We start from the raw sequence: 115,343 nt of genomic DNA, 5'->3' as shown, positions 1-115,343 counted from the left end.
GGGCCTGGGTGGCCGTCCAGGGCACAGCACCGGGCATGTTGGGCACGCCAAAGTGCACTACCCCCTGCTCGACATAGGTCGGCTGGCTATGGGAGGTGGGGCGCAGGGTTTCAATGCAACCGCCCTGGTCCACAGCGACGTCAATAATGACTGAGCCGGGGCGCATGGTGGCCACCAGCTCCTTCGAGACCAGGGTAGGAGCCTTGCGTCCGGGCACCAACACCGCCCCAATTAGCAGATCGGCCTGGGGTACAGAGGCGGCAATTTGGGCGGGGCCGCTATAAAGTAGCTCAACGCGGGAACCGAACAGGGTTTCGAGGTAGGCCAGGCGATCGACGTTGAGATCGATAATCTGCACCCTGGCCCCCAGCCCGATGGCCATTTTGGCAGCCTCGGTACCGACCACACCGCCGCCTAAAATCACTACGGTGCCGGGGGCCACACCGGGCATGCCGCCCAGCAACACCCCTCGCCCCCCCTGCTGGCGCTCTAGATAGCGGGCACCAAACTGGACCGAGAGTCGTCCGGCAATCACGCTCATGGGGGTGAGCAGGGGCAGCCTGCCGTCGGCAGCGGTGACGGTTTCGTAGGCGATCGCCTCAATGCCGCTCTGCATTAGCGCTGCGGTGAGCGATCGCTCGGCGGCCAAATGCAGGTAGGTAAATAAAATCAGGTCGCGGCGAAAAAAGCCGTACTCCGAAGGCTGAGGTTCTTTGACCTTCACCACCATGTCCTGGCTCCAGGCGGTGGCCGCGTCGGCTACCAGGGTGGCCCCAGCCGCGTGATAGTCGCCATCCTCAAAGCCCGACCCGGCCCCAGCTCCGGTTTGCACTACCACCGAGTGCCCCTGCTGAGCGAGGCTTTGCACCGCCGCTGGGGTCAACCCCACGCGAAATTCCTGATCTTTGATTTCCTTGGGTAGCCCAATGCGCATAGTGTCGCTTAAGTAGGTGGAAGGGTACTTCCATGCTAGCTAAACCCCCAGGCGAGGCCATCCCCTAGTAGGCCGAGGGCTTCCCTTACTCTGCGCTGCCAAGTTGGGGCAAATAAAGCGTGAAGCAGCTTCCCTGGCCAGCTTCAGACGTGAGGGAAATAATCCCGTTGTGGAGCTTCGCAATCCGCTGGGATAGGTGCAGTCCCAAACCATGGCCCGCCCGAGCATGGTTGCCCTGGCGAAACCACTCAAACACCGCCGCCTGCTCGGCGGCGGGAATGCCGATGCCAGTGTCGGCTACAGACAGCCAAACCCAGGGGCGATTCTCCAGAGGAGAGGCTACGCCATCGCGAGGGGAGCCGGTCGCCTCAACCTCAGGCGGCAGGTGCGGTTCACTGCCCACCGTAACGGTGACATGGCCGACATCAGTAAATTTGATGGCATTGCCAATCAGATTGGTAATTACCCGGCGCAGCTCTAAATGGTCGCCGGCAACGGTAAACGCATCGTCGTTCAACAGACTGTTCCCTCGAGTAAACCCATCTGTAGTAGCACCGCCGTTGAGGGCCCCGGCAGAGACGGGGTGAGGAGAATCTACCCGGTCAGCCCGACACAGCACAGCCGTAAGCGATTTCTCGGCGGCAATGGGGGCCAACTCAGTCACTACGGTTTCAGCCAGGTTAAAGAGATTGACGGGCGACAGGGTCAGCGCCTTGTGCCCAGCCTCATGGCGGTACACCTCGAGTAGCGTATTGACCATGCTGAGCAGATGGCGGTTGCTATCGACAATGGTGGCGAGCGCCTCTTTGCCGTCGTCGGGCATGGGGCCAAAGGCATCGCCCTGGCACAGCTTGAGCATGCGGTTGGCAGCCACCAGAGGAGTGCGCAGGTCGTGGGTGAGACGGGCCACAAAGTCGTCCCGCTGACGAATCATATTGGCTTGGGCATCCATGCTGCGCTTGAGGCGAAGCAGCGATCGCACCCTAGCCCGCAGTTCATTGACGTCCACTGGCTTGCGGATGAAATCATCTGCCCCAGCATCAAGCCCCTGCACCAGACTCGACTGATCGTGGGCCGTGATCAGCAAAATGGGAATATAGGGCAGGCTTGTATCGTCGCGAATCCTTTGGGTCACGGCATAGCCATCTAGGCCCGGCATCATGACATCGAGCAAAATTAGATCCGGGGGAGGTACCTGCCGTACCACATCCAAGGCCGCCTGGCCGCTCTCCACACAGGTCATGCGGTAGTCAGGATCGTCCAGAATCGACTCGATCAGGAACAAGTTGTCTGGAGAATCGTCTACAGCCAGGATAGCGAAGGAGTCATCGGGGAAATCCGGAGGCATTACGGGTTCAACACTCTTGGCGGGGCACTTCTTTATAAAATTTCTGTGGTGGTCTACAAAGCGTAACCAAGGTAGCAAATAAGCTTAACGATCTAACCTTAGAGATGCCACAATACCGTGTCAACAACCTCTATCGGAGGGCATAGCCTCCCTACTGTGGCTGTTGCTGAGTGAGGATCCTAAGCGAGGGTAAACAGCTCCAGTTCTTGGGCTCGACCGCGAATAGGGTGCACCCCCACAGACTGCAAAGGCCAGGAAACCGCTCGCTGTCGAGTGGCATCGCTCACTAGCACCCCATGTCCCAAAGTCTTCGTTAACGCTTCGAGCCGGGCGGCCACGTTGACCGTATCGCCAATCACCGTAAACTCAAGGCGACCGCTGGTGCCCAGGCAGCCCGCAACCACTGGGCCAGAGTGTACCCCGACTCCCATAGCCAAGGGCGAAATTTGCGTGACCTCCCGCACCATAGCGGAGGCGGCGGTGAGGGCGCTACGGGCATGGTTTTCTAACGGGTCGGGGGCGCCAAAAACCGCCAGCATGCCGTCGCCCATAAACTTATCTACCCAGCCCCCGTGATGCTCCACAATAGTGGCCAATAACCCCTGATAGCGATTGAGAAAATCCAGGGCCGTCTGGGGTTCTAGAGCCTCAGCAAAGTGGGTAAACTCGCGCAGATCGGTCACCACCACGGTAACGTCACGCTTCTGGGACTGTTGCAGCAGTTCTAAGGGCGCCTCAAAGGCCGCTTCGACAATGGTTTTAGGCAAAAACTGCGCCATCAGCAGGCGGCCCGACTCATTTTTGACGTGGCGGCGCACAATCACCGCCATGCGCATGCCCAAATAGCCGGTGCCAAATACCGTGATGCCGGCAAACAGGGCCAGGGCCAGATTGAGCTTAAACAGCACCGCCGCGTAGCCAAAGTTAGCCAGAGCCAGCAGGGAGGTGAGCAGCGCCGCGCGGCGGCTCAGACGCAGCCCTCCCGATACAGCCACCAGGCTGCAAAAAGCCACCACATTGGTCAAAATCAGCGGTTGAGTAGCCCCCAGCACCCGCCAAATATTGGTGATGAAGGCCCACAGCAGCAGGTTGTCGAAGAGGGGAATGATCACCTGCCAGTGGTGCAGGGCTTCCATTGACAGGCCCTGGCGCAAAATGACCACCAGCCCGAGGGCAAACAGGTTAGCGCAGAGGCTAATGATCATCACAGTGGGCGGCACGTGGTCTTTGCCCAGCAGCGCCTGGGGAAACAAAAATACGGCCACGTCGAGCAGCAGGGAGATCAGCAGCACGCCCATGCGCACGTAGGACAGCTGGAGTTCGTTGCGGTGGGCCTCTCGGGAGACTACCTGATCGAGGGCGGCCTGGATGCTGAGGCGACGGGAGAGAGTGGTTGCGCCCGAAGGGGTTTGAAAGGTCATCTCCACTAACGGTTGAGGGGGAGCACAGAAGCGATGTCCCTGATGAGGCGAAGGGCGGCGGTGGTCAAAGACCGGCCCCTTTAGGGCCATCGCGCCGCAACCTGACGGCTTAGTTCATTAAAGCACGGCCTTTTCCATGCTTTTGGGCTTGTAAGTGAAGGTTAACTCTAGGAAAGTTACGCTGGGTTTGGAACAACTTTAAGCTGCCCGACCATACCTGCTTCGGCATGGCCTGCGATCGCACAGTGCAGCTCGTAGGTGCCAGGGCGCTCAGGCACAAACACCCACTCGGCGATCGCTCCCGGCTTGAGTTCTAGCTCGTGGATCGCCCCCTTCACCTCTACATTGCCCGCCTGCACCTTTTGGGTCCAGAGGCCGTCGGCAAAGTCTTTGGCGGTGAAATAGTGCTTTTCGGGGCTGGGGTTGTCGAGCACCAGGCGATAGCGCTGACCCGCCGTGAAGGTGAGCTGGTCAGGCTCAAACCGCAGGTTGCCTGCCGGTGTGCCCAGGTGAATGGTGACGGTTGATGGCGGGGCTGGTGATGCGATCGCGCCGCTGGCCCCCACAGTCAGCCTCAGAGCCAGCAGCAGCCCCATTACCAAAGCCAAGACTGCCCGCCGCCCTTGCCCTACCTGTCGCTGGCCCATAGCACCTATTCCTATAAATACCCCAGGGGAAGACCGTCGGGGTATGCCGTCTTCAGGGATTCTATCGCGCGCTGGGTGGTAGGCCCCATGATGCCGTCAATCGCACCGCTGTAGACTCCCACTCGCTTGAGGTAGGCCTGAAGGGCTTTAGTACCGTGCTGCAAATCGTTCCACAAGGTATCAACCCAGGTTTGCCCGAGGATGCGCTGGAGCCGGTGCTGCTGCTGTCGCAGCACATCGGCGGGCATGAGGTTGAGGTGTTCGCCCACCCAGCCATCGGCCTCGTCGAGCCAAAAGCTGAGCAGCGGGTCATCGACGGCCTGGTCTAAAATCGCGCTCAAGCGAGCCTCGTCAGCAGCAGACAGCCGGGGTTGAAGGGCCAGAGTGCAGTAGTCAACCAGCGTCTGGCGGTGCTGTTCTAGCCCCCGCCTGAGCGCGTCAATCGGGGCTTGGTCTCGGGCGGTGAGTAGATCGACTACAGCGGAGCCGGGAGCGCCTGCCATAGAAGGATCGTCTAGGGGTGCCGTCGCGTGTTCCGTGTTCATGACTCCTCGCGTGCCTCCGGAGGGAAAGCAAAATAGACAACCGAGATTGGCTAACCGCCCGCTGCTGTGGTGCCCATGCGATGGCCCTAGGGGGCCGGTCTAGCCCCTCTAGGGCGGCTATGCCAACGACCATCGCAGAGCAGAGTGCCACAGGCTTACGCCAGCCAGCTGCCAAGCAGTCAAAACCCAGGCAAAGCCCCAAACTAAACCCGGTTAAAGCCAAGGCTAACTGGGTTTGGAGATTGCCGCACTAGTGTATTAGTGGCTTGAGGCCGCCGTTTGTGACAAGCCAATCCAAAATTTTTTGCCAGAATTCTTTCACGGTTTTTGAGCGCCAGTTTCCGCGATTTGAAATGTCACAGTGGAGTCATTTCTATCACTTAGAAAGTGAGTGATGCCGCACTAAGGCCCTAGGGAATATGAGCCAACCTGACGACACCAGTGGTTTTAATGAGTTCCGCCCACCCGCCGATGCTCCAGCCCAAGATGTGTTCGATCAAGCGCTGAGTGAAATTCTCAGCAAAGACAACGCCCATGCCTACACCCTGCTCAGTGCCATTCAAAGAACTCTCAAGCAGTACCACCTAGACGCCCAGTTCGAAGCCCACGAAATTCTCCACGAGGCCTATCTGCGGGGCAAAAAGAAGCTCCAGACTGGAGAGGTGATTCGCAACCCCTATGCCTGGCTCAAGGCTACGGCCGTTCACGTAATCTACGAACGCAAGCGCCAGCACCGCGCCAGTGCCACCGACCCCCAGGTCATAGAGGCGATCCTGCCTGACTATCGCCTCAACCTGATGCAGCAGCAGATGCTGCTGGAAGAGCTGGACCTGCTCTACCAGGCTTTGCACCTGCTCTACCAAGAAGACCCCACCGCCACCTGCCTACTCTATCTACGCACCGTGCGCGGCTGGTCGTGGGACCAAATTAGTCAGTGGCTGACCGCTGAGGGGCAGCCGCTAGCCAGTGAAGTCGCCCTGCGCCAGCGCGCTTCTCGGGCCAAGCGCCGCCTGCACAACATCGTCTGGCAACGCATTGATCAGGGCGCTCCACCCGCTGGGCCGCTGCCCTGCCGGTAGGCAACGTTTCTCTGAGAAAAAGCTGGCTAGGCTGCCCCCACAGCGGCATGATGAGGATAGCCCTAGCACGGAAAAGGAAGCCCATGGATAAGGTCTTGGCGCGGCTGCGCGAATCCAAACTGCTGCTGTGGAGCATTGTGGTCGCTTTGCTGGTGGGAACAGCAATTCCACTGGTGATTTTCTTACCCCGGCGCAACCAGGCCAGTCCGCCCCCTGACCCCGAGGCCCATCAGGAAATCGTCACCGAGGTGATCACCTCAAGCGATCGGGCTAGCTTAATTGGCTCTTCGCCTACCAAGGGCAACCCCAACGCGCCAATTGTGTTGTTTAAGTTCTCCGACTTTCAGTGCCCCTACTGTGCCGTGGCGGCGGGCAACATGAATGAGTTTGTGGACCAGCACGAGGACGAAATTTTCTACGTCTATAAGCATTTTCCCCTCACCCAAATTCACCCCGAGGCGATGCCGTCAGCGAAGGCGGCCTGGGCGGCGGGGCAGCAGGGGCAGTTTTGGCTCTACCACGACGGTCTGTTTGTCAACCAAAATCGCTTGGGCGAAGACCTCTATATTGAACTGGCCGAAGCCATGCAGCTCGACATGGAGCAGTTCAACCGCGATCGCACCAGTGCCGCAGCCGAGTCCGCTATTAGCCAAGACCTAGCCCTGGCCGAGCAGCTTCAGCTTCAGGGCACGCCCTCCTTCATCATGAATGACCTGCTGATTCCTGGCGGTGCCCCCCCTGAACTGTTTGAGAAAATTTTTAACCAGATCAACGCGGCTATTCAGAGCCAGAGCGAGCCTCAGTAGGCTGCTAAGCAAAGGGATAGGGGAGCGGGGTTTGGGGTTTAAGGTATAGGGTTCAGGGTGTAGGGTTCAAAGCAGACCTTAAACCCTACACCTTGAACCCTGAACCCTTTAATCCCTAAGCTTGAGCCACCTGAACCTCGGTCAGCTCAGCTAAAAGCGTTTCTGCTACCGCCGTCGTGACCGGAGCATTAAACAGATACCCCTGGCCCAGTTGACAGCCTAGCGATCTAAGCTGCTGAAGTTGTTCTGGGGTTTCGATGCCTTCGGCAATGGTGGTTAAGCCTAGCTGCTGAGACAGATTAATAATCGTTCTCGCCATGCTGAGGTTGCGGTGATTCTCAGACAGGTTGCTGACAAACGACCGATCGATTTTGAGATTGTTGACCGAGAGCCGGTGCAAATAGCTGAGGGAAGAGAACCCGGTACCAAAGTCGTCAATGCTGATCTGGATGGCCTGGTGGTTGAGCTGCTGTAGCCGCTGGTTGATGACTTCGATGTCTTCCATAAACATGCTCTCAGTAATTTCGAGGGCGAGACAATGCCCTGGCAAACCGGTTTCAGCCAAAACCTGCTCCACGAGATCCACCAGGTTGGCCTCTTTGAGCTGAACCACCGAGAGGTTAACGCTCATTTTGAGCGCTGCTGCTGTAGGGAACTGCACCTGCCAGGCGGCCAATTGCTGACAGGCGGTCTTTAACACCCAGGTGCCGAGGGGCACGATTAGCCCTGTATCTTCGGCAATGGGGATGAAGTCAACCGGAGAGATCATGCCTTTGACCGGATGCTGCCAGCGCACCAGGGCCTCAAAGCCCACTAGGTGGCCAGTGGCCAGATCGACGATGGGCTGGTAGCGCAGGGTCAGCTCCTGCTGGGCAATAGCCAGACGCAGGGCGTTTTCCAGCTCTAGGCGCTGCAACGCCTTCTGATGCATGGTTTGGTTGAAAATCGTATAGCCCAGCTGGCCCGTTTGCTTGGCTGAGTACATGGCAATCTCGGCGTCGCGCAAAATATTGATGCCTTCGCTGTAGCTGCGATCGCCCACCACAATGCCAATACTGGCGCCGATGACAACCTCTTGGCTAGCCAGAGGTATAGCCGTTTGAAAACTGCTCAACACTCGCTCGGCGGTGCGCACCGCCGCCGTCAGATTGTCAATATCTTCGATCAGCAGCACAAATTCGTCGCCGCCTAGGCGAGCCGCCAGATCAACGCCGCCGATGGCCGCCTGCAGCCGCTTGGCAATCAGCTGGAGCAGGCGATCGCCCACCTGATGCCCCAGGCTATCGTTAATGACCTTGAAGCGATCGAGATCAATGAGCAGCACCGCAAACTGGGCGTCATCGTGCTGATGAATCCGCTTGACGGCCAGATTCAACCGCTCAAGCAGCAGGCTGCGATTGGGCAATCCGGTCAGGCTGTCATGGGTGGCATCGTGCTCCATCTGCTGAAGCATTCGCACCTGGTCACTAATGTCGCGAGAGCTGGTTTGCAGGTAGGTGGGCACGCCCTCGTCTGAGCAGATCACCTTGATGAGCGTTTCGAGCCAGATGTAGCGCCTGTTTTTGCAGCGCGCCCGATAGGTGATTGGGCCAGCAGCTGGATCGTGAAGTGCCTGCTGAAACTGAGGCTGAATCAGGGGGCGATCTTCTGGATGGCACTGGCGGTAGGGATCGCTGCCCACCAAGTCTTCGGGCTCGAAACCCAGGAGCGCACTGCAAGAGGGGCTCAGGTAGAGAAACTTACCCGACAGGTCGTGCAGACAGACCAAATCTTTAACATTTTCGGCCAGCAGTCGAAAGCGGACCTCACTCTGCTGCAAGGCCGCTTTAGCCTGCTGACGCTCTAGCTCAGCGGCGGCTCGGTTGGCAAAAATTTGCAGAATGGTGGCATAGTCAATGCGATCGCGCAGTGGCCGTTTGCTCATCACGCAGAGCAGACCTAGCACATCGCCCCCGGCGCTGGTCATCGTTACCCCGACGTAGCCCTTTAGCTCCAAACGCTCCAAAAAGGAGTTGGTGGGAAACGACTGGGCAACCTGGTCAACGCAGCGATGAAAACCCTGATTTAGCACCAGGGCACAGGGCATCTCTGTCGCTGCGATCGTGATATTGGGCTGTAGCTCTCCCTCACACCAAAAGGCTAAGGTGCGCATCTCATCGGTTTGGCGTTCTGCCACATAGACGCAGTCGGCATCTAGGGCCGAGGCCAAATGCCCCACCAGCTGTTGAAAAAATGCCTCCCCGGTGACCGCTGCCGTACCAGCCATCAACTGTTGCAGGGCATCGGTGGCCTGCTTAATTTCAGTAATATCTCGCTCAATCACAACGTAGCGATAAACCTCACCCTGCTCGTCTCGAATCGGAAACGAGCGATTCCAAATCCATCGGGTATGGCCATCGGCACCTATGAATCGATATTCGTCATTGAAAAAGGCTTTGCCCTGAAGCTCGTTCGCAAATTTCTCACCAACCCAGGGGCGATCGTCAGGATGAACATACTGTAGCCAGGCCCCAGGGGAAGAGTTGTCTGCCACGACATCCTGGTAGAGATCCGCAAACCGATGGTTGGAGTAAATCAGCTTGCCAGTGCTGACCTCTCGCAGCAGCAGCGAGTCTTCGATGCCATCGACAATTTGCCGCAGTTGTTCATGGCTCCGCTTCAGCGATCGCCCCATGAGCCTTTTGGCTTGAAGCTGCTGCCTGAGCTGCGAGTTGCTGGTGCGCAGCGCTGTTTCCTGGGCAAACAAGTTAGCAGTCAGCTGGGTAAACGCCTCCGTTAACCGAGAGACCTCGTTGCGGCCCTTAACCCGGGGCAGCAACACATCGCGGTTGCCGTCGCGAATTTGATCGGCGGCAGCAGCAATTTGTAGCAGGGGCTTAGTGATGCGGTAGGCCGCGATCCAACCCACAACCACAAACCCACTGCCGAGGCCCAATCCGCCCAGCAAAATTTTCCAAAACAGGGCTCGAGCTGGGCTAAAGGCTGTAGACACCGGCTCGTGCACTAAAATTGTCCAGCCCAGGCCGGGGTAGCTGCTGTGCCCCTGACTGCTGACAAACCCGACTAAATAGTGTTGACCATCGGGCCAGCGCTCTACGGTAAAACCCTTTGTCTCAGTCTGGGCCAGGCGCAAGCTGTTTAAGTTCAGCTGCTGCCCCTGCCAGGCCTCAGGGCCAAGAATGACCTTGCCCAGAGCATCGACAATAAAAACAGCTTGGTTGTTGGCAGTGGGCTCCTGCATCAGTGAGGCAGCTACCCCTTCTACCCATTCCCAGGTGATGTGAGCCCCTAAAACGCCCTGGAGTTCTCCCCGATCGCTGTAGACAGGGGCGGCCACATCGAGCAGGCGCAGCGGGGCTCCATCGGCCTTGGGGGGCAAGAGTTTACTCAGCAGCTTGGCATCGTGCACATCTCCCACAAAGGGTTCATTTTTAGCCGCAACAAACCAGTCTCGCTCAGCCACGCTCACTCCCTCTAGCAAGTCCTGAGTGCTGACTTGAACGACACCCTGGGCGTCGGTATAGCCAATCCAGGTGTAGTCGGGGTAAGTGCTCTGGAGGCGTTCAAGCAAAGACTGCCGCTCACCTGTGGGTTGTGAAAACTCTCCCACCAGCTTGAACTCGGCAATAATTTGAATCTCACGGTAGCGCTCAAACAAGCTGCGATCTAGTTCTTCTGTGAGTTGATCGGCCATCATTGCCAATCTGTAACCCATATCGCGCTCGATCTGATCCTCCGCCTGCTTTCCAGCCACGCCGCCTAAAACAGCCGACAACAAAAGCGTGATGCTGCTAAAAGCAATTCCCAGGCGGATCCCTAGGCTGGTATTGACCCAGGACGGAAAAAATCGCTGCATACGCTAAAAGGTGAGGGAGCTAAGAAACCTAAGAGGGCAATGAGCCTAAACTTTGCTGCACATAATGCACAAGGTCAGGCAGATAGAGTCGAATAGATGGGTATAACTACTGCCAAACGCTCAGAGCCCAATGAGTGAGCCTGGCTATGCTGGGGTAGTAAAGTTCGCCGCGGAAAAACAGTGAAGTAAATGTCTAACGCGCCCTCAAAATTGGAGATTTTGGTTGTTTAGAGACATCTACTTTGTGATTGGGATCCTAGAAAATACCTACGTGCATACCTAAAATCAGTTGTGGAATGCTAGATTTCAAAGATTTCAATCCGTATTTTTAGTGGTTAAAAAACGCACACTGCATCTTGTGAGTGTGCCCACTTCATGGGTCTTTTATACAGTAGTAGAACCCCACAACCTTTAAGCAAATCTAAAGGTCAATACGTCTAAACTACCTGCCCTTGAGCAGACTGTCTAATCTCTGTTTTAAAGCAGGGGAATTAGTGATTAATTCGATTAAATCTATATAGATTTGTCTATGTAGAACTGAGCGGGTGGCTAGCCCAGTTGACCAGCACCCCAGTCACCAGAGAACTATGACAGTTGAGTGTGCCAGTTGAGCCGTCTGCCTGCCATATCGCCTCAATTGAGACGAGCAGGTAAAAAGCTTGAGCGCTCATTTTTGCTAGTTCTAAAGCCGAAAAAGCCCGTAGATAAAGGGGTTCTGCCTACTGGTGCTGTCTCTGCCACTGTTGGGCCAGTGTCACCCACTACACAAAGTGTCATGGCCTTGCTAAGGGGTGCCTAGGCCCCAGCGCTACAACAGTGTCATGGCGAAAGCGAAGACAACTGCTTCTCCGCCGGCCCCATCCAACCTAATGGCATTGTTCAAACCGTTTTGGGTGGGCTTCTCAACACAAGACAGTCAACAACACACAGTTTGCATTTGGAGAATGACCATGAAAACCCGTTCTATCGCTGCGATCGCCTTAGGTCTTACCGCCGCTTCTATGGCTGCCCTTCCCATGGCCGCTAACGCCCAGAATGCCAGCACTGACCTCAACTACGTCGGCGCAGGCGTCGGCATCAGTGACGACATTGGCCTCTCGATCAACAGCAAGGTTACCGTAGCCGACAACATCTCAGTGCGCCCCGGCGTCATCAGCGACCTCGACTTCAATGGCGACGATGGCGAAACCGTCTTCCTGCTGCCCGTGACCTACGACTTCAACGCCATTACCGACAACGGTCGTATACTGCCCTACGTTGGCGCTGGCCTGTCGGTCTCTACCGAAGGCTCTACACAAGTCGGTCCTATGCTCACTGGTGGGGTTGACTACCGCATCACCGAGCGCATCGTAGCCAATGGTGGTGTCAACGTGTCGTTCTATGACAACACCCATGTCAACGGCTCTGTCGGCCTAGGTTACGCATTCTAGGTTCCTAGACCTCCTGCTCTCAACCAGTAAACTAGCAAAAAAGAGATCGGTGGAAGTTCCACCGATCTCTTTTCTTTTGATTGAGTTGCAGCGCTGAGTTGAGAATGTTGCCATTGGTCAATTGACCAAGCCACTGTGGGTCAGCCCCGTACTGAGGCCAATTTAAGCGCTCCTCTCAGAGCCTTACTCGGCCAATTCCAACTTTCATTGGTGTTAGTAAAGCGATCGCCCTACCTCTACTTGCCAGATTTGCTTAGCTCCTAGAGGTTATGCCAGGCGGACTTTACCCACGATCGCCCCTAGAATCCTCAACCTTACTGGCCAGACTGAGACGGATCCACGATGTAGTTGGCTGCTGGGTTATCAGCCAGCGGAGCCAGCCTGCCTTGGTGAACCAGAGCCTGATGAATAAACGCTGCAATTTCGGCACGGGTAGCGGGCCGATCAGGGTTGAGGAGTTGGCGGTCGGGATAGTTAACCACTAAGCCTGCCTGGGTTGCAGTTGCGATCGGATCTACTGCATAGATCGGAATTTTTTGGGCATCGGTATAGTAGTTGCTCACGACCTCTGAAGGCAGGGCCTCAAACTCAGCATTGTCTCCTGCTGCACGGTCGGTGCGATTTGGGGCTTCAGCTGTATTGGCCGGAGCCGACGAATTGGGAGCGGCGGCAGTGCTGGCAGAATCTGGGGATTGAGCAGGGCGATTAGCCGCAGGAGGAACGTTTCTAGCTCTAGCGGGAGCCACAAGGGGTTGCATCAAAGTTGTTAGCGCCATCGGCATGAGGAAGGTGTTTCTGCGAGGTCGCTGGGTGGTAGGAGAGGATTGGTTTGCTGCTGTTGAGTTGGCGACAGCGACTTGATTATTGGTATCTGCTTGATTGGCCGTGGATTGCTCTGGAGCGGTTGAATTATTGGCTGTGGGGGTCGCGGGATCCGAAGCATTGAGGGTGGGTGGAGCTTCTAGATTGAGGTTTTGAGATAGGGAGACTAGAGCTTCGGTTCTTGAAATTTCTCGATCGGGTGCAAATAAGCCACCAGGGTAGCCAGACATAAATCCAGATTCGTGAGCTTCTTCAATTGCATCTTTGGCCCAATGATCTACCGGCACATCGTTATAAACGCTGCCATCAGCAATCGGGTCTTCTTGGACTTGATTAAAGCTTTGGCTGAGGATGGCAGCAAACTCGTCACGCCGCACTGGCTGATCGGGTCTAAACGTTCCATCTGGATAGCCCTTGAGCAGGTTTTGAGCGGTCAGACTTTGAATAAAAGGCTGCGCCCAATGCCCTTCAGTATCTGATAAATAACCTGCTTGTCCGCTAGGCTGCTCAGGGGATGCGATCGCTGACGTAGGTTGCAGCGTTAGCAAAGGGACAAACGTCCCGATTGAGAGTCCTAGGACGGCAACGGTTGCACCTGCAACGGACCAATGAGAGCGATTCAGCATTTGTCTTTCCCCTAGGAGGTGGCGGATTTCTTGGTATTCAGGCTATGCAATCTTTAAGCTGATCCTGTCTATCTTTCGGACGACACACCAGGCATAAGTTGAGGTGTAGGCAAGTACTCAAGAATCTAAAGAGTTTGTCGCTATCTGAATTCTCAAGCCTGGCTTTCTAATGAGTAATTATACTGAGCCAGTTCCATCACTGCCCCATTGGCTTAGAAACTGCTGCGACGGTGTCATGCATGGCTCTTGCGCCGTCACAAATACAGTCAAAAATCCAGCTCACAAAGAAGTGGCTGTATGCCTTTCCCAAGTGTGCTTCAGCCTTAGGTCACCAAACAAACAACGAACCTGTGGCCCAAAGTCTTCTGGCTGAACCTGCGCCATGTTTGATCTGTGTGTCCAGCACCAGACACGGAACACCTCAGCTTTCAGCCTTTGAGTACTGATCTAGAATATGGAGCTAAGCGGATTCGAACCGCTGACCCCTTGCATGCCATGCAAGTGCTCTACCAACTGAGCTATAGCCCCTTGTGCGCCAACTTTTTCGCTGAGCGCATCAACAATAGTGACCTAAGGGGGGTACCGTCGTCAACCCCAAATTTTCCCTGAGTTTTATTCAACGGTAGCGGTGAAGGGCAGCCATCCGCGATAGAGTCAGGAAGATTGTAGTGTTCACGTGGCAATGGCAATGGTTTATCCTGGTTCTTCGTCTCCCCCTGATGCCGATGCGGTGCAGGATGTGCTGCTGCGGTTGCGGCGTAAAGAAGGCACTTGGGTCAACTGGGCTCAGGGCTGCCAGGCTCTGCAAAAGGCGCGGTTCACTCCCCAGCAAATTTTTGAAGAAACCGGCTTTGAGCCCATCCACCAAAACCAGATTATGGTGGCGGAGCAGGTCTACCAATCCATTCTCAAGGCGGGGGTGACCGAGGCGACCCAGGCTCACTTTACCGAGCGGGGCAGCGATGCCCTCTACGAGCTGCGGGTGCTCTCTCAGGGCGATCGCGCCGCCACTGCCGATTTTATCTTCCAGCACGGCATCGACTCTGAGGAGGTGCGCGATCTGGTAAAGCCGATCAAAGAATATGCCTACCGCAAAGACAAGCCCGAGGGCTTTAGCGATGGGCCAGGGGATGCGATCGCCTACCACTTCTGGAAGCTAGCCCGTCAAAAAGACGACCTGCAAGACCGATCGCGCCTGATTGCCCAAGGCCTGCGCTTTGCCCAAAGCCCCACCGCCCGCCAGCACATCGAAAAGCTGCTGACCGACTTTACGGTTGTTAAAGACCGCCCCGCCCCTCGGCTGCCCCTCTACCGGCTCGAAACTGAAAGCGAGCTGCCGCGAATGATCCCCGTAGTGGGGCAGATGCCGCTGACGGTGGACGATTTGAAGGCAGTGCCCGTAGTGGTGGCGGAAGAACCCTTCAGCATGGTCAGCGCTAACGGCGCCAGTGCCTGGATTGCGGTGCCCGGCTGGCAGGTGATTTTTCGGGCCGAGGACCCGGTGGGCATTCTCACCCAAGCCCGGCAGTTGCCCAACTACCCCAGCGATGGTGCCGACGACACGGTGCTGGTGGTAGTTGATCGCAGCGATCGCACATGGGACGACGACGGCTACTTTCTTACCACCGAAGGCGATCAGCTGAGCCTATCTTGGTCACCTAGCCCGATTGAAACCCCCATTTTGGGCAAAATGATTCTCATTCTGCGACCCAAGCGCATTTTGGATGAAAACTACAATCGAGAACTTTGGCAGCTAGACGAATAGGAGACAACTATGGGCCTCGAACGACGCTTATCTCGCACCATGTTCTTGAATACCGAGATTGTGGAGCTGCGGCAAATGTGCTTCACCCCCGGTCGCGTGTTTGAACCGGGCAAATATATCGCGGGCGACCTGCCCGACACGGCCTTTGAGATGGGTTTAGTAGAAAAGCTGCCGCCGGTGCGGGGGAAGAGTGAGGAGATTGGGGATCCGCCGGAAGCGTGAGTGAGCGGGTGAGGAAGGTGAAAAATGCAAAGTTCAAAATTTTGAATTCTCAATTTTGAATTTTGCATTCATTCCCCTATCTCATCCTCACCGTCCAAACTTTTAAGACAACGTGCCCCAGACTACAGCGGCTACCGTCTCCAGCCTCGACAACAGATCGTAGTATCTGTGGTTGATGGCCATGGCCGTGACATCCTTAACGCCTCGGGAGTTGCCTTCGCTACGGCCCCAGATTATTGTCTGTGGGCTGGGACGCACGGGGCTGCGGATTTATAGCCTGCTGCGACAGCAAGGGGCGCAGGTGGTGGGCATTAGCTACCATCCCATGCCAGAGGTGGTGGGCGAGATTGTGGTGGGGGAGCTGCGATCGCCCACTACCCTCGCCCAAGCCGGCATTCACCAGGCCCACACCCTAGTGCTGGCTACCTCCGACGACGCCTTGAATTTAGCCATTCTCACCCAGGCGCGCATCCTCAATCCCAACATTCGGATCATCAATCGGCTGTTCAACATCAGCTTGGGTGAGCGGCTCGACCACACCCTGCCCCACCACGTCAGCTTCAGTTCGGCGGCGCTAGCGGCACCGCTGTTTGCCTTTGCGGCGCGGGGCAACCGGGCGATCGGGCAGCTGCGTCTGTTTGACCTCACCTGGCCGATGTACGAAGAGGTGATCAATGCCGCCCACCCCTGGCACGGCAAGCTGCTAAAAACCTTATGGGACAATCGATCCCAGCTCTTGATTCACTACCACTCGGCCCACCGTCCTATTGATCTGGTGACGGCGGTGGTAACGGGAGAGGTGTTGCAGGTGGGCGATCGCGTCGTAGTGGCCACCCGCCCCCAGCAACCCATCCTCAAGGCTCGCCACATACCCCAGTTTTGGCAGCGACTGCTGGTCACCCTCGACCACGGCCGCCGCCGTGCCCGTGCCACGCTGCTGGTGATTTTGGCGCTGTTGATCACCATTGGCCTGGCTACGTTCACCTATCTTTGGCACGACCTCAACACCAACTGGGTCGATGCCCTCTACTTCTCGGTGGGCATGATTACCGGAGCCGGGGGCCAAGAACAGGTGGCAGAAAACTCCTCAACCAGCATCAAAGTTTTCACGGCTGTGATGATGCTGGTGGGAGCGGGGGTGATTGGTATCTGCTACGCCCTGCTCAACGACTTTATTTTAGGCTCCCATTTTCAGAGCCTGTGGAGCGTGGCTCGCATGCCCCGGCAGCACCACTACATTATTTGTGGGTTGGGGGGCGTGGGCTATCGCACGGCCATTCACCTGCACAAAGCCGGCTATCGGGTAGCCGTGATCGAGCAAGATGCCCACAACCGCTTTTTGTTTTCGGTTAAGGCGCTCAAAATTCCGGTCATCATCGCCGATGCCAACCTGACCTCCACCCTAGAAACCGTGAACTTGGCCTCGGCCCAGGCCCTGCTAGTCGTGACTAGCGACGATACGGTGAATTTAGAAATTGCCCTCACGGCTCGCAGCATTAGCCCCCAGGTGCCCAGCGTTGTGCGCATCTTTGATGCCGAGTTTGCCCAGCAGGTGCAGCAGGTGTTTGAGTTTGATCAGGTGCTCAGCCCGATGGATTTGGCTGCGCCTACCTTTGCCGCCGCTGCCCTCGGGGGTAGAATCCTCGGCAACGGCATGTCTGGGGATCTGCTGTGGGTGGCGATCGCAACGCTGATCACCCCTCACCATCCCTTCTACAACCAGCCGATCCAGACCATCGCTCAGACAGCGCAGTTGGTGCCCCTATATATCGAGTCAGCCCGTCGCACGCTCCACGGCTACAGCCTGCTCAACGTGACCCTCACCGATGGCGACGTGCTTTACCTGACCATGCCCGCCAACCGGTTAGATTGCTTGCAATACACCCCGACCGCAGTCACAGAGGAGATGAGAGGGTAAGAGAGTGAGCAGTGGAAGCAGCGATCGCCCAATTCCAGGATCTCAGCGACGATCGAGCCGGAGCCAGCTAAACAGTTGCTCCGGGGTCAGCGATAGCGACATCCCGGTTAGGACTGGCAGCTCAGCATCTTCAGCCCATTCCTCAGGCAAGCGATCGGGGTAGTAGACCAGCACCACTCGTTCTGCAGGATCGATCAGCCAGCCCAGTTGCCCCCCGTGGCGCAGGCTGTGCAAAATTTTGCGCGTCACCTTCATCTGGCTCTGCTGGAGGGAGAGAATCTCAATGATCCAATCTGGGGCAACGCTAACGCCAGTGCTGACAATCTCACCATTCTCGTCAGCGGGGAGCTGGCTGTGTTTTAGCACAGCAATGTCTGGCACGATGGAGCGCTCACCGACGGTACAGCGTAGTTCGATAAGGGCCTCATAGGGAGAATCAGCGGCGTTCTTGATGACGCTAACTAACCGCGATTGAATCCGACTGTGTTTTCCACCGGGCATCGGTTTTTGGCTGACCTCTCCCTGCACAAATTCCCACGCCGGTGACTCTTCGATGTAGGGCAGCGTCAAAAACTGCTCTAGGGTCAACCGTTGGGGTAAAGCAACAGTCATGACGATGGCCCTCGCTAGCCGTCAACTGCCTGAATTGTAGCTTTCTAAAACCCTCACGTTTGGCTGCCCGCTACAATATCCCCAGTAACTATGAACCACCATGGGGCGCACACCCACCCTCACCTACGATCGCGGCACCCTGATCCTGCATCCACCGCCGCGAGGCAGAAGCTGGGTAGACTTCGCCCATTGGGACGATCGCATTGAGAAATTCCGCATCCCCGCTCAGCAGTACCGCGCTCTGGTCGAAACCTTGCGAGCCGAGCAAGTGCCCTTCAACGATCAGGCCCACACCTTCAAGCCGCTGGAGCTTAATCCCCGGCTGAGCCTAGAACCCTATCCCCATCAAACAGAAGCTCTCCAGGCCTGGATCGACCAGCGCTGGCGTGGAGTTGTAGTGCTGCCCACCGCCAGCGGCAAAACCTTCCTGGCCCAAATGGCCATGCAGGCCACGCCTCGGCCCACACTAATTACCGTGCCGACGCTCGATCTCATGCACCAGTGGTATGCCCATTTAGAGGCGGCCTTTCCCGACGTGAAGGTGGGGCTTTTAGGCGGAGGATCAAAGGATCGGACGCCGATTTTGGTGGCCACCTACGACAGCGCCGCCATCCACGCCGAGAGCCTGGGCAACCAATATGCCCTACTAATTTGCGACGAGTGTCACCATCTACCCAGCGACTTTAATCGGGTGATTGCTGAATATTCCATCGCGCCCTACCGACTGGGGTTAACCGCCACCCCCGATCGCGCCGACGGTCGCCACGACGATCTCAACCATCTGCTGGGGCCAGTGGTTTACGCCAAGTCAGCGGCGGATCTGTCGGGGGATGCCCTGGCTCCTTTTCAGATTGTGCCGATTCGGGTGAAGCTGTCGAACCAAGAGCGATCGCGCTATGACCAGCTGATTGCCCAGCGCAACCGCTTTTTGCAGGAGGCTAACATCTGGCTTAGCTCGGCCCAGGGATGGCAGCGGTTTGTTCGAGCCAGTGCCCAATCCCCAGGCGGGCGGCGGGCGATGCTGGCCCACCGAGAGGCGCGGGCGATCGCCCTGGGTACTGAGGGCAAACTGCGAGTGCTTGCCGACCTGCTCGCTCAGCACCACCCCGATCGCACGATCATATTTACCAACGACAATGCCACGGTTTATCACATCTCCGAGACCTTTTTGATCCCCGCTATTACCCACCAAACGCCAGTCAAAGAGCGCCACGCCATTCTCCAAGATTTTCGCCATGGCCAGTACCCTACCCTGGTGGTCAGCCACGTACTCAACGAAGGAGTGGATGTGCCCGAGGCGCGGGTGGCCATTTTGCTCTCCGGGAGCGGCTCCACTCGCGAGTATGTGCAGCGGCTAGGGCGCATCTTGCGCAAGGGCAGCGGCAACAAGCAGGCCATGCTTTACGAAGTTGTGGCCGAAGAAACCACCGAAGAAGCCATTTCCAGCCGTCGCCGCCAAGGAGTACAACCATCGCAGCCTAGTCCTCGCCAGCTCGAGCTAGTGCCGGTGAAACCGGTCTATAACAACGATCCCCTACCGGCTGTGCCGCGGGCAGCAGAAGCACCACCCCTACCTCCTCCCGACCCAGCTTGAGCGTCTATCTGTGCCACAAAAATAAGCCCAAAGATAGTGGACATAAGTGTGCTCAGAAAGCTCCTCAAACGCTATCTTAGTAGTAAGCTAAAGTCTTGCTAGAAGAGGGTTATCGGCGATCGCGCCCCAACCTTACGTCGAAGCTTTGCCCACGGCTTAATGCCGCGTTTCGTCTAGTGATCTTGGGCTTCCCCCCCACAGCCCTACGTGTCGGGTTCCGCCCTAGTTAACGAGAGTTAAGTCACGAGCTAGGTAAGCCTGGTGGTCTAGTTCTTTGGCCTGCCGCAGTTATAGAGCTGGCCAACAACTCGCCTCTTACTGCCAGATTTGAGCCTTAACTTCCATTAACTTGGGAACCAGCTCGCTTGGGTTCTCGAACTCTTGGCAGCGCGGTCGTACTTTTTCATAGCTTTGGCGCTTGCCCCAGCGCTAAGCATTCCTGCTTTCTCCATCCCCACCAATCCTTCGATGAGTCACCTGTTTGCTACGGCTTTGCTCCTTACCCTTGGTGTTGGTTCAGCGGGACTGTTGACAGTCTCTGCCCAACCAACCCAGGCCCAGACTTTTAACTCCTTAGGCCCCTTGCAAACTGAGCTAATGGGCACCAGTTCTGTGGTGCCAGCGCTTGCCAACTACCTGGCTCAAGTAGAGAGGCCCCTAGCAGCAGAAGCGGGGATCGCAGAGGCTGAGGCTCCCTCTGCCAGCGATCAAGGCCAATCTTTGGATGCGATCGCCGCTACGATTTGCGCCCATCTACCGGAGTGGGAGCGCCCGTCGGCGATCGCTCAAACCAAGCAGCTAGAGGCCATGCCCTACTACGGTGAAGTACTCGATACCGATCCCATGGCTGAGCTGGCTAAAGTCTGGTGGAGCCACGAAGCCTTTGTGTTCACCACCTATGGTCTCAGCGCCCGCACCGATCCCCTCTACCTCTCTGGGATATGGACGGCGATGGATGACATTTGGAACTGCTACAGCGGCGATCAGCCCGAGCAGATTAACCAGGGAGAGCTAGCAGAAATGTGGCTACTGCATCACCGCTTGGTCAACTTGGAATGGCAAGACAATCAGTACCTGGTTACTGTTGAGCCCGTGGGCACTGGACTGCAACTGGTGCAGTTTCCCCGCCGCGAGAGTGGCCAGACCTTGCCCCTCAGCATTGTTTCCACGACAGGTCAGGCTCTGGCGGTGATGTCTGGCGATTGGTGATCCCCACCAATACATTGTTCATCTATAGGAAAAGCCCCCAACTCAGCTGGAGTTGGGGGCTTTTCCTATTTTTTGTCAGCTCTGGCCAAGCCCGTTACTACCCTGAACCTCTCAATTGGCTAGGGCAAACAGCGTTTGCTCCTACAAAATGGCCCATCTTTAAACCAAGGGCATCAAATCGAGTGTGGAATGAGTAGCGTTCCTAAAGCCAGAAATTCAAGGGTTCTAAAGGGCGGCGGGAGCGGCAGCCACATCGAGCCAGCCCGCACTTAGCACTACCGTCAGGCCCATAAACAGCACGGTTAAGGTCCAAGTGACGCGGTTGAGGGTAGTTTCAGCGCTTTTGGTGCTGGTAAAGAGCTGAGCTTGGCCACCTAGGCCACCCAAACCATCGCCCTTAGGGCTGTGCAGCAGCACCATGGCCGTGAGGCCCACAGCAGCAACCATCCAGATAACTTTCAAAATTGTGGTGACTATCATCGCGTTCCTAGACTAACCTGCTCAAAATAACGCCCACCCTTCACTATACCCCAAGCTTCTCAGCCCTTCCAGGTTCCCCTTGAGCCAGCACTAGCGGGAGAGTTTGACCGGGGTACGGTTGTTGCGAATTTCCACATCGGCAGGGAGAAACATTGAGCGCCCGGTCATTTCCTGGGGCTGGGGCAGACCCAGAATTTGCAGAATAGTAGGGGCAATATCAGACAGTCGCCCGTCTTCGCGCAGGTTAACGTCACCACCATAGGCAGGCACCTTGAGCTTCTCGCCTTCGACCAGAATAAAGGGCACCGGGTTGGTGGTGTGGGCTGTCCAGGGCTTGTGGTTTTCGTCCCACATCAGCTCAGCGTTGCCGTGGTCAGCAATGATAATGGCGGTGCCGCCAGCCTTGCCAATCCCGTCGATTAAGCGGCCTAGCTCATGGTCAACGGCTTGGAGAGCCGTGATTGTAGACTCCATTTTGCCGGTGTGACCTACCATATCGGGGTTGGCGTAGTTGATCACCACCAGAGAATAAATTCCTTTTTTAATAGCAGCTAGGGCGGTGTTGGTCACCGCCGCCGCCGACATAGCCGGAGCCTTATCGTAGGTCGCGACCATCGGGCTAGATACCAGCTCCCGGTCTTCGCCCTTTAAGGGTTCTTCTAAGCCACCGTTGAAGAAGTAGGTGACGTGGGCGTACTTTTCGGTTTCAGCAGTGCGAAACTGCTTGAGCCCGTTGTTGGCCACTACTTCGCCCAAAATATTGCTCAAGTTTTGAGGTTGAAAGGCCACCTTCACCGGCATCTCCGGGTCGTACTGGGTCATGGTGACGAAGTTGGGTGGAGCGATTAACTCCCGCTCAAAGCCTTTGAAGTTGGGATCGACTAGAGCCTGGGTCAGCTGCCGGGCGCGATCGGGGCGGAAGTTAAAGAAGATCACGCCGTCCTCTGGGGCGATCGCACCGGGGGCCAGCCGCACTGGCTCGACAAATTCATCGTTGATCTCTTGTTCGTAGGATTCTAGCAGCGCTTCCATGGCGGTTTTGCCGCTGCCCTCGCCGGGATCAGTCATTACCCGGTAGGCCTTCTCGACGCGATCCCAGCGGTTATCGCGATCCATAGCGTAGTAGCGACCGCTGAGGGTCACCAGGCGACCAAGGCCCAACCGATCAACGTAGTCCTGAATTTTTTGTACCGCCACCTGGCCTTCGGTGGGTTTGGTGTCACGACCGTCGGTAATGACGTGAATGCAAACCTCGTCAATGTCTTGAGCTTTGGCCATCTCTAGCAGACCAAATAGATGGGAGAGGTGAGAGTGAACCCCCCCCTCAGAGCACAGCCCCACCAGGTGCAGCTTGCTGTTACGGTAGCGCACCGCCTGACACACCTCTAGCAAGGCCTCATTTTCCTGCAAGGTGCCGTCTTCTACAGCATCAGAAATACGCACCAATTCTTGAGGCACAATGCGCCCCGCACCGATGTTGAGGTGACCCACTTCAGAGTTACCCATCTGGCCGTCGGGCAGCCCCACATCCTTGCCTGAGGTCCGAATCAAAGTGTGGGGGTAAGCGGCCCACAGGCTGTCCATCACCGGAGTCTTTGCGGCAGCGACAGCGTTACCGTCGGTATTTTCCCGATATCCCCAGCCGTCGAGAATGATTAAAACCATCGGCGGGATTGACGCTTGACTCATAGGTAAGAATCCTTCGGAGTTGGACTAACGTCTCAGCAATCGCACTATCCAGAAATTTAGCCCCAATCTGAGCTGGGACGGTGCTGGAATAGCCCTTTAAAGATTCACTTACTGGCGATCACGCTGGGCAGATACGTTCGCTTAGTGCTGCAAGGACATGCTCACAACACAAAAAGCTAGCAACTGTACTCTAGACCCAGCCTAGTCACGTTCTATAGGCATACGGCCAGGCTAAAGTGCAATTTAAGAACTTTTTTATAAATTGCATATTACTCTACATCTGCGTTATTTTGTAGCGCCTGCCTTGCGCTTGGCCTGCTGTTGCTGACGCTTGGCATCAGCCTTGGCTTTCTTCTCAGCCTCAAGGGCGGCTCGTTTCTTGGCCTCGGCCTCTTCAGCCACTTTATCGAGATAGTAGTGATAATCTCCCCGGTACAACCGCAGCTCGCCATCGCGAATTTCGACGATTTTGGTGGCTACGCGGGAGATGAAGTAGCGATCGTGGGAGACCAGCAGCACCGTACCGTCGTAGTGCTGCAGGGCCTCTTCCAGCATCTCTTTGGCAGGAATGTCTAAGTGGTTGGTGGGCTCGTCGAGCATCATCAGGTTGGCAGGGCGCAGCAGCATTTTGGCTAGGGCCAGACGGGCCTTTTCACCACCGCTGAGGGCTTTGACCTGCTTAAAGGCCATGTCGCCCGTGAACAGAAAGCGTCCCAGCAGGGTGCGCACCTCTTCGTTGGTCCAATCGGGCACTTCGTCGTGGATGGTGGCGATGACGGTTTTCTCCAGGTCGAGAGCCTCGGCCTGGTTCTGCTCAAAATAGCTGGGGATCACGTTGTGGTTGCCCACTTCGACCTGACCATCGGTGGGGGTTTCTAGCCCAGCAATCATGCGCAGCAGGGTTGATTTACCCGAGCCGTTGTGACCGAGAAAAGCGATGCGATCGCCCCGCTCGATCAGCAGGTCTGTGCCAAGAAATAAAATCTTCTCGTCGTAGCTGTGGGTGAGATCGCTAATAGTGACCACCTCGCGCCCGCTACGGGGGGCAGGGGGAAAGCGAAAGTGCAGGGTGCGCACACTGCCGGTGGGAGCCTCAATGCGCTCAACTTTCTCCAGCTGCTTTTCACGGCTTTTGGCCTGGGTGCTGCGGGTGGCGCTGGCCCGAAAGCGATCGACAAAGGCCTGCTGCTTAGCAATTTCTTTTTGCTGGCGCTCAAAGGTGCTGAGCTGAGCAGCCAGGCTTTCTTCTTTTTGGGTGAGGTAGGCGGTGTAGTTACCCAGGTAGGTGGTGGAGACACCGCGCTCAGTTTCAACAATCTGGGTGCAGAGGCGATCGAGAAATTCTCGGTCGTGGGAGACGATCACCATGGGGGTGGTGAGCTTTTTGAGGTAGCCCTCTAGCCACTCAATAGTGTCGAGGTCGAGGTGGTTAGTAGGCTCGTCGAGCAGCAGCACGTCGGGAGCTTGCAGCAAGATTTTGCCCAGGCCCATGCGCATTTGCCAGCCGCCGCTAAACTCGCTGACGTAGCGATCGCCGTCGCTGGCCTCAAAGCCCATCTCGGGCAAAATTTTCTCAATCTGCGACTCTAGCCCGTAGCCACCCAGAGCATCAAATCGTCGCTGGAGCTTGTCTAGCTCGTGGATTAGGCGATCGAGTTCGTCGGGGTCGGCCGTTTCCATCAGCGTGGGGATGTGGTGCAGCTTTGACTGCACCTCGTTGGCCTCTTTAAAGACGGTCCAAAATTCGTCGCGCACCGTGTGGCTGGGGTCAACCTCAAACTCCTGGGAGAGGTAGGCGATCTTGAGATCGGCGGGGCGAATGATGGTGCCCGTGGTGGGCTCAATCTTGCCGGTGATGATTTTGAGCTGGGTCGATTTGCCGGCACCGTTGACACCGACGAGACCGATGCGATCGCCCGGCTTCACCTCCCAGTTCACGTCCTTGAGAACCTCCCCGGTGGGGTAAATCTTGCTGATGTGCTCTAAACGCAGCATGGGCGGCTCCAAAGGCGGGGAGTAAACGAATCTTTACCAAAGGTAACGAAAAATGGGGGCAGGTTGTTAACTCTTGCGCTATCTGGCTAATTCATCTCTGGTAGAAAAATCGCTTCGCCGCTGCGCCCATAAAAAAGGACGCGGCCTAGCTGCGTCCTCGTTGATTCACTGGTAAGACTTTAGCCCCAGGCACAACCTGAGAACTACTGACTACTTCTTCATGTCCTTAGCCATTTTGCGGAACATGTCGAGGCTGGTATCGACCTTGCGACGCTCGGAGCTAGCATCCTTCTTGACAGCAGGTTGAATAGAGATTTCAGACGGGGCAATCTTTTCCACAGATAGGCCTTGCTGCTCTTGCAAACGTTTAGCCTCTAGGGCAGAAATCTGCCGAACGCTTTCTTTTTCTACGGTTTCGCCGCGCTTTTTGGCAAAGGTGCGTCGCACGGTCTTAGATGAGCGCATGTACTCAATGTTGCCGTAGCTCTTAGCGTCGTCCTCATTGAGAAAATAAGCCCCCCCGACCTGTTTGATGGTGGGTTGCTGGGGGGCGGGCTGCCGCCGCACGGGACGGTCTGACTCGCCGGGATTCTTAGCTTTGCCGCCAAACAACCCGCGAATAAATCCAGTCATGAAGCTCTCCTGCGTCTGTAAATAGTAGGGTCGAATGAACCAAGCCCGCAGGCAAAGCGCCCCTAAGCAGGGCAGATGGCCAGACTAGACTTAGCTGAAGGTTTGTTAACTACTATGTTAACTTTTGTTGGCAGAAAAGTTGGCAGCAAATTGGCCTAATCCTCGTTTTGTATCAGGTTGGGCGTTTATGAGAGCAGGTCATGGAGCAAGCCGCAGCGGCCAGCGATTTCTAGAGCATAGGAGCAGGGCCAAGGCGAAGAAATACTAGAGTGGGTAAGGATGTTTTACCCCTTTGCTATGGTCACTTCTCCGTCTTCGCCCTTTGCCGCCGCTGTGCCCGTCGATCGCATTCGCTACAACGACCAGGGGCTAGTGCCTGCCATTGTGCAAGACCATCTTGACGGCACCGTGTTGATGATGGCCTGGATGAATGTCGAATCGCTCCAGCGCACTCTAGATAGCGGCGAAACCTGGTTTTGGAGCCGATCGCGTCAAGAGTTTTGGCACAAGGGAGCGACCTCGGGCCATGTGCAAAAGGTGCAGGCCATTCGCTACGACTGCGACAGCGATGCCCTGCTGGTCACCGTAGAACAGCTAGGCGACATTGCCTGCCACACCGGCGAGCGCAGCTGCTTTCACCAGGTAGATGACCACAAGGTCGCGCCCCCCGCCGATACGCTATCTCAGGTGTTTGGGGTGATCTGCGATCGCCGCGACCACCCCAACCCCGACTCCTACACCTGCAAGCTGTTAGCTGGGGGCGACAACAAAATTCTCAAAAAAATTGGCGAAGAAGCCGCTGAGGTAGTGATGGCCTGCAAGGATGATGACGCCGACGCGATCGCCGGGGAAGCCGCCGACCTGATGTATCACACCCTAGTTGCTCTAGCCCACCACGGGGTTGATATTAAGGACGTGTACCGCAAGCTTCAGCAGCGGCGGCGGTGAGGGGATCGATGAATTCAAAATTCAAAGTTGAGAATTCAAAATTTTGCACTTTGAATTTTGACTTTTTCACCTTTCTCATCCGCTCAGTCACGCTTTCGGCGGATCCCCAATCTCCTTACTTTCCCTACACCAGCGGCGTCTTCGACGGGATCCCCGGCAAACGTGGAAACTTGTCTGGCGTGCGCTCTACCTTGGTGAGGATGACGTTGTGGCGAACACCTTGGGTAACGGGTGTGGTCTGCGATCGCACTTCTAGCAGCTTGCCGCCCAGACGCGGCAGGATGGCCGTCAGGCCAGCTTCCTCCTCTGCCGACCACTGGCCTCGGTAGAGGATGACTTGGCCTCCCAGATTCAGCAGGGGCAGAGCATACTCGGCACAGGTGTTGACGGGGCCGACGGCCCGCAGCAGAGCCAGGTCATAGGCTTCGCGGTGAGTGGGCTGGTGGGCCACCTGCTCAGCTCGCTGGGGCAAAAAGCTGACGTTGGCAATCCCCAGACCCTCACAGGCGGTTTCTAGGGCAGCGAGCTTTTTGCGGGTGGCATCGAGCAGGGCGATCGCCCAATGAGGAAACACCAGCGCCACCGGCAGACCGGGAAAGCCGCCGCCGGTGCCAACATCAACCACCTTGAGCGCGTCGGCACTGGCTCCCTCGCTCAGCCACGGGGTCACCCCCTGAAGCGAATCCCACAGGTGCTTTTCCCAGAAATCCTCAGGGGTGGTGATACGGGTTAGATTGACCTGCTGATTGGCCGCCAGAATGGCGTCGTAGAGCAGCTGAAAGCTCTGCTGCTGGCGATCGCTGGGCTGCCAGTGCAAAGTGCTCTGCCAGCGATCGCCGTAGGAAGGTAGCATGTCCATAAAATCCTAAAGTGCCTATCCGGCGGTGGTCGAAAGGGTTGTTGTCGGCACCGGAGCCAGACGGCCGTGATCGAGATGCCAGCAGCGATCGGCCAGCTGGGCCAGCTCATCGGCATCGTGAGACACCACCAGCAGCGTCCAATTCTGCTTGAGCTGCTTGAGCAGCGCAATGATCTGCTGACGCATCGACCAGTCTAATCCAGCGGTGGGTTCATCCAGCAGCAGTAGGTAGGGCTTGCGAATCAGCTGTACCGCTAGAGCCAATCGCCGCTGCTGCCCGCCGCTGAGGGCGTGGGGCGCCGCCTTGAGGGAGAGCTGCTCTAGTCCCACCGCCCGCAACGCTTGCTCAATCTGGTCACGGGCCATTTCTGGATGGCCCAGACGCAGTTCTTCCAGCAGGCTGTGCCCGCAGAAGTGGCGTTCAGGAAATTGAAACACCAGCCCCGCCAGCTGCCGCAGCGACTCAGGGTCGAGGTCTTGCTGCCGCCACTGAATCGTGCCCTGGGTGGGTTGAGCAAACCCTGCCATCAGCTCTAGCAGCGTACTCTTGCCCGACCCGCTCGGTCCGTAGATCAACCCTAGCTGCTGGGGTGCTAGCTCGAGGGAAATATCCTGCAAAATGGCCCTAGGGCTGGCCGGGGGGTGATAGGTCAGTTGGCGAAGATAGAGCATTCCACCCGCACAGTAAAACAGTAAACAACACAACTAGAGTTTGCGAAAACCGGTACAGCTACCATGGCCTATAGCCGATACCTTTTCCAGTGTGCCCTACTAGGTTGCCATTGGTAGAGGCCAGAGCCGATTTGACGAGAGCTAGGCCAGTGTAGCTTCTGTAACATTACCGCTGCAATCTCCTAGGTAATTCGCCACAATTGGGCCATCAGGTATCACGATGGCTGATTGAGCAGGCATCTCTCCCTCCAAGTCATACGGTTCCGTTTTGATGTTCAGGTCGTAAGGGGTAATTTATTTATGGTTTTTCACGTTCGCCTGGCTCCACCTCGATTGAGTCCGCGTCTAAAAGCCCTATCTGCTGGTGCTCTCACCACAGCCTTTTTAGCGCTTGCTCCTCTGTCGGCCCATGCTGGGGATCCGTTTCGCCCCGACGATCCCCACGAGATTGGCGACAAGACTGAGGCCGTTTTTAACGCGCTCTTCTATGAAGGCAACTACACCGCAGCCCAGTCGCTGGTTGGGCAGGCGATCGCGGCTGAGCCCGATGAGCCCATGAACTACGCGGTTGAGGCAGCGCTTGGCTACCTCAACAAAGATTTAGATAAGCTGGCCGAACAGGCTCGCCTCACCCAGCAAACTGCCACCGCTCTCAAAGAAACAGACCCCCTGCGTGGCCACCTCTACACCGCCGTGGGCATCTTCATGGAAGGTGCCCATGTTCTGCAAACCCAGGGGATCGCTCGAGGTACTCCCTCGGCCCTGCGACTGCTACAGCGGGTCTTTAGCGAGCTAGCAGCTGCGGAGCGCATCGATGCCAACGACCCAGAACTCAGCTTGCTCAAAGGCTTCATGGATTTGCTGCTGGCGGTCAATCTGCCCTTTGCTAACCCCGACCAGGCGATCGCTCGGCTGCAAAACGGCAGCCCCGCCTATCTGTCCCACCGAGGTGTTGCCATTGGCATGCGCGACCTAGGACGCTATGACGAAGCCTTGGCCGAGGTCGATAAAGCGCTGACGGCTGCTCCCAACAATCCTGATTTGATCTATCTCAAGGCTCAGATTCTATTTCTTCAGCAGAAATACGACGCCAGCCTGCCCCTATATAAGTCGGCGTTGACCTACGCGGATCAGCTGCCAGCCTCGACGGTGCAGCAAATTACTCTTGAGGCCTGCCAAGCTGAGGGCATCGCTGGGGAGGTCTGCGTCGAGCGATCGCGCAATAGCGCTCGTTAGCCCACACCAGTTCAGGTAAGTTAAGCCCTATGCTGAGTAATGCAGTATGGGGCTTAACTATGCAGGTTGAATTTCGCGAGTGCGACTTCTTTAACCTTTGGATCTGGCTCAAATTTGAAACTGTGCCCTCCGCCATGGAGCAGCAGTATATCGACGAAGTTTTTTCGTCGTGGTTTTTTCTAGGGAAGCTAGGGGGGTTTAATGCCGAAAATCTTCAAGTGCAGGATACGGGCCTCGATATCAGCTATCTTCCCTACAACGAAGAGCAGTTGAGCAACAGCATGCTCTCGGTGATGCACAACATGGGCGAAGTCGAGTATGAAGGGCTTTGGGCCCGCTGCTGGCTCGATCTAGGCACTAGCGATGCCCTGGCCATCGACGTTTTGATTAACACCCTAGAGCAGTTCAGCCGTGAGTATGTGGTCATCGAGACCTGCTACATCGGGGGCGAAAACTCCGACTGGCCGATTCCAGGCAGTGGGCAGCCCGAGTTTGTTGATGAAGACGCCTAGCCCGTCCCATTGACGTTGGCAGCACCTAAGAAACCGCAAAAAGGGGATGCCATCAGGTATCCCCTTTTTCATGCAGCACCATGGCTGCGATTCGCGCAGCGTAAACCTACGGCATCCTACCAACGGGAACCGACTCGGAACAAGTATCCGTTCCGGAATCGCCCAGTCTAGCCACTAGCGAAACATGCTGCTGACGGAGCTTTCTTCGTGAATGCGCCAGATAGCTTCGCCCAGCAGATTTGCCATCGACAGCACCGTCAACTGGGGAAACTGCCGCGCAGCCGTCATCGGGATCGTATTGGTGACAATCACTTCTTCAAACAGCCCCGCCGATAGGCGCTCCACCGCTGGGGGAGAAAACACCGCATGGGTGGCGCAGGCGTAAACCTGGCGAGCCCCCTCCTGTTTGAGCAGGCGAGCCCCCTCACAGATCGTGCCAGCGGTGTCGATCATGTCGTCGACTAGCACGGCAGTTTTGCCCCGCACGTCGCCCACCACGTTCATCACTTCTGCCACATTGTGGGCCTGGCGGCGCTTGTCGATGATAGCTAGAGGGGCGTCGTTGAGCTTTTTGGCAAAGGCGCGGGCGCGGGCTACCCCGCCCACATCAGGGGAGACCACCACCAGGTCTTCCAGCTTTTTGCTAGAGATATAGTCAATCAGCACCGGGGTGCCGTAAACATGGTCGCAGGGAATATCGAAGTAGCCCTGAATTTGGGCGGAGTGTAGATCGATCGCCAAAACTCGGCTGGCCCCGGCCTTGGTCATCAGGTTAGCGACGAGTTTGGCGGTAATTGACTCACGCCCGGCTGTTTTGCGATCGGCACGGGCGTAGCCATAGTAAGGAATAACAGCGGTGATCTGCCGCGCCGAAGCCCGCCTACAGGCGTCGATCATAATCAGCAGCTCCATCAGGTGGTCATTCACCGGATAGCAGGTGGGCTGAATCAGGTATACATCACAGCCGCGAATCGACTCTTGAATTTGGATGTAAACCTCACCATCGGCAAAGCGCTTACGCACCATAGGGCCGAGGTCTAGCCCTAGGTAGCGAGCCACTTCGCGTGCCAGGTCAACGTTGGCCGAGCCGGAAAAAAGTTTGAGGCGGTTGTTATCTCCGAAGTGTGACAGCGACGGAGTTTGCATCGGCAAAGTGGCGGAACGGATCACATCAGGCCCTCTGAGCATTTCACCTAGGAAATCCTAGCATTCCAACTTCAAAAGCTTTTGAGCAATTATCCTTAAAAAATTCACATAGAAGGCCACTCTAACGAATGGGCTGCCAAGTTTCCACAGATTGAGCTGCGGTGATGCCGCGACGGCCCACAGTGTTGAAACTTAGCCAAAGTGGCCGCGATCGCAGCAGCCTGGTCGAGGGCGTTTAAAGGGTAATTGGACTAAGACACGGGCGCGGGGCGATCGCCATCGGCTTCTCCTACTGTGGGGATGGCAGTGGAACCACTGAACCCTAATCATGGGTGATAACCCAACTTCAAACAGCTATGCCATTTTGCCGGGGTATTCACCACGTCGCGATTATCTGTAGCGACTACGAACAATCCAAGCACTTCTATACCAAGGTGCTGGGGTTCGAGGTGTTGTGCGAGACCTACCGGGTCGAGCGTCAATCCTACAAACTCGATTTGCGCCTGGGGGATGGCACTCAGATCGAGCTGTTCTCCTTTCCCAATCCTCCGTCCCGTCCCTCACAGCCCGAAGCTCAGGGACTACGACATTTGGCACTGGTAGTAGATGACCTGGAGGCGGCGATCCAGCATCTCCAGAATTGTCAGGTACCAACAGAGAGTATTCGCCTGGATGAGCTGACCGGCAAGCGCTTTGTCTTCTTCCAAGACCCTGACCAGCTGCCCATCGAGCTGTACGAAGGCTAGGGTAACCTCGACCTAAAACTCGTCAGTTAGCCACTCTGAGGCGCGTTCCCCTAGGGGGAGAGGAATGCTGACGGCTTTGCCGAGCCGGGGGCGATCGCGGGTTTGGGCAATCCACTGCTGCACGTAGTCAATCTGGCCCCACTCGTGGAGGTAGAGCATGACCTGACTGAGATGGGCCAGATACTCCTCCTCGCTGAGGGGAAATGACGCCTGCTCTAGGTATCGCCACATTACCTGGAGAAAAATCTTGCCCTGGGTGCGCCGAAACTGAATATCAAAGGAGTAGCCCCATTTGTCTATCAATAACGCTTGTAAATCTGCCCCTGTCACGCCCCTACCTCTGCTCTAGCTATCGTTGCCGTATATACATTTCTTTACGATACGCCCTATCGGTCAACCTCCCTTGCACCGAGGCTTCACTGGCTAAAAATGGTTGAATAGGAGGACTATATAAGACCTTTGGACTCTGAAGCCATTTTTTAGGCCTCAAAGTATCTTTTTCTCCCTTTTTCTCATCTATTCTTGTTTTTTCTGCGATTTAGGGAGCAAGACTGGGCGATCGCTCCCTTGCTTTTACTTTTGGCAAGGATTTTCTGAGAACAGCAAGGTGCAATAATACGATTGGTAAAGCTAAAGGCGTGGTCAGCGACATCGGGACTGCTCCACATTGGTGCCCCGTAAAGGGTTTGCCGGGCTAGCGTAACGGGTCATGCATCCGCTTGCTGATCCCTGCTCAGCTACCGCCGTTAATAGCTGTTATTCATTTGAAACAGGTATACCAGTCTGGATTATGACTCAAGTTTCTGGAACCTCCGATGTCCCTGATTTGGGGCGCCGCCAATTTATGAACCTGCTGCTGCTGGGGGCTGCCTCTGGCGCCGTTGGGGGCATGCTCTATCCCGTTATTAAATACTTCATTCCGCCCTCGAGTGGCGGCGGCGGCGGTGGGGTAACCGCCAAAAACGAGCTGGGCAACGATGTGATTGCCAGCCAGTTTGTCGCGAGCCATAACCCGGGCGATCGCGTCCTGGTGCAGGGCCTCAAGGGCGATCCCACCTACCTAGTGATTCAGGAAAGTGGTTCCCTAGAGAGCTACGGCATCAGCTCTATCTGCACCCACCTGGGCTGTGTAGTACCCTGGAACGCCAGCGAAAACAAGTTCATGTGTCCGTGCCACGGCTCTCAGTACGACGCCACAGGCAAAGTCGTACGAGGCCCGGCACCGCTGTCTTTGGCCTTGGCTCACGCCGACGTCACTGACGACGACAAAGTTACCCTCAGCAATTGGACTGAAACCGACTTTCGCACTGGCGACTCGCCCTGGTGGGCCTAGACTGAGCCCGTGCTTTGGCCAACTGCAGCGCCATACCCCGTTGACATCACCCCAGTTGACATAACTTTTGAACGCATGAATAGACTCACTTCGTTAATCAACGGCCTGCGCCCCCTCGCCATTACCTGCGCCGCCGTTCTGACGGTGTTTGCGGGCTGGCTGGCGGTTCCTCAGGCCGCCGAGGCGTATCCCTTCTGGGCCCAAGAAAACTACGCCGTTCCCCGCGAGGCCACCGGCCGGATTGTGTGCGCCAACTGCCACCTAGCGGCCAAGCCCACCAAGGTAGAAGTGCCCCAGGCCGTTCTGCCCGACTCTGTATTTAAGCTCAAGGTTGAAATCCCCTACGACCTCAGCACCCAGCAGGTGTTGGGTGACGGTAGCCGGGGCGGGCTCAACGTTGGTGCTGTAGTAGTTCTCCCTGAGGGCTTCAAGATCGCTCCCCCCGATCGCATCTCTGAGGAACTCAAGGAAGAAGTTGGCAATACCTACTTCCTGCCCTACAGCGATACCCAGGAAAACATTGTCCTAGTCGGCCCGCTACCCGGCGAACAGTACCAGGAAATTGTCTTCCCCGTGCTGGCTCCCGACCCCGGTCAAGACAAGTCGGTCGCCTTTGGCAAATATCAAATTCACGTTGGCGGCAACCGCGGTCGTGGCCAAGTCTACCCCACGGGTCAGGCTAGCAATAACACCGTCTACAACGCCACCGTGACCGGCACCGTGACTGACGTTGAACCCCAAGCTGCCGGTGGCTACCAAGTCACCATTCAAGCAGACGCGGGCAACACTGTGACCGAGACCATTCCCGCTGGTCCTGAGCTACTTGTAGCTGAGGGTGACGTCGTGGAAGCCGGTAAGCCCCTGACCACCAACCCCAACGTGGGCGGCTTTGGTCAGATGGATGCTGAGATTGTGCTGCAAAGCCCCAACCGCATCAAAGGTCTAGTGGCCTTCCTGGCAGCGGTTATGCTAACCCAGATTATGCTGGTGCTGAAGAAGAAGCAGGTCGAGAAGGTCCAGGCAGCTGGCATGACCATGTAGGATTCACTGCCTAGTTGCTAAACTGCATCGAGCTTTTCGATAATAAGAAAAAGGGACGCTAGTTGGCGTCCCTTTTTTGCGACCTGAATTTAGGCAGACGGCTGTCGTCAGGAGTCTGTTGGATGAGCTACAATTGTTAAGTATTTTTTCATATTCGAAACTTGTCTTGAGCTTCCTTACGTTTGGCGCTCTGGGGTAGTTTCGTCGCCCGCTTATTGTCGCCAAGGTTTTACACAGTTATGACGCTTCCCATTCGCAACGTTGCAATTATTGCCCACGTTGACCACGGCAAAACCACTCTGGTAGATGCCCTGCTAAGGCAGTCCGGCATTTTTCGCGAAGGGGAAGCCGTACCTGACTGCGTGATGGACTCCAACGACCTAGAGCGCGAGCGGGGCATCACCATTCTGTCTAAGAATACCGCCGTTCACTACGGTGAGACGCTGATCAATATCATCGACACCCCTGGCCACGCCGACTTTGGTGGCGAGGTGGAGCGAGTGCTGGGCATGGTTGACGGCTGCATTCTGATTGTGGATGCCAACGAAGGCCCCATGCCCCAGACTCGGTTTGTGCTCAAGAAAGCACTGGAAAAAGGACTGCGCCCCATTGTTGTGGTCAACAAGATTGACCGCCCCCAAGCCGATCCCCACGGTTCGGTTGATAAGGTGCTGGATTTGTTTATTGAGCTAGGGGCCGACGACGATCAGTGTGAGTTCCCTTACCTATTTGCCTCGGGGATATCGGGCTACGCCAAGACCAAGATCGAAGACGAAGGCATCGACATGAAGCCGATGTTCGAGGCCATTCTCGACCATGTGCCGCCTCCGATTGGCGATCCTGAAAAGCCCCTGCAAATTCAGGTGACTACCCTTGACTACTCTGAGTACCTGGGCCGCATTGTAATTGGCAAAATTCACAATGGGGTGATCAACGCGGGTCAGCAGGCTGCCCTGGTGAAGGAAGACGGCAGCATGGTGAAGTCTAAAATTTCTAAGCTGCTGGGGTTTGATGGCCTGCGGCGCATTGAGATTGAAACTGCCTCAGCGGGCCACATTGTGGCGGTGGCAGGCTTTGCCGATGCCAACATTGGTGAGACCATCACCTGCCCTACCAATCCCCAGGCGCTGCCGCTAATCAAGGTTGACGAGCCAACCCTACAGATGACCTTTGTGGTCAACGATTCACCCTTTGCGGGGCAGGAGGGCACCTTTGTCACCTCACGGCAGTTGCGCGATCGCCTCATGCGTGAGCTTGAGACCAACGTGGCGCTGCGGGTTGAGCCGACCGACTCCCCCGATCGCTTCTCAGTGTCGGGCCGGGGTGAGCTGCACCTGGGCATCTTGATTGAAACCATGCGCCGCGAGGGGTATGAGTTTCAGGTGACCCAGCCCCAGGTGATTTACCGCGAAGTCAATGGCCAGCCCTGTGAGCCTTACGAACTGCTGGTGCTCGACGTGCCCGAAGAGGGTGTGGGTGGCTGCATGGAGCGGATTGGCCAGCGCCGGGGTGAGCTGCAAGATATGCGGGTAATGGGCGATGGCCGTGCCACACTGGAGTTTGTCATCCCAGCGCGGGGCCTAATTGGCTTCCGCGGTGAGTTTATGCGTCTGACTCGCGGTGCGGGCATTATGAACCACAGCTTCTCAGACTATCGTCCCCTCTGTGGTGAGATTGAGGCGCGCCGCAATGGTGTGTTGATTGCTTTCGAGGAAGGGGTAGCTACCTTCTATGCGCTCAAGAATGCTGAGGACCGAGGGATATTTTTCATTACCCCGGGTACCAAGGTCTACAAAGGCATGATTGTCGGCGAACACAACCGCAACCAGGATCTCGACCTCAACATCTGTAAGAGCAAGCAGCTCACCAACCACCGCGCCGCTGGCGGCGACGAATTGGTGCAGTTGCAAACTCCTGTGGATATGAGCCTGGAGCGTGCCCTAGAGTACATTGGCCCAGACGAGCTAGTGGAAATCACGCCTGAGTCTATCCGGCTGCGCAAGCTGTCTAAGAAGCTGGCCAAGCGCTAAGTCGGTGTTGCAGCAGCTCGCGTGGAGCTGCTCAAAAGCTGAGAGAGCTGGACGGATACCTCAGCTGGGTTAGGTTTTCGCTTAGCCTGCTAAAAGCGTCTACATCTCGCCTGCCTTCTCTGGCAGAGCGCTAGGATGTAGACGCTTTTGGTTTGTAGAAACGCTGAGTTGCTGCAGTGGCTGGGAACGCTGAAGCATATTGCCAGCGGCACGCTAGGTAGGGGAAACAGGTTTGAAACGGTTTACGCAGTGGCTAGAGCATCGCTGGGTTAACCCAGCCTACGTGGGTTGGATATTGCTGGGGCTGGCGCTGTTCTTTTTTGCGGCGGCCACCAATACCCTGGCGGGCTGGCTGTATGTAATTAGCGGCGTGATGCTGGCGCTACTGCTGATTGCGGCGGTGCTACCGCCCCGGAACCTGCAAGGTTTGGTGATGACGCGATCGCCTATTGCCCCTGTCACCGCTGGGGCACCGCTGGATATTGAGCTGCGGGTCCGCAATCCCCAGCGCCAGAGCAAAGGGCTGTTTCAAATCATCGACCCTGTGCCCTCGCGGCTGGGGGCTGTAGCAGTACATGCAGTGGGTGCGCTGCCCCCAGGGCAAAGCCACACCTGGCGTTATCCAGTGCCAACCACACGGCGGGGCGTCTATCGCTGGCCAACGATCGATCTGCGCACAGCGGCCCCCCTGGGTTTGTTCTGGTGTCGGCGCACAATGCCCGCTCCTGCCACAGCTGTGGTCTATCCCCAGGTGTTACCTCTGAAACGTTGCCCCCTACTGGACACCATTGGCCAGCGCCAGGGTCAGCACTGGCGCTATAGCCCGCTAGCTAAGGCTGATACCCAGGGAGTAACGCGATCGCTGCGCCCCTACCGCTGGGGTGACCCGACCCGACTGATTCACTGGCGCACCAGCGCCCGCTACGGCGAACTGCGGGTGCGCGAGCTAGAAAGCACAACTACCAGTCGAGAAATTTTGATTGCCCTCAACACAACAGCGCGCTGGAATGAGGAGAGCTTTGAGCAGGCAGTAGTAGCGGCGGCGTCGCTCTACACCTACGCTCTAAAGCAGGGGTTTGCCGCAGCTCTGTGGGTTCCCCAGGCAGACACCCTGCGAGACTCAGCCCGGGTGATGCACGCTCTAGCGGAGGTCAACCCTGACCTCGGCCACGACTTGCGAAGCATTAAGCCTGCGGCAGTTCAGACACGAGAACCGACGTGGGACGAGGATTTAGGTCAGAATCGCGCTATTTCTCTGCCTCAAGCAACAACAATTTGGCTCACCGCTGCTGGAGCCCAGACCGTTACCCTTGCTGCTGGCAGCCGACAATTGGTTTGGGGTAACGGCGATCGCAACGCTACCTCGGCAGATATCCTCGACACCCTTCAAATGAATCCAAGCCTTCCTCTAGAACCGCAGCTACAGGCTAATTTAGCTAGATAAGTGCAGGTTGCAGGTCTAGGGCGGTTAGTTAGGGCAAAGCCCTGAGTTTCTGTGGACGCTCAATGGTGTAGGCACTCGTTAGACAGTTGCAGTACAACGTTGGTGCGCTTGGGCAGGAACGGTTGAGTGATTGCCAAGCTGAGCCGAAGGACTAAATGGCCACCGAAGATTTTTGGCTCAAACGTCTAAATAGCCGTGGCAGCAGCCACACAAAAAATAGACAAAAAAAAGGAGAGCTCAAACGGCTCTCCCTACCATCAGGGTGCATCTACATATCATGGTAACCCAAAAATTGCATGGGGGGTAAGACCCCTTATTGAATTTTTTCAATGTTCTTGAAAAAGATCATTGATTGAGCTTCTGACTGAGCAGCTGATTGCTCAGCTTTGGATCTACTCTGCCACCGCTCTGCTTCATCAGCTGACCCACAAAGAAGCCCTGGAGCTTCTTCTTGCCGCCACGGTAGGCCTCTAGCTCTTCGGGATGGGCCGCCAGCACCTCGTCAATCATGGCTTCGATCTGCGCTGGGTCAGAGATCTGGCTTAGCCCGCGCGCTTCTACCATCGCTTTGGGGGAGCCACCTTGGGTCAGCAGCTCGGGCAGCAGATCTTTGCCGATTTTGTTGCTGATGGTGCCCGCCGCAATCAGCTGCACGAGCTCGGCTAAGGCAACAGGGGTGAGGGGCAGCGCATCAATCGACACTCTCTCCGTATTGAGATAGGCGGCAATATCCTGGGTGATCCAGTTGGCGGTGAGTTTGGGGTCGGCACCGGCCGCCATGGCCGCTTCAAAATATTCCGTGATGGTGCGCTCGTCGCTCAGCACCCGAGCATCGTAAGGAGAGAGGCCAAACTCATCCTCGTAGCGAGTGCGCTTTTGGGCGGGTAGCTCGGGTAGTTCGGCCAGCCAGCTCTCCTTTTGCTCTGCCGACACCACAATGGGCGGCAGGTCGGGTTCAGGAAAGTAACGGTAGTCGCTGGAGCCTTCCTTGGAGCGCATGCTCTGGGTGCGCTGGCTGCTTTCGTCCCACAGGCGAGTTTCTTGAATAATTTTCTCGCCGGTCTGGTTAGCTTTAATCTGCCGGTCGATTTCGTACTCGATCGCCTTCTGAATGGCGCTAAAGGAGTTCATGTTTTTGATCTCCACCTTGGTGCCAAACTCCTCTTGGCCCACTGGGCGCACGGAGATATTGACGTCGCAGCGCAAAGAGCCCTCCTGCATGTTGCCGTCGCTAATGCCTAGGTAGCGCACGATGCGGCGCAGCTCTTGGGCGTATTCAGCAGCTTCTTGGCCGGTGCGGATATCGGGTTCGGAGACAATTTCGATCAGGGGGACGCCGGCTCGGTTGTAGTCAACCAGAGAGTAGGTGGAGCCAGCCAGGCGATCGCTGCCTGCGTGCACCAGCTTGCCCGCATCTTCTTCCATGTGCAGGCGGGTAATGCCGATCCGCTTGCGGGTGACTTCCTTAGTCTTTTTGTCGATCAGCTCGATCTCAAGCCAGCCGTGCTCAGCAATGGGCAGGTCGTACTGAGAAATTTGGTAGTTCTTAGGCAGGTCGGGATAGAAATACTGCTTGCGATCGAACTTAGAGTAGGGCGCGATCTGGCAATTTAGGGCTAACCCTGCCTTGACGGCATACTCCAGCACGCGCTGATTGAGCACCGGCAGCACCCCCGGCATGCCCACCACAATGGGGTCGATGTAGGTGTTAGGGTCGGCCCCAAAGGCTGTAGAGGCTGGAGAGAAGATTTTGGTTTCGGTGCACAACTGGCAGTGGGTTTCGAGACCAATGATGGCTTCGTACTGAGTTTTAGCGGGCTGAGTTTTGGCGGGGGCCGCAGTGGTCATAAACCGCTCCAACGGGGAATTGCATTCTTAGAGTAACTATTGTAGCCCTGACCGGGTAGGTGAAGGGGGTGAGGGGTGAGAGGGTAAGGGGTAGGAGGGTGAGGGGTGGGGATTGGCTACAGCAGAGTGCCTAGGAGCATGCCGATGAGTAGCACGAAGCCGAGTTGGACATTTTGCCGAAAGATTTGCCCGTAGAGGGTGAGAGGTGGCTTGTAGCGGCTGAGCAGGTATGACTGACGCGACCACACAATTAGCGCAGCGGCCAGCCCCAGCCAGTACGGGAACGCGAGGAACAGCAGCAAGCCCAGCCAAATCAAGAGCAGCCATGCGCCAAAGAAGCAGAAGCCAATGAATTGGGGGGTATAGTCGCCGAAGAAAAGGGCAGCGGAGTTAACACCCAAGCGGCGATCGTCGTCGCGATCGGGGATGGCATAGACGGTATCGAAGCCTAGAGTCCACAGCACCACGGCTAGCCAGAGAATCCAGACGGGTAAGTCTAGGTTGTTAGTGACTGCCGCCCAGGGGATCAGTACCGCAAACCCCCAGGCGAAGGACAGCACTAGCTGTGGCACCGGAAACACTCGCTTTGCCAGGGGATAGAACAAGATAAACGGCACAGCCAGCACACATAGCCAAAAGCTCAGGGCATTGAGGTAGAGCGAGAGGCCGTAGGCGCAGAGGAGGGACACAAACAGCACCCCAATACCCACCTGCACAGACAAATCGCGGGCGGCCAGGGGGCGGGTGCGCGTGCGAGCCACGTGGGGGTCAATATTGCGGTCCCACAGGTCGTTGACGACGCAGCCAGCGGCGCTGGTGGCCAGGGTGCCCAGAATGATGACGCCAACCAAAGGCAAGGGAGGACTACCCTCAGCAGCCAGCACCACTGACCACAGAGCTGGAATCATCAGAATCAGTCGCCCAGTAGGCTTATCCCAGCGCAGCAGGCGAATAATGGCATCTAGGGTGGAGGGTTCGGGACGGGTGGAAGGACTCGCCATAGTCGCCAACGATCAGTGCATAGGTACATCTTCAGCATAGCGGCGGTTGAGCCTTGGCCCAAAGCGCTGGTAGCAGGGCACCAGCACGGTTAAGGCGATCGCTCTGCGCTGTAGATTTGCATCCCATTAGCGGTCAGAAAGTCCAAATTGATGGGCTCTGTTAAAGCCGCTTTGTTGTGCAGCAAGGCAGTGAAGCCGCCAGCCCCTAGCCCCGACTGGGGCCAAAGGCGATAGCAGGGAAAGGCGGCCAGGGAGGAGGCGTGGTCGGCCAAAACGGGGACCTCTACCGCCTCGAACTGAGGAAACTTCTTAATTAGCCACTCTACGACCTGTTCGTTTTCGTCGGGGGAGAAGGTGCAGGTCATGTAGGCTAGGTAGCCGCCGCCAGCTACCGTTTGCGCTGCACTGGCCAGAATTCGCTTTTGGCGGCTGGCGTTTTTTTTGATGTTGACGGGGTGAAAACAGCCTAGGGCCTGATCGCCTTTGGCCAACAGCGACTGGCCGCTGCATGGAGCATCGACTACTACTACTGAGGCAGCATGGGGAAGTTGTTCAGCAAAGACTTGAGGATCGAGGTTAAACACCAGCGAGTCGGTCAGCCCGCAGCGTTTGAGGTTAGAAATCAAGATTCTGACCCGCTTGCGGACGACTTCGTTGCACCAGAGATGGGTTGGCGTTAAGGCTTTCCAGGCCAGCAGGCTTTTCCCCCCTGGGGCAGCGCAGAGATCGAGCACTGACTCTGTTGGGGTGGCGATCGCGCTAAACACCGCCGCCGAGAACACCGAGGCCATATCCAGGCAGTAGTAGGCTCCAGCCTGGTGAAGAGGGTGCTGGCCAGGGCGCTGATTACCGCTGAGGCGATCGACCCAAGCAGGCTGCCAAGGTAGGGCTGGGGCGATCGCAAAGGGCACCACATCTGGCCGGGGCTGCATCCACACAATGGCAGTCGGAAACGGCTGAGGGTTAACTAGGGCCTCTACAAAGGCATCGCGATCGCGCTCCTCGGCAAACAGCCGACGACTCAGTTTTAGCAGCAGGTTAGATGGTTCGCCCATAGGGCAGGATTATGCCACAACCAGCGGTTTAGCTATAGAGATGCAAGATTTGGGCCGCAACCATTGCCCCTCAATCTATTGTCCTCGAGTTAATCAATAGTTAACACAATTCCCGTCTAAAGCATGACGGAGGTTGAGACGACAGTATTCAGGCGAAATAAGCAACCTCAATTGTGTTATGGGCTACAGAGTTTTCAAAAGTAGATGAGTTGGCTCACTATCTAATCCATTAAGCAACAGGGATATTACCCCTGTTTGGGCTGATCCCTAGCAAGTTTACGTTCGTTAAAGTTTTAAGAATTATCTATTTACATGATTGTGACTATGCCCAACATAAACATGAAGACAATATAAAAGGCATTTAGCAATTCCGAAGGCTACATCCTTGTAAGAGCTAGAGGTTTGGGCCTTAAGGTAGATGATCCCCATTTTTTTAAGAGTGAAGATATAGAGGTTTAGATGCAGCTTTTAGGAAGCCACTATGAAGTCAGCGCAATGCCGGGTGTCATCTTGTAGCCGCTGCCGTTTTTATGCTCCAGAAGGTCGGCGAGGAGGGCAATGCAGTCAACTTGGGGTGCCGGTAGAAAGCCGGTGGTCGCCGTGTTCTTTGGCTGTACCCGTATTTGCAACTCCGCTGGTGGCCATGAAGCCCCTAGACTTTTTGCCTCAGCCCTTGAATTTGGGTTTTTCCGAAGTTTCTCTAGATGCTGCACGGTTAGAGGCCTCTTTAGAAGCTCCTGCTGGATCGAGATATTCAGAAGATGTACTTCAACCTGTCCCTGCCCGAGTCCGGCGCTGAATCAGCTGGAATCAAGCACTAGATCTCTACAATCGAGCTAGAGCCGACCTTTTGCATGAGCAACCAAGGCACCTAGCTAGCCAGATCAATGGGCTGCTGCTGAAGGCACCTATCGACGGCGAGAGGCTAGGGTGATGTTTGAGGCCGCAAGAAACGGGTGGTGTAGATTGAGTGCGATCGCTAGATTGGGGACTGTAGTTCAACTTTGGCTACTGAACCCATGACTCCTGTAGTAGAAACTGCAACCCATAACGACGAGACCTACAGACAGATAGCTGAGGCGATCGCATTTCTGCACCAACACCAGTTCGACCAGCCCGATCTGGCCACTGTAGCCCGTCATGTGCACCTCAGCGAGTACCACTTTCAGCGCTTGTTTACCCGTTGGGCGGGCATCAGTCCCAAGCGGTTTTTGCAGAATTTGACGGTGGACTATGCCAAGGCAAAAATTGCTGAAACCAAAAGCCTTTTAGAGCTAACAGAGAACGTTGGCCTGTCGAGCCTAGGCCGTTTGCACGATCTGTTTATCACTTTAGAAGCGATGTCACCGGGCGAGTTTAAGGCCGGGGGCGCAGGCTTAGACATTCGCTATGGCATTCACGCTACTCCGTTTGGGCCTTGTCTACTGGCCAAGACCGCGCGAGGCATCTGCAATCTGCACTTTTTAGATACTGCCAACCGTGAAATGGCAGAGCATCTGCTGCGAGCAGAGTGGCCGGGGGCGACCCTCATGGCCGATCAACCAGGGACGGCGGGAGAGTGCGAGCGCATCTTCACCCCAGACCCCGATCGCCCCTTGGCGCTGGCGGTCAAAGGCACCAACTTTCAGATTCAGGTATGGCGGGCGCTGTTGCAAATTCCACCGGGTGGGCTCACGACATACCAGGGCTTGGCAGAGGTGATCGGTCGACCGACCGCGGCGCGAGCAGTGGGCAATGCCATTGGGCGCAACCCGGTGGGGTATCTAATCCCCTGTCATCGGGTAATTCGAGCCTCAGGTGAGTGGGGTGGCTACCGCTGGGGGGCAGCGCGCAAGACCCTGCTGCTGGGTTGGGAAGCGGGCCAGACCCAGACCCTCTCTCAGGAAGCGTGATGCAAAAGATCGATATTGCCGAGCTTTTACTGCTGGCGGCACTGTGGGGTGGCTCGTTTCTGTTTATGCGGGTAGCGGTGCCGGTGTTGGGTCCACTGTGGCTGATTGAGATTCGCGTGGTGCTGGCCGGTTGTGCCCTGCTGCCTGTAGTCGCGCGCCTAAATCTGTGGTCAGAACTGCGCCAATGCTGGCGAGCCCTTCTGGTGGTAGGCAGCATTAATTCTGCAATCCCCTTTGTGCTGCTGGCCTTTGCTTCCCTGTCGCTACCGGCGGGACTGACCTCAATTTTGAACAGCACAGCGCCGTTGTTTGGTACGGTGGTGGCCGCTGTCTGGCTTCAAGAAACCCTTAGCCTCACCCGGTGGATTGGCTTTGGGCTGGGCTTTGTTGGGGTAGTGATTTTGGTGGGTTGGCAGCCGATTGTGGCGACACCGGAGTTTGGCTGGGCGGTAGCGGCGGGGCTAGTTGCTGCTTTTATGTATGCGATCGCAGCTCCCTACATTCGGCAAAAGTTGACCGGGGTCTCGCCCTGGACCATCACCGCAGGCAGTCTATGGGGGGCTGCCCTAGCTTTGCTACCGGCCCTGCCCTTTACCGTGCCGCACCAAATACCGACGCCAACCGTAGTCGCTGTGGTGGTGGCTCTGGCGCTGCTCTCCACAGCCTGTGCCTACCTACTCTACTTTCGGCTAATTCAGAACGTCGGCCCAACTAAAGCGCTGACGGTGGGCTATCTAATTCCCGTGTTTGCCGTGCTTTGGGGTGCTGTGCTGTTGGCAGAGCCCGTCACCCCATCGATGGCGGTGGGAGGCAGCTTGATTTTGCTAGGCACTGCGATCGCCAACGACCTGTTTAACCCCAACAAAAAAAGAGCCCAGACTCTACCAAGAGAAGTCTAGGCTCAGGGCTCTAGGCTAAGTTTTCCAGCACAGTAGCCTACTCCGCCGATCCAGTTTCGCCTGCGTCAGGGACAGTAGCCACGGGTTCGACAATGCTTTCCGCTTCGGCTTCAGCAGCCTTTTTGCGCTCTTCACGCTTTTTGCGATCGGCGGCCAGCATGTCTTTCATGACTTCCTGGGCCTGGGCAAATTTCTCCATGTTGCTGCGGTAGAGTTCGACGTCTTTTAGCAGCTTGTCGTTAGAGATATTGAGCTTGCTCGCCAGGTCTTTAAACAGGGTCTCGACGGCTGCTTTATCTTTGAGGTCTTCGGCGGGAGTGACAGCTTCTACCAGGGTGTAGAGGCCGATACCAAAGGGGCGGCTGTACTTGAATTTTTCTCGGTTGGCGATCGATGCCAGGGTGCCGCGCAGGCCATCGCCGCCGTCGCCGAGGTGCTCAAACTGCCCCTTCAAGTCATCTAGGGACATGCCGTTGACGGAGGACCTTACGGCCTCAGCATCGCCGCGATAGTGCTCGGGGGTGCTGTGGATCGAGCGGCACAAGCCATTGAAAATGGTAACTTTATCGCTTTCGGGCTCGTAGCCGACCATGAAGCGATCGAAGGTAGTGACGATGCCTAGGGCGTAGATGGGGTCGTAGGCAAAGTCAACATTGACAGAGAGCAGGTGCATTTCTACCATCAGCTCGTCTACCACGCGCCGGTAGATGGAGTTGATGGGGCGAGTGTGGTGGGTGTAAAAGTCGCGCTTGGCGTCAGATACCGTGCGTACGGGTGCGTTGTTCACAGCCTAGGGTTCAAAATATTACAGTTCTTATATTGTATTGTCTCGCGGGACTGTGCCTTTGCCAACCTACCCGACCAAAGCTGGGGATCAACGGCCTTTGAGCTTTTTGCGAACTTTGGCGGTGGTGCGTTGCAGCCAAAGGCGGGCCAGGCGGGGTTTTGTGAGGTTGGGAACGTCTCCAGGGTGCTTGGCTCGATAGTCAAAGAAGTGATTAATTTCGGCCAGAATGACTTCTAGCCGGGGCAGCAGAGCCGGAGCGCGGTAGGGCTCTAAGTCCGCCGGGGACATGGCTAGGGGATTGGGCCTTTGCAGGGCGGTGAGGATGCGATCGCAGTCGTACCCCGTCGAGTACACCCCAATCTTGTAGCAGTTAAACCCTGGATCTAGATAATCGGCCAGCGCCCCGTTGACGCTGGTAAACACCTGACAACCACAGGCCATCGCCTCCATAGGGGGCAGGCCAAATCCCTCGCTCACCCGACTCAGCGCCCAGTATTCTGCCGAGTCGTAGAGAAAGAGTTTGCTGCGGTTAAACAGAATCGAGAGATCGTCAACAAACCCAGTCAGTGTCACCACGTTGCAGCGAGACTCTAACGCTGGGACCAGCTGATTCAGCAAATAATCCGACGACTTGCGCACCTGCACCAGCACGTCGATATCCCTGGGCTGCTGCTGGTTGGTAAACTCAGGCGAAATGTGGTTGGGCAGATAGAAAACCAAGCCGTTAGGTCGCTTTTGCCCCCAGTAGCCCATGGAGTTGCGGCTGACGGTGATGATAGGAATATCCCCTAGCAAGGTGAACCCGTAGCCGCTGCTGTGGGCGTGGTAAACCACCGGATAGCCCCGCAGCCGCTTGACTAGCCGAGGAATGTGGAACCCCCAGCTAATCACAAAAATACTGTTGTCGAGGCCAGGCCGCTGGAGCAGATCGTCTAAAAACAGCGTGTCGACCTCGCGCTGGTCGTAGGTGACCACCTCAGCGGAGCAGACCTGCTGGGCTAGCTTAAGGGTCTTGAGCTCGGCGAACAGACCACCACAGTGGAAGCGCTTGCCGGTGCCGGGAACCAGAAAGTAGAGGTGGCGCATGGATGTTTTGCGAGAAGACTAGTCATATTAAACGGGTTTCAGACGACTAACGCAGCATCTCAAATGCGGCTTTTGAGCCGTTGCTTCAGGCTTGGTCGCCATTGAACACTCAGCCGCCTAGGGGAATCTGTAGCAAAAGAACGGAAAGAATGCTCAATAGGTTCGCATTCTGGCATTTTTAGGTTGTTCCAACTCGGACTTACCCGATGTAGTGACGGGCTGACGATGGGAAAAACTGGCCCATTGGCTGAGGCAATTTCGCCCTACGAAAGAGACTAGCATCAGGCAGCACCGCCTAAAGTGAAAGCCACACTGGAGGGGGAAACATGTCGATCAACCACTTGGGGCCACTGGGTTTAGTTGTGATCGCAGCCCTACTAACGGGCGTCTTCTGGCTAGGTCGCCGGTGGCGCGAACAGCAGTATGACCTGCGGGGCAAGACCATTTTGATCACCGGAGGCTCGCGGGGGCTGGGACTGGTGATGGCCCGGCAACTGGTAGCGGCCGGGGCTCGACTGGCAATCTGTGCGCGGGATGAGGCCGAACTAGAGCGGGCAAAAACCGAACTGGTGCAACAGGGCGGGGAGATTTTGGCGCTGATCTGTGACGTCACCCACCAGACTCAGGTCGAGCAGATGGTGCAGCAGGTCAGCGAGCAGTTTGGGGCGATCGACATTTTGATCAACAACGCTGGTACTGACATCGTAGGGCCGTTAGAGAACCTGACCATGCAGGACTACGACGACCTGATGCAGCTCCATTTTTGGGCACCGCTCTACGCCACTCAGGCGGTGCTGCCGGGGATGCGCGATCGCAGAGCTGGTCGTATCGTCAATATTTCGTCTGTGGGAGGCAAGGTGGCGTCGCCCCACATGGTGGCCTACTGCGCCAGCAAGTTTGCCCTAACGGGGTTATCAGCCGGATTGCACATTGAGCTGGCCCAGGCCGGCATTGCCGTCACCACGGTCTGTCCCGGTTTGATTTACACAGGCGTTAACGATCACGCCCTGTTTAAAGGACAGCGCCGCAAAGAGTACACGTGGTTCAGCATTAGCGAGTCGCTGCCGATCATCTCCGCCAGCCCAGAAAAGGTAGCCCGGACCGCCATCGCTGGCATGCGTCGGGGAGCGGCCGAGGTGGTGGTGCCGCTGCCCATTCTGCTCATGGCCCGACTCTATGGCCTGTTTCCGGGGCTCATGACTAGTTTGTTAACCTGGGGAAGCAGGCTGCTGCCGGGGCCCATTGCAGGTGGCGAAGCGCGAGCCTTTGGCCGAGACAGCCACTCGCTTTGGGCACCATCCTGGCTGACTTATTTAAGCGATCGCGCCGCGCGCCGCAACAACGAGCTGCCTGTCGATGAGCCGAAGTCGACCCCTGAGGTCAACCCGGTGGGCAGCAGAGAGCAATAACCCAATGGCCGATTCGTAACTCTAGACGGCTTTGATGCGGCTAAATTCGCCTACTTCTCGCAGGGCGTCTAGAAAGGCGTAGAGCGCGGGGGTGTGCAAGGCGTCTTTCAAGATGGTGGCCCCAATCGGCCGAGAAATTGGGAAGGGCATAGAGACAATCTGCACGTCAGGAGGCACTGGCTCGGCGGCGAGGCGCGGCAGAATGGCAATGCCCAAGCCCTGCTGCACCATGGCCACCATCGACGAGTCATGGCGAATGCAGTAGGCAATCTCTAAAGGATGCTCTTGGGCACCTAGCACGGTGCGAATGCGTAGGCCACAGCTGCTGTGGCTAGAGCCAATAATGGGCATTTGGCGCATGTCATCGACGGTGAGCTGGCCGGTTTTGGGTCGATAGCCGGGGGGCAGCAGGGCCACGTAGTCGTCGTCAAAGATGTGCAGGGTTTCCACATCGTCGTCGGCGATGGTTTCGGCAACGCAGAGGTCAACTTCGCCTTTGAACAGCGCCTGCTTCAACTGGTGCACTTCATCCATTTCGTGGACGCTGATGGCGATGGTGGGGTAGCGACGGTGCAGACGGGCGATCGCCCCAGGCAGCACGTGGGTCGCCACACTGCGAAAAGAGGCAATACGCAAATTGCCCCCCTGTACACCCCGCGCCTGGTTAGCCTCACTGCCAATGGTGTCGAGCAGGCCCAGCACGTTGCGGGCGTGGGCGGTAATGCGATCGCCTACGCTTGTCAGCCGCGCCCCGTGGCGACCCCGCTTCAGGAGGGTAACGCCTAGCTCATCTTCTAAGGTGGCGATGGCGTGGCTGATGGTGGACTGGGTGACATCGAGCTTGAGGGCTGCTTCACTGAAGTTGCCGCACTCGGCGATCGTCACCAGTGCCCGCAGTTGCGAAAGCTTGATTTTGTTGAGGTTCATGGCGGCTCCAGGCACCTAAACGCCTATTTCAAGGCTAAGGGCAGAGGCTTGAGCTGGCCTATCGATTTTTTGCATAGCACCTATTCACGTCATGCTTTGTTACAAACTGACGCCTCAGATAGATTGGATACATCAGCAGCGGTAGGGCTTGGGGCAACTGGCCCCACTTCCAACAGTGGAACCCTAACCGTTGACCTCAGCCTTTGCATTCTGACCCTTTGCATCTGTGCTCAGCCCCTCCAGGGCTGACAGAGGCTTTCGGTTGGGCGTGCCACCGCCCTGCCCGCTGCAATTCCATTAGCCGAGAAATACCATGAACACTACTACTCGTAACTCTAATTCTGAGCTCAACCGGCAGCGGCAGCGCCTTGAAACCCTGGTACAGCCTGCTCAGCAGCCCCTAGGTGTGGGCCAAGCTCTCAGTACTCTGGGCGATCGCCTGCTCAATTTCTTCACCGGCACCCAAGAGCTGCGCGTTTGGCAGAGCACCCGCAATGGTCACCAAGTCTGGTTCGCCCACGACCCCATCACCAACCGCACTCGCTCGTTTTACTCTGAGCAAGATGTGCGGCACTGGCTCGACAAGCGCTACTACGAATAGTCGGTACTATCGCCATCGATCACCATGATGGATTACCCCGACGCAGAAGGTGAGGCACGATGTGCCCTGCCATCAAGAACAACCTCCAGGGCAGCAAATCCGAGCTTAGGCCGGCCTTGCTGCCCTCTTTGGTATGAGCTTACCAACCGCCTTCCCCGTTACCTCGGTTGCGCAAATATTGGCTAAACTGGCTGACGCTCAGCGGACGGGCAAAGAAGAACCCCTGACCAAATTCGCAGCCTAACTTAGTGAGCGACTCCAGCTGGGGGAACTGCTCAATCCCTTCGGCAATGACTTGAATGTTGAGGTGGGTCGCGAGGTGAATAATGGTTTCGACGATGCCATACTGCTGCGGGCTGTGGTGAATGTTGGCGATGAAGCTGCGATCGATTTTGAGAATATCTACGGGCAGCTGTTGCAGGTAGCCCAGGGAGGAGTAGCCGGTGCCAAAGTCGTCAATGCTGAGGCGAATGCCGCGATCGCGCAGGGTTTGAATAATCGGCACCACCTGCTCAGGGTTCTGAATCACGACCGTTTCGGTGATTTCGAGCTTTAGATTCGCCGCAGGCAAGCCGCTATCGGCAAGGACGCTGTCAACCTGGGCCAAAAAATTGGGCTGCGCAAACTGAAGCGCTGACAGATTGACGCTGACCACAGCATCGGCGTTGATCAGACTGCGCCGTCGCCAGCGCTGCATTTGGGTGCAGGCTTCCCTCAGCACCCAGGCGCCAATTGCCGCCATCATGCCCGTGTTTTCGGCAATGGCAATAAAGTCGTCGGGAAACAGCAGCCCCCGGTCGGGGTGCAGCCAGCGCAGCAGGGCTTCACACCCCATCAGCTGTTGGGTATCGAGATTCACAATTGGCTGGTAGTGGAGCTGAAATTCTTGCCGCTCTAGGGCCAGTCTGAGGGCGGTTTCGATCTGGAGCGAGCGGCGCACGTTGAGGTGCATGCCCGGCTCAAATAGGGCGTAGCCCTGGTTGTTGATTTTGGCCTGGTACATGGCGGTGTCGGCATCGCGCAGCAGCTCGTCGGGATGCTGGTAGTCGGGGCCGCCAATGACAATGCCGATGCTGGTGTTGGTAAATAGCTGGTGCTCCTGGATGTGCAGGGCTTCGGTGAACCGCTGGCGAATGCGCTGGGCCACGGCGATCGCATCTCCCATCTGATCGAGGGTCGTCAGCAGAATGGTGAACTCGTCGCCGCCAAACCGGGCGACGACGTCGGTGGGGCGCACGCACTCTTGCACGATGGTGGCTACCCGCTTGAGCAGCTCATCTCCCACCCAGTGGCCAAAGGAGTCGTTGATCAGTTTGAAGCGATCGCAGTCAAGAAACAGCACCGCGTACAGCCCTAGCTCGGGTAGGCTAAACTGCTCCCCCAGGTGGCTCAAAAACTGACGGCGGTTGGGTAGCCCGGTGAGCGGATCGTGCAGCGCCTCATAGGCCAGCTGATGTTGGGCCAGCTGGCGCTCAGCAATCTGCTCCTGGAGCGATCGATTGAGCTGCTCTAGCTGCCGGGTGCGCACCTGCACCTGATTTTCCAGGCTGTCGTTGAGCCGCCGCAGTTCGGCTTCCATCTGCTGGCGGTAGGTGATGTCTTCGAATAGCACAATGGCCCCCTGTGGCCATTCGGCGGGGAAATTGGTATTAGCAATCAGGGATTCTAGCCGCAGCTCGTACCAGCGAGCGCCCCGCTGGCGCTGCTGGTGCGTTACGGCTTGACCGCGACAGACCCGCTCCCACAGCTGCTCCCAGGCTTCGCCCTCAAACCAGTCGGGCGGCAGGGTAGAGGCTAGGCGATCGCCCGCCGTCAGACCCAACCATTCGGTGGCCAAGGGGTTGGCAAACCACACGGTGCCATCCGCCGCCGCTGCTACCAGTCCGAGGGGCAGGCTGCGGGCAATAGCCGCCTGAATCGCCTGCGATCGCCCCAGCTGCTGAGTCAGCTCGACCAGCTGAGTCAAATCCGAGGCGCGATCGCCCTGGGGCCCTGAGCCAGTCTGATCAGCGGCTGGAGGTGAGGACTCGGGCAGCAGCACCTCGGGCGAGTGGCGATGCTGTAATGCCGTCGTCATCTGTCGCAGCCAGCGGGTTTGTCGCAACCACTGCTGACCCAGGGTTAAACTGCCCACAGTACTCAGTAGCAGTCCCGGACCGACCACCGGCAGCCATAGGTTAGCTCCCATTAGCACCAGGGCCGTTCCCCACCAGCCTGCGACCAAGCCGCCCACCAGCGCCCCCTGCTGCCAAAATGCCCCGTGCCGCCGCTGTAGCCCCAGGCTTAGGGCCAGGGCCAGGGCGATCGCCCCAGCCCAGCTACCAGCCATCGGTCTTAGCCAGCGCTGGAGCAGCAGGTTATCGAGCAGAGCCCCATGCAGGTATACGCCACTAGCAGGTGGGTCAACATTAAAGGGGGTCACCCAGTCGTCGAGTCCTAGGGCCGTGGCCCCAATCAGCACCACCTTGCCCTCAAACGTTTGGAACGGCACCCGACCCTCCAGCACATCCACAAAAGAGTAGGTAGGCAACCCCCTGATCGAACCGGGCCAGTCAACCCAGAGGGGGCGATCTAGTGGAGGTAGGGAGACGGCCTGCTGGGTCAAGCTAAGGACTTCCGAGGTGGCAATGGCTAGGGCGGGCTGGCGGCCCACCATCGGCTCAACACTGTGGATGTAGCCGCCCTGGCGGCGCTGCGAAATATGGCCAGTAGCCAGTGCTGCCTTAGCCAATGGCGAGGTTGGCCCTAGGAATTGACCGTCGCGATCCCAGGCGGAGGCTAGAACGACGGCAGAATGAGCGGCGATCGCCTCGGCAAACATCGCATCGTCGGAGCTGGGGTCGCTGAACAGCAGATCGAACACTACCACCTGGGGGCGGCCAGTTTGCAGACCCTGCATCAGCTCAGCGTAGCGGCGACGCGGCCAGGGAAACGCCCCCAACGCGTCCAAGCTGGGCTCGTCGATAGCAATCAACACCACCTGGTCGGCCCAGGGCCGCTGTCCGCGCAGCCGGAAGCGCAGCCCATACTCGGCCTGCACCAGAGGCATGAGCAGGCCCAGCTCGCTCAAACTCACAACCAACAGGCCGGCAGCAGACAATGTCAGCAGCGATTCTAACCCTCGCCGAAGCCGGCTAGAGAAGATAGATCTCATGGACTTCCTGGCGGCCAAGGGGAGTAATTACAACAACCTCGACTCGCAATCGGGCCGTTGCCACCCGAGTCAGGCGAAATTCACCCTGGCGATCGACAAGTTGGGGAGCCCCATCGACAAATACAGTATTGACCGGATCAACCCGACCCGTGAGCGTGACCATGCGGGTGTTGTTTTCAAACGATACGGTGCGCTCGTACTCCAGGCCGGGATCATCCCGCAGAGGCACTGGCTGGGTAGGGGGCTCGCCGGGCAAAATCAGGTTTTGGTAGCCCCCAGGCACCGGTATCGACGCCCCAACAGCGGTGGTTTCTACCGCTCCAGAGAGGGTGGCAATGCCAGTCTTGCCGTCGGCTTGCACGCTAACCCCAAACTCCGTCCCCCGCACGCCGCTAATGCCAGCCGGGGTTTCGATCTCAAACTCAGAGCCTGGGTTGGTAAAGCGACGCAGCTGAGTGCGCACCTGCCCCCGCGACACGCTGAGGTGGGTAATGCGGCCACCGTCGGCAGCCATTTCCAGGGTGCGAATGCGCAGCTCGGTACGCTCTGAAACCTGCAAAAAGCCCACATCGGTATCCACGTCTAAAACCGCAGTCGATCGCGACCCCGTCCGCAACCCGTCACCGACCTGACCGAGGCGATCGCCCGTCTGAGCAGGGCTAGCGCTGTTAGAACGCAGCAGTATCACCTCTCCCTGTAGCTGTCTCAGCGACATCCCTCTCTCTACCCGAACGGGTATCGCCTGAGTAGCAGAAGATACAGATGCAACCGTAATAATACTGATTACAGCCAGAGCCACATGATCTCTCTTTACATACGTTGACCGGCAGTAATTCTTGAGGCTTTTTACTCGCTTACAACGGTGATCAACTCTGGTTTTAGGTTGCTAAGAGACTCACCTTCACAGTTTTGCAACCGCTACCTGTTCATAGACTAGCCGTAAAGGCTGTCGAAAAGCTGTGTAGCAATTGTTGCACCCTTCTTTTGGTTCGTGAAGCTCAACTGACGCGATTTAGCTAGGGCTGCCGTGCCGAAGTAATGTCCCTGCTTGGGCCGAAGTCACTACCTGGTCATACCAGGCATTGGCCAGCTTTTCGGTAAACTGGGCCGACTGAACCCAGTGCAGCACCAGCTGCTCCCGCAGTTGTTCAAACAAATGGGGATAGTTAGCCTTAATCCATTCAGTGTTAGAGGCCATCCAGTTCATCACCATTTGCGGGGTAACTTCGGGGTGAAACTGTAGGCCATAGATATTGTTGCCGATGCGAAAGGCCTGATTTTTGCAGGCATTGTTGGTGAGCAGCAGCTCCGCTCCAGCGGGCAGATCAAAGGTGTCGAAGTGCCACTGCATCATCGGCATCCCCGGTGGGTAGTCTTGCAGCCAGGGTTCTTCTGTAGCGGCGGTAGGGAACAGAGACGTAAAGCCTAGTTCTGGAATCTCGTTTTGGTAAACCCGGCTGCCAAAGGCGCGGGCAATGAGTTGAGCCCCCAGGCAAATGCCCAACACCGGCTTGCCCTGGCTGTGAAATGTGCGAATCAGCTCTACAACTCGCGCCAAGTGAGGAAAGTCGTCATCTTCGCAGGCGTTCATCGGGCCGCCGAGCACAATCAGGCCGTCGTAGTGGCCATAGGGTGGGGTCGGTCGTTGGGGTACGAACCAGGTGTGCAGCCAGGCTCCCTTAACCTCCAGATATCGGCCTAAAATGCCAACGGGGTCGGCTTCGACATGCTGAACAACCAAAATATCCATGGATGAACCCGGCCTCTGATAGATGCTTGGTGCGAAATCTTGTACAACGAGAGTAGCTAAGTTTTGCTCAAATGCCCCTTGGGGGCATATCTTAACTTGTTATATCAAGTTATCTCAGAATTCTTCGCGATTGGCAAACAACTCGCTGGCCTTAGCGACCCTTGTCCTGGTTAATAGTTTTGTGGAGTTGGAGGGGCGATCGCAGCCGCCCCAGCCAAAGCAAGCCAGAATCACCAACCGCCAAGCCAGTAACTCTGACTCAGCGGTTGGTGAGAGACTATTTCAGGTACCTGCCACAGCAGGGTTACAGCATGCCGGTAGTGCCAGAATCGGTGCGGCGTGTGTCGTTAATGTCGCGGCGATCGTCGACCTGCCGATCGGAATCACGGCTAACAGTTGACTCTAGCCGGTGCCAAGCATCTTGGCTGGCGTGCTTCGCTTTCTCCCAACCGAGGCGGCCGTTGTGGCGCTCATAGTCTTGGCGCAGATGGGGTTCAGCCTGGCTAAAGGTCATACCTTGGCCAGAGTAGGTGCTGTAGCCCTCATAGCCAGTGCGATAGGCAGGACTGTAATCGTCGTAGCTGTAGTCAGACTCGACGTAGGGACGATTCTTGTAGTTGGTGCGCCAGTAGTCATCCTCCACGGTGGGATCAACTTTTTCTGCCACGCCTTTACCCGCTAGCCCGCCAGCCACAGCGCCAACGGCTGCACCAACTACGGCTCCCACGGGGCCACCCACTGCACCACCTACCGCAGTGGCAACCGCGCCCACTCCAGCTGCGCCTATTCCAGTGCCAACGGGGTGTGCTCCGTGCTGCCCAGTGATGGGATCGGGGTTAGTGTCAGGATTGCGATCCAAGTTTTTGTCGCTTGCCATGGTATTAACTTCCGTGTTAAGAGCAGTGCCGAGTGTGGGTTATCACTTGCTCGCCCTGCATTCAGTACTTCTTACAACCTATAAACCTTTCAAATCAAACGGGTCGGTAGGATGGCAGAGATTGACCTATACAGATGGAGAGAGCTAGCGCAGTTTCGCCGGCCCAAACTGATGCCGTCTGTTAGCTGAAGCCGCCGATGTGAACAGAACAACCCCAACCGCGACCCGTATCTACAACTACAAACGCGACTTCGTCAGCCTGTTTTACTAGGCTGAAACGTCTGGAGTCGTTCTATGGTCGGCATGCTAACCCAGGCACAGAGCCTAGTAGAAAGGGCCAAGGCCCTCGGCATCAAGTTTTTGCTAGTTTCATATACCGATCTGCTAGGAGGCACTCGGGCCAAGCTAGTGCCCGCCACTCAAATGGCGGCGGTAGAAAAAGACGGTGCGTTCTTCTGCTCTTTTGCCTCGAACTTGGGGCTGGGGCCGGAGGCGGCAGAAATTGCCGCGGTGCCTGATCCCGACTCGCTAATTCAGCTGCCTTGGGAACCCACGGTGGGTTGGGTGGCCAGCGACGTGTACTTTGAGGGCTCACCCTTTCCGGCTGCCCCCCGGATGATGCTCAACCGGGTCATCGATCGGGCTGCGGCCTTGGGCTACACCCACAAGACTGGGGTAGAGGCGGAGTTCTTTTTGCTGCGGCAGACGGAGCAGGGCTATGAAATTGCTGACCCCAAGGACACCGCCGATCGCCCCTGCTATGACCAGCTCAATCTGATGCGGCAGTTTGACCTGATCTCGACCCTAGTTACCTACATGGAGGATCTAGGCTGGCAGCCCTACCAGTGCGATCACGAAGATGCCAACGGTCAGTTTGAGCTGAACTGGACCTATAGCGACGCGCGGACCACCTGCGATCGCCACGTGTTCTTCAAATACATGGTCAAAACCCTGGCTGAGCAGCGTGGGTTCATTGCCACCTTTATGCCCAAGCCCTTTAGCCACATCACCGGCAACGGCGGCCACGTTCACAACAGCCTATGGCAGGGCGACACCAATGTCTTTGCTGAAGGGGCCGACGAGGGCGGGCTTTCTCCATTGGGTTACAACTTTTTGGGCGGTGTCTTAGCTCACGGCAAGGGGCTGGCGGCTCTCTGTGCCCCCACAGTTAACTCCTACCGTCGTTTGGGAGCCAGCACCACGGCGTCTGGCAGCACCTGGAGCCCCCGCTACATTTCCTACGGCGGCAACAATCGATCGCACCTGATTCGCATTCCTGACAAAGGCCGATTTGAGTGCCGCATGATCGACGGTGCGGTTAACCTCTACCTGGCCACAGCTGGCATTCTAGCCGTCGGTTTAGAGGGCATCAAACATCAAATTGACCCCGGCCAGCGCATCGACGCAAACCTGTTCGCCCGAGGCGACGAATTCACCAACCTGCAAACCCTGCCCCAAAACCTCTACGAGGCAATGGTAGCCCTCAAGCAAGACGCCCTGCTGATGGACATGATGGGGGAACTCGGCGCCAAAACCTTCTTAGACATGAAAGCGAAGGAATGGAACGCCTTCAACGCCCAAATCACCACTTGGGAAATGGATCAGTACGTGAATATCTAAAGGGCGCGAACAAACAACCGTCTACCCCTGGCATAGAGGTAGCTGGTGGGCAGTGCCCACCCTACGGTTGCCCAAATCAATTGCAGAGAAAAATAAGACATTTGGCAAGGCAGAGGTTTAAACCGATGATCCGTCAATCCTTTCCGTGAGGTGAAGGACGACGGAACCTCCTTCTCGTAGGGGTCTGGGGGGACCGAAATCCCCCAGCGGCAAGCTTGGCTTTTCCCCAAAAACTTTCTCAACAGAGGTAGTCAATTGCAGGGGTATAGGGTGCAGGGTATAAAGGCCCATCACTTGCACCTTGCACCCTATACCCTTAAGCCTCAATTCCTTCATCGGTTCGGTCGTCGCCTAATGGGCGGGCGGCTATCCGCCACGGAAGAGACTAGGGGGTCCGTGGCACCATAAAGCCATCGCACTCAACCTCAGACCCATGAACCCCACCCCTCAGGCCTTCTACGACTGGTATAAGCGCACCCTCGAAAATCCCAAGTATCGCTGGCTTCTAGCTGGTGCCACGCTGCTATACCTGCTGAGCCCCTTCGACATTTCCCCCGACTTCATCCCCATCGTCGGTTGGATTGACGACGCTGTGGTGGCCTCTTTGTTTATCGGTGCCATGTCGCAGATTGTGCTCTCAGGGTTGAACAACAAACGCTCTGGGCTCCAAGCCGACGCTCCCGATGCCACCCACACCACCGTGGATGTCAACTATGACTAACGAGCGACTGGGCAAAGCCCAACCCTCTGCCAATTCTTCTGATAGACATCCCTAGTAGGGGCATTGCAGTGCGATGCCCCTATACCAACTATGAAAATCGCTTTTAACGACGTCTTCAAATCGTTAAGAGCCTGAGGGATGAGATAGTTGTCCATCCCAGCATTCAAGACCGCCAACCATTTGATTGGCTCACTACAAACTTAAAATTGCTATGCCTGTAAACAAAAATCCTCAGCCGCCGCGATCGCGCCAAATCGCCAACATCGTCCTGTGGGTCGCCACCGGCCTCTTGCTGCTCAACATTGTGTTTTCGGGGTTCTTCGGCAACCAAACAGCCCGCGAGCCCTACAGCATGTTCATCCATCGGGTGCAAGAGCAAGAGGTGCTGCGAGCCTCCGTGGGGCAAAACGAGATTCGCTACCAGGTCAAAGACCCTACCACTGGCGAAGCGGGCGCTGTCTATAGCACTACGCCCATTTTTGACCTCCAGCTGCCCCAGCTGCTCGAAGACAAGGGCGTTGAGTTTGCAGCTGTGCCCCCACCTAAGGGTCAGTGGTTTGGCAGCTTGCTGAGCTGGGTGATTCCGCCGCTGATCTTTATTGGGGTGTGGCGGTTCTTTTTGGCCCGAGGTGCCGGTGGCCCTCAGGGAGCGCTTTCCATTGGCAAGAGTAAAGCCAAGGTCTACGTCGAAGGCGACGCGGGCAAAATTACCTTCGATGACGTGGCCGGGGTCGAAGAGGCCAAAGCTGAACTGGTAGAAGTCGTCGATTTCCTCAAAACCCCCCAGCGCTTTACGGATTTGGGAGCCAAAATTCCCAAAGGTGTGCTGTTGGTTGGCCCGCCCGGAACCGGTAAGACTCTAATGGCCAAGGCCGTTGCCGGCGAGGCAGGGGTGCCCTTCTTTAGCATTTCAGGTTCTGAGTTTGTGGAACTGTTTGTGGGCGTGGGCTCCTCCCGCGTGCGCGACCTGTTTGAGCAGGCCAAGAAACAGTCTCCCTGCATCATCTTTATTGATGAGCTAGATGCGATCGGTAAATCCCGCTCCAGCAGCAGCTTCTACGGCGGCAACGACGAGCGCGAGCAGACCCTCAACCAGCTGCTCACCGAGATGGATGGCTTCGAGGCCGGTGGCACCACCGTGATTGTGCTAGCCGCCACCAACCGCCCCGAAACCCTTGACCCTGCTCTGCTGCGCCCCGGTCGTTTCGATCGTCAGGTGCTGGTCGATCGCCCCGATCTCAAAGGGCGCGAAGCCATTCTCAAAATCCACGCTAAGGATGTAAAACTGGCTGACACCGTCGATCTCAAGACGACCGCCACTCGCACTCCAGGCTTTGCTGGGGCCGACCTGGCCAACCTGGTCAACGAAGCCGCCCTGCTGGCCGCCCGCCGCGGCAGCACCGTAGTCGAGCAGGAAGACTTTAGCGAGGCGATCGAGCGCGTCGTTGCGGGCTTAGAGAAAAAGAGCCGCGTGCTCAACGACAAGGAGAAGAAAATCGTCGCCTACCACGAGGTCGGCCACGCTCTGGTCGGCGCCATGATGCCGGGCACCGACGAAGTTGAGAAAATCTCCATTGTGCCGCGTGGTATGGCCGCCCTTGGCTACACCCTGCAACTGCCCACCGAAGACCGCTTCCTGCGCGATGAGGCCGAGCTGAAGGGGCAAATTGCTACCTTGCTGGGTGGCCGCTCCGCCGAGGAGATTATCTTCGGCAGCATCACCACCGGAGCCTCTAATGACCTCCAGCGGGCTACCGACCTGGCTGAGCAGATGGTCACCACCTACGGCATGAGCCAGGTGCTGGGCCCCCTGGCCTACGATCGCGCCCAGCGCAACGCCTTCCTCGATGGCGGCATGCCCAACGCTCGTCGCCCGATTAGTGAAGAAACTGCCAAGGCGATCGATGAAGAGGTCAAAGCCATCGTTGAGGAAGGCCATCAGCGCGCCCTCGATATCCTCAAGCAGAACCGCGAGTTGCTAGAAACCCTAGCCCAGCAGCTGCTAGAGGCCGAGGTGATTGAAGGTGCTCCCCTACGTGAGCAGCTCAAGCAGGTGCAAGAACCCCAAGCGGTTGGGTAAGGCCTGGACAACCCAGGGAAGTTGTTGACTTCCCTGGGTTGTTTGCTGTGGCTAAAACTGGCCTAGGAGACAGCCGTGACGCGGCAAACCCTCTGTTACAGTATTGATTGCCTTAAATCCTAGAATTTCTGTAAACCTGTGGTTGCCGTTAACGACATCTACCTGCTGCGCAACATCTGGTACCACGCCATGCCCAGCCACGAGCTGAAGGCGGGCAAGATGGTGGCCAAAACCCTGCTCAACGAGCCGATCTTGTTTGGTCGCACCGACCAGGGCAAAGCCTTTGCCCTACGCGATATTTGCCCCCACCGGGCCGTGCCCCTGAGCTGTGGCCGCTTTGACGGCACTGAGGTCGAGTGCTGCTACCACGGCTGGCGGTTCAACGAAAACGGCCAGTGCACCGAGATTCCATCGTTGATGCCCGACCAGCAAATGGATCTGAGCCGCTTCAACGTCAATCGCTACGAGGTTAAAGAGGTGCAGGGCAACCTGTGGGTCTACATGAGCGATCGCGCCAATCCTCAGCCTCCCCGCTTCGATGTGCCCCGTGTGCCTGGCTTTGGTGACGACGTTCGCCCTAGCGTCACCTACACCATGCGGTTCCCCTGCTACATTGACCATGCCGTAGTAGGGCTGATGGATCCTGCTCACTCGCCCTTTGTGCATCGCTCGTGGTGGTGGCGCGGAGCTACCCTCAACGACGAGATTAAGTGGTTTGACCCTTCGCCCTACGGGTTTACCATGCGCAAACACCGCATGGGCGAGAATATGGGCTACGGCTACTGGCTGATTGGCGGCGTGCCCGACAACGAGATTATCTTTTACCTGCCTGGCGTACGCACCGAGGAAACCACCACCTCAAAACACCGGGTGGTGAACTTAACCACCGTTACCCCTCTCACCGACGATCAAACCGACGTCACCTTTGAACTGTACTGGGATCTCCCCTGGGGCAATTTGCTCAAGCCGATTCTACCCCTGATGATTCGCTCCTTCTTAGGCCAAGACCGCGACGTGGTGATCAAGCAGCAGGAAGGGCTCAAGCACGAGACAGTGCTGCGGCTGATTAAAGACTCTGACACCCTAGCCCGGTGGTATTACCAGCTCAAAAAAGAGTACCAGCGTTCCCAAACGGAAAACCGCGAGTTTGCCACTCCCGTCAAAACGCAGCTGCTTAAGTGGCGAGCCTAACGTCGGTTTGTTCCCGTTTCAAGCCCACCTCTCGACTCAATTGCCCACATTCTTAGGGTAGGGTGGCTACCACCTCAGATCGCCAAGCCTGGGGAACCCCCGGCGCTAGAATCGTCGCTTGATAGGGAATCAACCCGACATGGTCGCCTCCCAGGCACCGAGCAGCGGCATAGGACAGATCGAGGGAGCGATCGCCGATGTATGGACCGCGATCGTTGATGCGGACGACCACACTCTTGCCGTTGAGCTGGTTACGCACCTTGAGGTAGGTACCAAAGGGCAAGGTCTTGTGAGCCGCCGTCAGGTCGTTTTGGTTGAAGGTTTCACCTGTAGCGGTCTGCCGCCCGTGGAAGTAAGGTCCATACCAAGACGCTGTGCCATTAAACGTCTTGCGGGTCTCACCCAAGCCGTGGGCCACCATCTGTACCTGGCTAGGCTCTAGAGGAGACCCGCCAAAGGCCAGACGCAGGTTGTTGACCCATGCGGTCGCTTGCAAAGCGGTCTGGCTAGGCCGGGATGTATTAGCTGGACTAGTTTGAGCTGGCCCTGCTTTAGGCAATACAAACACGGTTTTGCCGTCGACCTGCGCAGCAGCCAGAGCTTCGTTTAATTGCGGGGTTAGCCCGTTGGGGTTGGCTTCTAGTTCAGGCACCGCTTGGCGGATCTGACGGGCAACTTGGTCCGCCGCCGGACGAGACGGCACCTGCCCAATCGCTACGTTCTTGACCCGAATAGTAAACCCTTTGGCTGGGGCGCCAGCGTTTGCCGAAGCTAGTTTGCCACAGGCAACCGGGGTCGGAACTATCTGGCTTGCCCCGCTGCTAACATGAGCATTCGTTCCTTGGCCAACTACAGCCACAGCGGCGGTAGCCCTCCAGAGGTGCCAATCTACAGACGCTGTCTGCGGCCAACCCAACTGGGGAAACAACTGCAGAGGCTTGTAAATGGCGGATTGTAGATGCAAGGGAGAGTAGGGCGAGGCGCTCAAATCTACCTTGGCCGGCCGCTGCCGCTGAGCCACTGCGTTGGAGTTAACCGTTTGCGGGGCTAGAGAGGCGAATGAATTGAACGGGTTGAGATAGTGCGGTAGAAACGCAGCCCAGAAAAGTCCAAATAACGTCATTTATGCGTGTGCAGAAAGCGACACCCCCGGCCCCACCGATTTCACCCAAGGATGAAGTCAGCTACAAGCTTGAGCCACGGGCAAGATAAACAGCCACCTCAGATGTGCGCTTGCTCAGCAACTAAGGCAAAAACTGGGTTTTTAAGGCATAAAAGGCATAAAAGGCCTATTCGCAAGGTTGCGACTAGCTTTTTAGACTATCACTTAAAATTTGTATCTGCAATCACACACCGGTAACGTTCTTTAGGGTAAGCAAAAGTCCTACTACGGGTAGAGAGACATTTCTTTCCGTAGACGGAGGAAGGATCTCCCGGCCAAGTCTGCACAAGATGAACAACCCTGCGATCGCAGCAGAGCATAGGCAGAGTCACTTGACGCAATCAAAAAATGCCTTCGCGGTGCAATTCCACAACGGATTGCTTCGCAACTCGCACCCCTGTCCTCACCTAACAGAGTTTCTGCTATAGCCCAGTGTCTGTCCGAAGTGGCTTCCCAAAGTAGCAGCCCCATCAAAATGACGCCAACAGAGGGAGTCAGACGGGGCTGGAGACGCAGTTAGGAGGTATCTTGCGTCCAGCATATCCGTGGAATGGTTGAGTAGGACCTTCCCTTAACAAGTTTTTAAGGCTCTTCGGTTAGAGCAACCAACAGGGATTGCAGGCAGCACAATCCTAGCCTGAGTTGGGAGCTGGGCTGACTGAGCTTTACCCCTCCATAAAGCTTCAGTAAAAGCCCAACTAAGCAAGTATCGAATATAACTTTGCCTGTGAAGAATCACACTATGCCCCCCGGAGCGTAGAAGTTCGTCAAAACGAACCTTCGCCAGCGGGAGAGCAGGGGTTCTATCACTATCCTAGGTTCGATTCCAGCTATGAAGGCAACGCTAATTCGAGTCTTTATTTGGCCCAGTGGTGCCGCACTGCTAGTGGGATTGAGCATGTTAAGTTTGCTACTTCTCCACTGGCCGAGTTTCGAAACTGAGCAGCAGGCTAGCGGCAACCGAGACGAGTTTCCAGGCCAGCGGCGGGGGGGCGGCACCCACTGGGTTAACGGCCAACACAATGACACTATGGCTTAAGTCTGTGGCCTAGCAGGCTAACGATTCCACGGGGTGCAAGGGGGGCCAATCTGGCTCCCAGCGATTTCCGGACAGCACCGTCATTCCCTGTATATCTCTGTATTCAGGGAATAACGAGGTCAATGCCTGCCATTGCCACTCCTACCGTTGCCGGTTTAATCCATGGTGCATTTCCGGGTCTGGCCGTCTAGGCAGCAGCTCCAACAGTGGGCTTTCCGTTTTGCTAAACCCATCAATTTTGGCAGTCGAGCGGTGCTAGTTTCTGGCCTGCTCGCCCTCACACTGGTGTCGGCGGGCAAGCGGCTACAGCTGTTCGAATCCCTGGAAACCTCTAGCTTTGACCTGCTGACCCGGCTGTTGATTCAACAGGCCTCAGACCCGCGGTTGCTGATTGTCGAAGTGACCGAGGCCGATCTAGAAGTATACGGTTGGCCCCTGTCTGACCAGGTGGTGGCCAATATTATTGCCGAAGTGCAGCGCCACAAACCGGCGGTGGTGGGGCTCGATCTGTATCGCAACACCCCCCAGGATATGCCAGGCCAAGCGGCCCTGGCCCAAGCCTTTACCGATTCTGCAAACGTAATCGGCATCTTTAATGTGGGCAAGCAGGGAGACGGCGTGGAGGTACCCGCTCCAGCCACCTGGCCCGCCGACCAGGTGGGATTTAACGATTTGGCCATTGACCCCGACGGCGTGCTGCGCCGCAATTTGCTATACGTGGCCACCCCCAACAATCCGGCCTACTCGTTTCCGCTGCGGGTGGTGCTGGCCTATCACACCGATTTAACGTTTCAAGTCGATCGAGACAACGATCTGCTGCGCATCGGGGAGGCTGAGTTTCCGGCTCTGTTGGCTAGAGACGGCGGCTACGCCAACATCGACGACCGGGGCTTTCAAGTGCTGATGAAGTATCGCACTCCCTATGAACCGGCTCCTACGTTAACTATTACCCAGGTGCTAGCCGGGGCTGTGCCCCCCGACTGGGTGCGCGGCAAGGTTGTGTTGATTGGTTCTACCGCCTCTAGCCTCAAAGATGAGTTTTTTACTCCCTTTAGCCACGAGCATGAGACCCAGTTTGTGATGGCGGGGGTTGAGGTGCATGCCCAGAGCATTAGCCAGCTGCTCGATGCGATCGCAGGCGAACCCGCCCTCTACCGGTTTTTGCCCCAGTGGGGCGAATTTTTTTGGCTGTTGGCCTGTACCCTGGCGGCCGGGATAATGGGCTGGCAGGTGCGCCGACCGCCTATGCTGTTGTTGCTCAGCGGCAGTATGATTTTGGGCATTTGGGGGCTGAGTGGCCTGGCCCTCGCCAACATGCTGTGGATACCTACGGTAGAACCCGTGACGGCATTTTTGCTGGCCCTAGGGCTGGTGTTAACTCAAAAGGTGCTGTACCGCAGCAGCTACGACCAGCTCACCCTACTGCCTGGACGAGACATGTTTGTGCTGCAAGTGCAGCGGGCGCTCTGCCAAAAGCCCGCCACAGCAGTGACAGTAGTGTTTTTAGACATCGATCGCTTTAAGCTGATCAACCAGTCCTTTGGACACATCGTGGGCGATCGCGTGCTGCAAACCCTAGGTCAGCGGCTGCGACAGTTTTTGCCGACCTCGGCTCAGCTATCGCGGGTAGGGGGTGACGAGTTCGCCTTTCTGCTGCCGGTGCACGACCAGCCCACCGTAGACCAATGGTTGAACCGTCTGCAAACCGAGCTGTCGGAGCCCTTTTCAATCGCGAGGCGGCGGCTCTCGGTAACCAGCTCGATGGGGGTTGCTATGGCCCATGGCGAACACCCTCCCAGCCCCCAAGACCTGCTGCGCGACGCCCACACCGCCATGTATCGGGCCAAGGCCTTAAATGAGTACCGCTACGAAGTGTTTGCCAGCACCATGCACGAAGAGGCCGTGCGCCGCCTAGAGCTAGAGAGCCATCTGCTCAGCGCTTTTGAGAACAACGAGTTTTTGCTCCACTACCAGCCGATTGTCTGTCTGCAGAGCGGTTGCATTACGGGCTTTGAGGCCCTGGTGCGATGGTACCGCCCTGAGGAGGGCTTTGTGTCACCGGGGCAGTTTATTCAGGTAACCGAGGAAACCGGGCTGATTGTGCACTTAGGCCAGTGGATCTTTCGGGCCGCCTGCGCCCAGCTCAAAGACTGGCAGCAGCAGTTTCCCAACCATCCTTTGACCATGAGCATTAACCTATCGCGGCGGCAGCTGCACCAGGTTAACCTGGTGGATCAGTTTGGGGGCTGTCTGCGAGAGCTAAATCTGGCTGGCAAGCAGGTGCAGCTCGAAATTACTGAAAGCATGATCATGCGGGACGTGGATGGGGCGACGGAGCTGATGCATCGGCTGAAGCAGCTGGGATTAAAGCTGGCGATCGACGACTTTGGCACCGGCTACTCGTCGCTCAGCTACCTGCATCGTTTCCCTACAGACACCCTCAAGATTGACCAGTCTTTTGTCGGTCGGATGGATCAAAGCGGTGACGATCGCGAGATCGTGCACACCATTATTGCCCTGGGACAAAAGCTGAATATGGATCTAGTGGCCGAAGGCATTGAGACCGAGACCCAGCTCAATCGACTGCGGGCCATGGGCTGTCGGCGCGGTCAGGGCTACCTGTTTTCTCAGCCCCTAGGCCGTGAGGCGGCTACGGCACTGTTGACTAACCCCTGGCCTTGGCTCAGAGCCAGCACCCCAGACGAGGCCCAAAAGGCTTGAAAACAGGCGGTGTTTGGTCATCGTTACATAACACTATGTTTTGTGCAGAAGTAATAGGATGTTGGAGTAGGCTTTTGTGCTTCAGGGCACAGTTATAGAGAGCCTTAGTTTTATAAGTTGGCGGTCAAGCTACGCTCGTTTTGAGAGCTAATACACTCCATGAGCCAACTAGTCTGGGTTGTCGAGATTTAGACCCAGCTGGGTTACCTGCGATTTTGACCGATCGCTGCGCCAATCGCGGTGGTGACGCCGCGGTTAGCGGTAGCCGTGGTGATAGCAACGACCGAGAGCACCACCGCCGACCTCAGTGACCAACAGGAGGTCAAACCATGCCCATTGCCAGTATTAACCCCGCCACTGGAGCGGTGCTCAAACGTTTTGAACCTTTGAGCGAGGCCGAAATCGAGCACAAGCTCGCCCTGGCCAGCCAGACCTTTACTACCTACCGTCACACATCCTTTGAGCAGCGAGCCGGGTGGCTGCACCAGGCCGCCCAGGTGCTCGACGACAACAAGGCCGCCTACGCCCAAATCATGGCCATGGAGATGGGCAAGCCACTGGCGGGAGCGATCGCCGAAGTCGAAAAGAGCGCCCTGGTCTGCCGCTACTACGCCGACCACGGGGCCGAGTTTTTGGCCGATGAGCCTGCCACCACCGACGCTAGCCGCAGCTTTGTACGCTACCAGCCCCTCGGCCCGGTGCTGGCGGTAATGCCCTGGAACTTTCCGTTTTGGCAGGTGTTTCGCTTTGCCGCCCCGGCGCTGATGGCAGGTAACGTGGGGCTGCTCAAGCACGCCTCGAATGTGCCCCAGTGCGCCCTAGCGATTGAGGAAATTTTCCAGAAGGCGGGGCTGCCCAAGGGCGCGTTTCAAACGCTGCTGATTGGGGGCGATCGCATCGCCAAACTCGTCACCGACGACCGTATCAAAGCCGCCACCCTCACCGGCAGTGAACCCGCCGGAGCCGGCCTGGCCGCTGCCTGCGGCCAGCAGATCAAAAAGACGGTGCTAGAACTGGGCGGCAGCGACCCATTCATCGTCATGCCCAGTGCTGATTTGGAGGCGGCGATCGCCACCGCTGCCACCGCCCGCATGCTCAACACCGGTCAGTCCTGCATTGCCGCCAAGCGGTTTATTGTCCACGACGCGATCGCCGAGCGCTTTGAGCAAGGGATGACCGAGAAATTTGCCGCCCTGGTGGTAGGTAATCCTCTGGATGACGGCGTTACCGTTGGCCCCCTGGCTACCCCCGACATTGCCGCCGAGCTAGAGCAGCAGGTCAACGCCTGCCTGGAGTTGGGGGGCACCGCGCTGATTGGCGGCGATGTCGCGGCGCTGAAGTCCGAGCTGCCCGCCGATCTACAAAACGGCAACTGGTTTCCGCCCACCATTCTCGCTGCCCTACCGCCCGGCACCCCCGCCGACCAGGAGGAGTTCTTTGGCCCGGTGGCCCTGGTATTTCGGGTGGCCAGCCTGGATGAGGCGATCGCGCGGGCCAACGACATTCCCTTTGGCCTGGGAGCTAGCGCCTGGAGCCAGGACGCCGCCGAGCAGGAACGGTTGATGGCCGAGCTAGAGGCTGGGGCAGTCTTTATTAATGGACTGGTTAAATCCGATCCGCGTTTACCCTTTGGCGGCATTAAGCGATCGGGCTACGGGCGCGAGCTGGGCCGCCATGGCATCCACGAGTTTGTCAACGTCAAAACTGTGTGGGTTAAATAGCCCGCTAGTTACTCAATCTCTACCTGCCATAACCGTCCCATCGGTTGCCATTCACCCCCCTTTCCTCAGTCATTTACACCCCCGAACCACGCTATGAATACCGCCGAATTGCTTGTTCAGTGTCTTGAGAACGAAGGCGTCGAATACATTTTCGGTCTGCCAGGGGAGGAAAACCTCCAGCTGCTCCAGGCCCTAAAGCGATCCTCCATTCAGTTCATCACCACCCGTCACGAGCAGGGGGCGGCCTTTATGGCCGATGTCTACGGACGGCTAACGGGCAAGGCGGGGGTGTGCCTTTCGACCCTAGGGCCAGGGGCGACAAACCTAATGACCGGGGTGGCCGACGCAACCTTAGATCGTGCCCCGCTGGTAGCGATTACGGGCCAGGTGGGCACCGATCGCATGCACATTGAGTCGCACCAGTACCTCGACCTGGTAGCCATGTTTGCCCCGGTCACCAAGTGGAATGCCCAGATTGTGCGGCCCAGCATCACCCCCGAAATTGTGCGCAAAGCGTTTAAGCTGGCCCAGGCCGAGAAACCTGGCGCAGTGCACATCGATCTACCCGAAAATATTGCCGAAATGGAGGTGATTGGCGCCGCCCTGCGCAAAGACAGTCAGGAGAAAACCTACGCCTCATTGCAGAGCATCCAGCAGGCGGCGGTGGCGATTTCCCAAGCCACTAACCCGATGATTTTGGTGGGCAACGGTGCCATTCGCGCCAGCGCCAGCGAGGCCCTAACGGAGTTTGCCACCCAGCTCAATATTCCTGTCGCCAACACCTTTATGGGCAAGGGCGTGATTCCCTACACCCACCCGCTGGCGCTGTGGGCGATTGGGTTGCAGCAGCGCGACTACATTACCTGCGCCATGGAGCAGACCGATCTGATCATCGCCGTGGGCTACGACTTGATCGAGTATTCGCCCAAAAAGTGGAACCCCGACGGTAAGCTGCCCATTCTGCACATCAACCTCACCCACGCCGAGGTCGACAGCAGCTACATTCCCAAGGTCGAAGTCATTGGCGACATCTCTGACTCACTAGAAGAAATTCTCAAGCGGGTGAAGCGCCAGGGTCGCCCCGAACCCCACAGCCTCAAGATTCGCGACGAAATTCGTGCCGACTACGAGCAGTATGCCGACGACTACGGCTTTCCGATCAAGCCCCAGAAGCTGATCTACGATCTGCGCCAGGTGCTGGGCGCTGAAGACATCGTGATCTCGGACGTCGGTGCCCACAAAATGTGGATGGCCCGCAACTACCACTGCCTGCGCCCCAACACCTGCTTAATCTCTAACGGCTTCGCGGCTATGGGCATCGCCCTGCCAGGGGCACTGGCGGCCAAGCTAGTGCACCCCAACCGCAAGGTGGTAGCGGTGACTGGCGACGGCGGCTTCATGATGAACTGCCAAGAATTGGAAACCGCTCTGCGGGTGGGCACGCCCTTTGTCACCATCATCTTTAACGACGGCGGCTACGGGCTGATCGAGTGGAAGCAGATGAACTACTACGGTGAATCGACCTACATTCACTTTACCAACCCTGACTTTGTCAAACTGGCGGAGGCCATGGGGCTGAAGGGCTACCGAATTGAGTCGGCAGAGGACTTTATCCCGACGTTGAAGCAGGCCCTGGAAGATGATGTGCCAGCGGTAATTGACTGCCCGGTAGACTACCGCGAAAACCTGCTGTTTAGCCAAAAATCGGGTGACTTGAGCTGTTTGATTTAGACCAATTTCAGGTTTTGGGCAGTCCTCTAGACCTAAAACCCCTTTAAAATTTCCCGGTTGACACCCCGGCGCTGCTGAAAAACTAAGGGTCTACCCTACGGCAGTGCCGAGGTTTTTATGGTGCTCAATCTGGCAAAGTCGTCTCTGGTGAAGAGTATTGGCGGAGTGGGCGCGATCGCCGCTGTCCTGATCGGCATGTCCTACCTACCGATGGCTAGCGGTCCTGCCCCTGAGCTGACCCTCAACCATCCCTCCGTTTCGCCTTGGCAGCAGGGCACTGACCTCGGTTGGCAGGCCGCAGTCGCGGCTCAGACGGCCCAAACCCAGGCCGACTGGCAGCGGGTGAGTGATCTTTGGGGGCAGGCGATCGCTGCCCTAGAGACTGTGCCAGCCACCGATGCCAGCTATGCCCAGGCCCAGGCTAAGGCAGAGGAGTATCGGGGCAATCGGGCGATCGCGGGCGATCGCCTAGCCAAAGCCAGCCCCACTGGCAGCGTCCCTACCGCTGCCAGTGACCTACAAACCGCCCTGGCCGCCGCTGAACCCGCCTTCACCTTTTCTCCCGGCCCCAACGCTGGCACCCTAGGGCGCTCTGCCGATGGTTTGGCGACGGTAGAACTGGTTAGCGATCGCGCTACCCTGGTTTTGCCCCGCAGCCCCCAGGGCAAAACGTTAACCATGGCTCAGGTGGTATACGCCAACCAGTTTGTGGCCTTGGCGGCCCCCGAGGCCAACAGTCAGCCCTGGCTGCTAGAGAGCCTGCACAACGTGCAGCGCAACAAGCCTCTGACCATCCCTAGCGAGGCCCCCGTGACCCTCAGCGCTGGAGCAGAGTCCCTCACCATCACCGTTATGACTGAACCGTAACTCTCAGTAATTCCGCGGCTGTTTTGGGGCAACTGGGCAAACCGTTCCCCCGAGCGAATAAAATTGAAGTCTATGGAACTCAGCGGTTCCAGTTTCTTCAACTCCAGCCAGGTAATTTATGAGAGCGTATCGGGCCGCCGCCGTACAGATGACCAGTGTGCCAGACTTGGCCAAAAATTTGGCCCAGGCCGAAGAGCTAATTGACCTGGCGGTGCGTCAGGGGGCAGAACTGGTCAGCCTGCCCGAAAATTTTTCGTTCCTAGGCGACGAAGACGCCAAAATCGCCCAAGCCGACACCATCAGCCAAGCCAGCGAAGCGTTTCTCAAAACTATGGCCCAGCGTTACCAGGTGACGCTGATTGGCGGCGGCTATCCGGTGCCCGCCAAAGAAGGCAAGGTCTTCAACACCGCCCTGCTGGTTTCCCCCGAGGGGCAAGAGCTGCTGCGCTACGAAAAAGTGCACTTGTTTGACGTCAACCTGCCCGACGGCAACACCTACCGCGAGTCCAACACCGTTATCTCAGGCCATCTGCTACCCGATGTATTTCCGTCTAAGCCCTTTGGCATTTTGGGCCTATCGGTGTGCTATGACGTGCGCTTTCCAGAACTCTATCGCCACCTGTCGCAGCAGGGAGCCGAAGTGCTGGTAGTGCCTGCTGCTTTCACCGAGTTTACTGGCAAAGACCATTGGCAGATTCTGCTGCAAGCCCGCGCCATCGAGAACACCTGCTATGTGATTGCCCCGGCCCAAACCGGCTTCCATAACGCTCGTCGCCAGTCTCACGGGCACGCCATGATCATTGACCCCTGGGGCATGGTGCTGGCCGACGCTGGCATCGATAAGGGGATTGCGATCGCCGAAATCAACCCCGATCGCATTTCCCAAGTGCGCCGCCAAATGCCCGCCTTGGCCCACCGTGTCTTTCCCTAAAACCTATTGCCTCCAGCAGAACAGCCGTTAGAACTCTCCCTGTTAACTCTTCAGCAGAAGTAATTTCATGTACATTGGACGGGACGAGTTGTAGCGGTCTGCATGGCAAATTGGATGAGTGGCCTCATCGGCAGCGGCCTGATTAGCAATCTTCCCACCGATTTTTTTCAGATAAAACCTGCGCTTAGCCCCTGGCTGGCAGAGTTGTCAGAGGCGGAGGTGGAGCCCCTGGTGCTCGCCAGTGTATTGCTAAGTTTAGTTGTGGTCTACCTCGCTGCCAAAATTGGCGGTGAGCTGTGCGCCCGCGTTAACCTACCCGCCGTTCTAGGAGAGCTAATCGGGGGCGTCATCGTCGGCGTCTCGGCTATGCACCTGATTGTGTTTCCCGCAAGCGGCGGTGAAGTGCAGTCGCTGCTCATGAACTTAGTCGGTATGACCACAGGCCAGGCCCCAGGCGATCTACTGCGGGTCTTTCAGGGCGAAAGTGAGGTCATCTCCGTCCTGGCTGAGCTAGGGGTGATCGTTTTACTGTTTGAAATTGGCCTAGAGTCAGACCTCAAAGAACTCATTCGCGTAGGTCCTCAGGCGGCGGTGGTAGCCGTTGTTGGGGTAGTAGCCCCCTTTGCCGCTGGTACCGCTGGGTTAATAGCTATTTTTGGCATCGACACCATTCCGGCCGTGTTTGCCGGAGCAGCGCTCACCGCTACTAGCATTGGCATTACTGCCAAGGTGCTGGCCGAAATGCAGCAACTCAGCTCTAGGGAAGGCCAAATCATTATTGGAGCCGCCGTACTCGACGACGTGCTGGGCATTATTGTGCTAGCCGTAGTGGCTAGTCTCGCCAAAACCGGCGAAATTGAAATTCTCAACGTGGCTTACCTAGTTGCTGGAGCCGCTACGTTTTTGGTAGGGTCCATCTTTATTGGTCGCCTGCTCAGCCCCTACTTTGTCATGGTGGTGAATCAGATGCGCACCCGGGGGCAGGTTATTATCAGTGCCCTGATCTTTGCCTTTGTACTGTCTTACATTGCTGCGGCCATTCAGCTAGAGGCCATTTTGGGTGCCTTTGCCGCTGGCCTAATCTTGGCTGAAACCTCCAAGCATAAAGAGATTGAGGAGCAAATCAGCCCCATTGCTGACATGCTGGTGCCGATTTTCTTCATTGTTGTCGGGGCCCGCACCGATATCAGTGTGCTCAACCCTCTAAACCCCGAAAATCGGGCTGGGTTAGTAATTGCCTCTTTTCTAGTGGTAGTCGCCATTCTCGGCAAGGTTATTACTGGCCTTGCCGTCTTTGGTCAGCCCGGCATCAACCGCTTAGCCATTGGGGTCGGCATGATTCCTCGGGGTGAGGTGGGGCTTGTGTTTGCTGGCGTGGGGGCTGCCAGCGGCGTGCTTACCGAGTCGCTGGATGCTGCCATTATTGTCATGGTCATTTTCACCACGTTCTTGGCCCCGCCCCTGCTGCGAATTGTCTTTAAAGATGACGAAGGCCCAGTTTCCCCCGCTACCCCTGCCCCCGAACTGGAAACCGCTGATTAGGGAAGGTCTTGACGAGAGGGATTTTTCGGTTATGAAGCTACCCGGTAACGTTGCTATACTGAGTATGCTTTTGCTGGTGTAGCTCAGTTGGTAGAGCAGCTGATTTGTAATCAGCCGGTCGCAAGTTCGAATCTTGTCACCAGCTTATCCCCAAAACCCTTGAAACCAAAAGGTTTCAAGGGTTTTTTGTCGCCAGCAAACCTGTAGAGTCCAAGTACCCATGTTCTAAAATCATCGAGCTTTTGGGTATCTTTCAGGTTCTTTGGGTGTAAATTGGGTGTAATTCAAACGTACTGCCAAGGTTGGCCCATGTACTCTAAAACCCCCACTGGCAAAGCTTCTAAAGGAACTGTTACGGTAATCACCTCTAATGGTCGGTTGCAGCTCCGATTTTGACATGCTGGCGAGCGGCATTATATTTCCATAGGGTTGTCCGACAGCCCAGAAGGGCGAAAGCTAGCTGAGATGAAGGCTAGAGAGATTGAGCTAGATATTCTCTCTGGCAACTTTGATCAAACTCTGGCAAAGTACAAGCCTCAGTCGGTAATGAGTGTGGCATCGCTGGACATTACACCCAAAACTACACCCAAGCTGAATGAGCTATGGCAACAGTATGTAGATGCTAGGAAGGCTGGCAAGTCTCCTGCCACAATTCGGATGTACGGGTGGATGGCTAACCATTTGGAAAGATGCCCTCACAAGCACCTAGCTGACTCACAAGCCGTGTTCGATTGGTTTACTACTCACGTGCCCGCTGACTCTGCTAAGCGGGTCTTAATGCACCTGGGGGCCTGCTGCCGGTGGGCCAAGAAGTCAGACATCATTGGCTCAAACCCGTTTGATGGGATGTCTGCCGATGTCAAAGTGAAAAAGGCCGGGACGGAGGAGGAAGAGATTAACCCCTTCACCCGCGATGAGAGAGATCAAATTATTGCGGCCTTCAAGGCAAACCGGTATTACGGCTACTATGCTCCTTTGATGCAATTTCTGTTTTTTACTGGGTGTCGCCCATCAGAAGCGATCGCACTTCAGTGGAAACATATCGGAGCCAAAGTCATCACTTTTAGGCAGGCAGTGATTTATGACGGTAGAAGACTGGTGCTTAAGGAAGGGCTCAAGACTCAGAAGCTGAGGAAGTTCCCGGTCAATGCTCAGTTAACCGAGCTGCTGGAGTCGATCAAGCCCGCTTCAGCTGATCCTGAAGCGTTGGTATTTCCCAGTCGGGAATCCAAATTTATCGACTGGCATAACTTCGCGAACCGGGCCTGGGCCAAGGTGATGGCTTCTTTGCTAGATATTGAGTACTGCAATCCCTATCAAACTCGGCATACGTTTTGTAGCCTTTGTCGAGAGGCAGATATATCCAGCATTCAAATTGCTAAATGGGTAGGCAACTCTGCGCAGATGATCGATCGGGTCTATGCTAAGCCGACCGATCATATTCAGGTGCCAGAGTTGTAAGACTTAAATCAAAACTCAAAAGCGCACACGCCCGAGGTTCAGATCTGTGGGCATTTTTACTTTAAAAATCCTCTCCCTAGGCTATCAAATTGTCGGCTTTCGGGTTCTCTGGAATCCAGAAAAGCATTAGGATTAATTCTCCTACAATCCTGAGCCACTGACTATGGAAGTGGCTGAAGCCCTTATTTGGAAATGATTATAAAGACGTTGAATGTTATTAGATATGTGTTTTTTAGTGGATTTAAAAGCCAATATAATAGTAGTAATATCGCATTTCTAATACTAAACAAGATGACCTATTATTTGCCTGTATCTCTCTTGGATGTCTTGGATTTGTTTGCTGAATCGGCTTTGGCAAGGACTAATCCAAAACTTCTGAGCAACTTGAACACGACCTTCGGAAATACATCTTACCGAACTATGGTTTTTCTCATTTCTCTTTGAAGCAAAAGGAAGGCTTATCGGCAGCACTCAAGGAGTTGACGATGAGAGACTTCAAAAACGTTGATGCTCATCTTCTGCAATCGGCTAAAGCTGCCGAAGTAAGTGAGGGAACATTAGCCAATTACAAATCAGCCCTCAACCGTTTTTTGGCTTGGGCGCGAGATCAAGCTTGGTACCATGACGTTGTTGGCACCTATGATGGAACCCTAACTCCACGAATGGCGGCAGGCTATAACTTGGGTAGAGAGAGGCAGGGCAAGCGTCAGCAGCTTTCGGCTAATCCCTATGGGCTCAAAGATGAGGCGTTTAGTCCGGCATTGCTGGAGCAGGTCAACCAGTTTCATCGGTTCTTAACGGCTCCAGAGATTCCTAAGCGGAAAGATCGTCCACTGCGGGAGACGACCTTTGATACTTACCACCACGCCATTCGGCATTTCGGAGGATGGCTTCACCGAGTTCAGAAGCTCCCAGTGAGTGAAATCAGTCTTGAGATGATGACTGACCGTGATTGGCTAGATGAGTTTATTGCCTGGGGCATTAACGATCGTAAGAATGGCTACGGCTGGGCCACTGTCGTAGGTGCTGCGGCTTTGAATATTGCTAAGTGGCAGCACTACAAGCGATCGAAGCTGGCTAAGTACCGAGATATAGAGGAAATCGAGGCTATTCGAGCTTTGATGATTGAAATTGTCCACAAACGGGAAAGAGAGCCCAGGCGAACAACTTCTAAGGAAATGCTGGCGGAGAAGCTTGTGACCCTTGAGCAGTGCATTGAAGTTGTTACCTACCTGCATAAGTGCTGTGCCCCACAACGTACCCGGCTTGAGCGAACAGGGGGTAAGCGTAGCGTAGCTGGTCATAGGCGGCCTGATTGGGTCATCATGCAGAGCTGGCAGCGATATCTCTTGGTGGCAATTTTGACGTACTGCCCCATCCGTCAGAGAGAACTGAGAGAGCTAGAGCTGGACAGAACGTTGTTTCGTGAGGAGGGTGGCTATCTGGTGCGCTTGCGCCCTGATGACCATAAGACGGGCAGCAAAACTGGTAAAGACCGAGAGTTTGCCTTGCCAGCTAAATTGACGGCTGACTTAGATGAGTGGCTAAATGTTTGGCGACCGAAGGTCTCAACCCATCACCAGATCGTGTTTGTACATTTATCACCTCAATGGCCAGACAGGTGTGGAGAGCCCTACGATAGCACCAAGCTGGGCGAGGTCGTCACTCGGACGATGTATAAGGCTACAGGCATCCTCTATGGGGATCCGAAACGAACTTCGCCCCACGACTTTTGGCGAATTGCAATTACCTGGCAGCGGAAGTACGGCAGCCGTGACCAAGACGAGGCGTTGGCTGAGATGATGGGTCACTCGGTACGAGAGACTGATCGCACCTACAGCCAACTATCGAGCCGGGAAAGGACAGAAAAGGCGAAGGACTGGTGGAAAAAGGTTCAACTTGCTTCAACTGAGCGTCAGGGTGCTTCTCATAAGTCTTTAAAGCCTGCTTGTAATCCTTTGGACAGATGCTCTTCTTTAGCTTTAGTAAAGGATTTGACTTCAACTAAACTCCAAGTATTGACAGGATGGCGCTGAAGGATATTGGCACGGATAAGAATATTGCCGTAGCGAAAGGCGGCTTCAAATAGGCACGTAGCAGCCGAGGCTATTGCAGACTCAGTTTCTCTGACGGCTTGATGACCGTGGCCCTTAATCAGTAGTCCGTGGGGAAATTGCTCACGGGTGTATACTCCGACTCTTGCCCTTGATCGATGATGCGCTGCTGGTCAGGGGAGATTTGTGGTGCGGTGCTTGGCCGGTTAACTTCGTGCCAGAGGCGCTTATGGCATTGAATGCCTGCCAGGATGTTGGCTTTGGTTAAGGTGTAGGCCATGCAAGGGACTCCAGCACTTTGCTGACAGGGTTAAGATACCTATCTAAGGAAGTGAGGGTAATGACGGTAGTTAGTTTGGGTCGGTATTTGACGTTGGAGGAGTTTTGCACCTGTACCCAGACTTACCGCAACTATGCTGACCAGATTGACCCGTTTCCCAAGAATTCGGAGGAGACGTTGCCAGCCTTGAAGGTACTGTGTCAGCACATCATTGACCCGGTAATTGATGAGTTTGGGCGCGATCGCTTTCTGCTCACCTTCGGCTTTTGCTCAATAGATCTGAAGCGGTGGCTAGCGAAGAAAGATCCGCTGACGGGGAAAAAGCACGGTATCGCTACCCCAAGTCTGGATCAACACATGGCCCATGAGGTGAATCGGAATGGGCAGTACTACTGCGATCGCCTGGGGGCATCCTGTGATTTCCGCATCCTCGACCTACCTAGTGATGAACTAGTGGGTTGGATTGTGGCTCAAGGACTGCCATTTGACTCGCTGTATTTTTACGGGCGCAATCGCCCTATCCACATCAGCTATGGCCCCCAGCAGAAGCGTGCTATCTGGGCGTTTACTGAGACGGGAGTACCGACCAAACGAAATCTAGATGAAATCCTAATCTAAAGGATCAATATAATTGAAGTAGCCAATGCCACTTCAAACATCTCGCACAAATGTCAGATCAGCCAGCATTATTGTCTGAAGAAGATATTAGAACAAAGGTTGTATATACCTGGTTAGTAGATCATGGCTTTACGCCTGAAAGCATTTTGGTTGAATTTTCGTTTGAGATTCGTCTCGGAAGAGGGATTTATTCTGTTAGCAACAATTCTCCTCACTCACCAACTTTCAGACCTCGTGCAGACATCTTGGTGCGTAGCTCTGATGGAAGGAATCTTCTAATTATTGAAGTTAAGGCACCTGATGAAGAGCTAGATAATGATGCAAAGGAGCAAGGTATCTCATACGCTCGACTTCTCAAAACTGGGGGGATTGCTCCATTTGTTATAGTCACAAATGGATTTCAAACACAGATTTTTGACAGCATAACTGAAGAATCTATAGAAGATTCATATATTTCAAAAAATCATCAATATGTCCAGAACGGGTTTCGTGTATGCGTTGATGATATTGCATTGCGTTCGGAAGCTTTAAGAAAATTTATCGCCCTCTCCTTTGATAACTTGCTGGCATTCTGCAACTCGCAAGCTTCACATCGGATGAGTTTACTAAAGAGCGAAGATCTTTTTAGCGGAAACAAGTATATTCCTCAGCTATACATAGAAAGACAAGAGGAAAAACGATATTTAAAGCAGCTGCTATTGAGACAAAATTGTTCATCAGTTATTGTCTTTGGTCATCCTCAAGTAGGAAAGACAAACTTTATTTGCAACTTCATTGAAGAGAGGCTAAAAAACGGTTATCCATGTCTATTTTATCCAGCTATTGGCATGAGAAAAGGGGTTTTAGAGGAAATTAGGGATGATTTTGGATGGGATTTATATGAACCGAATTCTCATCATGAAATGATCAAGTATATTTCACATATTCTAGAAAAAAATCAGCAAAGACTTGTAATCTTTATTGATGGATGGAATGAAGCGAACGAATCTATCGCAAAATCTATTGACCTAGATAGTCTAAGGATATTCGACTACAATTTCCAGATCGTCATAAGCATTACAGCTAATTCCACAAAGAGGTTGTTGATTGATAATGCAGGCAATCCTTCTAATATCGCAGATAGCTCTTTTCTAACAAGTAACTCAATTCCTCTATTAGAGAGTAACCCAAATTTACTGTCTTCTAAGTGTAGTGTTTTAGAAATAAAAAAGTATGGGCGAAGAGAAGCTGAGGAAGCTTATAGGGTTTATAGTCAAGCTTATGAAGTGAGGATTCCTAATGGGCATGAACAGGTTGATGATCCGTTTCTTTTAAGAATTGCAATGGAGCATCACACTGAATTAGAGTTGCCAGAAAGGTTAGATGAGGATTCTTTACAAGAGAGAAGTATTGTTTCAAAAATTAGAAGAGCCAAAGGAATTAGCGAGGAGGATGCAATTGTTCTTTTGACGGAACTTGCTAAAGAGATGGCTGAAAACGGATCTCCTATTAGCCAGACCAGAATTAGAGAAATTTGGAGAATTTCTGCTGCCGATAAGATCCCAGAAGGGTTTTTTGAATCCGCTCTTCTAGCAAAAGTTAGAGACATTGACGGGTTTCCATCTCTAGATTTTTATTATGAAAGAGAAAGAAGCTTTATTATATCCACATGGGTAATGGGTTGGAGAAGGAGTTCCCCAGCAGCTTTTCGAGATTCTTGGGCTAATGCTTCAATTTCAAATTCTAGCCTTGTAAAGCTTGAGGCTCTTGATTGGTTTTTAAGGCAAAAGTCAAGTATCTCATACTTAAAGGAATTAGCCGCCAATATCAATTTTTTCCAAGAAAAAAATTTCCGGAAAAAGGTGCTATCCGCAATACGACAAAATCCAGAATGCTGGATAAATGAAAATGAGAATTGGGTTGACGAAGTTGCAGAGACGGCGATTCTTGATTCTAAATTAGAGGTGAGAGTAGAAGCTGCAAAATTGTTTTTACTGTTTAAGGAAGACAGCGATCGATTAAGAAGCATTTTCATTGACGAGGAGTGCCGAGAAGAATTTATTAGAGCTTTGTTAGAGACTGATTCAGAATATTGTTTTAAGATAGGAGATATTGGCCAAGTTACACTAGAAGTGCTAAGTGAAGTTCACTTTGAATTTGGTGTGGGAGATAGTTCTGAAGTAACTGATATTTTAAAAAGAATTCTTCTAATTGAGCATGGAAGTCTTAGGAATTCAGCTGCCAAAGTCTTTGGCCATATCGCTCCTGAATCATTCTTTAGAGTTCTGCTTCAGCTAATTAAATTTCCAAGTTTGAAGCAAGTTTCCACCGAAGATTTCATCGAAGGGGTTGAGCTAGCATTTGATGCACTCATGGATATATATCATGGTGACATGTGTCCAGGTTATCTTCAAAGCTTCGAGGATGCTCCCAGAGAACATGTTGAGCATTTTCTTGAAATTCGCAAAATCTGTATTCCTATAATAAATTTTTATTCGCCAAAATCATGCTCTCATAATTTACTAGACTTTCTTAAATCTATATCACCTTCAGATAGAGTTCTGGCTTTTTACACAGATGAAAAGGATGAAATTGACAACGAGGTATGGTTGTCAAAGTTCAAGCATCAGGATCCAGGCATTACTCAGCTAAACCTTTTTGAGAATGCTATAAATGAAGATGATTTAAATTTAAACGGTTTTTGATTTAAGTTTGAAGTTAAATTGGCCTGGTGAATACATTAATTTAAAGTAAATATGCATTCTTTCCTAACCTTTTACGTTTTGTCCCAATAGTCGTTGTTATTCTTTCGTTTAACTACACGGTGCCCGCGTAACTCGGCTTCATGCTCTTCCAGGCAATACTCCCACCCCCGACGGTCAAAGATGGCTTTTACATCGTCCAGTAGACCCCACTTTTGCTCTTGCTGGCTAAGCTTGGCAAACTTGGCGTAGCCGGGATAGTCCGGCGCGAGGGTCTGATCTTTTTGGTGGAGCAGGGGTGGGTTGTCAGAATCGTAGTCGCGATAGCGAACATAGAGATCCTGCAGTGCGATCGCCATGCTGGTCTTCAGCGCCGGGTGCGGTTCCTTATCAAATTTTGGAAACGCCAGGTAGGTAATCTGCGGCTTTTGGACGTGGAACTTGACCACCGTGGCTTCTTCAGGGCGTCCAATAGTGCGGGATGCACACCCTTCATAGAGCCGCAGCAGCGGATCGAGCTGGTCCAGAGCAGAGACATGCACCCAGAGTGAATTGGGGCGCTGCTGACCGATTACACTTTGTCGACAGCGCTGCTCGATCATCTCCGTGCGGCCTAGGGTCATGAGCATGAGGTCGGCAGCGGTGCAAGCTTGCTGATAACTGCCAAAGAGAGCTTTGATATCGGCCTGAACCGAGGGCGAGAGGTCTTTGAATTTCGGGCGGTGGCCAAAGTGGCTGAGGGCCAGATAGACCAGCAGATCGTTGCGGCGCTTGTCTGCGATCGCATCCCACTCTCTTGCGTCGGTGGCCTGTAGCACCACGGTAAAGGCTCGCTTGATGCTGCCAAAGGTCTCTTGAAGGAGGGCTAGGGTGTCGTTGCCCAGTTCCTCGACCGTGGGCAAGCGACCGCGCTCGGTGTAGAAGTCCATCAGCGGCTGGAGGCGATCGCGGTATTCCTCGAACTTGCTGACCTTGAGGCGAATGCGGGGTGCGGTGGCGCGGGAACGGAATCGGGAGGCGCGAAAGGCTTCGGCCTGGGTTTCATCGCGAAAGACAAAGTAGATACCCAGGGCAATGGGAATGGCGTCTACCCCGAGAACCTGGTCGATGTAGGCTTTGAGTTCTTCTTGCTCATAGTACTTCTGAAAGGTGTTGCGGCTGGTGATGATGCCGTCGCCGTAGGCGATTACGCCTCGGGTGCGATCGTCGATTAGCACCTGGGCGGCGACGATCAGCACTTTCTGGGCCAGCCCCCAAGCGTTGATGAGGGCTTCTCGCCGCTCGGCAGTGTTTTCGATGACGTTGATCACGTAGCCGAGGTTAACCACATCGGCTGAGGTGTGAGGAATATCGGGGCGAAAGTGAGGATCCCAACCGGTGCTGGTTAGGCCCAGGCGGTGGATGTACTCAATGTCGGCCCCGTGGCCGCAGCCGTAGTCAAAGTAGGTGGTGTCGGGCGGGAAGAGGCCTGCTTCCACAGCGAGGCGGACGGGTTTGGAGGCGGTAACTCGGGCGATCGCAGCCTTGTGCCGCTGAATCTTCGGCTTGGCCTGTTGAGCCGATTTGATTGGGCAAGCCAGGGCATAGTTGTGAATTTCGATGCCCTGCTGGGTGAGGCGGCGTTCCCAGTTGAGTTGGGTGCCAATCTCGCGAGAGTTGTCGAGCAGGCCCATGGCTACCTGCTGCTGGGTCAAATGGGCGAAGCGGCTGTAGTGGGGATGGTCAGGGGTGATGAAGGTTTCTTTGCGATGGAGTAGCGGCGGATTGGGGGCATCGCTGTAGTCGCGGGTTTCGACGGTACCCGTGGCCCAATCCACAATGGTGCTAGCGCGGAGCAGGGGGTGGGGTTCGGTGTCAAACTCGGGGTAGTAGAGGTAGGAGAGTTTGGGCTGGTCAAAGTGAAACTTGACTAGGGTGAAGGGCAGTTCCTTTTTTAGCAGGTTGCGGGCGCACTGTTCCTGGTACCGCAGAGCGTCGTCTAGGTAGGGCAGGGCCGATTGGTGGATGTAGAACGCATTGGGAAGACACTTGCCGATGGGGCTGCCCTGGCAGTGCTTGACCAGCTCTGCTTGGGGTAGGCTAGTGGCGGGTTGCAGCGCAGTATCAACACTTTGAGTCATTTTCAGTACACTTGTATGACGCCCCTAACAGTCATTCCCTAGCTACCACCAGTGGATTGGAAGCATTTGATGGCGAAAGAAAATTCTATATATAGCGTTTAATTCCCCCTTTGCCGGTAGAATGACGCTACCCGTGGTTTATCGCTGCTGTAATGCTTGGCTTGAATGAGAACGCTCAGCCTATTTGAGAATGATCGCCTCTCCCTCGACCGCAGCATTGAGCTATCGGCAGAGTCGTTGCGCCACTATGGTTCTTTGTATAAGCATTGGGCGATCGCTTTCTCGGGCGGCAAAGATTCTTCAGCCACTGTTACATTAGTTGCCGATTTGATCGAGCAGGGGCTGGTGCCTCGACCTGAAAGCGTCACTGTACTTTATGCCGATACCCGCCAGGAGCTGCCGCCGCTGCACAATGCCGCCATGGCGCTGCTAGGCAAACTCAAAGAGCGGGGCTTCGATACCCGTGTGGTGCTGCCCAATCTCGACCATCGCTACTTTGTCTATATGTTGGGGCGCGGGGTGCCGCCGCCGTCAAATACCTTTCGCTGGTGTACGCCTAAGCTCAAGGTCATGAGTATGGAGCGGGAGCTAGAGACCCTGCGCCAGGAGCGGGGCGAAAAGTTTTTGATGCTGACAGGAGTGCGGGTGGGCGAATCCGCTGCCCGCGACCAGCGAATTGCCATGAGCTGTAGCCGCGATGGCGGTGAATGCGGCCAGGGCTGGTTTCAACAGACGACCTCTACCGCCGTGGCGGATACCTTGGCCCCGCTGCTGCACTGGCGGATCTGCCACGTATGGGACTGGCTAGTGCAGGCAGATGTGGAGCTGGGCTACCCCACCTTCGACATTGCCGAGGTCTATGGCCACGACCCGCAAGATGACTTGGGCGAAACTGAGTCGATCAATGCCCGCACGGGCTGTATTGGCTGCCCGCTGGTGCAGGAGGATGCCGCTCTGGAGCGGGTGCTTGCGAACCCCAAGTGGACTTACCTAGCCCCGCTGCGGCAACTGCGCCCGCTGTACTGGGAAGTCAAGAAGCCTCAGTACCGGCTGCGGAAGCACGGGGAAGTGAAGAAGGATGGCTCTTTGGCGAAAAAGCAGGGCCGCCTGGGGCCATTGATCTTAGAAACGCGAGAGTGGATGCTGGGGGAAATTCTGCGGATTGAGGCGGAGGTCAATGCAGGAGCCGCCTTGATGGGGCAGCCGGATATTTGTTTAATTAACGCTGAAGAACTGGCCCGGATTAAAGAACTGATCGCAGCAGAAACTTGGCCCGAAAAGTGGGACGGCACCGAGCATCGGGGCGATGAGTGGCTGCCGGAGATTTTGTCAGATGGTAGCGTACAGCCGTTACTCTTTAGTCCTTAGACAACGCGAGTTGGCAAAAATCTTCAATCGATTTCAAATTGGGATCGCCTGCTAGGTAGCCAATACCCCGGTGCAGGTGCAGGCGCAGCTGCGTTGCTAATATTTCAGGATCTGTGCCTAGCTCGTCTTGGTGGCAGCGCTGCTTGAGGGCAATGAGCAGCTGGTCGGCGATGGGGCCACCAAACACCTGCCAAGTCATTTCCAGGTTGCTGTCGGCGGGGATGGGTACGGGTGAGGGTATCGACGGTTCTGCCAGGGATCGGCACAGCGCCCAGCGACAGAGCACGTTCCAGGTAGGAATTTTGGTCACGCGCTTGAGCTTGAGCAACTGGTCCTTAGCAGATTGGGACAGTTTAATGCGATCGGTAGGAGGTTGCATAGAAGATGTCATTGAGCGCTGTCATACTGGACTACCGCAGTGCGTAGAATGTCGTCTCGAAAATATCGGCTTAGATCCTTGAAAGTCCTAAAGTCGGCCTTGAAGTGAATTAGGTTGGATAGCTCTAGTTCTATACCCGCTAGACGAATAAGGCCGGGAATATGATCGGCTTGAAATTCGACCAGGAAGTCGACATCACTCTCAGTGCTAAAGTCTGGTCTCAGCACCGAGCCAAACACCGATAGCTTTTTGATGTGGTGGCGTGGGCAAAACCGTCTCAGCGCAGCCTGAAGAAGTTCAATTTGCATAATCACCTACCAAAAGTAACCCGATACCACTGCTGTCTGTCGCTGCTTTGGATCGTACTCCAAACGGTATTCCCGCGCGATCGCCCCGGCTCCCCGCAATCGCTCCACCTCTTCGGCGCGAATTTCGGTATCAGTGGAGAGCAGAATGACCTGGTGGCTGGCTTGGGGAAAGTAGCGATCGACCAGGTGGTTGCGGTGCTCAGAGTCGAGCCGCCCTAGGGGAGTATCGATCGCAACGGGGAGCTGCCGACCGGAGGCGTTGGCTAGGCCCCAGAGTAATGCGATCGCCAAAATCTGCTTTTCCCCCGCCGATAGCCGGTGCTTGGGCAAGAGTTCGCCATTGTGGTCGTAGAGGGCGAGGCGAAAGGTTTCGGTGTCGATCTGCACCCGGTGGACGAAGTCGGGCTTACGCAGCAGATAGAGAAAGTGCTTGGTGACTAAGTCTTCTAGGTGGTTGAGCTTGTGGAGCTTGAGCTTTTGCTTAAACAGGGCCAGGGTTTGCTTCACCTTGGCGGCAGATTTAAGCAGGTGGTCAGTGTTTTTGAAGTCGATGGCCAGCTGGCTGTAGGTTTGCAGGTCTTTTTTGGTGCGATCGAGAGCCTGGTTTACCTGGTTCAGCTGCTGCTCGGCCTTAGCGTAGTCTGTAGCAAGCTGGGCCAGCTTAGTTTGGGCGGCCTTAACCTGCTGAGACAGCTTTTCGTAAATTTCTTCGGTAGCAGAGCTTGCCAGGTAGCGATCGAGAGCTTCAATCTCGGCCTGGCGCTGCTGAGAAGCTTTGAGATGTGCTTTAGTCTGGCGATGCTGATTGGGCAGGGTCTGGCTCAGGGTTTGCTCCAGCTGGTGCAGGTGGCTGCTTTCAGCGTCTAGGTATAAGCCGGTCTCAGGTTGGGCCAGGCTAGCCTGGCGGGCTTCTAAAAAAGCTTGAATCTGCTTGGCCGACTTTTGGCCCAATGATGTTTGGGCAAACTCCAGCAGGGCCTGGTTTTGCTCGGTGAGTAAGTCGTGGGTCAGCTCGTACTGCCGGTGGCGCACTTCGTCATGGGCTTGGGTTTGGGCTGCCGTCAGCAAGGGCTCAATTAAGGCTAGGGGCAGCGACCCCGCTGCCAAATCACGAAGTTGGCTCTGCTGGTGGTCAAGGTCGGTTGCTAAGTGGGCGCGTTTGGCTTCAAGCTGAGCTTGTTCAGCAGCAATTTTGCCCCCCTCGGCCAAAAACTTGTCTTGGGCCTGCTGAAGTTCGCGCTCGGCCCACTCTTTTTTATTGGTGAGGGATGCCAGTACTTGTTTGGCGCTGCCCTTCTGCTCAGTGAGCTGGTTGAGCTGGGCCTCGATCGCCTCAATTTTTTGCAGGTCGTTATCTTGGGCCAGCTGCTTGCGCTTGCGAGTTATTAGCACGTCGAGGTCGGCGTCGAGGCGTTCGGGTAGCTCTAGGCCCAGGAGCGATCGCATGGCCTGCACTACACCAGGGGGCAGCTCATCCTGCTCGGCCAGCTCGGCTACCTGTTCGCCATCGAACAAAAACAAGTTAGAGATGCCTAGGGGCAGCAAGGCTTCAATGCGCTCGTCCCAGCCTTTGATCAGGTCTTCGGCGAGCTGGCCATCTTGGTAGACCTCTAGGGTGTCGCGACCATTTTTTTGCAGCGGCCCCCACTGCCGCCGAATGCGAAATTCTGTGGGCAGGGGGGCGTTGTTGAGGGTGTGCTCTAGCACCAGCTCTAGCAGGGTAGGCTCAGCCTCGGCTTGGCGGTTGCGGCACTGGTTGAGAAAGTCGGCATAGGCGAGGCTGCCACGGGTAGAGCATTGGGCTCGCTGGCCGTAGAGCACTAGCCGTAGAGCATCCATGAGGGTGGTCTTGCCGCCGCCGTTGAGCCCACCGATGAGAATGATGGGGCGGCTGGCGTTGCCTGCGGTATCGGGCCGCAGGTTGAGCCGGTGCCGCCCACCGTAGGGTCCAAAATTTTGCAGAATCAGGGTTTGGAAGATCATTGAACTTGCAAATACTCCCTCACCTGGCGCAAGAAGCTTTCAGCTTGGGAATAGCATTCGTTAGCATCTTGCATAGACGTCTCAATCAAGTCGGCATAGTCTACCTCTAGACGTTGTTCAAAGGTGCGATGTAGCCACATCGACATCTCTTTGCTAAAGATTCCAGTTTTTACAAATTCGCGATCAAACAGAGAAATAGCTCCCTTATGCTTCGATGTGCCGAGCTGCCGCTTGACCAACAGGGCTAAAACAGCATAGAACATCGCGTAGTAGAAGCGGTTAATCGAATCTGCATAAAAATCTTGTTCAAATAGAAGCTGACCAGCCTCTAAGGCTTTTTGAGCTTGTTGAAGTCGGGCTTTAACCAGAGCATCGATATCTTCTTTAGGCGGGCTCATGCCGCAATACCCTCTGCAAGGATATTGTGAATCAAAGGGCTTGCTGTATGAGGGCTACCCTCAAACTGCCGACGAGAATACTTGATTGTGGTAATGACCAGGTCATGGTGAAACCCGACCTCCCAGGCAATATCGCTAATGGCTTTCCAACTGCTGCGGTCTAAGGTGTCAACAACAACACAAATATCAAGGTCTGAGTCTGGCTGGGCATTGCCTCTGGCCCGTGAGCCAAATGCCCAAATGCTAGCTTTGGGAAATTTACCACGTAGTCGGTTAGCAAATTCTGCCAAAATTTGCCGATCGCTGGTTGAGATCATGGTGCGTTGAGCCGCCTAAGCGTCAGCGTTTTAATACTGGCTCAATTGTAGCTAGGCTGTGGCGCTCGGAAGTACCGACCACCACCCTACTGCACTACCCCTCTTCTCTCGGCAAATACTTAACCAAAGCTTTCATGACTTCGCTGGGGCCAAATTGCAGGGGGCGATCGCTGTTGGGGGCGCTGAGAAAGTCTGTCCACTCGAAGATTTCGGCAAAGCCGAGCTGGTGGAGGGCGACGACGATGGAACTGACAGATCGCTTGCTGCCAATGACGAGAATTTTGACGGGTTCGCGATCGGGGTGGGGGTAGCTGTGGAGTTTGAGGGTGAGTTCGACATGGACTGGGCCGGATGATTCAGGGTTGAGGATGCGGGCACTGTAGCGAGCGGCAGGGGATTGGCTTTGCATAATATTGTCAACCAGTAGGACGTTGCAAAGCAATTTACCCTGCCTAGTGGTTGACAGTCAACCACTAGGATGTGTCTGGATGGGTAAAACTCTGAAACCATGAACGCATGGGAAAAGCAGGCAAAGCGCTCAAGCAAGTTTTAGAGGACTACGGCATCAGCCAGTTTGGCTTGGCGGTGGCTATGGATGTGGAGCGGAACAATGTCTATCGCTGGGTCAATGAGAAGCGCGATCCAACGGCTGAAACGGTGGTAGAGATTGCTAGAGCCTTAAGAACTCTTAATCCTAAAGCAGCGCGGTCTTTTGTTGAGCTATATATAGAAGATGAAATTACTGAGCTTTAGTAATGAAAGCGTCTTAAGGTTTACTGTGAACACTTATGCCTCGAATCAACGTCCCTCAAGCCGTAATTGAGGCAATGAGAAAAGTTCAGGCCCCTATGACCGTTCAAGAAATATACGAAAAAATTATTGAGCTTGATCTTTTTATTTTTGATACGCCAAACCCTCTGCAAATCGTTAGAAAAGCTATTAGGCGACATTGCGAGGGAATTGAATTTAACGATGCGGCAAAAGATAAATATTTTGTTTATTTAGAAAATGGCAGATATTGGTTAAGGAATGAAGGTGTTAAAGGAGCGGCAGGCGAGAAAAAACTTCACCCAAAAGCTCATGAATCAAAAGAGCTTGACGAGGTTGCTATTGAACTTAATAATTTACACGCAAGATACATATCTATCTTGCGCTATTCCCTTTTAGAGAAAATTAGAGCCTTAGATTTTCGGGAATTTGAAATTTTCAGCAAAAAGCTGCTTGAAGCATATGGCTTCATTGACATGAAAGTTACGTCGACTGGCAAGGATGGTGGAATCGATGGTCATGGAAGGATAAAGGTTGGGATGACCTATCTCAGGGTAGCTTTTCAGTCTAAAAGATGGAGAAAGACGTCGGTTGGACGTAAAGAGATTAGCCAATTTAGAGGTGATATACAGGGAAAGTTTGAGCAAGGATATTTTTTTACAACTTCCACTTTCACTAGGGGGGGCGAAGATGTTTCCTTTCAACCAGGCGCAGTCCCTATTATAATGTTTGATGGAAACGCAATTGTTGACATCATGATTAACAAGGAGATTGGAATTGAGGCAAAGAGCAAAAATCTCCTTGTTTATGAAGATGCCTTTGACTTGTTGATCTCAGGTGACTCGCAGATCGATCTCTTTGAAGCCTAACGTTATTTCTAGACTCGAATTATAAATCGTCTTAAAAATAACCGAGGATCTTTTATCATTGAATAGGAGCAAATACAATGACCATTACTGATGCTGCAATTAATGTATTAAAGTCGGAGAAAAAGCCTTTGACAGCACAGGAAATTACAGATCTTATTCTTAAGCGGAATCTTTACCAATTCAATACCAAAGATGAGTTGGCAATGGTTAGAAGTGCAATTCATAGGCGATGCAAGGGCTATGATCGAAAAGATTCTATCTCTCCAGCTTTATTTGAGAAGCTGGATAACAAAACTTACCAGCTAGTCAAGTAATTCAAATTCCGAACTTTGCTGATGCCCAGCTATTCTCGTTCTCATAGCTACTCCCTGATTGGGGTTCGTCATTGATAATTGACTTCACTACTTCAATATCGCCATCTTTAGCCGCTTGTTTGATTTGGCGGATAGCTTTTGCTGATTCCATTGCCTCATTTTGAGAACGAGAACTGGTATCAAAACATTTCTCTAAGGCATCAAGTACGCCAACCCGGCGTGACATAGTTTGAAACTGGCGTTCTGTATCCAGCAGGCGAACCATCAGCTCAAGTTCCATCGGATCATCGCATAAATCTTCAAGGATTTCCCATTCATCAGATCCTAGTTCAGAATTTCCTGCATTTGGTCGAGGGTCAATGAATATCTTCCCAGTAGTCTCTTGATAAATTCGAGGCAAAGAGTCATCAAATTCGTGAAACTCTTCTATCCAAATTCGACGAATCTCACTGAGTTCTTCGATAGCTATTAATTCAATATCTTTCATATCGGCAGGAGCATTCTGTCGTGCTTCTGCCTGTGCTTGTAAAACTCGACGTACCCATTCTTCGCGCCATTTTTTCTTATATGGGCCAGGAATATTGACTACTTCTGTTTGGGCTGATTTATCTTTTTGGCGCTCATAAAGTTGAACATGGCCTTGCCTGCGTCTAAAGTCACGACGGTCTAAATCATTTTCTACATCTAGTTCATTGCGTAGATCGAGAAGGGGTTGCATCCACTCTTTCTCTTCATCATTGGAGATCATTGCTTCCATTGACTTATCACGATCTACTAGGGTACATACCCAGCAGCCAAAACGTGAGCTACCACAGCTTGGGGTGGATGTATCTATTACTAGAGGGCACTCATTATCGGCGGTAGCACCACGGTACATTGTGAAAAGATCTTTGTTATTATTGCCCCAAGGATTTTTCCACTGCATGAGATATAACCAGACTTCGTCAGTTGTCCAGTCCTCAATCGGCGTGTAAATCAGTGAATTAGGGCGATTTGGGTTGTAGTTAATATGCGGAAATACTCGCCAGTTTCGATGCTTAGCCATTAGTTTAGCTCGGCTTGCACTCTCAGCTTTTCTCGTACCTAATACTAGAATCACCTCGCCGCTGGAGCGAATCATCTCGCGGATATAATTATCAGAAGGCTTGATTTTTAAACGTTCAGTACACCATCTAAATCCCTGTCGCGGTGCGGGGTATCCCTTGCCGATAAGGTTGACCCAAAAGGTATCTCTAACAGCAGGCTTAAGAAGTAGAGGATTAACAGGCATTTTCTGCTTCTCAGCCGCAACCTTCATCCGATCTAATGATTTAACTACCCAAGCTGAGACAACCGGGTTCTCAACCATTGTGTCGGTGGTGATCACATGGATTGTCTTCTTGCGTTCATCTTCTGACAATGCAGCTATAGCATTCCAAACTAATTGAAAAATAGCAGTTGAATCTTTACCGCCTGAGTAGCCAATGATCCAAGGCAAGTCATCTTGGCGGTAAAGCTGCTGAATTTCATCAGTTAACTGCTTAATCTCTTCTACCAACTCAGCAACGGATCGATTGCTGCTGCTCTGAGCAATTCCTGAATCTGTTGCCACAGTGTTACCTACTAATTAGTGCAAATGCTCGTTCGAGGGACTCTTCCTCAGGGCTAAGTGGAAGAGCCATAAGGGACTTAAGGTGTGCGGTCATGAAGCAAACGCTAGGTCTAGCTTTAGATATACGACCGCTAGACATGATACGTCCTTCCCAATACGGGTTAGACCTTGACCAGTCTACTTGACGAATCGCTTCAAGATGTTTAGCCCATCCTTCAGGATAGATAGAAAGGAGCGCAGACCCAGCCGTGCCTATACCCAGCAATGTTACAGCATGGCTATGAATATACTCTCGGCGTATCTCGCCTGCACTTACCTTGCGTTCAAGCACCTGATGCCAATCAGGTATGTTGTCACTGACGGCAGACCAAAAGGAAGATGCAATATCAATTTGAGTCTCAAGCTCTTCGCCTTTATGATTTAGCAGAAGTGCATGGGTAGCCCGATAGATAGCACTTAGAGTAAACAGCTTGCTAGATCTAACAGGTAAGTTGCTGCGCTCGGCATCGGTTAGCTTATCGAAAACCTTGACGTTCTTTACTACCGCCTTGGACAGCATCGATTTCTTGTCGCGATAGTCATAGAGGATATTGAGCGAAGCGTCTGGTCGGGAAGCGTAGCGGTTCAAGTCAGTGAACATCTGCTGAGAACGCTTGAGGCCAACGTCTAGGAAAAATACAACCGCAATAGTTTCATCTCCCAACTCTGGGTTTTCCTTAAGGGCCATCTCAAACGCTGCCCGGCGATGCTGTCCGTCATTTATAACAAACCGAGCGTCCATTGGAACTTTGAGACTGCCTAAATCGCTATCTCCATAGGCTTCAAACTTAATCTCACCATTGACTGATACCGTTATCGCTGAAAAGATATAGCTGCTTGAGTTATCAATAATATAGCGAGAAATTTCAGGCACACGAACTTTATTAAGTGTCCGCTGTGCTCTTAATTCTGCAGGTATCTCTTCATCATCAAAAGAAAATAGCTTAGGAATCAAACGAACAGGGCACATTGAGACATAGTATTCTCGTTTTGCTTGAATACCTCGGATAGCTGGGAAAACGTACTCGAACGGTAATGACATTCAAGCCCCCAATCAACCAGTACAAAGTATGAGTGATTTACCTTGCACTATAAAGTAGCATACACTGGGGATTATTTCCCAAATGTATGCTAAAATAAACAAACTTTTTTAGCAGGTTAAGCGCTAAAAATCTTAACTGCACGTTTAACCAGATCTTCTTCTCTCGAATTTAAGGCTTTAAGATTCCAAGCTTCGAACTTCTCTATCTCACGGTTGAGAGATATATTTGATTGCCTGTACATAGCTTTCTTGGTGGAAAAATCTCTGTTTCCTGCATTCGTATTGTCGCGAGAACCCCAAAAAGATAAATTCCCTAGGGAATGCGTAGCTAGCTTTAACTCCTCGTCAACCACCACTGCTTTCCTAGGATAGATATGCTCTATCTGGATTTGAGAAAGATCAAAGACAGCTGTTTTATCAAAGCACCGTGGCTTACCATTTGCCCCATTTCTAAACCAACTTGAATAGTATTCAAGCGTGGTTAGGAAGTATCTCAAGTAAACATTGCTTCCTCGCTCACTATATGTCATTGAGTCTTTGAGAAGAGTTTCAAACAGCTGATCCGATGCGGTTTTCTCTTGCAATTCTTTCAATGACTCGCGAAGCTGATTTACATTATAAGAATCAGGATCTTTTCTCATGGCAACTGAATGATGCAAATAAATATCTTCTAAGGATCCAGCGTGTCTTTTGCAGACAGTTATATACCTGAATACAAATAGCTCCAGAAGCTGGACTACCTCAGAGAATTTATTCTCTCCTAATTTTTGAGCAGCAATTAGTAGAGGGACACACAAAGTATGTTTCAGCGAGGATATAAGGAGCCTAAGCCTATATCTATCCCAATCAGGGAGAGAAATACTGCCAGAATCATTACTGAACGGCCATTCAGATTCAACGACATATCTAAATATTTGAGCTTCTTCTTCTAAAGTTAAAATTTGATTGAGGATCCTTCCTTGATCGGCAGATTCTTCAGGTGACTGAAAGAAACCTTTAAGAAATTCATCAAATAATGTTCTTTTTCCTGCCCTTCTACCTTTATGTGAAGCAAAGAAGGCTCTTAAAAGTTGCTCAGTTTTGTTAATGTCATCATACAAAATGTTATCCCATAGTTCTTCAGCTCTGCTTTGAAGCGTTGGTGAACTCTCTAAAATTTCTAATGTGCTTGATCGGAGCAAATCTCCCTCTGTTAAGCTGGCTCCTCGATCATTCAAAACCTGGAATAGGCGATATGCTTCACTACGAGATTCTGCGACTAAATGAATTAATTGACAATCCTCAGTAACTGTTGATTCTAAGAGTTGGACTAATCCAATTTTTTGCGATATGTTCTCGCCTTCCTGCTTGATCTCATTTATGAAATCCCTTTTCAAAGAAAAATAAGCTCTAAATAGTCGAAGATGCGACTCTCTTGATTTATTTTCCGGCTCTTTAATAGGGTGGTCATATTTGATGATTAAATCTTCAAAAAAAGCTCGATCAGCTTTTGACAATAAAATTCTCAGTCGATTTACGGGATGTCCATCTTCAAAGTCCGGATACTCCAGATATTTGCTTCTAAGATTGTTAGCAAGTGTTTCGGCAAGACTTTTGCTAGATAGATCATTCTCCAATTCAGCTTCATCTGCAAGTTCTTGATAGGCGCTAGAAATCAATTTGAGCGTCATCGTAAAAGTCGCAAGCCTTTGCTGTCCATCAATAACTTCATACTGCCTTCCCTGTATAGTTGATGTAGCTTCATAGATACTAACGATGCCTCCGAAGAAATGAGTTCTTGGCTTTCCATTCTTGCGACATTTGAAACACCGTTTTATATCATTAATAAAATCTTCAATCTCTCTGTGATCACCTTTTGTATCCCACGCATATGCTCTCTGATATTTTGGAATAATGAATGGCTGTCTTTGATGCAAAAGATCTCCAAGACTCAAAAATGTAGGTTTCATAAGTACACCTTAAATTTTCTGCTACTAGTTATTAGTTCTGGGTAATAAGTAACAAATACCAAATCTAACTTCATTAGATGAAGCTGGATAAATCAAATTCGTTGAGTTCGCTTTCTTTACTTGTGTTGTTTGCTTGAGAGATCTCAAGTAAAATTTTTTCGGCATAATCAACCGAACCTAAAAGCCGATTTTTCAATATTTCTAATCCACCATTTATATATTCTTCAAAAATTCTCAATTTCCTGGCAGAAGAATCTTCATCAGAAGACAGTATGTTTGTCTCATTAGTCGCTGCAACTGCTATCAAATTCAGAAGCATCTCATAACCCTTAGAAGCAAAAGTTTCTCGATGTATAGGTGCCGGATCTCGTTTTGATATTTCGCCGGATAAGGGAAGTTTATGCTGCTGTTGGAATCCAACAACAGCGGCAAAGGCAATAATATCTGCATAGGTTTGAAACGGACCGGTCGTATCTTCTGATGCTAATAAGCTCTGAACCAATTCAGCTTTATCTCTAGCAATTTTTATCCTTGCGTCACCCATCTCAATTCACCTCCACAATTTCAGTCCACTCATACTCATTCACACTCCGGCGCACCAGTGGGTAATGTTCTCCCTTCAAAAAAATCTCATCCTGCTCCACATCTTCTTTTGGCGAGTGATACAACAACACATACATCTTGCCAATCAACTCATCCATCTCCTTTTCCACCTCACCGCGCCACTGGGTCTTCGACACCAGCACCACCAGTTGGTTAGCTAACTGCGGCAAAGACCTTGCCACCTGCCGCCGATGCACCGAGTCCAAAGCCCCAAACGGCGAATCCATTACCAGCGGAAACACATTGCTATCTGGCCCCATAAACAGGCTAGAGTTTTTATCCTTACTCCACTCCCGCACCTTGTCTACAATTGCCCCAATAAACGACAGGCTCAAAATCTGGTTTTCTCCCTGAGATGCCGCTACCGGAGTCGGTCGCCCCGTAGTGCTGTCTTCCAACGTCAATTCATACTTCTCATTCAGCCGAGGCGTGTAGGGCGTAATCGAGATTCTGCCAAACACCTCTTGAATGCGCTTCTCCAACTGCGCCCTAAACCAAACGCTGTAGTTATCTTGCACTTGACTAAGGCGCTTAATTACCTCATTTGCTGCGTCTACCCGCCGCTGGGCTACAATCTGTTTCTCTTCCGCCAGCTGGTGTTTCTGAATCTGCTGCTCTAGCTGCTCAATGGCAGCAGTATTGTCCTTCAGCTTTTGGTTATTTTCCCCCTGCTCAAAGGTAAGCCTTGAGAGTTTGCCCTTTGTGTCATCCAGTCGTGCTTGCAGATTTTGAGCATCCTCAATTGGGCTATTCTGCAATTGCTCCCGAATCTCACCCAGCGCATCTTCGATTCGGCCAAGGGAAGTTATAAGCTGCTGAATATTCCGCTGCTCTTGCTCAACCTCTTGCCAAAACTTAGGCACCTGGGCCTCAAGCCCATCCACCTGTGCCCCCATCCGAATTACCGTTTCTTCTACATCAGCTAACCCAGCTCGGTCTAAAAACGACTTCACCTGCGCGTACTGGTGCGTGCCCTCACACAGTTCTGATCCGCAAATGCAGCGCTGGCGGGTCAGCAAGTCGCGCACAAATTGCTGCTTAATGTCGGCGGGCAGTTCTCCCCGCTCCCGTAGCCCATCCACCAATTGCCGAAACTTAGCGGTAGCATCCTTCAGCAACACCGTGTAGCCCTTGGTCGAAATGGCTAGTTTTAGATTAGCTCTGGCCTGCCTTAGTTTCTCTTGTTCAGCTTTTTCTTGGGCTTCTAGGTCATCTCGCCGCAGCTGGAGCTGGCTTACTCCCTCAAGTTCTCTCAGTCGTTGGCTAACCTCCGCCTCTATTTGCCTATGACTATTCAGTTCTTCTTCAATTTCATTTTGTCGCTGGCCAACAGTCTCGACTTCTCGCTCTAGGCGATCCTTTCGCTCCAGCAACTCCTGGGTTTCAGCATCGCCAATGGTTTTAAGGCGATCTTGCAACGTTTTCTTAACCGTCTTTAGGTGGTCAACCGATCGCTTTAGCACCTCCAAGCCAATCAGCGTTCGGGTTGCCTCCGAAATTTCTTTGCGCTTGTTAGACTGCACAATTTTTTCAATGCGTTCTCCATCAAAGAAAAAGTACTGGTGCAGACTCTCTGGCAAGATGCGGTTGATCACCTGTTCCGGCTCTTGGCTAGGGCTAATCCAGCGCCCATCGGCCTCTGCTACAAAGAGTTTAGTATCAGTATCGCTCTCTTTGACGACACTTCTATCTAGATAAGCTTTGCGCCCCCGGCGAACGCGGTATTTTTTGCCGCCATGCTCAAACAGTAATTCCACCCAACATTCAACTGGATGGCCGACAGAAACTTCGGCGATCGCTCGTTTATTGACTAAATAATCTTCTTCTTTAAATGCTGCCGTAAACTGATTAAACAAAACCCAGGTAAATGCGTTCAGCAGCGTGGTTTTACCCGCGCCATTGTTGCCATGAATAATTGTTATTTTGCGTTGAGCTGTACCACCCAAGTCTAGCTCAGGAGTTTCACCATAGAATTGCCGAAAATTGCAAAGCCGGAGCGAGAGTAGCTTCACTTAATCTCCTCCTCAAAAACTTTCAATAAATCGTCGTTTATATATCGAGGCGTTTTCATATAAAGCTTGTCTTTTTCGGCCTGCAAGACCTTAGCAATAATTTGCTTAATGTCCGATGGTGCATCATGAATAGGTTTTTGCACATCATCTTTAGAAATTTCCTGGGTCAAAACATCCCTCCTTTTTTCTTACCAAAACGACCACCTATTCATCCATTAACCCATAGCGTTTTTGTAGTGGCAGCAGCTTTACCCTAGCCTCTCCGGCGTTATCCGCCAGATCCGCAAACTCTGTAAACCGCTTCAACTCCTTCCTCAGCAAATTTCGTTCTGTAACTAAAGATTCCCGTCCCAGATCTGGCGGTACCACAATCATGTCAAAAAGCTCTGCCCTTTCTTTGGTTGGAGAACGACGCAAAATGCGCCCCCTGCGCTGCACAAACTGCCGAGGGTTGCTGCTACTTGCCAAAATCACCGCCGACTGTATCGCCGGAATATCTACCCCCTCATCCAAACACCGAATCGCCACCAGCCCTTGCAACTCGCCCGTTTCAAACTGCTGCCGCAAATCTTCCCGCTCATCCAGAGACGTTTCTGCTGTGTAGGTATTCACCCGATACCCCAACTCACTCCCCAACAGCCGAGTTGCCGCCTCAAGCTGCCGCCTACTCTCCTGGGTTACATCGTCTTCCACCGACCCATCGCCGCAGTAAAACAGTGTATGGTCAGTTTTCAACCGCCGCTTCATCAGCTTCCGCAAGGCTTTCAGCTTGTTCTCCGCAGCCCCCACCAGCCTAGCCCGTTGGGCTAACAGTGGCCCCAAAGCCTCGTTGTCATCACCATCCCCACCAATCGCCAACACCCGACCAATCCTAGCCGACAGTTCCCCGTAGCGCAGGGTTTCGTCCTCCGTCAGCTCCACTAAAATCGGGTAATACAGGTAGTGAACCAGCGCCCCGTGTTCAATCGCATCCTTGAGAGTAAACTCCGGTTCCAGCACCTGGCCAAAGTAGTCAAATAACGCTCTGGTGCCCCGGTCATCAAAATATCGCTCAGGAGTAGCCGAAAGTCCTAGCCTTAGCCCTACTGTTCTCGGCAAACTCGCTGCCAACCGCTCAGCCCCCAAGTTGTGAGCCTCATCTCCAATCAGCAACGTCTTTTGTGGGAAAGAACCTCGTTGCCCATCAGAAGCAGGTTTAAGCAGAGTTTGGAGCCCTTGCCCCATCAGCGTGGTATTGGTCGTAATCACCGTAACAAAAGGCTGTAGCCCCAGCCGCAGATTAATCAGCTGGTTCGATAGGTCGCTCTGCCACCTCTTCATGTTCTCATAGGCCAAAATTGGCTCTAGACCAAACTTGCGGCATTCCCGATCCCACTGCTGCACTAGGTGCCGGTAGGGGCACACCACAATCAACGCCTCAAGCTGAATCTTGTCGTATAGAGCGGCGGCAACGGCCAAAGCAGTAATCGTCTTACCGCTGCCCGTCGCCATCTTCAGAGTGCCACGCCCATTATTCTTAAACCAGTTCTCCACCGCCTGCTTTTGGTAGGGTCGCAGGTTCAACCAAAAGGGCGTGATTGGCACGCCGTGCTTAGAGGGTTTCGGCTCAGGTATATCGGTCTCGTAGCGCTCATCCATCGCGGAAACCCTGGGCTCTTGGGTAGGCGGCTGGGATGGGCAAAATTGCAGTAGCGATCGCGCCACCGCCTCCGGGAACGCCATCACCTCTACGTTCTTCGTCTGGTCATTCCACAAATCCTGAAAGTGCTGCGCTTTTCTCAAAGCTCGCCGCTGTACCCCCGCATCCCAAGAAGAATAGACCTCGATGCACTCAAAATTATCAATCAACGCACTGGCACTCTCATTAGCCGACCCAGCAAAAGCCACTACATGACCTTCTGAATCGACAAAAACGCCCAGCTTTTCGTGATAAATTCCCCGCTTACGGAGAGTTTTTGGAATAGCTAGCTTAATCTCCAATAGGCCATTACTTAGCAACCAAGCCAATGCCGTCAACCGGTCTTGAATTATCTGAGGCAATTCTACCTCCAGCTCCCGCAGCAAAGCCGCTTCAATGGTCTGCTCTCGGTCCTTGAGTCCTTGCTCAATAGCCTGCACATCTTCTTCCGACAGTTGAGGCGAGGTGATCAGACGCATTTGCCCACCCGATTGCACAAACGCTGTCAGCCCCTGGGCCACACAAGCCATCGAAGAGCTAGAGAAATAGCCAACCGCCCGGTTGTACACCGTGGCCTGTTCCAGACACGGAATGTAAAAATCTTTGACGATATTGCACTCGCTGCTGCGATACTCGTCCTGAATCGTTAGATCCTTCAGGCTCACGCAGACTCCTCAGTGGTGGGCATTTACCGCAGTTTAGCCAAGCCCAACTATTGAGGAGTCGCACGCAACATCTTGCTTAAATTTCTTTACACGATGTTTTATAGCTTACGCCTTGGCTGTCCCATTCCCCAGGTGTAAACGATTGTTCAAAGGGCTTCCGCTGAAGGGTAGCTTCCCTAGATAAATCCCCGTAGGAGCCCATGACACTGATGGGCCGCTTCTCCCTGGTGAGCCCAATCTCGCTAGGTCTCCGTCCAGAGCAAGCGAAGTTTTTGGCTAAACGCACCTCGGTCAATGCGTCGCTGCATCTGGCAGGCCAACACCTGGTTTCGCTGAACGCCATACGCGTCCATCGTGGCATCAATCACCTCGCAGAGATCAGCGAGTTCGGTCACCAGGTTGGTCTCCACAGCCTCGGCGGCTTCCTGCGCCTCCTCAATCAACTTTTGCCGCAATGCTTGGCAGTAGTCGGACTGGGTCATCTCCTCAACGCCAAACTTGACCTGTTGGCTTTTTAGGATTTCGGGGATGCGATCGCGCACCAGCTTGTTATATTCCTTGCGCACCATAAACGTAGACTCCTCTCCGGAGGGATAGTAGAGCAGCGTGTAGTCACGACCAGTCGCAGCGCGACGCAGCACCCGTAGACATTCTTCCGCATCAGAGCGGCGACGAAAGCGATTGACCACCACCCGCTGCATGTCGGGCAGAAAGCGCACAATCGCCCAAACATGGAATGGGATGATATTTATGCTGTAATAACTTGAGCTAGGGCAAATTGAGATGAGACACTACTTTTCAGTGCCTCTCCAGGACTTAAGCCTGTTTCATGGCGAAACTAGAAATTAGTTTTTAGAAAACAGGCTCGTTTGTCAACCCTATTTCTAGAAATCATTCCTACATGCCCGCTAGCCCACCCGACCCATCTTCCTCACATACGCTCAAGCATCTGAGAGAGCAAGCGGGCCTTTCTCAAGAAGCTTTAGCCCGGGTTGTGGGCGTCAGCGGCAAGACGGTAAGCAATTGGGAGCGCGGCATGAGCGTGGCCAGTCTCACCGTGCCGCAAATGAAGGCGCTATGCGACGCCCTAGGTGTAACGCTCAATGGACTGCCCGATGACTTTAGCTCTTAACTGCCTAACCTAGGGGCAAGCCATCCATGTAATGAGGAATGGCACTGAATTAAGGCTGGTGGACAGTGCCCACCTTACGATAAATCAAGGCTTTCAGTGATCGCGAAACCCTTATCTCAGTAACATTCCACCTAGAACGCTCTGCCATAATTAGGAGCATGGAAAAGGCAGGACAAGCGCTCAGGCAAGTTTTAGAGACTCATGGCATCAGCCAAAGCATTCTGGCAACAGCGTTAGGTGTTGATCGGCCAATTGTTCATCGTCATAGACGTATAAAGCTTAAATCGTCAAGAGAAAGGTTCTCTCGCGTTCACCTCCGATGCTGCCGAAAGCCTCAACCTCGCTATTCAAGGAACCGTTCATTATCTAGAACGATCCAGCACTAAGCCTTGCATAGCCATTTCTACCGTTGAGCACAAAGCCGTCCTTGACACCTGGGCTGCCCTCCACAAGCAGGAACGCATTGAGTTGATCCATATTCCGGTTGATACCCAGGCACGCCCTGATCTGTGTCAGCTACAGCAAGCTGCGCCAACGGCATTCATCTGCTCAGCATCATGGCGGCTAACAACGAGGTCGGCACCCTTGACCCCATTGAGAAAATTGCTGTGATCGCCCAAAGCTACCAAGTCTCCTTTCTCTGCGACGCCTCCCAAGCCGTCGTCGAAATCCCCATCTAGTTCAACGAGTGGGGCATTACCATGCTGGCTTTGTCGGCCCGCAAGTTCTACGGACCCCACCCCAATCTGGCACTGGTCTGCTAAGAGATGATAGATGGCTGTAAACCTTGTGTGGCAGGCACTTTCAAAATCTTAGGGTCAATTGGCTATAAACTTTGCTACATAAGGGCTTACAGAGGCTCATCTCCTCTTAATGGACCAGTGCAAATCTCGGCAACGAGACTGAAACCCAAAGATGAGCTTGAGGCAGAGCCTGCCACCGATCTCGCCACCCACCTAATCTCGACAACGAGACTGAAACAAGCTGTGCCGCACCCCATAGCAGCAAGTGCTGGTTCTCGCCACCCACCTAATCTCGGCAACGAGACTGAAACAATAATTAACTAATTGAACGCTACCATGGCATTGTATAGCCAGCGATTTCTCATTGATGGACTAGAGCACGTAAAAGTGGCCTATCTTTTATGCCTCTTCATCTTTTCCTTGATCAGAAGATCGATAGATCCTTCTAACCGATCTATGTGCTTGTTCAGGTGCTTTTGCCCTTTGATTTGCAGATCAGACCAGTAGAGCGTACAACCTGTTCTTAGCTCCATAGAAGGGGTTAGCCACCGCTCCTGCCGACCAAAGCTGATGCGGTGGTGTACAAATATATTATTTTCATTTTTTAGACATAGTTGCAATATGAGAATGCTGGCAATATTAGGGGATGGGTGCAAAGAACCTCATCAAAACCCTAATTGACCAGCAGGAATCACTCGGTACCGCTTTTGGCAGGACACCAGGCTCAGTCGTGCAACGGCCTATCGGTTATGCGACGACCCTGGTTACATCCCTACTGGAGACGTTATTGAAAAAATCTGTCGAGCCTACGGGTGGCAGCCAGGTGACTTCATCATTTATGAGCCTGATGAATAGAATGACAGTTTTTGTCTGTTCGTAGGAAGAGAGGAGTTTTGGGTGTAAATCGGGTGTAGGAATTAACTCTAGTGTTTGAAAGAACCATATATCAGGAGACGTTAGCTGATTTTTAATCAGCCGTTCGCAAGTTCGAATCTTGTCACCAGCTTATCCCATTCCCCCGAAATTTCTTGATTTCAGGGGATTTTTGGTTTTCGTTGGTGGTTCCCGCTAACTCTGCCAAGCGGGTTTTAATGCACCTGGAAACCAATAGAGCATTTGTAGTCATTCCTTTGGTTAACACTACGGGTATGTTGAAGCGACTTCTTCAACTGTTGTTCGCTCTCAGCGCTTTCAACGATGAAAGGACATCCCATGCGTTTTCCTTTAAGGCTTGGTAATACCTCCATTTTTGCGCACACTCATGTGTAATTGGTATAATGTCTTGAGTTGTCAATATTGAATCGAAGCAGCTAGGTCCAAAGGGGGGCAATATGCAGTCTAAGAGTTGCTTAGCCTCATCTGACGAGCAATGCGGCCGCTGAGTTCTGGCCCCAAAATGGGCTGGACGACCACATCGCTAGCACCATCAACAAACACCTGTTGAATGGCATTAATAGTTGCAACAGATAGCACCATGATGATTGGTAGCCTTTGCCAAGGGGCTCTTTGCCGTAGAGTGCGAGAGATATCCAGGCTCTTCTCTGCATCTAGGTCATAGCTCAAAATGAGCAGAGCAGGGGTATAGGTCTTGAGAGCGGGCCAAAGGTCGGCATATTCGCTGATCATGACGAGCTGTATGGTCTCGTCGTGGTTGAGCGCTTGGTACAGACTGGAGTGCATGGTCTCTGGGGCCAACGCTAAGATGCGGTTGGTTGGCGTTGGCGATGACGATTTCAAGGGTGCTGCCGCTCGTGGGGGCACCATCTCTGGAAGCCGGTAGGCCGCTGGGTTGAGGCGATAGCCTACCCGATGAATGGTCTCGATCAGCTCTGCAGGGGCACCGGCCGACCGTAGCTTTTGTCGCAGCCCTTTGATGTGGGTGCGCACAGCTTCTTCACCTGGATATTCTTCGGCGGCCCAAATGCGATCGAGAATAACCTTGGCACTAAAGGTGCGATTGCTGTGGCGCAGCAGGAGTTCAAGCAGGGCATATTCCTTGGGTGTTAAGGTAATTTCCTGGCCGTTGTAGGTTATGTGTCGGGTGCTGGGGTTGAGCCTGAGGGCACCCCAAGTTAACACCGGCGCAGTTTGACCAGAGCCCCGCCGCAGCAGTGCCTGTACCCGAGCCAGTAACTCTTGCCGGTCAAAGGGCTTGACCACATAGTCGTCGACCCCAGCGTTGAGAGCGATGGCTTTTTTCTCAACATTGTTTTGCCCGGTCAGCAGCAAAATTGGCGTTGCGTGGCCCTGGGCCCGAAGCCGCTGGCATAGTGCTACACCATCAGTATCGGGCAGCAGCAGGTCTAAAATGACTAGGTCATACTCAAAAGACTCCAACAACTTCAAAGCTAAGCTACCGGTAGGCGCCAGGTCTACGCCGTAGCTCTGCTCCGCTAACAGCAGCTTAAGGGCCTCGGCCACTAACATATCGTCTTCGACAACTAAAAATCGCATAGCGGTTTCCTAAAGGAATGCGCTGTGAGGCAAAAGGTCTTTGGGCCGACTAGAGGCCCTAGTGGTTGTCCTAATTCTTCTTCCCAAAGCGCGTAGTGGGATCCTCCACAGCTACTTTTTTCAGAAACTATTCCCTAGAAAAACCGTTGGCACCTAGAGCGGCAAGCGACAATTGAACGGTGAAATCAGTCAGATATCAGATGAAATCACTTTGATTAACCACAGGGATTCAAGCAACAAATAGCGATATATACCGTGTAGCTGGAGCAGTCTAAGCGGCTAGATTCTATAGGTTAGAACTGTAAGTATCTGCGATCGCTATACCGGCACTAAATTAGTTTTTAAGACTTAAATAGACTTAAATCAATCTTTGTAACACTCTTGTTACTAAAGAAGGGGTTGCTCACGACTTCCTCACGGAAGAGCTTTAAAGATAGTCTTAGTAATTTTTCCGTTTGGATCTGGGGATTGCCCGATCGGGTGCTGTCTTACCTATAGACTCAATGATAAAACAGATTTTTCTCAGTATTTCCCAGCTTGGCAAAGGTGACTGGTGGATAGAAATTCTTACCAACAGGCCTTTTTCACCTATTACTTTGGCCCTTTCGCCGGCTTTTATGAAGCCGATATCCTGCGCTTCGACTGTGTTAGTGACCTGATTGCGCAGGGGGTTTACACCTTACAAGTGCTTATTAAGTAATGTCATTCAGCCCAGTTCACTGTTTTTACCAGAGCTAAAGCTGCTGAATTTGAGCCTATAGCCTAGGGTTAAGCCTCGGCTTTCAACCTAAGGTCGATGAGACATCAGCCGGTTTTACTCAATTTATTGAAATCTGTTGCTCAATAAAATTTAATTTCTTTGGAGATTTTTAATGCCGCGGCACGCCTCAGTTTCCCTAGCCAGCTATTCGACCACAAATCGAGTTATGAGTGCAGAACAGTTTGACCAAGTGGTAACAGCTATTGTAGAAGGAAAATATTCCTGGGCCTGCGTTTTAATCTTGCGCTACGCGGGCTACAATCCAGCTCACTATCTGCCCTATCGTACCTATAAACGACTCATTAAAGACAATCGTCCCCGCCAGACCACTGGAACTCAGAGTACAAGGTCCAGCGACACTCTGGTTTGCAATCAACAGGCGCTGGGTTTAACAAGTGCAACCGTAGCCGTTGAGGAGCCACCTGCCCTAGCCCGGGTTGAGGCTGGCTCCGGTTTTGCCAGTGGCTAGCCAAATCAGCGATCGCAGACAGTCGCGTACCGTACGCAGGGGCGACTCGGGAGAGCGGTGGGGGGCTGCTAGAGCCACCGGCGTCACCACAATGCCTCGGCTACCAAACACAATGGCGGCAATGGCCCGCGCCCGCGCCATGTGGTAATCAGACGTAATGACGTAGACGTGCCGAATGTCGCGTGCTGTTAAATCTGGCAGGGTGCAGGTAAAGTTGGTCACCGTGTCGGTGGCACAGCCATCGTAGTGGACGAGGTCCTCGGGCACTTCCGCCTGCTGAAAGATAGCTTCATTCAGCGCCTGCCCCTGGGGGTTGCCCGATACCCACAGGGGTAGGCTAGGGTGCTGACCGGAAAACTCTGCCGCAAAGCGCACGCGACTGGTTTGACCCTCTAGTACAAGAATTGCTTGGGGAGTGGGTGCCTGGTGCTGAGCTAGAACCAGCTGAACGACCAGCCAGCCAGATAGAGCCAGCAGCCCTGCCCCTATTCCCACCGCACCGTAGGTCACTGGCAAATATCGGCGTTGCTTCACGGCAGGCGGCGACAGAACAACTACTCAAAGTGGGGACTTAGGGAAGCTAGATAATCGTTTATTTTATCCTTCATCCAGTCGTGATACAGCTGGTTGAGAATAGCATCTTGAAGCGCTGGCGTCAGGGTAGGAGCAATCACATCGTCGATCCAGAAAAGTTCATAGAACTGATTGGCGGTCTTGATTGGCCCAATCACCTCATTAATTCTCGCTGTCAACAGGGGCTCAGCGAGCTCTGACGGTAAGTCAGAGCGGACTATCTTACCCTCATAGCCACAGTTGAGGCGGCGATTTTCGTCGATATCGTAGACGTGAGCCGCTTCAAAAAAACTGATTTCCTCTTCTTCAATTTGGTAAAAAACTTCTTGAGCTAGATGCTCGTAGGGGACTACTATTTTGTACAGCACTAACTGGTCAAAGCGACTACGCTGCTGAGAAAATACGGCCTCAGCCTGATCAAGGAAAAGATGGCGTACAACCTTTTGGGTCAGCAGGCTGAAGTGAATTGATTGTTTGAGGTCAGTTAAGGTGGTGCCGCGATCGCTCAGCCAGGTCATCAGGTCAACGGAGCTGTCGAACTCTTTCTCGTAGCGGACATTCTCAACCTCCACTTCAATCTCTTGAAGAGTAACAACTACATCATTATCTATAGCAACCTGACTAACGATTTTTTGCTCAATAATCTCTTGATAGATCTCTGACAAGCGAAAACTTTGACGGAGATAATCAACAACCTCCTGAGCATCTAGAGATAGACCGGTCAAATTGGCCATAAATCTCATTTCCTGCAATTAGCCTATTGCTAATCCGCATTAGAGATGCGAATTGAGCGGACAAAGATAAAATCGTGGCCTAGGAATGATATCAAATAGATGCTATCTGAAAAGTATAGTAAGAAGCATTGAGATTATACTGCCATCTTGCCTAGAATGATATTTTCCCAAGGGAACAATGTGGCAATTAAGCATGAGTTACTCAAAACATCAATGCTGTCCACCCCATAGCAGGGTCTCAACGTAGCCATGTCAATCTAGCCATTCTAAGATATCGAGGTCATTGGCCATTGCGCTCTAGACAAATAAAATTGGGACTGGTGCTTTCCTCAACGACGTCTAGGGCTGCTTAACATTAATGCATGAAGATTCTCTAAGATGCCTGTTCAGGAGACAGCAAAGACACTTCAGATCCCATGCAAGAAAGTGAATTCATGTACTGTTCGTTAGGTTCATCAGCGTCTTCATCTCTACCTCATCGGAACGGCCATATTTTATTTTATTTTTTAATTTACTTCTATAGTCAAAACCTAAATGCTTGATAGGCTTGGGGAACCAAACAAGCGTCCTCCAGGCCCAAGGCCACCATGAATATCTATCTACCATGCCAGTTCAATCAGGTATTACACCCCCCTAGCCGAGTCTTTAAATGCTCTTTAAAGGAGTCAAAATTAGTATCTCAAGAGCTTGTTTCAGCGGCCCTAATTAAAGCGCTGCTAGCTGAAGTTGAAACGGCTCAAAGTTACCAATTTGATTTGGGCAATGATATCGTAACCTACCCGCCCCGCAACGAAACTTGCTCGCTTGATGAGGCTGGCGACCTCTTCCTGATTACCTCGGGAAGGGTACGTCTGCTGGTTGACAATAAAACCTTGGGGAAAACCGTTTCGGTGGCCTGTCTAGGGCCGGGCGAGGCCTTTGGCGGCGATCGCAGCGACCATTCGCTGCCCTATCGGGCCAGGGCTGCTGCCCCTGGTCAGCTGGTGCGGTTGCCCTACAAGGCGGCGGAGCGGGTGCTGAGCCAGCAGCCCTCAGTGCTATACCAGCTTCAGAGTCGGCTGCGACGGCAATCGCAGCTAGCCTTTTTCAAACAGTGTACTCCCCTGGGCGTGGTGCCCAGCCTAATCCTCAGTCGACGACTGCTGCCCCGCTTGGTAGAACAACCGCTGCAGGCAGGCAAAACCCTGGCCCAGTATCCCTTGACTAGCGGTGACTACCTCTGGCTACGCCAGGGATGTCTACTCAACCCCGCTGTCCCCGAGGGGTCACCCCAGGTGGGTGAGGGCTGGGTCTATACTATTTCCCAAAGAGACTGGGTTACCCAAACCGATGGCCTCCTCTACCAACTGCCCTGTCGTACTCTCGAATGGAACGAGCTCAAGCCGCTACTGTAGAGAGCGATCGCAAGGAGAAGGAAAGCCATTGAGTTTTCCCTCTGGGATGTTCCAGGAGTTGAATTCAGCAATGCTTCTTCCTTAGAACAGAAAGAAGAACGGAAATATTTTGCCGATGGTCTCTAACACCCCGTCAAAGGAATCGGAAAACTGGGCCGTACCAGAGCGGCTTACAATAATCACATCGTTGGCGTAGAGAATGGGGTTGGTTTGCTCGTTAATGCCCTGGGTAAAATCGACCGGCACCTGCCGCTGAGAGACGCTGCCGTCAGGGTTGAGTCGCACTAGCTGAATTGAGTCCGTTTGGGCGCGGCTATTGTCAAACCCGCCTGCAGCCAACAGCGCCTGATTGAGAGGTGTGTTGGGGGGCACTTCTACCGTGCCAGGGCGAGGCACTTCGCCCACTACGTTGACCCGAATCACGGCGGGGGAAAAGCTGGCCGAGGCCAGGTCTCGGGCCTCGGTGGGGTCGATGGCCGTCGTGGCCGGCACATAAATGCTGTCGCCATCCCGTAGGGCAAGGTCTTGGCTGAGATCGCCGGTTTGCAGCAGAGCCCAGAGGTCAAGATTGAGCCCATTGGTGGCGTTGACCGACTGCTGCCGCTCCACCTGCACTTGGCGCACGTTGGCAAACTGGGTAATGCCCCCGGCCTGCTGGAGGGCCTGGGTCACGGTGGGCCAGCGGGTATCGGGGTTGCTGCCGGGGGCTTCGGTAAACGACACCACGTATGAGCCGGGCCGATTGACGGCTCCAGCCACACTGACTCGCAGCGGACGCGGGCTAGTCAGGGTGACGGTGACGAGGGGGTCGTAGAGGTAGCGGTTGTAGGCGACGGCGATGGCACTGGCCGCCTGGTGCAGGGTCATGCCCTGCACCGAGACACCGCCCACCCAGTTGAGGTTGACCGAGCCATCGATCAGCACCTGCCGTTCGCCGCTGTGCTCGGGCACGTCAAAAATATCGACCAGCACGCGATCGCCCGGTCCCAGGAGATAGGTATCGGTAACCACCCCGCTGACGGCCCCAGTCTCGTAGTCTGCTTCCAGAGCCGGGGCCGGGGCCAGAAGTGGCGGCGATGCTAGCGCCCCGCCGCTGCTAACCACGAGGGCAAACGTCAGCGCCAGACCCCAGCGCTGGCCATGGACGGTAGACAGAATGGTCATGGCTGGCATCTCCTCGATGCAGATTGAATGGGCAAATGGTTCATGGCAAAACTCATCTCTGACCTGGGTTAAGCCCATCGGTGGCAAGGGGTTGGGCTCGGCCCCTACAACGTTCAGTGGTTCGGGGCCTAGATTCAGACACCTGACGATTGGGCCGAACCGCGAACTCCCTTAGGCGGTTTGGTCATAGCCCACCGCCAACGCGGGCATCGGCCGTTTCTCGATAGCAGGCCAAGGCGATCGCTTCGCTACCGGTTCTGCTACCGACTCGGGGGCAAGTTCCGGCATCGTTACGGGTGGCTGATACTGGGGTTTAAAGCCGGGCACTAGCTGCTCCAGTAAAAAGGTAATCTCCGCTGGGTCGTGGCGTAGAGCAGCGCGGTTTAAGGCGCGCACCAAACGATCGAGTTGGGTGGGCACAATGCCGCTAGCGTTAGTGACCACAAACAGCTTTTTATGGCGCGTAGCAGTGTACTGTTCACCGCCAATAAACAGCTCTTCATAGAGCTTTTCTCCCGGTCTGAGACCGGTAAACACAATCTGCATGGTCTTGCCCAGCTCGTAGCCTGACAGGCGAATCAGCTCCTTGGCTAAGTCAACAATTTTGACTGGCTGACCCATGTCGAGCATGAAGATTTCGCCTCCCTGGCCCATGGTGGCAGCCTGAAGCACCAGCTGTACCGCCTCAGGAATGGTCATAAAGTAGCGGCAAATTTCGGGGTGAGTGACGGTAATGGGACCGCCCTCGGCAATCTGGCGCTTAAAGGTGGGCACCACGCTACCCCGGCTGCCCAACACGTTGCCAAAGCGCACGACTTCGTAGTGGCGACCGCTCTGTTGGGCCGCCTGCAGCACCAGCATTTCAGCCACCCGCTTGCTGGCCCCCATGATATTGGTGGGGTTTACGGCCTTATCGGTGGAGATCATGACAAAGTGCTCAACCTGGTAACGCTGGGCCAGGGTGACCAGGTTTTGAGTGCCGATGATGTTGTTGGTAACGGCCTCAGGGGCATTCGATTCCATCATCGGCACGTGCTTGTGGGCGGCGGCATGGAACACCATCTGTGGCCTAAACCGACTGAAGCCGCACTCCAGGCGATGGCGAAAGCGAATATCGGCAATGAAGGGCGAAATTTGGGGGCCATTCTGCGCCCCAAGGGTTTTGACTGCTTTTTCCAGCTCCTGCTGGATGTTGAAAATAGAGTTTTCGCCGTGACCAACGAGAATAATTTCCTGGGGATGGCACTGCAGCAGCTGGCGGCAGAGCTCGCTGCCGATGGACCCTCCGGCCCCCGTCACCAGCACTCGCTTGCCGCACACCAGATTCGCAACCTGTTCTACATCCATTTGCACAGGGTCGCGGCGCAGCAGGTCTTCAATCTGCACGTCGCGCACTCGGCCCAGGGAAACGCGGCCGTTGAGAATTTCGTGAATGCCGGGAAGGGTGCTGGTCTGAACCCCAGCCCGCTGGCAAATTTCGACGGTTTCGCGAATCACATCTCCAGCCACGGTGGGCATGGCAATAATCACCTTGCGAATGTGCAGCGATCGCACCAGCTCGGCAATTTGGCTGCGGTTGCCCTCTACCGGCAGTTTGCGAATGCGCAGGTGCAGCTTGGCTGGGTCATCATCGACAAAGGCGACGGGGCGCAGCCCCAGGGAGGGGTTGCGCTGCATCTCTTGCACCAGGGAAACGCCCGCGCTGCCCGCGCCAACAACAAGGACGCGGTCGCGGCGAAAGAAGGTGCGGCGCGACTGGCTGAGGCGCTCTAGGGCACGAATTCTAAACCGCAGCGCCCCCACCAGCAAAAAGCCTAAAATAGCGTCGAGGAGAGGCAGCGATCGCGGCAGCCCGTCGAGCAGGCTAGGGGACAGCAGATCAAAGGCTAAAGTTTGCAGCACAATGGCTGCCACCATCATCAGAGTGAGCTGCTGGAGTTCGTCAACGCTGGCGTAACGCCAGCAGCGCCGATAGCCGCCAAACAGACCCAGCACGCCTAGCTTAACTAGCAAAAACGCCAGGGTAAACCAAACCAGCTGGGGATAGTAAGCCTGAAAGTTAATCGCTCCATCGAGCCGCAGGCCCAGGGCCAGCAGCGGAGACACCAAAAAAATTGCAATATCGGCCAGCAAAACATGGCGATTCCTGAGATAGGGCAATCGGCCACTGAGCTTAAACAGCATTGAAAATCCTCCTGAGACGTGCTCTAAAAGTCGTCAGGCTAACCGGGCAGTGGCAAACCATTGGCTTTCCCGGGGCTGACTTTGAAGGCTTGGGGTTAGACCGCAAGCCCAGCTATTCAAAAAAGCTGTATTGGCGTGACAAATCCCGTTGGGTGCAGGAACATGGCCAGCTCGTCCATCTCCTAAAGTAGGGGCGACTGGACTAATCTTGGGCTGTAAACGACATCGGGAAATCAGCCCTCAAGGAGAGTGGTGAGGGAACTTCACCGGTGATTTTAATGTAGAGGATGGAGCAGGGGAGGTTATGGCCCTAGCTCCGCCCACCGCAGAGTTTAGACCTTAGCCATCACCCAAGGCGATGTCGCACCACCACCCTCAAGGTTCTCTCCTGAAATTAAGCAACACGCCCATAGTTAAGGATTGAATTGCCACAGTAGCATAGGCAATTTTGCGGTCATCACTATGCCAAATTGCCGCTATCACAAACCTAAAATTAGGCTGGCAATAAATTATAAAGACTCGATGAAATATTATTTATGAGTGAGAAATACAACTCAATTCAGTCTTCAAGCTAGGGCAATTTGGCCCTAATTCAGACCGCTTTCAACGGTAGAACAGTTGGTAGCAATCTCTACCCAGCTGAATCCGCCATGACAATTCTAGTCACCGGAACTGCCGGTTTCATCGGCTACCACTTGGCCCGTCGGCTGTTGGTCGATGGGCACCAGGTCTACGGCATTGACAACCTCAACGACTATTATGATGTGCGGCTCAAACGAGCCCGCCTGGGGCAGCTAATGACCTTTGCCAACTTTGAGTTTGACCAGTTCGACATCAGCGATGGGGCAAGACTGCACACCCTATTTCAGCAGCAGCCCTTTGATCGAGTGGTGCACCTGGCGGCCCAGGCGGGGGTGCGCTACTCGCTGCACAATCCTCAGGCCTACGTGGCAAGCAATCTAGTGGGGTTTGCTAACGTGCTAGAGGGCTGCCGCGATCGTGTCTCTCACCTGGTCTACGCCTCTTCTAGCTCGGTGTATGGAGCCAACAAAAAGGTGCCCTTCGCAGTAGGCGATTCTGTCGATCAGCCGGTTTCATTCTATGCGGCGACCAAAAAATCGAACGAGCTGATGGCCTACGCCTACAGCCACCTCTACGGTCTGCCGGTGACGGGGCTGCGGTTTTTTACGGTGTACGGCCCCTGGGGTCGCCCCGATATGGCCTACTTCAAATTTGTGCAGGCCATTGACCAGGGCCAGCCTATTGATGTCTACAACCACGGCCACATGGAGCGCGACTTTACCTATATCGACGATGTGGTCGAAGGGCTGGTGCGCCTGCTCGATCGCCCGCCCCAGCGCCAGGCCGATCTTCCCCCCTGCAAAATTTATAACCTGGGCAACAATCAACCGCTGCCGCTGCTCAAATTCATCGAAATCATTGAGCAAGAAATGGGGAAAATTGCCCAGAAAAACTGGCTCCCCATGCAGCCAGGGGATGTACCCGCTACCTACGCCGACATTGACGACCTCACCCAGGCGGTTGGGTTTCGCCCAACCACCTCACCAGAGGTGGGCATTCGCCACTTTGTGCAGTGGTACCAGCACCACTATAGGCCAGCAACTAAATCCATTCGCCAGGCTGTGACTCCAGCAACCTAGGCAAAGTGGCACTCCTTTTGCGATCGCCTTTGCTAGGGTGAATTCAATAAATCGCGCTGTTGAACAACCCCTTGCTGGAGAGGGACAAGCGGTTGTTTGCCCCTAGATTGTGAAGTAGTTTGTCGCGGCGTTAGACCTCGACCGCTCTCCCTGCTGCCTCAAAATAGGAGTGGCTTAGGGTCGCTGTTTTAGTAGCCGCTGGTAAATTTCCACAGAACAGAAAAGTCTCAACCTTTTGCTAACCCAGTTTAGGGGCTAAAAGTAGCCCTCAAAGTATTTTTTCCTCAAGCTAAAAACCCCCGTCAAAACGTTTGTCAAACCCCAAAACTTAAGCCTCTGTCAATTCAGTAGCTCTTGACACCGCAGGGTACAGCACAGCCCCGCTACCAAAGACACCTTAGGCAGTGGGTTAGGCCAACGCCACAACCTACCCTACAGCTCTCAGTCCCCGCTCCCTGCCTTCCTCCTCGCCTACCCCGATCGCTATGAATACGAGTCAGTACTGGTTGATGTTGAAACGCCGTTGGTTGCCCGCAACGGTGGTGTTTGCCAGCGCAGTGGCTAGTACGGCAGTAACCCTAAGCCTACAGCCCGAGATCTATCAGGCCGAGGGCAAAATTCGCTTCACCGGAGCTGACAAGGCCGCCGCGCTAACCGGGGTTGGGGCCGGGGTCAGCGGGTTTGATCCCACAGTGGAGTCGAACAACCCAATCACCACCGAGATGGAGGAAATCCGGTCAACGCCAATCTTGGACGCCGTTGTAGAGAAGGTGAATGCCTTTGCTCCGGCCGATCAGCCTTCCCTCAGCCGGGGCGACCTCAAGCACAACCTCAGCCTGACCAGCCCGCGCGGCACCGATATTTTGCTGCTGACCTACCGCGATCGCAATCCCAAGCTGGCCCAGGCCGTAGTCGATGCGGTGATGCTGGTCTACATCGACCAACACATTCAAGACAACCGGGCTGAGACCGTAGCCGCCCGCGAATTTCTAGAGCGAGAGCTGCCCGGCGCTGAAGCCCGTGTACAGGCTGCCGAAACCGAACTGCGCCGCTTTCAGGAGGCTCACCAGGTGGCTTCTTTAGAAGAAGAAAAGGGAGCGATGGTGGTCGCTCGCGAAGAGCTGAACCGCCACTTGGCCGAGGTTAACTCAGAGCTAGCCGATGTCAGCGGCCAAGCCCAGTCCTTTAGCGAGCAGCTGGGGATGACGCCGCAGCAGGCGATCGCCCTGACGTCGTTGAACCAGTCGCCGGGGGTGCAGGATATTCTCACCCAGTTCCAGGCGGTGGAGGCACAGCTGGCGGTGGAGCGGGTGCGCTATCGCGACGCCAGCCCGGTGGTTTCGACCCTGCTCACCCGCCGTGCCCACCTCGAAGCCCTGCTGGATGAACGCATTGCCGAAGCGCTCCACGGTCTGCCCGCTCCAGCCAAAGGGCAGCTGCAAGGGGGCGAACTCAAAGCCGCCCTGGCGGGAGATCTGGCCCGCACCGAGGCCAAACGCCAGGGCCTGACCCAGCAGGTAAATGCCCTAGCAGCCGCTCAGAGTGCCTATACCCAGCGGGCGGCGCAGTTGCCCTTTTTGGAGCAGGAACAGCGGGAGCTAATGCGACGGCTGGAGGCGGCCCAGTCTACCTATGCTCTACTGCTGGGGCGACTGCACGAGGCCCGCGTCACCGAAAATCAGAACATGGGCAACGCCCGCATTATGCAGCCGGCAGTGGCGCTCGATCAGCCTGTGGCTCCCCGCGGCGGGTCTTTTTTAGCTACCGGAGCGCTGCTGGGTCTGGGGTTGGCAGGGCTGACCGCGCTGGGGCTGGAGTCGCGCGATCGCAAACTCAAAACCGCCACCGAGGCCAAAGACCTGTTCGGTCTCACCCTGCTGGGCATGATTCCTGACCACCGCTGGGGCCACCCTCTACCCAGCGGCGACCATGCCGAAGTTGTGGTCGAGCAAGCACCCAGTGGTGCGATCGCCGAAGCCTACCGCATGCTGCAGGCCAACCTCCGGTTTCTCAGCTCTGACCGCGACATCAACACCGTGGTGATTACCAGCTCGGTGATTGGCGAGGGTAAATCGGTGGTGTCGGCCAACCTGGCCATGGCCCGCGCCCAGACCGGCCAGCGCGTGCTGCTGATCGACGCCGACATGCGCTGCCCCCGCCAGCACAAGATTTGGCATGTGGTCAACGACCAGGGCCTCAGCAACCTGCTAGTGGAGCAGCGGCCTGCTCAGGGGATGATTAAAACCCCAGTTGAGCACCTTGACCTACTCACCGCCGGGGTGATACCCCCCAACCCGGCGGTGCTGATCGACTCCCAGCGCATGGTGGTGGTGCTAGAGCAGCTGGCCCAAACCTACGACTTTATTGTGATCGACACCCCCGCGCTCAACATCGGTATTGATGCTCTGGCGTTGGGACAAATGGCCGATGGCGTGGTGCTGGTCACCCGTCCTGGCGTGGTCGATATCGATAGCGCCACCATGGCTAATGAGCGCCTGACGCAGTCGCGGTTGCCGGTGCTAGGCCAGGTGATCAACGGCATTCTGCCTCGCCACGAGCCCCACAGCTACTTCTACTACGGCACCTACGGCGATCGCAACGGAGGCACCGCGCGGCAGGTGGTCGACAGCCAGCAGAGGCTAGCCTAAACCATGCTAAACCGGGTCTCAAAACTCTACGGCGGCGTTGACAGCGAGCTGCGCCAGGTGCTGAGCAACACTAGCTGGCTGTTTGTGGGCCGCAGCGCCCGCCTAGTGGTGAGCCTGCTGGTGGGGACCTGGGTAGCCCGCTACCTCAAGCCCGAGGGGTTTGGCAGCTTGCAGTACGCCTTGGCCTTTGTCAGCTTTTTTTCGCCCCTGTCGACGGTGCAGATGGGGCCGATTGTGACCCGCGACCTGGTGCGGCAGCCCGACCAGCAGGGCGAGATTTTGGGCACCGCCGTGGGGGTGCAGGTGGCCGGGGGGCTGGTGGCGATCGCCCTCAGCATTCTCGGCATGGTAAGGCTGGCCCCCGATCAGCCGCTGGCGCAGCTCTTGGTGGCGATCGTCGCCCTCAAGTATCTGTTCAACTCATTGCAGCCGATCGAGAACTGGTTCGAGGCCCAGGTCGCCTCAAAATATACCGTGCTGGCGGAGCAGGGGGCGTTTTTGCTAGTGGTGGCCCTGAAGATTGCCCTGGTGCTCAACCGAGCCCCCGTCGCCACCTTCGCCGCCATCATCGCTCTCGAAGCGCTGTTTTATGCCGTAGGGCTGCTGCTGTTTTATCGTCGCCAGGGCCAGCGGTTGAGCGCCTGGCGAGTCAGCCTTCAGCGGGCGGGCTACCTGCTCAAAGAGTCGTATCCGCTGGTGCTGTCGTCTACCGCCTGCGTGCTGTACATCAGCATCGACCAGGTGATGCTGGGGCAGATGGTCGACAGCGCCGCCGTCGGCATCTACGCCAGCGCTGCCACGCTTTCAGAAGCCACCGCCTTTTTGCCCGTCATCGTCTGCTCGTCGCTGTTTCCCGGCATTGTTAAAGCCCAAGGACAGGGGGGCGGGGACTACCGTCGCCGGTTACAGCGGCTCTATGACCTCAACATTTTGATTGCCTACGGTCTGATCGTGACCCTTATTCCCCTGTCGGGGACGCTAATTTTGGTGCTCTACGGTCCGGCCTACCAGGCCGCTCAGCCAATTCTTGCCGTTCACATTTGGAGCACGCTGTTCGCCTTTCTCGGTATTGCCCAGAGCAAATGGATTGTGGCCGAAGGGCTGCAAATTTACAACCTCTACTCCCGCCTGGCTGGGCTGGGGGCCAACGTTTTGCTCAATCTGTGGTTGATTCCGATTTGGGGCGGGCTAGGGGCGGCCGTTGCCACGCTGATCTCCTACGCGATCGGTGGCTACCTGTTTTTCTGGCTGATTCCCCAAACTCGCCCCAACACTCGCCTGATGACCAAGGCGCTGATTGCGCCGCTGCGACTGCTGATGGGGCGGCATTCCTTTACCGGAGGGCGATCGTGATGGCAGCCGCTGGCTCTGGTACGCCTCTTCTCAGAATTTTGCTGGTCTCCGGGGTGTATCCCCCTGCGGGGGGTGGGCCGTCGCTGCAAACCAAGCACCTGGCCCAGGGGTTAATGGCTCGGGGTATCGCCGTGCAGGTGGTGACCTACGGCGACCCGACCGCCAGCGGCAGCTTGGATGGAGTGTCGGTTCGGTTTCTCGATGGCGGCAGGCGGGATTCGCTGGGGGGCAAGCTCGGGCGCAATCTGGAGGTTTGCGGTGACTTAGACCGCACCATTCGCCAGTTTCGCCCCAGCGTGATCCACATGCAGACGGCGGCGGGCAACCTGGCGCTGATCACCGGAGTGCTGGCTCGCTGGCACCGGTT

Annotated in this window: 95 protein-coding genes, 2 tRNA genes and 3 pseudogenes (2 of these 100 cut by a window edge); 51 read left to right on the top strand and 49 right to left on the bottom strand. The window is 54.6% G+C overall.

Annotated features, from left to right (window positions below):
- The 5 genes from ald to H6F75_RS25200 all read right to left on the bottom strand — a co-directional run.
- A protein-coding gene (gene ald, locus H6F75_RS25220; protein WP_190755687.1) for an alanine dehydrogenase crosses the window boundary here: on the bottom strand, nt 1-934 show its 5' portion. Its footprint begins 182 nt before the window's first position; 934 of the gene's 1,116 nt are visible here — the first part of the coding sequence; its start codon is at nt 932-934; the stop codon falls past the left edge of the window.
- An 85-nt stretch (nt 935-1,019) separates the two neighbouring features.
- Nucleotides 1,020-2,282: a hybrid sensor histidine kinase/response regulator gene (locus H6F75_RS25215; RefSeq protein ID WP_190755685.1), complete on the bottom strand. Its 1,263-nt coding sequence runs from the start codon at nt 2,280-2,282 to the stop codon at nt 1,020-1,022.
- Nucleotides 2,283-2,461: 179 nt separating this feature from the next.
- Nucleotides 2,462-3,703: an adenylate/guanylate cyclase domain-containing protein gene (locus H6F75_RS25210; protein WP_190755683.1), complete on the bottom strand. Its 1,242-nt coding sequence runs from the start codon at nt 3,701-3,703 to the stop codon at nt 2,462-2,464.
- 176 nt (nt 3,704-3,879) lie between these two features.
- Entirely contained in the window at nt 3,880-4,350 is a 471-nt protein-coding gene (locus H6F75_RS25205; protein WP_190755681.1) for a cupredoxin domain-containing protein, read from the bottom strand.
- A gap of 11 nt (nt 4,351-4,361) precedes the next feature.
- Nucleotides 4,362-4,895, bottom strand: a complete 534-nt coding sequence (locus tag H6F75_RS25200) for a peptidoglycan-binding domain-containing protein (RefSeq protein WP_190755679.1) — start codon at nt 4,893-4,895, stop codon at nt 4,362-4,364.
- Nucleotides 4,896-5,314: 419 nt separating this feature from the next.
- Here H6F75_RS25200 and H6F75_RS25195 point away from each other — a divergent pair, with 419 nt between their 5' ends.
- Together H6F75_RS25195 and H6F75_RS25190 are read left to right on the top strand one after the other, a co-directional pair.
- The gene (locus H6F75_RS25195; protein ID WP_190755677.1) at nt 5,315-5,974 is read left to right on the top strand and encodes a hypothetical protein; all 660 of its coding nucleotides are present in this window, start codon (nt 5,315-5,317) and stop codon (nt 5,972-5,974) included.
- A gap of 83 nt (nt 5,975-6,057) precedes the next feature.
- A complete protein-coding gene (locus tag H6F75_RS25190; RefSeq protein ID WP_242020349.1) occupies nt 6,058-6,780 on the top strand; it encodes a thioredoxin domain-containing protein in 723 nt (240 codons plus the stop codon).
- A gap of 115 nt (nt 6,781-6,895) precedes the next feature.
- On the opposite strand, the gene H6F75_RS25185 is transcribed toward H6F75_RS25190, so the two are convergent.
- Nucleotides 6,896-10,636 (bottom strand): EAL domain-containing protein, encoded by a 3,741-nt coding sequence (locus H6F75_RS25185; RefSeq protein WP_190755673.1) that lies wholly within the window; start codon nt 10,634-10,636, stop codon nt 6,896-6,898.
- A 950-nt stretch (nt 10,637-11,586) separates the two neighbouring features.
- Here H6F75_RS25185 and H6F75_RS25180 point away from each other — a divergent pair.
- On the top strand, nt 11,587-12,066 hold the full coding sequence (locus H6F75_RS25180; RefSeq protein WP_242020348.1) for a hypothetical protein: 480 nt from the start codon (nt 11,587-11,589) through the stop codon (nt 12,064-12,066).
- A 314-nt stretch (nt 12,067-12,380) separates the two neighbouring features.
- Here H6F75_RS25180 and H6F75_RS25175 read toward each other — a convergent pair whose 3' ends face one another.
- Both H6F75_RS25175 and H6F75_RS25170 read right to left on the bottom strand, forming a co-directional pair.
- Nucleotides 12,381-13,436: an S-layer homology domain-containing protein gene (locus H6F75_RS25175; protein ID WP_199304125.1), complete on the bottom strand. Its 1,056-nt coding sequence runs from the start codon at nt 13,434-13,436 to the stop codon at nt 12,381-12,383.
- A 533-nt stretch (nt 13,437-13,969) separates the two neighbouring features.
- Nucleotides 13,970-14,042, bottom strand: a tRNA-Ala gene (locus H6F75_RS25170).
- A 160-nt stretch (nt 14,043-14,202) separates the two neighbouring features.
- Here H6F75_RS25170 and H6F75_RS25165 point away from each other — a divergent pair.
- The 3 genes from H6F75_RS25165 to H6F75_RS25155 all read left to right on the top strand — a co-directional run bounded on the left by H6F75_RS25165 (nt 14,203) and on the right by H6F75_RS25155 (nt 17,419).
- Nucleotides 14,203-15,279, top strand: a complete 1,077-nt coding sequence (locus tag H6F75_RS25165; RefSeq protein WP_190755959.1) for a RuBisCO accumulation factor 1 — start codon at nt 14,203-14,205, stop codon at nt 15,277-15,279.
- A gap of 9 nt (nt 15,280-15,288) precedes the next feature.
- The gene (locus H6F75_RS25160) at nt 15,289-15,501 is read left to right on the top strand and encodes a hypothetical protein (protein WP_190755667.1); all 213 of its coding nucleotides are present in this window, start codon (nt 15,289-15,291) and stop codon (nt 15,499-15,501) included.
- 181 nt (nt 15,502-15,682) lie between these two features.
- Nucleotides 15,683-17,419: an NAD-binding protein gene (locus H6F75_RS25155; protein ID WP_190755665.1), complete on the top strand. Its 1,737-nt coding sequence runs from the start codon at nt 15,683-15,685 to the stop codon at nt 17,417-17,419.
- Between the two features lie 42 nt (nt 17,420-17,461).
- Here H6F75_RS25155 and H6F75_RS25150 read toward each other — a convergent pair whose 3' ends face one another.
- Nucleotides 17,462-18,031, bottom strand: coding sequence for a Uma2 family endonuclease (locus tag H6F75_RS25150; protein ID WP_190755663.1), 570 nt, complete (start codon nt 18,029-18,031; stop codon nt 17,462-17,464).
- A gap of 100 nt (nt 18,032-18,131) precedes the next feature.
- On the opposite strand from H6F75_RS25150, the gene H6F75_RS25145 reads away from it, so the two are divergent.
- Both H6F75_RS25145 and H6F75_RS25140 read left to right on the top strand, forming a co-directional pair.
- Nucleotides 18,132-19,625, top strand: coding sequence for a DEAD/DEAH box helicase family protein (locus H6F75_RS25145; RefSeq protein WP_190755661.1), 1,494 nt, complete (start codon nt 18,132-18,134; stop codon nt 19,623-19,625).
- Nucleotides 19,626-20,093: 468 nt separating this feature from the next.
- On the top strand, nt 20,094-20,834 hold the full coding sequence (locus tag H6F75_RS25140) for a hypothetical protein (RefSeq protein ID WP_190755659.1): 741 nt from the start codon (nt 20,094-20,096) through the stop codon (nt 20,832-20,834).
- Nucleotides 20,835-21,059: 225 nt separating this feature from the next.
- Here H6F75_RS25140 and secG read toward each other — a convergent pair whose 3' ends face one another.
- The 4 genes from secG to H6F75_RS25120 all read right to left on the bottom strand — a co-directional run bounded on the left by secG (nt 21,060) and on the right by H6F75_RS25120 (nt 25,631).
- The gene (gene secG / locus H6F75_RS25135; protein ID WP_190755657.1) at nt 21,060-21,314 is read right to left on the bottom strand and encodes a preprotein translocase subunit SecG; all 255 of its coding nucleotides are present in this window, start codon (nt 21,312-21,314) and stop codon (nt 21,060-21,062) included.
- A 90-nt stretch (nt 21,315-21,404) separates the two neighbouring features.
- Nucleotides 21,405-23,003, bottom strand: coding sequence for a 2,3-bisphosphoglycerate-independent phosphoglycerate mutase (gpmI, locus tag H6F75_RS25130; protein ID WP_190755655.1), 1,599 nt, complete (start codon nt 23,001-23,003; stop codon nt 21,405-21,407).
- A gap of 285 nt (nt 23,004-23,288) precedes the next feature.
- Nucleotides 23,289-24,998: an ATP-binding cassette domain-containing protein gene (locus tag H6F75_RS25125; RefSeq protein ID WP_190755653.1), complete on the bottom strand. Its 1,710-nt coding sequence runs from the start codon at nt 24,996-24,998 to the stop codon at nt 23,289-23,291.
- A gap of 210 nt (nt 24,999-25,208) precedes the next feature.
- Nucleotides 25,209-25,631, bottom strand: coding sequence for a hypothetical protein (locus H6F75_RS25120; RefSeq protein WP_190515473.1), 423 nt, complete (start codon nt 25,629-25,631; stop codon nt 25,209-25,211).
- A 297-nt stretch (nt 25,632-25,928) separates the two neighbouring features.
- Between H6F75_RS25120 and hisIE the strand changes: the two genes are divergently transcribed.
- Nucleotides 25,929-26,579: a bifunctional phosphoribosyl-AMP cyclohydrolase/phosphoribosyl-ATP diphosphatase HisIE gene (gene hisIE, locus H6F75_RS25115; protein WP_190755650.1), complete on the top strand. Its 651-nt coding sequence runs from the start codon at nt 25,929-25,931 to the stop codon at nt 26,577-26,579.
- Nucleotides 26,580-26,703: 124 nt separating this feature from the next.
- Here hisIE and rsmG read toward each other — a convergent pair whose 3' ends face one another.
- Nucleotides 26,704-27,432, bottom strand: a complete 729-nt coding sequence (gene rsmG, locus H6F75_RS25110; RefSeq protein WP_242020347.1) for a 16S rRNA (guanine(527)-N(7))-methyltransferase RsmG — start codon at nt 27,430-27,432, stop codon at nt 26,704-26,706.
- Between the two features lie 21 nt (nt 27,433-27,453).
- Entirely contained in the window at nt 27,454-28,110 is a 657-nt protein-coding gene (locus H6F75_RS25105; protein ID WP_190755646.1) for an energy-coupling factor ABC transporter ATP-binding protein, read from the bottom strand.
- Nucleotides 28,111-28,410: 300 nt separating this feature from the next.
- On the opposite strand from H6F75_RS25105, the gene H6F75_RS25100 reads away from it, so the two are divergent.
- Both H6F75_RS25100 and H6F75_RS25095 read left to right on the top strand, forming a co-directional pair.
- On the top strand, nt 28,411-29,346 hold the full coding sequence (locus tag H6F75_RS25100; protein ID WP_242020346.1) for a Sll0314/Alr1548 family TPR repeat-containing protein: 936 nt from the start codon (nt 28,411-28,413) through the stop codon (nt 29,344-29,346).
- 59 nt (nt 29,347-29,405) lie between these two features.
- Entirely contained in the window at nt 29,406-29,858 is a 453-nt protein-coding gene (locus H6F75_RS25095; protein ID WP_190755644.1) for a DUF3531 family protein, read from the top strand.
- Nucleotides 29,859-30,032: 174 nt separating this feature from the next.
- Here the strand turns inward: H6F75_RS25095 and H6F75_RS25090 are convergent, their stop codons facing one another.
- On the bottom strand, nt 30,033-31,004 hold the full coding sequence (locus H6F75_RS25090) for a ribose-phosphate pyrophosphokinase (protein WP_171972968.1): 972 nt from the start codon (nt 31,002-31,004) through the stop codon (nt 30,033-30,035).
- A gap of 356 nt (nt 31,005-31,360) precedes the next feature.
- Between H6F75_RS25090 and H6F75_RS25085 the strand changes: the two genes are divergently transcribed.
- Nucleotides 31,361-31,750 carry a VOC family protein gene (locus tag H6F75_RS25085; protein WP_190755642.1) on the top strand — a complete coding sequence of 130 codons (390 nt, stop codon included), beginning with the start codon at nt 31,361-31,363 and terminating at the stop codon, nt 31,748-31,750.
- Nucleotides 31,751-31,762: 12 nt separating this feature from the next.
- On the opposite strand, the gene H6F75_RS25080 is transcribed toward H6F75_RS25085, so the two are convergent.
- The gene (locus H6F75_RS25080; protein ID WP_190755640.1) at nt 31,763-32,080 is read right to left on the bottom strand and encodes a DUF3067 family protein; all 318 of its coding nucleotides are present in this window, start codon (nt 32,078-32,080) and stop codon (nt 31,763-31,765) included.
- A gap of 460 nt (nt 32,081-32,540) precedes the next feature.
- Here H6F75_RS25080 and petC point away from each other — a divergent pair, with 460 nt between their 5' ends.
- The 4 genes from petC (at nt 32,541) to H6F75_RS25060 (ending at nt 37,598) form a co-directional block, all read left to right on the top strand.
- Nucleotides 32,541-33,083 (top strand): cytochrome b6-f complex iron-sulfur subunit, encoded by a 543-nt coding sequence (petC, locus tag H6F75_RS25075; protein WP_190694804.1) that lies wholly within the window; start codon nt 32,541-32,543, stop codon nt 33,081-33,083.
- A gap of 75 nt (nt 33,084-33,158) precedes the next feature.
- A complete protein-coding gene (gene petA / locus H6F75_RS25070; RefSeq protein WP_190755638.1) occupies nt 33,159-34,124 on the top strand; it encodes a cytochrome f in 966 nt (321 codons plus the stop codon).
- Nucleotides 34,125-34,363: 239 nt separating this feature from the next.
- Nucleotides 34,364-36,154: a translational GTPase TypA gene (gene typA, locus H6F75_RS25065; RefSeq protein ID WP_190515498.1), complete on the top strand. Its 1,791-nt coding sequence runs from the start codon at nt 34,364-34,366 to the stop codon at nt 36,152-36,154.
- Nucleotides 36,155-36,386: 232 nt separating this feature from the next.
- Nucleotides 36,387-37,598, top strand: a complete 1,212-nt coding sequence (locus H6F75_RS25060) for a DUF58 domain-containing protein (RefSeq protein WP_190755636.1) — start codon at nt 36,387-36,389, stop codon at nt 37,596-37,598.
- 345 nt (nt 37,599-37,943) lie between these two features.
- Here H6F75_RS25060 and gatB read toward each other — a convergent pair whose 3' ends face one another.
- From gatB to H6F75_RS25045, 3 genes are all read right to left on the bottom strand, one after another.
- Nucleotides 37,944-39,446 carry an Asp-tRNA(Asn)/Glu-tRNA(Gln) amidotransferase subunit GatB gene (gene gatB, locus H6F75_RS25055; protein ID WP_190755634.1) on the bottom strand — a complete coding sequence of 501 codons (1,503 nt, stop codon included), beginning with the start codon at nt 39,444-39,446 and terminating at the stop codon, nt 37,944-37,946.
- Between the two features lie 116 nt (nt 39,447-39,562).
- Entirely contained in the window at nt 39,563-40,447 is an 885-nt protein-coding gene (locus tag H6F75_RS25050) for a 4-hydroxybenzoate solanesyltransferase (protein WP_190755633.1), read from the bottom strand.
- Nucleotides 40,448-40,536: 89 nt separating this feature from the next.
- Nucleotides 40,537-41,502, bottom strand: coding sequence for an RsmB/NOP family class I SAM-dependent RNA methyltransferase (locus H6F75_RS25045; protein WP_190755630.1), 966 nt, complete (start codon nt 41,500-41,502; stop codon nt 40,537-40,539).
- A gap of 1,019 nt (nt 41,503-42,521) precedes the next feature.
- Between H6F75_RS25045 and H6F75_RS25040 the strand changes: the two genes are divergently transcribed.
- Together H6F75_RS25040 and H6F75_RS25035 are read left to right on the top strand one after the other, a co-directional pair.
- Nucleotides 42,522-43,394, top strand: coding sequence for a methylated-DNA--[protein]-cysteine S-methyltransferase (locus H6F75_RS25040; protein WP_190755628.1), 873 nt, complete (start codon nt 42,522-42,524; stop codon nt 43,392-43,394).
- Nucleotides 43,394-44,293, top strand: a complete 900-nt coding sequence (locus tag H6F75_RS25035) for a DMT family transporter (protein ID WP_190755626.1) — start codon at nt 43,394-43,396, stop codon at nt 44,291-44,293. The genes H6F75_RS25040 and H6F75_RS25035 overlap by 1 nt, the downstream gene beginning before the upstream one ends.
- Before the next feature lie 37 nt (nt 44,294-44,330).
- Here H6F75_RS25035 and psb29 read toward each other — a convergent pair whose 3' ends face one another.
- Nucleotides 44,331-45,080 (bottom strand): photosystem II biogenesis protein Psp29, encoded by a 750-nt coding sequence (gene psb29 / locus H6F75_RS25030; protein WP_190755624.1) that lies wholly within the window; start codon nt 45,078-45,080, stop codon nt 44,331-44,333.
- An 87-nt stretch (nt 45,081-45,167) separates the two neighbouring features.
- A complete protein-coding gene (locus H6F75_RS25025) occupies nt 45,168-46,166 on the bottom strand; it encodes a glycosyltransferase (RefSeq protein WP_190755621.1) in 999 nt (332 codons plus the stop codon).
- A gap of 326 nt (nt 46,167-46,492) precedes the next feature.
- Between H6F75_RS25025 and H6F75_RS25020 the strand changes: the two genes are divergently transcribed.
- The gene (locus H6F75_RS25020) at nt 46,493-47,575 is read left to right on the top strand and encodes an SDR family NAD(P)-dependent oxidoreductase (protein ID WP_190755619.1); all 1,083 of its coding nucleotides are present in this window, start codon (nt 46,493-46,495) and stop codon (nt 47,573-47,575) included.
- 21 nt (nt 47,576-47,596) lie between these two features.
- Here the strand turns inward: H6F75_RS25020 and H6F75_RS25015 are convergent, their stop codons facing one another.
- Nucleotides 47,597-48,502 (bottom strand): LysR family transcriptional regulator, encoded by a 906-nt coding sequence (locus H6F75_RS25015; protein ID WP_190755617.1) that lies wholly within the window; start codon nt 48,500-48,502, stop codon nt 47,597-47,599.
- A gap of 313 nt (nt 48,503-48,815) precedes the next feature.
- Here H6F75_RS25015 and H6F75_RS25010 point away from each other — a divergent pair, with 313 nt between their 5' ends.
- On the top strand, nt 48,816-49,103 hold the full coding sequence (locus tag H6F75_RS25010; protein WP_190755616.1) for a hypothetical protein: 288 nt from the start codon (nt 48,816-48,818) through the stop codon (nt 49,101-49,103).
- Nucleotides 49,104-49,242: 139 nt separating this feature from the next.
- On the opposite strand, the gene H6F75_RS25005 is transcribed toward H6F75_RS25010, so the two are convergent.
- The 4 genes from H6F75_RS25005 to H6F75_RS24990 form a co-directional block, all read right to left on the bottom strand.
- Nucleotides 49,243-52,257, bottom strand: coding sequence for an EAL domain-containing protein (locus H6F75_RS25005; RefSeq protein WP_190755615.1), 3,015 nt, complete (start codon nt 52,255-52,257; stop codon nt 49,243-49,245).
- Entirely contained in the window at nt 52,238-52,972 is a 735-nt protein-coding gene (locus tag H6F75_RS25000) for a FecR family protein (protein WP_190755614.1), read from the bottom strand. The genes H6F75_RS25005 and H6F75_RS25000 overlap by 20 nt, the downstream gene beginning before the upstream one ends.
- A 297-nt stretch (nt 52,973-53,269) precedes the next feature.
- Nucleotides 53,270-54,007, bottom strand: coding sequence for a type 1 glutamine amidotransferase (locus tag H6F75_RS24995; protein ID WP_190755613.1), 738 nt, complete (start codon nt 54,005-54,007; stop codon nt 53,270-53,272).
- A 304-nt stretch (nt 54,008-54,311) separates the two neighbouring features.
- Nucleotides 54,312-54,884, bottom strand: coding sequence for a hypothetical protein (locus H6F75_RS24990; RefSeq protein WP_199304124.1), 573 nt, complete (start codon nt 54,882-54,884; stop codon nt 54,312-54,314).
- A gap of 294 nt (nt 54,885-55,178) precedes the next feature.
- On the opposite strand from H6F75_RS24990, the gene glnT reads away from it, so the two are divergent.
- From glnT to H6F75_RS24970, 4 genes are all read left to right on the top strand, one after another.
- The gene (glnT, locus tag H6F75_RS24985) at nt 55,179-56,504 is read left to right on the top strand and encodes a type III glutamate--ammonia ligase (RefSeq protein WP_190755612.1); all 1,326 of its coding nucleotides are present in this window, start codon (nt 55,179-55,181) and stop codon (nt 56,502-56,504) included.
- Nucleotides 56,505-56,937: 433 nt separating this feature from the next.
- Entirely contained in the window at nt 56,938-57,225 is a 288-nt protein-coding gene (locus H6F75_RS24980; RefSeq protein ID WP_190755611.1) for a YkvA family protein, read from the top strand.
- 211 nt (nt 57,226-57,436) lie between these two features.
- The gene (gene ftsH4, locus H6F75_RS24975) at nt 57,437-59,305 is read left to right on the top strand and encodes an ATP-dependent zinc metalloprotease FtsH4 (RefSeq protein ID WP_190755610.1); all 1,869 of its coding nucleotides are present in this window, start codon (nt 57,437-57,439) and stop codon (nt 59,303-59,305) included.
- 138 nt (nt 59,306-59,443) lie between these two features.
- On the top strand, nt 59,444-60,496 hold the full coding sequence (locus H6F75_RS24970) for an aromatic ring-hydroxylating dioxygenase subunit alpha (protein ID WP_347710708.1): 1,053 nt from the start codon (nt 59,444-59,446) through the stop codon (nt 60,494-60,496).
- A 52-nt stretch (nt 60,497-60,548) separates the two neighbouring features.
- Here H6F75_RS24970 and H6F75_RS29065 read toward each other — a convergent pair whose 3' ends face one another.
- On the bottom strand, nt 60,549-61,199 hold the full coding sequence (locus tag H6F75_RS29065; RefSeq protein WP_347710707.1) for a septal ring lytic transglycosylase RlpA family protein: 651 nt from the start codon (nt 61,197-61,199) through the stop codon (nt 60,549-60,551).
- 1,291 nt (nt 61,200-62,490) lie between these two features.
- On the opposite strand from H6F75_RS29065, the gene H6F75_RS24960 reads away from it, so the two are divergent.
- From H6F75_RS24960 to H6F75_RS24915, 11 genes and pseudogenes are all read left to right on the top strand, one after another.
- Nucleotides 62,491-62,697, top strand: coding sequence for a hypothetical protein (locus H6F75_RS24960; RefSeq protein ID WP_190755604.1), 207 nt, complete (start codon nt 62,491-62,493; stop codon nt 62,695-62,697).
- A gap of 252 nt (nt 62,698-62,949) precedes the next feature.
- Nucleotides 62,950-65,418 (top strand): EAL domain-containing protein, encoded by a 2,469-nt coding sequence (locus tag H6F75_RS24955; protein WP_206754698.1) that lies wholly within the window; start codon nt 62,950-62,952, stop codon nt 65,416-65,418.
- A 329-nt stretch (nt 65,419-65,747) separates the two neighbouring features.
- Complete coding sequence (locus H6F75_RS24950; protein ID WP_190755601.1) at nt 65,748-67,139, top strand: NAD-dependent succinate-semialdehyde dehydrogenase; 1,392 nt, start codon at nt 65,748-65,750, stop codon at nt 67,137-67,139.
- A gap of 93 nt (nt 67,140-67,232) precedes the next feature.
- Nucleotides 67,233-68,870: an acetolactate synthase large subunit gene (locus H6F75_RS24945; protein ID WP_190755599.1), complete on the top strand. Its 1,638-nt coding sequence runs from the start codon at nt 67,233-67,235 to the stop codon at nt 68,868-68,870.
- A gap of 117 nt (nt 68,871-68,987) precedes the next feature.
- Complete coding sequence (locus H6F75_RS24940) at nt 68,988-69,737, top strand: hypothetical protein (protein WP_190755598.1); 750 nt, start codon at nt 68,988-68,990, stop codon at nt 69,735-69,737.
- Nucleotides 69,738-69,855: 118 nt separating this feature from the next.
- On the top strand, nt 69,856-70,668 hold the full coding sequence (locus tag H6F75_RS24935; protein ID WP_190755596.1) for a carbon-nitrogen hydrolase family protein: 813 nt from the start codon (nt 69,856-69,858) through the stop codon (nt 70,666-70,668).
- 102 nt (nt 70,669-70,770) lie between these two features.
- Nucleotides 70,771-72,210 carry a cation:proton antiporter gene (locus H6F75_RS24930; RefSeq protein ID WP_242020345.1) on the top strand — a complete coding sequence of 480 codons (1,440 nt, stop codon included), beginning with the start codon at nt 70,771-70,773 and terminating at the stop codon, nt 72,208-72,210.
- A 72-nt stretch (nt 72,211-72,282) separates the two neighbouring features.
- Nucleotides 72,283-72,355: transfer RNA gene (locus tag H6F75_RS24925), tRNA-Thr, on the top strand.
- Nucleotides 72,356-72,621: 266 nt separating this feature from the next.
- A pseudogene (locus tag H6F75_RS28630) lies at nt 72,622-72,741 on the top strand (DUF3596 domain-containing protein); the annotation flags it as partial.
- 15 nt (nt 72,742-72,756) lie between these two features.
- Nucleotides 72,757-73,671 (top strand): site-specific integrase, encoded by a 915-nt coding sequence (locus tag H6F75_RS28625; RefSeq protein ID WP_347710710.1) that lies wholly within the window; start codon nt 72,757-72,759, stop codon nt 73,669-73,671.
- Nucleotides 73,672-74,156: 485 nt separating this feature from the next.
- Nucleotides 74,157-75,707: a site-specific integrase gene (locus H6F75_RS24915; protein ID WP_190755594.1), complete on the top strand. Its 1,551-nt coding sequence runs from the start codon at nt 74,157-74,159 to the stop codon at nt 75,705-75,707.
- Nucleotides 75,708-75,825: 118 nt separating this feature from the next.
- On the opposite strand, the gene H6F75_RS24910 is transcribed toward H6F75_RS24915, so the two are convergent.
- Nucleotides 75,826-76,005 (bottom strand): hypothetical protein, encoded by a 180-nt coding sequence (locus H6F75_RS24910; RefSeq protein ID WP_190755592.1) that lies wholly within the window; start codon nt 76,003-76,005, stop codon nt 75,826-75,828.
- 60 nt (nt 76,006-76,065) lie between these two features.
- Here H6F75_RS24910 and H6F75_RS24905 point away from each other — a divergent pair, with 60 nt between their 5' ends.
- Together H6F75_RS24905 and H6F75_RS24900 are read left to right on the top strand one after the other, a co-directional pair.
- Nucleotides 76,066-76,623: a hypothetical protein gene (locus H6F75_RS24905; protein ID WP_190755590.1), complete on the top strand. Its 558-nt coding sequence runs from the start codon at nt 76,066-76,068 to the stop codon at nt 76,621-76,623.
- A 50-nt stretch (nt 76,624-76,673) separates the two neighbouring features.
- A complete protein-coding gene (locus H6F75_RS24900; RefSeq protein WP_190755588.1) occupies nt 76,674-79,307 on the top strand; it encodes a type I restriction enzyme HsdR N-terminal domain-containing protein in 2,634 nt (877 codons plus the stop codon).
- A 71-nt stretch (nt 79,308-79,378) separates the two neighbouring features.
- On the opposite strand, the gene H6F75_RS24895 is transcribed toward H6F75_RS24900, so the two are convergent.
- Nucleotides 79,379-81,424, bottom strand: coding sequence for a DNA phosphorothioation-associated putative methyltransferase (locus H6F75_RS24895; RefSeq protein WP_190755585.1), 2,046 nt, complete (start codon nt 81,422-81,424; stop codon nt 79,379-79,381).
- A 165-nt stretch (nt 81,425-81,589) separates the two neighbouring features.
- Between H6F75_RS24895 and H6F75_RS24890 the strand changes: the two genes are divergently transcribed.
- Nucleotides 81,590-82,792: a phosphoadenosine phosphosulfate reductase family protein gene (locus H6F75_RS24890; protein WP_190755583.1), complete on the top strand. Its 1,203-nt coding sequence runs from the start codon at nt 81,590-81,592 to the stop codon at nt 82,790-82,792.
- On the opposite strand, the gene dndE is transcribed toward H6F75_RS24890, so the two are convergent.
- From dndE to H6F75_RS24860, 6 genes are all read right to left on the bottom strand, one after another.
- On the bottom strand, nt 82,782-83,171 hold the full coding sequence (dndE, locus tag H6F75_RS24885; protein ID WP_190755581.1) for a DNA sulfur modification protein DndE: 390 nt from the start codon (nt 83,169-83,171) through the stop codon (nt 82,782-82,784). The two genes, H6F75_RS24890 and dndE, sit on opposite strands and share 11 nt — an antisense overlap.
- Nucleotides 83,172-83,179: 8 nt before the next feature.
- Entirely contained in the window at nt 83,180-83,479 is a 300-nt protein-coding gene (locus H6F75_RS24880) for a nucleotidyltransferase domain-containing protein (RefSeq protein WP_190755579.1), read from the bottom strand.
- A 6-nt stretch (nt 83,480-83,485) separates the two neighbouring features.
- A complete protein-coding gene (dndD, locus tag H6F75_RS24875) occupies nt 83,486-85,462 on the bottom strand; it encodes a DNA sulfur modification protein DndD (protein WP_190755577.1) in 1,977 nt (658 codons plus the stop codon).
- Nucleotides 85,459-85,860, bottom strand: coding sequence for a HEPN domain-containing protein (locus tag H6F75_RS24870; protein WP_190755575.1), 402 nt, complete (start codon nt 85,858-85,860; stop codon nt 85,459-85,461). The genes dndD and H6F75_RS24870 overlap by 4 nt, the downstream gene beginning before the upstream one ends.
- Nucleotides 85,857-86,177, bottom strand: a complete 321-nt coding sequence (locus H6F75_RS24865; protein ID WP_190755574.1) for a nucleotidyltransferase domain-containing protein — start codon at nt 86,175-86,177, stop codon at nt 85,857-85,859. Before H6F75_RS24865 ends, H6F75_RS24870 begins: the two co-directional genes overlap by 4 nt.
- A 94-nt stretch (nt 86,178-86,271) precedes the next feature.
- On the bottom strand, nt 86,272-86,586 hold the full coding sequence (locus H6F75_RS24860) for a hypothetical protein (RefSeq protein WP_190755572.1): 315 nt from the start codon (nt 86,584-86,586) through the stop codon (nt 86,272-86,274).
- Nucleotides 86,587-86,693: 107 nt separating this feature from the next.
- On the opposite strand from H6F75_RS24860, the gene H6F75_RS24855 reads away from it, so the two are divergent.
- The 3 genes from H6F75_RS24855 to H6F75_RS24845 all read left to right on the top strand — a co-directional run bounded on the left by H6F75_RS24855 (nt 86,694) and on the right by H6F75_RS24845 (nt 88,128).
- Complete coding sequence (locus H6F75_RS24855) at nt 86,694-86,930, top strand: helix-turn-helix transcriptional regulator (protein ID WP_190755570.1); 237 nt, start codon at nt 86,694-86,696, stop codon at nt 86,928-86,930.
- Nucleotides 86,931-87,025: 95 nt separating this feature from the next.
- The gene (locus tag H6F75_RS24850) at nt 87,026-87,814 is read left to right on the top strand and encodes a restriction endonuclease (protein ID WP_190755568.1); all 789 of its coding nucleotides are present in this window, start codon (nt 87,026-87,028) and stop codon (nt 87,812-87,814) included.
- 77 nt (nt 87,815-87,891) lie between these two features.
- Complete coding sequence (locus H6F75_RS24845) at nt 87,892-88,128, top strand: winged helix-turn-helix domain-containing protein (protein ID WP_190755566.1); 237 nt, start codon at nt 87,892-87,894, stop codon at nt 88,126-88,128.
- Between the two features lies 1 nt (nt 88,129).
- On the opposite strand, the gene dndC is transcribed toward H6F75_RS24845, so the two are convergent.
- From dndC to H6F75_RS24805, 8 genes are all read right to left on the bottom strand, one after another.
- A complete protein-coding gene (gene dndC, locus H6F75_RS24840) occupies nt 88,130-89,719 on the bottom strand; it encodes a DNA phosphorothioation system sulfurtransferase DndC (protein WP_190755564.1) in 1,590 nt (529 codons plus the stop codon).
- 4 nt (nt 89,720-89,723) lie between these two features.
- Nucleotides 89,724-90,800, bottom strand: a complete 1,077-nt coding sequence (gene dndB / locus H6F75_RS24835; RefSeq protein WP_190755562.1) for a DNA sulfur modification protein DndB — start codon at nt 90,798-90,800, stop codon at nt 89,724-89,726.
- 116 nt (nt 90,801-90,916) lie between these two features.
- A complete protein-coding gene (locus H6F75_RS24830) occupies nt 90,917-92,749 on the bottom strand; it encodes a DUF262 domain-containing protein (protein ID WP_190755560.1) in 1,833 nt (610 codons plus the stop codon).
- Nucleotides 92,750-92,822: 73 nt separating this feature from the next.
- Nucleotides 92,823-93,293: a DNA phosphorothioation-associated protein 4 gene (locus tag H6F75_RS24825; protein WP_190755558.1), complete on the bottom strand. Its 471-nt coding sequence runs from the start codon at nt 93,291-93,293 to the stop codon at nt 92,823-92,825.
- 1 nt (nt 93,294) lies between these two features.
- Nucleotides 93,295-95,364: an AAA family ATPase gene (locus H6F75_RS24820; protein ID WP_190755556.1), complete on the bottom strand. Its 2,070-nt coding sequence runs from the start codon at nt 95,362-95,364 to the stop codon at nt 93,295-93,297.
- A complete protein-coding gene (locus H6F75_RS24815; protein ID WP_190755554.1) occupies nt 95,361-95,534 on the bottom strand; it encodes a hypothetical protein in 174 nt (57 codons plus the stop codon). Before H6F75_RS24815 ends, H6F75_RS24820 begins: the two co-directional genes overlap by 4 nt.
- A 34-nt stretch (nt 95,535-95,568) precedes the next feature.
- Entirely contained in the window at nt 95,569-97,707 is a 2,139-nt protein-coding gene (locus tag H6F75_RS24810) for a DNA phosphorothioation system restriction enzyme (protein ID WP_190755552.1), read from the bottom strand.
- Nucleotides 97,708-97,949: 242 nt separating this feature from the next.
- Entirely contained in the window at nt 97,950-98,426 is a 477-nt protein-coding gene (locus tag H6F75_RS24805; RefSeq protein ID WP_199304122.1) for a nucleoside triphosphate pyrophosphohydrolase, read from the bottom strand.
- Between the two features lie 182 nt (nt 98,427-98,608).
- Here H6F75_RS24805 and H6F75_RS24800 point away from each other — a divergent pair, with 182 nt between their 5' ends.
- From H6F75_RS24800 to H6F75_RS28925, 4 genes and pseudogenes are all read left to right on the top strand, one after another.
- Nucleotides 98,609-98,839, top strand: a complete 231-nt coding sequence (locus H6F75_RS24800; protein WP_190755550.1) for a helix-turn-helix transcriptional regulator — start codon at nt 98,609-98,611, stop codon at nt 98,837-98,839.
- Between the two features lie 345 nt (nt 98,840-99,184).
- Nucleotides 99,185-99,307: pseudogene (locus tag H6F75_RS29060) on the top strand (aminotransferase); the annotation flags it as partial.
- Nucleotides 99,308-99,348: 41 nt separating this feature from the next.
- Nucleotides 99,349-99,519, top strand: a complete 171-nt coding sequence (locus tag H6F75_RS28620) for an aminotransferase class V-fold PLP-dependent enzyme (RefSeq protein ID WP_347710706.1) — start codon at nt 99,349-99,351, stop codon at nt 99,517-99,519.
- Between the two features lie 753 nt (nt 99,520-100,272).
- Nucleotides 100,273-100,437 carry a helix-turn-helix domain-containing protein gene (locus tag H6F75_RS28925; RefSeq protein WP_190755948.1) on the top strand — a complete coding sequence of 55 codons (165 nt, stop codon included), beginning with the start codon at nt 100,273-100,275 and terminating at the stop codon, nt 100,435-100,437.
- 483 nt (nt 100,438-100,920) lie between these two features.
- Here H6F75_RS28925 and H6F75_RS24785 read toward each other — a convergent pair whose 3' ends face one another.
- Entirely contained in the window at nt 100,921-102,036 is a 1,116-nt protein-coding gene (locus H6F75_RS24785) for a response regulator (protein WP_190755548.1), read from the bottom strand.
- Between the two features lie 872 nt (nt 102,037-102,908).
- On the opposite strand from H6F75_RS24785, the pseudogene H6F75_RS28920 reads away from it, so the two are divergent.
- Nucleotides 102,909-103,115, top strand: a pseudogene (locus H6F75_RS28920) (HetP family heterocyst commitment protein); the annotation flags it as partial.
- A 108-nt stretch (nt 103,116-103,223) separates the two neighbouring features.
- Here the strand turns inward: H6F75_RS28920 and H6F75_RS24770 are convergent.
- A complete protein-coding gene (locus tag H6F75_RS24770) occupies nt 103,224-103,799 on the bottom strand; it encodes an ElyC/SanA/YdcF family protein (RefSeq protein ID WP_190755543.1) in 576 nt (191 codons plus the stop codon).
- 20 nt (nt 103,800-103,819) lie between these two features.
- Nucleotides 103,820-104,572, bottom strand: coding sequence for a peptidylprolyl isomerase (locus H6F75_RS24765; protein WP_190755542.1), 753 nt, complete (start codon nt 104,570-104,572; stop codon nt 103,820-103,822).
- Nucleotides 104,573-105,444: 872 nt separating this feature from the next.
- Here H6F75_RS24765 and H6F75_RS24760 point away from each other — a divergent pair.
- Nucleotides 105,445-105,966, top strand: a complete 522-nt coding sequence (locus tag H6F75_RS24760) for a hypothetical protein (RefSeq protein WP_206754697.1) — start codon at nt 105,445-105,447, stop codon at nt 105,964-105,966.
- Between the two features lie 81 nt (nt 105,967-106,047).
- Here H6F75_RS24760 and H6F75_RS24755 read toward each other — a convergent pair whose 3' ends face one another.
- Complete coding sequence (locus H6F75_RS24755) at nt 106,048-107,130, bottom strand: SLBB domain-containing protein (RefSeq protein WP_190755538.1); 1,083 nt, start codon at nt 107,128-107,130, stop codon at nt 106,048-106,050.
- Between the two features lie 171 nt (nt 107,131-107,301).
- The gene (locus H6F75_RS24750; protein ID WP_190755536.1) at nt 107,302-109,314 is read right to left on the bottom strand and encodes a nucleoside-diphosphate sugar epimerase/dehydratase; all 2,013 of its coding nucleotides are present in this window, start codon (nt 109,312-109,314) and stop codon (nt 107,302-107,304) included.
- Nucleotides 109,315-109,964: 650 nt separating this feature from the next.
- On the opposite strand from H6F75_RS24750, the gene H6F75_RS24745 reads away from it, so the two are divergent.
- The 4 genes from H6F75_RS24745 to H6F75_RS24730 form a co-directional block, all read left to right on the top strand.
- Nucleotides 109,965-110,975, top strand: coding sequence for an NAD-dependent epimerase (locus tag H6F75_RS24745; protein WP_190755534.1), 1,011 nt, complete (start codon nt 109,965-109,967; stop codon nt 110,973-110,975).
- A gap of 485 nt (nt 110,976-111,460) precedes the next feature.
- A complete protein-coding gene (locus H6F75_RS24740) occupies nt 111,461-113,623 on the top strand; it encodes a polysaccharide biosynthesis tyrosine autokinase (RefSeq protein ID WP_190755532.1) in 2,163 nt (720 codons plus the stop codon).
- Between the two features lie 3 nt (nt 113,624-113,626).
- Nucleotides 113,627-114,976 (top strand): flippase, encoded by a 1,350-nt coding sequence (locus tag H6F75_RS24735; RefSeq protein WP_190755530.1) that lies wholly within the window; start codon nt 113,627-113,629, stop codon nt 114,974-114,976.
- Nucleotides 114,976-115,343: the beginning of a glycosyltransferase family 4 protein gene (locus H6F75_RS24730; RefSeq protein ID WP_190755528.1), read on the top strand. 907 nt of this gene lie beyond the right edge of the window; only the first 368 of its 1,275 coding nucleotides appear in the window; it begins with the start codon at nt 114,976-114,978; the stop codon falls past the right edge of the window. The genes H6F75_RS24735 and H6F75_RS24730 overlap by 1 nt, the downstream gene beginning before the upstream one ends.

Origin of the sequence: Nodosilinea sp. FACHB-131 (assembly GCF_014695395.1) — a bacterium.
Lineage (GTDB): Bacteria > Cyanobacteriota > Cyanobacteriia > Phormidesmidales > Phormidesmidaceae > Nodosilinea.
Note: the sequence above shows the minus strand (reverse complement) of the source record. Positions and strands in the feature narration are given on the sequence as shown.

Excerpts from the sequence above, each read along its gene's own strand:
- H6F75_RS25215 (WP_190755685.1), bottom strand. The coding sequence starts at position 2,282 with ATGCCTCCGGATTTCCCCGATGACTCCTTCGCTATCCTGGCTGTAGAC.
- H6F75_RS25210 (WP_190755683.1), bottom strand. The coding sequence starts at position 3,703 with ATGACCTTTCAAACCCCTTCGGGCGCAACCACTCTCTCCCGTCGCCTC.
- H6F75_RS25205 (WP_190755681.1), bottom strand. The coding sequence starts at position 4,350 with ATGGGCCAGCGACAGGTAGGGCAAGGGCGGCGGGCAGTCTTGGCTTTG.
- H6F75_RS25200 (WP_190755679.1), bottom strand. The coding sequence starts at position 4,895 with ATGAACACGGAACACGCGACGGCACCCCTAGACGATCCTTCTATGGCA.
- H6F75_RS25195 (WP_190755677.1), top strand. The coding sequence starts at position 5,315 with ATGAGCCAACCTGACGACACCAGTGGTTTTAATGAGTTCCGCCCACCC.
- H6F75_RS25190 (WP_242020349.1), top strand. The coding sequence starts at position 6,058 with ATGGATAAGGTCTTGGCGCGGCTGCGCGAATCCAAACTGCTGCTGTGG.
- H6F75_RS25185 (WP_190755673.1), bottom strand. The coding sequence starts at position 10,636 with ATGCAGCGATTTTTTCCGTCCTGGGTCAATACCAGCCTAGGGATCCGC.
- H6F75_RS25180 (WP_242020348.1), top strand. The coding sequence starts at position 11,587 with ATGAAAACCCGTTCTATCGCTGCGATCGCCTTAGGTCTTACCGCCGCT.
- H6F75_RS25165 (WP_190755959.1), top strand. The coding sequence starts at position 14,203 with ATGGTTTATCCTGGTTCTTCGTCTCCCCCTGATGCCGATGCGGTGCAG.
- H6F75_RS25160 (WP_190755667.1), top strand. The coding sequence starts at position 15,289 with ATGGGCCTCGAACGACGCTTATCTCGCACCATGTTCTTGAATACCGAG.
- H6F75_RS25155 (WP_190755665.1), top strand. The coding sequence starts at position 15,683 with ATGGCCGTGACATCCTTAACGCCTCGGGAGTTGCCTTCGCTACGGCCC.
- H6F75_RS25150 (WP_190755663.1), bottom strand. The coding sequence starts at position 18,031 with ATGACTGTTGCTTTACCCCAACGGTTGACCCTAGAGCAGTTTTTGACG.
- H6F75_RS25145 (WP_190755661.1), top strand. The coding sequence starts at position 18,132 with ATGGGGCGCACACCCACCCTCACCTACGATCGCGGCACCCTGATCCTG.
- H6F75_RS25140 (WP_190755659.1), top strand. The coding sequence starts at position 20,094 with ATGAGTCACCTGTTTGCTACGGCTTTGCTCCTTACCCTTGGTGTTGGT.
- secG (WP_190755657.1), bottom strand. The coding sequence starts at position 21,314 with ATGATAGTCACCACAATTTTGAAAGTTATCTGGATGGTTGCTGCTGTG.
- gpmI (WP_190755655.1), bottom strand. The coding sequence starts at position 23,003 with ATGAGTCAAGCGTCAATCCCGCCGATGGTTTTAATCATTCTCGACGGC.
- H6F75_RS25125 (WP_190755653.1), bottom strand. The coding sequence starts at position 24,998 with ATGCTGCGTTTAGAGCACATCAGCAAGATTTACCCCACCGGGGAGGTT.
- H6F75_RS25120 (WP_190515473.1), bottom strand. The coding sequence starts at position 25,631 with ATGACTGGATTTATTCGCGGGTTGTTTGGCGGCAAAGCTAAGAATCCC.
- hisIE (WP_190755650.1), top strand. The coding sequence starts at position 25,929 with ATGGTCACTTCTCCGTCTTCGCCCTTTGCCGCCGCTGTGCCCGTCGAT.
- rsmG (WP_242020347.1), bottom strand. The coding sequence starts at position 27,432 with ATGCTACCTTCCTACGGCGATCGCTGGCAGAGCACTTTGCACTGGCAG.
- H6F75_RS25105 (WP_190755646.1), bottom strand. The coding sequence starts at position 28,110 with ATGCTCTATCTTCGCCAACTGACCTATCACCCCCCGGCCAGCCCTAGG.
- H6F75_RS25100 (WP_242020346.1), top strand. The coding sequence starts at position 28,411 with ATGGTTTTTCACGTTCGCCTGGCTCCACCTCGATTGAGTCCGCGTCTA.
- H6F75_RS25095 (WP_190755644.1), top strand. The coding sequence starts at position 29,406 with ATGCAGGTTGAATTTCGCGAGTGCGACTTCTTTAACCTTTGGATCTGG.
- H6F75_RS25090 (WP_171972968.1), bottom strand. The coding sequence starts at position 31,004 with ATGCAAACTCCGTCGCTGTCACACTTCGGAGATAACAACCGCCTCAAA.
- H6F75_RS25085 (WP_190755642.1), top strand. The coding sequence starts at position 31,361 with ATGCCATTTTGCCGGGGTATTCACCACGTCGCGATTATCTGTAGCGAC.
- petC (WP_190694804.1), top strand. The coding sequence starts at position 32,541 with ATGACTCAAGTTTCTGGAACCTCCGATGTCCCTGATTTGGGGCGCCGC.
- petA (WP_190755638.1), top strand. The coding sequence starts at position 33,159 with ATGAATAGACTCACTTCGTTAATCAACGGCCTGCGCCCCCTCGCCATT.
- typA (WP_190515498.1), top strand. The coding sequence starts at position 34,364 with ATGACGCTTCCCATTCGCAACGTTGCAATTATTGCCCACGTTGACCAC.
- gatB (WP_190755634.1), bottom strand. The coding sequence starts at position 39,446 with ATGACCACTGCGGCCCCCGCCAAAACTCAGCCCGCTAAAACTCAGTAC.
- H6F75_RS25050 (WP_190755633.1), bottom strand. The coding sequence starts at position 40,447 with ATGGCGAGTCCTTCCACCCGTCCCGAACCCTCCACCCTAGATGCCATT.
- H6F75_RS25045 (WP_190755630.1), bottom strand. The coding sequence starts at position 41,502 with ATGGGCGAACCATCTAACCTGCTGCTAAAACTGAGTCGTCGGCTGTTT.
- H6F75_RS25040 (WP_190755628.1), top strand. The coding sequence starts at position 42,522 with ATGACTCCTGTAGTAGAAACTGCAACCCATAACGACGAGACCTACAGA.
- H6F75_RS25035 (WP_190755626.1), top strand. The coding sequence starts at position 43,394 with ATGCAAAAGATCGATATTGCCGAGCTTTTACTGCTGGCGGCACTGTGG.
- H6F75_RS25025 (WP_190755621.1), bottom strand. The coding sequence starts at position 46,166 with ATGCGCCACCTCTACTTTCTGGTTCCCGGCACCGGCAAGCGCTTCCAC.
- H6F75_RS25020 (WP_190755619.1), top strand. The coding sequence starts at position 46,493 with ATGTCGATCAACCACTTGGGGCCACTGGGTTTAGTTGTGATCGCAGCC.
- H6F75_RS25015 (WP_190755617.1), bottom strand. The coding sequence starts at position 48,502 with ATGAACCTCAACAAAATCAAGCTTTCGCAACTGCGGGCACTGGTGACG.
- H6F75_RS25010 (WP_190755616.1), top strand. The coding sequence starts at position 48,816 with ATGAACACTACTACTCGTAACTCTAATTCTGAGCTCAACCGGCAGCGG.
- H6F75_RS25005 (WP_190755615.1), bottom strand. The coding sequence starts at position 52,257 with ATGAGATCTATCTTCTCTAGCCGGCTTCGGCGAGGGTTAGAATCGCTG.
- H6F75_RS25000 (WP_190755614.1), bottom strand. The coding sequence starts at position 52,972 with ATGTCGCTGAGACAGCTACAGGGAGAGGTGATACTGCTGCGTTCTAAC.
- H6F75_RS24995 (WP_190755613.1), bottom strand. The coding sequence starts at position 54,007 with ATGGATATTTTGGTTGTTCAGCATGTCGAAGCCGACCCCGTTGGCATT.
- H6F75_RS24990 (WP_199304124.1), bottom strand. The coding sequence starts at position 54,884 with ATGGCAAGCGACAAAAACTTGGATCGCAATCCTGACACTAACCCCGAT.
- glnT (WP_190755612.1), top strand. The coding sequence starts at position 55,179 with ATGGTCGGCATGCTAACCCAGGCACAGAGCCTAGTAGAAAGGGCCAAG.
- H6F75_RS24980 (WP_190755611.1), top strand. The coding sequence starts at position 56,938 with ATGAACCCCACCCCTCAGGCCTTCTACGACTGGTATAAGCGCACCCTC.
- ftsH4 (WP_190755610.1), top strand. The coding sequence starts at position 57,437 with ATGCCTGTAAACAAAAATCCTCAGCCGCCGCGATCGCGCCAAATCGCC.
- H6F75_RS24960 (WP_190755604.1), top strand. The coding sequence starts at position 62,491 with ATGAAGGCAACGCTAATTCGAGTCTTTATTTGGCCCAGTGGTGCCGCA.
- H6F75_RS24950 (WP_190755601.1), top strand. The coding sequence starts at position 65,748 with ATGCCCATTGCCAGTATTAACCCCGCCACTGGAGCGGTGCTCAAACGT.
- H6F75_RS24945 (WP_190755599.1), top strand. The coding sequence starts at position 67,233 with ATGAATACCGCCGAATTGCTTGTTCAGTGTCTTGAGAACGAAGGCGTC.
- H6F75_RS24940 (WP_190755598.1), top strand. The coding sequence starts at position 68,988 with ATGGTGCTCAATCTGGCAAAGTCGTCTCTGGTGAAGAGTATTGGCGGA.
- H6F75_RS24935 (WP_190755596.1), top strand. The coding sequence starts at position 69,856 with ATGAGAGCGTATCGGGCCGCCGCCGTACAGATGACCAGTGTGCCAGAC.
- H6F75_RS24930 (WP_242020345.1), top strand. The coding sequence starts at position 70,771 with ATGGCAAATTGGATGAGTGGCCTCATCGGCAGCGGCCTGATTAGCAAT.
- H6F75_RS28625 (WP_347710710.1), top strand. The coding sequence starts at position 72,757 with ATGAGTGTGGCATCGCTGGACATTACACCCAAAACTACACCCAAGCTG.
- H6F75_RS24915 (WP_190755594.1), top strand. The coding sequence starts at position 74,157 with ATGAGAGACTTCAAAAACGTTGATGCTCATCTTCTGCAATCGGCTAAA.
- H6F75_RS24910 (WP_190755592.1), bottom strand. The coding sequence starts at position 76,005 with ATGGCCTACACCTTAACCAAAGCCAACATCCTGGCAGGCATTCAATGC.
- H6F75_RS24905 (WP_190755590.1), top strand. The coding sequence starts at position 76,066 with ATGACGGTAGTTAGTTTGGGTCGGTATTTGACGTTGGAGGAGTTTTGC.
- H6F75_RS24900 (WP_190755588.1), top strand. The coding sequence starts at position 76,674 with ATGTCAGATCAGCCAGCATTATTGTCTGAAGAAGATATTAGAACAAAG.
- H6F75_RS24895 (WP_190755585.1), bottom strand. The coding sequence starts at position 81,424 with ATGACTCAAAGTGTTGATACTGCGCTGCAACCCGCCACTAGCCTACCC.
- H6F75_RS24890 (WP_190755583.1), top strand. The coding sequence starts at position 81,590 with ATGAGAACGCTCAGCCTATTTGAGAATGATCGCCTCTCCCTCGACCGC.
- dndE (WP_190755581.1), bottom strand. The coding sequence starts at position 83,171 with ATGCAACCTCCTACCGATCGCATTAAACTGTCCCAATCTGCTAAGGAC.
- H6F75_RS24880 (WP_190755579.1), bottom strand. The coding sequence starts at position 83,479 with ATGCAAATTGAACTTCTTCAGGCTGCGCTGAGACGGTTTTGCCCACGC.
- dndD (WP_190755577.1), bottom strand. The coding sequence starts at position 85,462 with ATGATCTTCCAAACCCTGATTCTGCAAAATTTTGGACCCTACGGTGGG.
- H6F75_RS24870 (WP_190755575.1), bottom strand. The coding sequence starts at position 85,860 with ATGAGCCCGCCTAAAGAAGATATCGATGCTCTGGTTAAAGCCCGACTT.
- H6F75_RS24865 (WP_190755574.1), bottom strand. The coding sequence starts at position 86,177 with ATGATCTCAACCAGCGATCGGCAAATTTTGGCAGAATTTGCTAACCGA.
- H6F75_RS24860 (WP_190755572.1), bottom strand. The coding sequence starts at position 86,586 with ATGCAAAGCCAATCCCCTGCCGCTCGCTACAGTGCCCGCATCCTCAAC.
- H6F75_RS24855 (WP_190755570.1), top strand. The coding sequence starts at position 86,694 with ATGGGAAAAGCAGGCAAAGCGCTCAAGCAAGTTTTAGAGGACTACGGC.
- H6F75_RS24850 (WP_190755568.1), top strand. The coding sequence starts at position 87,026 with ATGACCGTTCAAGAAATATACGAAAAAATTATTGAGCTTGATCTTTTT.
- H6F75_RS24845 (WP_190755566.1), top strand. The coding sequence starts at position 87,892 with ATGACCATTACTGATGCTGCAATTAATGTATTAAAGTCGGAGAAAAAG.
- dndB (WP_190755562.1), bottom strand. The coding sequence starts at position 90,800 with ATGTCATTACCGTTCGAGTACGTTTTCCCAGCTATCCGAGGTATTCAA.
- H6F75_RS24830 (WP_190755560.1), bottom strand. The coding sequence starts at position 92,749 with ATGAAACCTACATTTTTGAGTCTTGGAGATCTTTTGCATCAAAGACAG.
- H6F75_RS24825 (WP_190755558.1), bottom strand. The coding sequence starts at position 93,293 with ATGGGTGACGCAAGGATAAAAATTGCTAGAGATAAAGCTGAATTGGTT.
- H6F75_RS24800 (WP_190755550.1), top strand. The coding sequence starts at position 98,609 with ATGCCCGCTAGCCCACCCGACCCATCTTCCTCACATACGCTCAAGCAT.
- H6F75_RS24785 (WP_190755548.1), bottom strand. The coding sequence starts at position 102,036 with ATGCGATTTTTAGTTGTCGAAGACGATATGTTAGTGGCCGAGGCCCTT.
- H6F75_RS24765 (WP_190755542.1), bottom strand. The coding sequence starts at position 104,572 with ATGGCCAATTTGACCGGTCTATCTCTAGATGCTCAGGAGGTTGTTGAT.
- H6F75_RS24755 (WP_190755538.1), bottom strand. The coding sequence starts at position 107,130 with ATGACCATTCTGTCTACCGTCCATGGCCAGCGCTGGGGTCTGGCGCTG.
- H6F75_RS24750 (WP_190755536.1), bottom strand. The coding sequence starts at position 109,314 with ATGCTGTTTAAGCTCAGTGGCCGATTGCCCTATCTCAGGAATCGCCAT.
- H6F75_RS24745 (WP_190755534.1), top strand. The coding sequence starts at position 109,965 with ATGACAATTCTAGTCACCGGAACTGCCGGTTTCATCGGCTACCACTTG.
- H6F75_RS24740 (WP_190755532.1), top strand. The coding sequence starts at position 111,461 with ATGAATACGAGTCAGTACTGGTTGATGTTGAAACGCCGTTGGTTGCCC.
- H6F75_RS24735 (WP_190755530.1), top strand. The coding sequence starts at position 113,627 with ATGCTAAACCGGGTCTCAAAACTCTACGGCGGCGTTGACAGCGAGCTG.